The 112,490-nt window shown below is 69.1% G+C and carries 106 protein-coding genes, 1 tRNA gene and 1 riboswitch (1 of these 108 running past the window's edge); of the genes, 77 read left to right on the top strand and 30 right to left on the bottom strand.

The genetic code is table 11. The annotated features are described in order from the left end of the window. The 3 genes from NVS83_RS17715 to NVS83_RS17705 form a co-directional block, all read left to right on the top strand. Positions 1-373, top strand: partial view of a substrate-binding domain-containing protein gene (locus NVS83_RS17715; RefSeq protein WP_258740495.1) — the final stretch only. 485 nt of this gene lie to the left of the window's left edge; 373 of the gene's 858 nt are visible here — the last part of the coding sequence; its start codon lies beyond the left edge, outside the window; the stop codon is at positions 371-373. A 28-nt stretch (positions 374-401) separates the two neighbouring features. Beyond that, positions 402-1,028, top strand: coding sequence for a PQQ-dependent catabolism-associated CXXCW motif protein (locus NVS83_RS17710; protein ID WP_258740494.1), 627 nt, complete (start codon positions 402-404; stop codon positions 1,026-1,028). Positions 1,029-1,093: 65 nt separating this feature from the next. Then, the gene (locus NVS83_RS17705; protein ID WP_258740493.1) at positions 1,094-1,657 is read left to right on the top strand and encodes an HXXEE domain-containing protein; all 564 of its coding nucleotides are present in this window, start codon (positions 1,094-1,096) and stop codon (positions 1,655-1,657) included. A gap of 19 nt (positions 1,658-1,676) precedes the next feature. Here NVS83_RS17705 and NVS83_RS17700 read toward each other — a convergent pair whose 3' ends face one another. The 5 genes from NVS83_RS17700 to NVS83_RS17680 form a co-directional block, all read right to left on the bottom strand. Then, entirely contained in the window at positions 1,677-2,468 is a 792-nt protein-coding gene (locus NVS83_RS17700) for a hypothetical protein (RefSeq protein ID WP_258740492.1), read from the bottom strand. Positions 2,469-2,561: 93 nt separating this feature from the next. Further along, on the bottom strand, positions 2,562-3,377 hold the full coding sequence (locus tag NVS83_RS17695; protein WP_258740655.1) for a lanthanide ABC transporter permease protein PedC: 816 nt from the start codon (positions 3,375-3,377) through the stop codon (positions 2,562-2,564). Between the two features lie 116 nt (positions 3,378-3,493). Next, a complete protein-coding gene (locus NVS83_RS17690; RefSeq protein ID WP_258740491.1) occupies positions 3,494-4,279 on the bottom strand; it encodes a lanthanide ABC transporter ATP-binding protein PedB/LutE in 786 nt (261 codons plus the stop codon). A 146-nt stretch (positions 4,280-4,425) separates the two neighbouring features. Continuing rightward, positions 4,426-5,412: a PQQ-dependent catabolism-associated beta-propeller protein gene (locus tag NVS83_RS17685; protein WP_258740489.1), complete on the bottom strand. Its 987-nt coding sequence runs from the start codon at positions 5,410-5,412 to the stop codon at positions 4,426-4,428. A 27-nt stretch (positions 5,413-5,439) separates the two neighbouring features. After that, positions 5,440-6,771, bottom strand: a complete 1,332-nt coding sequence (locus NVS83_RS17680) for a lanthanide ABC transporter ABC transporter substrate-binding protein PedA1 (RefSeq protein ID WP_258740488.1) — start codon at positions 6,769-6,771, stop codon at positions 5,440-5,442. 262 nt (positions 6,772-7,033) lie between these two features. Between NVS83_RS17680 and NVS83_RS17675 the strand changes: the two genes are divergently transcribed. From NVS83_RS17675 to NVS83_RS17660, 4 genes are read left to right on the top strand one after another with little or no spacing between them, the layout of a single operon-like run. Then, positions 7,034-7,585, top strand: coding sequence for a DUF3280 domain-containing protein (locus tag NVS83_RS17675; RefSeq protein ID WP_258740487.1), 552 nt, complete (start codon positions 7,034-7,036; stop codon positions 7,583-7,585). Between the two features lie 11 nt (positions 7,586-7,596). Further along, on the top strand, positions 7,597-8,598 hold the full coding sequence (locus NVS83_RS17670) for an ABC transporter substrate-binding protein (RefSeq protein WP_258740485.1): 1,002 nt from the start codon (positions 7,597-7,599) through the stop codon (positions 8,596-8,598). Between the two features lie 7 nt (positions 8,599-8,605). Next, positions 8,606-9,355 carry an ABC transporter permease gene (locus tag NVS83_RS17665; RefSeq protein ID WP_258740484.1) on the top strand — a complete coding sequence of 250 codons (750 nt, stop codon included), beginning with the start codon at positions 8,606-8,608 and terminating at the stop codon, positions 9,353-9,355. Then, positions 9,343-10,095: an ABC transporter ATP-binding protein gene (locus tag NVS83_RS17660; protein ID WP_374115087.1), complete on the top strand. Its 753-nt coding sequence runs from the start codon at positions 9,343-9,345 to the stop codon at positions 10,093-10,095. Before NVS83_RS17665 ends, NVS83_RS17660 begins: the two co-directional genes overlap by 13 nt. Positions 10,096-10,294: 199 nt before the next feature. Here the strand turns inward: NVS83_RS17660 and fae are convergent, their stop codons facing one another. Beyond that, positions 10,295-10,801, bottom strand: coding sequence for a formaldehyde-activating enzyme (gene fae / locus NVS83_RS17655; RefSeq protein ID WP_258733399.1), 507 nt, complete (start codon positions 10,799-10,801; stop codon positions 10,295-10,297). Positions 10,802-11,307: 506 nt separating this feature from the next. Here fae and NVS83_RS17650 point away from each other — a divergent pair. From NVS83_RS17650 to NVS83_RS17610, 10 genes are all read left to right on the top strand, one after another. Beyond that, positions 11,308-11,517: a hypothetical protein gene (locus NVS83_RS17650; protein ID WP_258733398.1), complete on the top strand. Its 210-nt coding sequence runs from the start codon at positions 11,308-11,310 to the stop codon at positions 11,515-11,517. 193 nt (positions 11,518-11,710) lie between these two features. Further along, positions 11,711-13,297, top strand: coding sequence for a sensor histidine kinase (locus tag NVS83_RS17645; RefSeq protein WP_258740481.1), 1,587 nt, complete (start codon positions 11,711-11,713; stop codon positions 13,295-13,297). Further along, positions 13,294-13,983 carry a response regulator transcription factor gene (locus NVS83_RS17640; RefSeq protein ID WP_258740480.1) on the top strand — a complete coding sequence of 230 codons (690 nt, stop codon included), beginning with the start codon at positions 13,294-13,296 and terminating at the stop codon, positions 13,981-13,983. The genes NVS83_RS17645 and NVS83_RS17640 overlap by 4 nt, the downstream gene beginning before the upstream one ends. 215 nt (positions 13,984-14,198) lie before the next feature. Further along, positions 14,199-14,276, top strand: a complete 78-nt coding sequence (gene pqqA / locus NVS83_RS23565; protein ID WP_374114579.1) for a pyrroloquinoline quinone precursor peptide PqqA — start codon at positions 14,199-14,201, stop codon at positions 14,274-14,276. A gap of 58 nt (positions 14,277-14,334) precedes the next feature. Then, positions 14,335-15,252: a pyrroloquinoline quinone biosynthesis protein PqqB gene (gene pqqB / locus NVS83_RS17635; protein ID WP_258740654.1), complete on the top strand. Its 918-nt coding sequence runs from the start codon at positions 14,335-14,337 to the stop codon at positions 15,250-15,252. Then, positions 15,249-15,986, top strand: a complete 738-nt coding sequence (gene pqqC / locus NVS83_RS17630; RefSeq protein WP_258740479.1) for a pyrroloquinoline-quinone synthase PqqC — start codon at positions 15,249-15,251, stop codon at positions 15,984-15,986. Before pqqB ends, pqqC begins: the two co-directional genes overlap by 4 nt. Then, entirely contained in the window at positions 15,983-16,291 is a 309-nt protein-coding gene (gene pqqD / locus NVS83_RS17625) for a pyrroloquinoline quinone biosynthesis peptide chaperone PqqD (protein WP_258733394.1), read from the top strand. The genes pqqC and pqqD overlap by 4 nt, the downstream gene beginning before the upstream one ends. A 5-nt stretch (positions 16,292-16,296) precedes the next feature. Beyond that, positions 16,297-17,427, top strand: a complete 1,131-nt coding sequence (gene pqqE / locus NVS83_RS17620; protein ID WP_374115086.1) for a pyrroloquinoline quinone biosynthesis protein PqqE — start codon at positions 16,297-16,299, stop codon at positions 17,425-17,427. Then, on the top strand, positions 17,424-18,182 hold the full coding sequence (locus NVS83_RS17615; protein WP_258740477.1) for a hypothetical protein: 759 nt from the start codon (positions 17,424-17,426) through the stop codon (positions 18,180-18,182). Before pqqE ends, NVS83_RS17615 begins: the two co-directional genes overlap by 4 nt. A gap of 143 nt (positions 18,183-18,325) precedes the next feature. Continuing rightward, positions 18,326-18,655, top strand: a complete 330-nt coding sequence (locus NVS83_RS17610) for a hypothetical protein (protein WP_258740653.1) — start codon at positions 18,326-18,328, stop codon at positions 18,653-18,655. A 96-nt stretch (positions 18,656-18,751) separates the two neighbouring features. On the opposite strand, the gene NVS83_RS17605 is transcribed toward NVS83_RS17610, so the two are convergent. After that, a complete protein-coding gene (locus tag NVS83_RS17605; RefSeq protein WP_258733391.1) occupies positions 18,752-19,615 on the bottom strand; it encodes a quinoprotein dehydrogenase-associated SoxYZ-like carrier in 864 nt (287 codons plus the stop codon). Between the two features lie 282 nt (positions 19,616-19,897). Here NVS83_RS17605 and gltS point away from each other — a divergent pair, with 282 nt between their 5' ends. The 17 genes from gltS to NVS83_RS17520 all read left to right on the top strand — a co-directional run bounded on the left by gltS (position 19,898) and on the right by NVS83_RS17520 (position 36,656). Next, a complete protein-coding gene (gene gltS / locus NVS83_RS17600) occupies positions 19,898-21,103 on the top strand; it encodes a sodium/glutamate symporter (RefSeq protein WP_258740476.1) in 1,206 nt (401 codons plus the stop codon). A 38-nt stretch (positions 21,104-21,141) separates the two neighbouring features. Continuing rightward, positions 21,142-21,456, top strand: coding sequence for a hypothetical protein (locus NVS83_RS17595; RefSeq protein WP_258740475.1), 315 nt, complete (start codon positions 21,142-21,144; stop codon positions 21,454-21,456). Positions 21,457-21,713: 257 nt separating this feature from the next. Beyond that, complete coding sequence (gene fgd / locus NVS83_RS17590) at positions 21,714-22,718, top strand: glucose-6-phosphate dehydrogenase (coenzyme-F420) (RefSeq protein ID WP_258740474.1); 1,005 nt, start codon at positions 21,714-21,716, stop codon at positions 22,716-22,718. A gap of 3 nt (positions 22,719-22,721) precedes the next feature. Next, positions 22,722-23,477, top strand: coding sequence for a coenzyme F420-0:L-glutamate ligase (gene cofE / locus NVS83_RS17585; protein ID WP_258740473.1), 756 nt, complete (start codon positions 22,722-22,724; stop codon positions 23,475-23,477). After that, on the top strand, positions 23,474-24,406 hold the full coding sequence (gene cofD, locus NVS83_RS17580; protein WP_258740472.1) for a 2-phospho-L-lactate transferase: 933 nt from the start codon (positions 23,474-23,476) through the stop codon (positions 24,404-24,406). Before cofE ends, cofD begins: the two co-directional genes overlap by 4 nt. Continuing rightward, complete coding sequence (gene cofC, locus NVS83_RS17575; protein WP_258740471.1) at positions 24,403-25,104, top strand: 2-phospho-L-lactate guanylyltransferase; 702 nt, start codon at positions 24,403-24,405, stop codon at positions 25,102-25,104. Before cofD ends, cofC begins: the two co-directional genes overlap by 4 nt. A 12-nt stretch (positions 25,105-25,116) precedes the next feature. Continuing rightward, positions 25,117-25,857, top strand: a complete 741-nt coding sequence (locus NVS83_RS17570; protein WP_258740470.1) for an alpha/beta fold hydrolase — start codon at positions 25,117-25,119, stop codon at positions 25,855-25,857. 173 nt (positions 25,858-26,030) lie between these two features. After that, positions 26,031-27,137, top strand: coding sequence for an ABC transporter ATP-binding protein (locus NVS83_RS17565; protein ID WP_258740469.1), 1,107 nt, complete (start codon positions 26,031-26,033; stop codon positions 27,135-27,137). Continuing rightward, positions 27,134-28,270 (top strand): ABC transporter ATP-binding protein, encoded by a 1,137-nt coding sequence (locus NVS83_RS17560; RefSeq protein WP_258740468.1) that lies wholly within the window; start codon positions 27,134-27,136, stop codon positions 28,268-28,270. Before NVS83_RS17565 ends, NVS83_RS17560 begins: the two co-directional genes overlap by 4 nt. 41 nt (positions 28,271-28,311) lie before the next feature. Beyond that, a complete protein-coding gene (locus NVS83_RS17555; protein ID WP_258740467.1) occupies positions 28,312-29,727 on the top strand; it encodes an extracellular solute-binding protein in 1,416 nt (471 codons plus the stop codon). Between the two features lie 118 nt (positions 29,728-29,845). Continuing rightward, complete coding sequence (locus NVS83_RS17550) at positions 29,846-30,769, top strand: carbohydrate ABC transporter permease (RefSeq protein ID WP_258733380.1); 924 nt, start codon at positions 29,846-29,848, stop codon at positions 30,767-30,769. A gap of 8 nt (positions 30,770-30,777) precedes the next feature. Further along, on the top strand, positions 30,778-31,614 hold the full coding sequence (locus NVS83_RS17545; protein WP_258740466.1) for a carbohydrate ABC transporter permease: 837 nt from the start codon (positions 30,778-30,780) through the stop codon (positions 31,612-31,614). Positions 31,615-31,624: 10 nt separating this feature from the next. Further along, entirely contained in the window at positions 31,625-32,572 is a 948-nt protein-coding gene (locus NVS83_RS17540; RefSeq protein WP_258740465.1) for an acetamidase/formamidase family protein, read from the top strand. Positions 32,573-32,582: 10 nt separating this feature from the next. Beyond that, positions 32,583-33,752 (top strand): LLM class flavin-dependent oxidoreductase, encoded by a 1,170-nt coding sequence (locus NVS83_RS17535; RefSeq protein ID WP_258740464.1) that lies wholly within the window; start codon positions 32,583-32,585, stop codon positions 33,750-33,752. 14 nt (positions 33,753-33,766) lie between these two features. After that, the gene (locus NVS83_RS17530; protein WP_258740463.1) at positions 33,767-34,264 is read left to right on the top strand and encodes a hypothetical protein; all 498 of its coding nucleotides are present in this window, start codon (positions 33,767-33,769) and stop codon (positions 34,262-34,264) included. 40 nt (positions 34,265-34,304) lie between these two features. Further along, on the top strand, positions 34,305-35,867 hold the full coding sequence (locus tag NVS83_RS17525; RefSeq protein ID WP_258740462.1) for a GMC family oxidoreductase: 1,563 nt from the start codon (positions 34,305-34,307) through the stop codon (positions 35,865-35,867). Positions 35,868-35,936: 69 nt separating this feature from the next. Then, entirely contained in the window at positions 35,937-36,656 is a 720-nt protein-coding gene (locus NVS83_RS17520; RefSeq protein ID WP_258740461.1) for a phosphoribosyltransferase, read from the top strand. Positions 36,657-36,667: 11 nt separating this feature from the next. Here NVS83_RS17520 and NVS83_RS17515 read toward each other — a convergent pair whose 3' ends face one another. Further along, complete coding sequence (locus tag NVS83_RS17515; RefSeq protein ID WP_258740460.1) at positions 36,668-38,959, bottom strand: xanthine dehydrogenase family protein molybdopterin-binding subunit; 2,292 nt, start codon at positions 38,957-38,959, stop codon at positions 36,668-36,670. A gap of 156 nt (positions 38,960-39,115) precedes the next feature. Between NVS83_RS17515 and NVS83_RS17510 the strand changes: the two genes are divergently transcribed. The 3 genes from NVS83_RS17510 to NVS83_RS17500 are packed head-to-tail and all read left to right on the top strand — an operon-like array spanning position 39,116 to position 43,502. Beyond that, positions 39,116-41,512, top strand: a complete 2,397-nt coding sequence (locus tag NVS83_RS17510; RefSeq protein WP_258740459.1) for a xanthine dehydrogenase family protein molybdopterin-binding subunit — start codon at positions 39,116-39,118, stop codon at positions 41,510-41,512. Further along, positions 41,509-42,324 (top strand): FAD binding domain-containing protein, encoded by an 816-nt coding sequence (locus NVS83_RS17505; protein ID WP_258740458.1) that lies wholly within the window; start codon positions 41,509-41,511, stop codon positions 42,322-42,324. The genes NVS83_RS17510 and NVS83_RS17505 overlap by 4 nt, the downstream gene beginning before the upstream one ends. Further along, a complete protein-coding gene (locus tag NVS83_RS17500) occupies positions 42,321-43,502 on the top strand; it encodes a xanthine dehydrogenase family Fe-S subunit (RefSeq protein WP_258740457.1) in 1,182 nt (393 codons plus the stop codon). Before NVS83_RS17505 ends, NVS83_RS17500 begins: the two co-directional genes overlap by 4 nt. Before the next feature lie 317 nt (positions 43,503-43,819). On the opposite strand, the gene NVS83_RS17495 is transcribed toward NVS83_RS17500, so the two are convergent. Next, positions 43,820-44,641 (bottom strand): MBL fold metallo-hydrolase, encoded by an 822-nt coding sequence (locus NVS83_RS17495; RefSeq protein WP_258740456.1) that lies wholly within the window; start codon positions 44,639-44,641, stop codon positions 43,820-43,822. Positions 44,642-44,749: 108 nt separating this feature from the next. Then, on the bottom strand, positions 44,750-45,385 hold the full coding sequence (locus NVS83_RS17490; RefSeq protein ID WP_258733368.1) for an MBL fold metallo-hydrolase: 636 nt from the start codon (positions 45,383-45,385) through the stop codon (positions 44,750-44,752). Positions 45,386-45,487: 102 nt separating this feature from the next. Here NVS83_RS17490 and lepA point away from each other — a divergent pair, with 102 nt between their 5' ends. Together lepA and NVS83_RS17480 are read left to right on the top strand one after the other, a co-directional pair. Beyond that, on the top strand, positions 45,488-47,293 hold the full coding sequence (gene lepA, locus NVS83_RS17485) for a translation elongation factor 4 (RefSeq protein WP_258733367.1): 1,806 nt from the start codon (positions 45,488-45,490) through the stop codon (positions 47,291-47,293). A 70-nt stretch (positions 47,294-47,363) separates the two neighbouring features. Further along, complete coding sequence (locus NVS83_RS17480) at positions 47,364-47,549, top strand: YegP family protein (RefSeq protein WP_258733366.1); 186 nt, start codon at positions 47,364-47,366, stop codon at positions 47,547-47,549. Between the two features lie 71 nt (positions 47,550-47,620). Here NVS83_RS17480 and NVS83_RS17475 read toward each other — a convergent pair whose 3' ends face one another. Next, positions 47,621-48,004: a PRC-barrel domain-containing protein gene (locus NVS83_RS17475; RefSeq protein ID WP_258740455.1), complete on the bottom strand. Its 384-nt coding sequence runs from the start codon at positions 48,002-48,004 to the stop codon at positions 47,621-47,623. 233 nt (positions 48,005-48,237) lie between these two features. Between NVS83_RS17475 and NVS83_RS17470 the strand changes: the two genes are divergently transcribed. Continuing rightward, complete coding sequence (locus NVS83_RS17470; RefSeq protein ID WP_258740454.1) at positions 48,238-49,269, top strand: L,D-transpeptidase; 1,032 nt, start codon at positions 48,238-48,240, stop codon at positions 49,267-49,269. 97 nt (positions 49,270-49,366) lie between these two features. Then, a complete protein-coding gene (gene mepA / locus NVS83_RS17465) occupies positions 49,367-50,200 on the top strand; it encodes a penicillin-insensitive murein endopeptidase (protein WP_258740453.1) in 834 nt (277 codons plus the stop codon). Between the two features lie 21 nt (positions 50,201-50,221). Here the strand turns inward: mepA and NVS83_RS17460 are convergent, their stop codons facing one another. The 3 genes from NVS83_RS17460 to NVS83_RS17450 form a co-directional block, all read right to left on the bottom strand. Beyond that, complete coding sequence (locus NVS83_RS17460) at positions 50,222-51,847, bottom strand: GMC family oxidoreductase (protein WP_258740452.1); 1,626 nt, start codon at positions 51,845-51,847, stop codon at positions 50,222-50,224. A gap of 167 nt (positions 51,848-52,014) precedes the next feature. Beyond that, positions 52,015-52,845 carry a lytic murein transglycosylase gene (locus NVS83_RS17455; protein ID WP_374115085.1) on the bottom strand — a complete coding sequence of 277 codons (831 nt, stop codon included), beginning with the start codon at positions 52,843-52,845 and terminating at the stop codon, positions 52,015-52,017. 123 nt (positions 52,846-52,968) lie between these two features. Then, positions 52,969-53,712, bottom strand: a complete 744-nt coding sequence (locus NVS83_RS17450) for a DUF3750 domain-containing protein (RefSeq protein WP_258740450.1) — start codon at positions 53,710-53,712, stop codon at positions 52,969-52,971. A 156-nt stretch (positions 53,713-53,868) separates the two neighbouring features. Here NVS83_RS17450 and NVS83_RS17445 point away from each other — a divergent pair, with 156 nt between their 5' ends. The 4 genes from NVS83_RS17445 (at position 53,869) to NVS83_RS17430 (ending at position 59,256) form a co-directional block, all read left to right on the top strand. Then, complete coding sequence (locus NVS83_RS17445; protein WP_258733360.1) at positions 53,869-55,215, top strand: Nramp family divalent metal transporter; 1,347 nt, start codon at positions 53,869-53,871, stop codon at positions 55,213-55,215. A 97-nt stretch (positions 55,216-55,312) separates the two neighbouring features. After that, the gene (locus NVS83_RS17440; RefSeq protein WP_258740449.1) at positions 55,313-56,695 is read left to right on the top strand and encodes a malonyl-CoA decarboxylase; all 1,383 of its coding nucleotides are present in this window, start codon (positions 55,313-55,315) and stop codon (positions 56,693-56,695) included. Positions 56,696-56,784: 89 nt separating this feature from the next. Beyond that, positions 56,785-57,879 carry a GGDEF domain-containing protein gene (locus NVS83_RS17435; RefSeq protein WP_258740448.1) on the top strand — a complete coding sequence of 365 codons (1,095 nt, stop codon included), beginning with the start codon at positions 56,785-56,787 and terminating at the stop codon, positions 57,877-57,879. Between the two features lie 114 nt (positions 57,880-57,993). Beyond that, complete coding sequence (locus tag NVS83_RS17430; RefSeq protein WP_258740447.1) at positions 57,994-59,256, top strand: SAM-dependent methyltransferase; 1,263 nt, start codon at positions 57,994-57,996, stop codon at positions 59,254-59,256. Between the two features lie 64 nt (positions 59,257-59,320). Here the strand turns inward: NVS83_RS17430 and NVS83_RS17425 are convergent, their stop codons facing one another. Then, entirely contained in the window at positions 59,321-59,980 is a 660-nt protein-coding gene (locus NVS83_RS17425) for a TetR/AcrR family transcriptional regulator (RefSeq protein WP_258740446.1), read from the bottom strand. A gap of 126 nt (positions 59,981-60,106) precedes the next feature. Between NVS83_RS17425 and NVS83_RS17420 the strand changes: the two genes are divergently transcribed. From NVS83_RS17420 to NVS83_RS17400, 5 genes are all read left to right on the top strand, one after another. Further along, positions 60,107-61,327 carry an HlyD family secretion protein gene (locus tag NVS83_RS17420; RefSeq protein ID WP_258740445.1) on the top strand — a complete coding sequence of 407 codons (1,221 nt, stop codon included), beginning with the start codon at positions 60,107-60,109 and terminating at the stop codon, positions 61,325-61,327. Between the two features lie 16 nt (positions 61,328-61,343). Then, positions 61,344-62,912, top strand: coding sequence for a DHA2 family efflux MFS transporter permease subunit (locus NVS83_RS17415; protein WP_258740444.1), 1,569 nt, complete (start codon positions 61,344-61,346; stop codon positions 62,910-62,912). Positions 62,913-63,121: 209 nt separating this feature from the next. Further along, positions 63,122-65,689 carry an HWE histidine kinase domain-containing protein gene (locus NVS83_RS17410; protein ID WP_258740652.1) on the top strand — a complete coding sequence of 856 codons (2,568 nt, stop codon included), beginning with the start codon at positions 63,122-63,124 and terminating at the stop codon, positions 65,687-65,689. A 331-nt stretch (positions 65,690-66,020) separates the two neighbouring features. Continuing rightward, on the top strand, positions 66,021-67,589 hold the full coding sequence (locus NVS83_RS17405) for a 2-isopropylmalate synthase (protein ID WP_258733353.1): 1,569 nt from the start codon (positions 66,021-66,023) through the stop codon (positions 67,587-67,589). Between the two features lie 191 nt (positions 67,590-67,780). Continuing rightward, positions 67,781-68,509 (top strand): DUF930 domain-containing protein, encoded by a 729-nt coding sequence (locus tag NVS83_RS17400; RefSeq protein ID WP_258740443.1) that lies wholly within the window; start codon positions 67,781-67,783, stop codon positions 68,507-68,509. A 2-nt stretch (positions 68,510-68,511) separates the two neighbouring features. Here NVS83_RS17400 and NVS83_RS17395 read toward each other — a convergent pair whose 3' ends face one another. The 3 genes from NVS83_RS17395 to pabB are packed head-to-tail and all read right to left on the bottom strand — an operon-like array spanning position 68,512 to position 71,328. Beyond that, positions 68,512-69,333: an aminotransferase class IV gene (locus NVS83_RS17395; protein ID WP_258740442.1), complete on the bottom strand. Its 822-nt coding sequence runs from the start codon at positions 69,331-69,333 to the stop codon at positions 68,512-68,514. Continuing rightward, positions 69,330-69,914, bottom strand: a complete 585-nt coding sequence (locus tag NVS83_RS17390; protein ID WP_258740441.1) for an anthranilate synthase component II — start codon at positions 69,912-69,914, stop codon at positions 69,330-69,332. The genes NVS83_RS17395 and NVS83_RS17390 overlap by 4 nt, the downstream gene beginning before the upstream one ends. 13 nt (positions 69,915-69,927) lie before the next feature. Then, entirely contained in the window at positions 69,928-71,328 is a 1,401-nt protein-coding gene (pabB, locus tag NVS83_RS17385; RefSeq protein ID WP_258740440.1) for an aminodeoxychorismate synthase component I, read from the bottom strand. 321 nt (positions 71,329-71,649) lie between these two features. Between pabB and NVS83_RS17380 the strand changes: the two genes are divergently transcribed. Together NVS83_RS17380 and NVS83_RS17375 are read left to right on the top strand one after the other, a co-directional pair. Then, positions 71,650-71,725 (top strand) — tRNA-Lys (locus NVS83_RS17380). A gap of 466 nt (positions 71,726-72,191) precedes the next feature. Beyond that, a complete protein-coding gene (locus tag NVS83_RS17375; protein WP_258740439.1) occupies positions 72,192-73,580 on the top strand; it encodes a TolC family outer membrane protein in 1,389 nt (462 codons plus the stop codon). Positions 73,581-73,667: 87 nt separating this feature from the next. On the opposite strand, the gene NVS83_RS17370 is transcribed toward NVS83_RS17375, so the two are convergent. From NVS83_RS17370 to NVS83_RS17360, 3 genes are all read right to left on the bottom strand, one after another. Beyond that, entirely contained in the window at positions 73,668-74,546 is an 879-nt protein-coding gene (locus tag NVS83_RS17370; RefSeq protein WP_258740438.1) for an NAD(P)-dependent oxidoreductase, read from the bottom strand. 33 nt (positions 74,547-74,579) lie between these two features. Next, positions 74,580-75,608 (bottom strand): L-glyceraldehyde 3-phosphate reductase, encoded by a 1,029-nt coding sequence (mgrA, locus tag NVS83_RS17365; protein WP_258740437.1) that lies wholly within the window; start codon positions 75,606-75,608, stop codon positions 74,580-74,582. A gap of 74 nt (positions 75,609-75,682) precedes the next feature. After that, on the bottom strand, positions 75,683-76,528 hold the full coding sequence (locus NVS83_RS17360; RefSeq protein WP_258740436.1) for an SDR family NAD(P)-dependent oxidoreductase: 846 nt from the start codon (positions 76,526-76,528) through the stop codon (positions 75,683-75,685). A gap of 206 nt (positions 76,529-76,734) precedes the next feature. Between NVS83_RS17360 and NVS83_RS17355 the strand changes: the two genes are divergently transcribed. From NVS83_RS17355 to NVS83_RS17335, 5 genes are all read left to right on the top strand, one after another. Continuing rightward, positions 76,735-77,643, top strand: coding sequence for a LysR substrate-binding domain-containing protein (locus tag NVS83_RS17355; protein ID WP_258740435.1), 909 nt, complete (start codon positions 76,735-76,737; stop codon positions 77,641-77,643). A 121-nt stretch (positions 77,644-77,764) separates the two neighbouring features. Then, positions 77,765-77,953, top strand: a complete 189-nt coding sequence (locus NVS83_RS17350; protein ID WP_258733343.1) for a hypothetical protein — start codon at positions 77,765-77,767, stop codon at positions 77,951-77,953. A gap of 82 nt (positions 77,954-78,035) precedes the next feature. Then, on the top strand, positions 78,036-78,353 hold the full coding sequence (locus NVS83_RS17345; protein ID WP_258740434.1) for a hypothetical protein: 318 nt from the start codon (positions 78,036-78,038) through the stop codon (positions 78,351-78,353). A 58-nt stretch (positions 78,354-78,411) separates the two neighbouring features. Next, complete coding sequence (locus NVS83_RS17340) at positions 78,412-79,302, top strand: transglutaminase family protein (RefSeq protein ID WP_258740433.1); 891 nt, start codon at positions 78,412-78,414, stop codon at positions 79,300-79,302. A 52-nt stretch (positions 79,303-79,354) separates the two neighbouring features. Beyond that, the gene (locus NVS83_RS17335) at positions 79,355-79,876 is read left to right on the top strand and encodes an HXXEE domain-containing protein (protein WP_258733340.1); all 522 of its coding nucleotides are present in this window, start codon (positions 79,355-79,357) and stop codon (positions 79,874-79,876) included. Here NVS83_RS17335 and NVS83_RS17330 read toward each other — a convergent pair. After that, on the bottom strand, positions 79,846-80,943 hold the full coding sequence (locus tag NVS83_RS17330; protein ID WP_258740432.1) for an alkene reductase: 1,098 nt from the start codon (positions 80,941-80,943) through the stop codon (positions 79,846-79,848). The genes NVS83_RS17335 and NVS83_RS17330 overlap by 31 nt on opposite strands. A 169-nt stretch (positions 80,944-81,112) precedes the next feature. Here NVS83_RS17330 and NVS83_RS17325 point away from each other — a divergent pair, with 169 nt between their 5' ends. The 10 genes from NVS83_RS17325 to NVS83_RS17280 all read left to right on the top strand — a co-directional run bounded on the left by NVS83_RS17325 (position 81,113) and on the right by NVS83_RS17280 (position 96,316). Further along, entirely contained in the window at positions 81,113-81,574 is a 462-nt protein-coding gene (locus NVS83_RS17325; RefSeq protein WP_258740431.1) for a MarR family winged helix-turn-helix transcriptional regulator, read from the top strand. Between the two features lie 11 nt (positions 81,575-81,585). After that, the gene (locus NVS83_RS17320; protein ID WP_258740430.1) at positions 81,586-82,803 is read left to right on the top strand and encodes an HlyD family secretion protein; all 1,218 of its coding nucleotides are present in this window, start codon (positions 81,586-81,588) and stop codon (positions 82,801-82,803) included. Positions 82,804-82,988: 185 nt separating this feature from the next. Further along, on the top strand, positions 82,989-84,533 hold the full coding sequence (locus NVS83_RS17315) for a DHA2 family efflux MFS transporter permease subunit (RefSeq protein ID WP_374115084.1): 1,545 nt from the start codon (positions 82,989-82,991) through the stop codon (positions 84,531-84,533). 134 nt (positions 84,534-84,667) lie between these two features. Further along, on the top strand, positions 84,668-85,960 hold the full coding sequence (gene pncB / locus NVS83_RS17310; protein ID WP_258733335.1) for a nicotinate phosphoribosyltransferase: 1,293 nt from the start codon (positions 84,668-84,670) through the stop codon (positions 85,958-85,960). A 390-nt stretch (positions 85,961-86,350) separates the two neighbouring features. Continuing rightward, positions 86,351-87,781, top strand: coding sequence for an SH3 domain-containing protein (locus NVS83_RS17305; protein ID WP_258740428.1), 1,431 nt, complete (start codon positions 86,351-86,353; stop codon positions 87,779-87,781). A 144-nt stretch (positions 87,782-87,925) separates the two neighbouring features. Continuing rightward, positions 87,926-88,912 carry a Gfo/Idh/MocA family protein gene (locus NVS83_RS17300; protein ID WP_258740427.1) on the top strand — a complete coding sequence of 329 codons (987 nt, stop codon included), beginning with the start codon at positions 87,926-87,928 and terminating at the stop codon, positions 88,910-88,912. 14 nt (positions 88,913-88,926) lie between these two features. Continuing rightward, positions 88,927-90,081 (top strand): DegT/DnrJ/EryC1/StrS family aminotransferase, encoded by a 1,155-nt coding sequence (locus tag NVS83_RS17295; protein ID WP_258740426.1) that lies wholly within the window; start codon positions 88,927-88,929, stop codon positions 90,079-90,081. A gap of 120 nt (positions 90,082-90,201) precedes the next feature. Continuing rightward, positions 90,202-91,752, top strand: coding sequence for a murein biosynthesis integral membrane protein MurJ (gene murJ, locus NVS83_RS17290; RefSeq protein WP_258740425.1), 1,551 nt, complete (start codon positions 90,202-90,204; stop codon positions 91,750-91,752). A gap of 140 nt (positions 91,753-91,892) precedes the next feature. Next, positions 91,893-93,119, top strand: a complete 1,227-nt coding sequence (locus NVS83_RS17285) for an efflux RND transporter periplasmic adaptor subunit (RefSeq protein WP_258740424.1) — start codon at positions 91,893-91,895, stop codon at positions 93,117-93,119. 17 nt (positions 93,120-93,136) lie between these two features. After that, positions 93,137-96,316, top strand: a complete 3,180-nt coding sequence (locus NVS83_RS17280; protein WP_258740423.1) for an efflux RND transporter permease subunit — start codon at positions 93,137-93,139, stop codon at positions 96,314-96,316. Between the two features lie 71 nt (positions 96,317-96,387). Here the strand turns inward: NVS83_RS17280 and NVS83_RS17275 are convergent, their stop codons facing one another. Then, complete coding sequence (locus NVS83_RS17275) at positions 96,388-97,008, bottom strand: helix-turn-helix domain-containing protein (RefSeq protein WP_258733328.1); 621 nt, start codon at positions 97,006-97,008, stop codon at positions 96,388-96,390. Positions 97,009-97,157: 149 nt separating this feature from the next. Here NVS83_RS17275 and NVS83_RS17270 point away from each other — a divergent pair, with 149 nt between their 5' ends. Continuing rightward, entirely contained in the window at positions 97,158-98,147 is a 990-nt protein-coding gene (locus tag NVS83_RS17270; RefSeq protein ID WP_258740422.1) for a threonine ammonia-lyase, read from the top strand. Between the two features lie 41 nt (positions 98,148-98,188). On the opposite strand, the gene NVS83_RS17265 is transcribed toward NVS83_RS17270, so the two are convergent. The 4 genes from NVS83_RS17265 to NVS83_RS17250 form a co-directional block, all read right to left on the bottom strand. Next, on the bottom strand, positions 98,189-99,250 hold the full coding sequence (locus tag NVS83_RS17265) for a glycosyltransferase family 4 protein (protein WP_309486216.1): 1,062 nt from the start codon (positions 99,248-99,250) through the stop codon (positions 98,189-98,191). Beyond that, on the bottom strand, positions 99,250-100,077 hold the full coding sequence (locus NVS83_RS17260) for a UDP-2,3-diacylglucosamine diphosphatase (RefSeq protein ID WP_258740421.1): 828 nt from the start codon (positions 100,075-100,077) through the stop codon (positions 99,250-99,252). Before NVS83_RS17260 ends, NVS83_RS17265 begins: the two co-directional genes overlap by 1 nt. 87 nt (positions 100,078-100,164) lie before the next feature. Continuing rightward, positions 100,165-100,821, bottom strand: a complete 657-nt coding sequence (locus NVS83_RS17255; RefSeq protein ID WP_258740420.1) for a LysE family translocator — start codon at positions 100,819-100,821, stop codon at positions 100,165-100,167. 101 nt (positions 100,822-100,922) lie between these two features. After that, positions 100,923-101,738 carry a universal stress protein gene (locus NVS83_RS17250; protein WP_258740419.1) on the bottom strand — a complete coding sequence of 272 codons (816 nt, stop codon included), beginning with the start codon at positions 101,736-101,738 and terminating at the stop codon, positions 100,923-100,925. Positions 101,739-101,999: 261 nt separating this feature from the next. Here NVS83_RS17250 and NVS83_RS17245 point away from each other — a divergent pair, with 261 nt between their 5' ends. Genes NVS83_RS17245 through NVS83_RS17235 form a run of 3 tightly spaced genes read left to right on the top strand, consistent with a single transcriptional unit; the run spans position 102,000 to position 104,133 of the window. Continuing rightward, positions 102,000-102,440, top strand: coding sequence for a c-type cytochrome (locus NVS83_RS17245; RefSeq protein ID WP_258740418.1), 441 nt, complete (start codon positions 102,000-102,002; stop codon positions 102,438-102,440). A gap of 1 nt (position 102,441) precedes the next feature. Then, complete coding sequence (locus tag NVS83_RS17240; RefSeq protein WP_258740417.1) at positions 102,442-103,155, top strand: cytochrome b/b6 domain-containing protein; 714 nt, start codon at positions 102,442-102,444, stop codon at positions 103,153-103,155. Between the two features lie 54 nt (positions 103,156-103,209). Beyond that, positions 103,210-104,133, top strand: a complete 924-nt coding sequence (locus NVS83_RS17235) for a DMT family transporter (protein WP_258733321.1) — start codon at positions 103,210-103,212, stop codon at positions 104,131-104,133. Positions 104,134-104,141: 8 nt separating this feature from the next. Here NVS83_RS17235 and NVS83_RS17230 read toward each other — a convergent pair whose 3' ends face one another. After that, positions 104,142-104,384 (bottom strand): Lrp/AsnC ligand binding domain-containing protein, encoded by a 243-nt coding sequence (locus NVS83_RS17230; protein WP_258733320.1) that lies wholly within the window; start codon positions 104,382-104,384, stop codon positions 104,142-104,144. 258 nt (positions 104,385-104,642) lie between these two features. After that, a riboswitch (TPP riboswitch) is annotated at positions 104,643-104,741 on the top strand. A gap of 58 nt (positions 104,742-104,799) precedes the next feature. Here NVS83_RS17230 and thiD point away from each other — a divergent pair. Together thiD and NVS83_RS17220 are read left to right on the top strand one after the other, a co-directional pair. Beyond that, positions 104,800-105,618 (top strand): bifunctional hydroxymethylpyrimidine kinase/phosphomethylpyrimidine kinase, encoded by an 819-nt coding sequence (thiD, locus tag NVS83_RS17225; protein WP_258740416.1) that lies wholly within the window; start codon positions 104,800-104,802, stop codon positions 105,616-105,618. Between the two features lie 99 nt (positions 105,619-105,717). Continuing rightward, entirely contained in the window at positions 105,718-106,890 is a 1,173-nt protein-coding gene (locus tag NVS83_RS17220; protein ID WP_258740415.1) for an MFS transporter, read from the top strand. Here NVS83_RS17220 and dgcA read toward each other — a convergent pair. After that, the gene (dgcA, locus tag NVS83_RS17215) at positions 106,860-107,837 is read right to left on the bottom strand and encodes an N-acetyl-D-Glu racemase DgcA (RefSeq protein WP_258740413.1); all 978 of its coding nucleotides are present in this window, start codon (positions 107,835-107,837) and stop codon (positions 106,860-106,862) included. The genes NVS83_RS17220 and dgcA overlap by 31 nt on opposite strands. Before the next feature lie 265 nt (positions 107,838-108,102). On the opposite strand from dgcA, the gene NVS83_RS17210 reads away from it, so the two are divergent. The 4 genes from NVS83_RS17210 (at position 108,103) to NVS83_RS17195 (ending at position 111,840) form a co-directional block, all read left to right on the top strand. Further along, on the top strand, positions 108,103-109,251 hold the full coding sequence (locus NVS83_RS17210) for an ABC transporter permease (RefSeq protein ID WP_258740412.1): 1,149 nt from the start codon (positions 108,103-108,105) through the stop codon (positions 109,249-109,251). A 76-nt stretch (positions 109,252-109,327) separates the two neighbouring features. Beyond that, a complete protein-coding gene (locus NVS83_RS17205; RefSeq protein ID WP_258733578.1) occupies positions 109,328-110,122 on the top strand; it encodes an ABC transporter ATP-binding protein in 795 nt (264 codons plus the stop codon). A gap of 9 nt (positions 110,123-110,131) precedes the next feature. Beyond that, positions 110,132-111,178, top strand: a complete 1,047-nt coding sequence (locus NVS83_RS17200) for an MlaD family protein (protein WP_258740411.1) — start codon at positions 110,132-110,134, stop codon at positions 111,176-111,178. 95 nt (positions 111,179-111,273) lie between these two features. Then, a complete protein-coding gene (locus tag NVS83_RS17195; RefSeq protein WP_258740410.1) occupies positions 111,274-111,840 on the top strand; it encodes an ABC-type transport auxiliary lipoprotein family protein in 567 nt (188 codons plus the stop codon). A gap of 136 nt (positions 111,841-111,976) precedes the next feature. Here NVS83_RS17195 and NVS83_RS17190 read toward each other — a convergent pair. After that, positions 111,977-112,490: hypothetical protein (locus NVS83_RS17190; RefSeq protein ID WP_258740409.1), on the bottom strand; the 514-nt coding region annotated here is incomplete at its 5' end.

Genomic DNA, 112,490 nt, shown 5'->3' with positions numbered 1-112,490 from the left:
CCGCAACGGGCTGATGGGAATGGCGCGGCCCTATTCGCTGATGGTCGACCGGCGCTTCGACAGCCCGGCCGAGACGATGATCGCCGACATCGATGACGGCACCATCGACGCCGGCATCCTGTGGGGGCCGATCGGCGGCTATTTCGCCAAGGCCTCGTCCGAGCCGCTCACGGTCACCCCGCTGGTGAAGGAGAAGGGCGATCCCTCGCTCGTCTACCGCATCACCTTCGGCATCCGCCCGGGCGAGCTCAACTGGAAGCATCAGCTCAACGGCTTCATCGCCGAGGAGCAGGGTGCGATCAACCGCATTCTCGCAGAGTACGGCGTGCCGCTGCTCGACGCGCAGAACCGGCCGATCGAGCCGGCGCCCTGAGACCGGGTGGCGGCTACTGGGAGGCATCATGAGCCCGCACCACGAACCGCCACTGACCCGCCTCGCCTGGATCGGCATCGTCGGTCTGGCCCTGGTCCTGTTCGCCCTCTCGCCGGTGGCGGGGCAGACCCCGGCGAACACGCCCGCCACGGCGAGCACGCCCGCCACAGCGGAGGCGCCCGTGCCGGAGCCGGACGGCTACCGCATGGACGCCTATCGCGCGCCGACCCCGGCGACGCTGAAGGGCGCGCGCGTGATCGACACCGCCGAGGCCGAGCGCCTCTGGCGCGACAAGGCCGCGATCTTCGTCGACGTGCTGCCGCGCGACGTGAAGCCGGCAAACCTTCCGCCCGGCACCATCTGGCGCGACAAGAAGCACGACAACGTACCGGGCAGCGTGTGGCTGCCCAATGTCGGCTACGGCGTGCTCAACGCGGAAATGGACGACTATTTCCGCCACGGCCTCGCCGTGCTTGCCGATGGCCGGCAGGACGCGCCGCTGGTCTTCTACTGCAAGACCGATTGCTGGATGAGCTGGAACGCGGCCAAGCGCGCCATGACGTATGGCTATACCAACATCGTCTGGTACCCTGGCGGCAGCGATGGCTGGGCGCAGGCCGGCTTGCCGGTGGAGCAGGCCAAGCCGCAGGAATAAGCCGCAGGAATAAGGCGACAGGCGCCCGCCCGGAGCCCGTTGCGAGAGGCGGGGGCAGGGTGCGCATGCGCGACTGGCTGGTGGGTCACTGGGTCGCCGGCGCCGGCTTCATGGCAGCGGCGCTGCTGGCGGTCGTGCCGGCGCTGACGCTTCCCCCGGTGGTGCTGCTGATCTTCCTGCACAGCCCGGGCTACATGATCCATCAGGTCGAGGAGCATGCCGGCGACCGCTTCCGCCGCTTTGCCAACACGGTGGTGTTTGACGGGCGCGAGGGGCTTACGCGCATGGCGGTGCTGGTGGTCAACCTTCCCATCGTCTGGGGCCTGAACCTCGCCGCCTTCTATGCGGCGCTCGCCTATGGGCCGGGCTACGGGCTGGTGGTACCCTATGCCATGCTGGTCAACGCGCTGACCCACGTGGCGGTGGGTGCGCGCCTGCGCCGCTACAATCCCGGCCTCGCGACCTCGCTGGTGCTGTTCCTGCCGCTGAGTCTGGCGACGCTGTTCGCCGTCGTCGCGACTGGCGCCGCCTCGCTTCCCGCCCATCTGTGGAGCCTTGCCGGCGCGCTCGTGCTGCACCTCGCCATCATCGCGCAGGTGAAGTTCCGGCTCAGGCGGCTCCCCGCCTGAGCGTCGCGGCGCGCGGGCCTCAGTCCATCACGTTCTGGATCGCGCGGGCGAGGGCGAAGACGCGCTGCTCGAGGATCACCGGGCTCTCGCAGACCGCCGAGACTGCCTGGTGGCGGGCGTCGTAGATGCGGGTATCCCAGAGCACTTCTTTTTCCAACTCGGCGGTCGAGCCTGCCTGACCATTGCCGCCCTGGCTGGCGGTGCTGGAGCCTCCCGCGGCCGCGCCGCTCGGCGCTGCGCCGTCCGGCGCGGTGGCGGCCTTGGCGTCCGGGGCGCTGGCGTCGGTCTTTCCGGCCGCCGCCTTCTTCTCGGCCTTCTTGGCCCTGGAGAGCTCCAGGCTCTCCTCCTTGATGCGCTTGGACAGGTCGACCTGGTGCTTCGAGTAGCGCTCGATGCCGGCGAGGATGCGGCTGCGCTGGGTGTTGATCTCGTCGAACACGCCGGCGAACAGCATGGTCAGCCGCTTGTTCTTGTCGGCGCCGCTGCCGGCGTCGGCGGCGAAGGCGTTGATGAGGCTGTCGGCCTCGTCCATCGGCGTGCGGCGCGCGGCGAGGATCGGCACCAGCTCCGCGACCTTCGGATCGTCGTGCCAGTTGATCCCCTCGATCGTGGGGCCGGCCCACATCTGCCCGGCGGCGAGGGTCGGCACCTTGGGCTGGATGCAGGGCCACAGCGGGTCGGCGCCGCCGGCGGCATGCGCGGGCGCGGCGGCGAAGGCGAGGCCCAGCGCGCCGGCGGCGCACAGCGCGGCAGAGAGCGCCGTACGTCGGAGCGGGGCGTCGGGGCGAAGGCGGAAGCGGCGTGCGGGCATCGGGGCGTCCTCGAAAGCGTTTCTGTTCTGGTTTTTATGGTCGTTCACGGCCGGCACTGGCGGCCGGCCGGCGGATCGAATTGGTGGCCGGCCTCATCCGGCGTTGTCGGGCCCGCCGCGGCGGGCCATCACGCCGGCGGAAGGATCGTAGGCGAAAATGGCGGCGCCGAGAAAGACCAGCGCGCAGCCGGCCACCACGGCCGTGGCGAGCGGGTTGAACTGGCCGTAGAGCGCGAAGCGGATCAACTCCACCGCGTAGGAGAACGGGTTCAGCGTGCAGATCCACCACAGCACCAGGCTGCTCTCCTGCACCCGCCACAGCGGGTAGAGCGCGGAGGAGGCGAAGAACATCGGGAAGATGACGAAATTCATCACGCTCGCGAAGTTCTCCATCTGCCGGAACACCGAGGACAGCAGCAGGCCCATCGCCCCCAGCATCAGCCCGGAGAGCATGAGCGCGGGCAGCACGGTGAGGTAGCCGATCGGCGGCAGCTCGACGTCCCAGAACCAGGCGACCAGCAGGAACGCGTAGACCTGCAGCAGCGAGACGCAGATGCCGGCGACGAGCTTGGAGACCAGCAGGAACCAGCGCGGATAGGGGCTGACCAGCAGGATCCGCATCGCCCCGACCTCGCGATCATAGACCATGGAGAGCGAGGACTGCAGGCCGTTGAAGAGCTGGATCATCGCCACCAGCCCGGGCGTGACGTAGACCTCGTAGAGCACGTAGGTCTCGTAGGGCGGGATGATCGACACGCCCAGCACCGAGCGGAAGCCAGCGGCGAAGATGAAAAGCCACACCAGCGGACGCACCAGCGCCGACAGGAACCGGCCGCGCTGGTTGAGGAAGCGCAGCCCCTCGCGCCAGCAGATGCCGGCGAGGCAGATGGCGTAGCCGGAAAGCGGCAGGCGGAAGCTCTCGGTGGGTGCCACATGGCGCTGGTCGGACGGGGGCGGAGCGGGCGCGCGTTCGGGCAAGGGCGCGGCGCCCGCCTCGATGTCGCGCGTGCCGGTGCGGCGCGCGTTCATGCCGGCACCTCCGCGTCTTCGCCGACCAGCGCGAGGAAGGCGGCCGCCAGCGTGCCGGCGCCGGCGGAAATCTCGCCGGCCCGTCCCTCGGCGCGCACGCGGCCGCGATGGAGCACCACCACCCGGTCGTTTGGCAAGATCTCCTCGATGATGTGGGTCGCCCACAGGACGCCGATGCCTTCCTCGGCGACGAGGGCGCGGACCTGCGCCAGCAGCGCGGCGCGCGAGGCGATGTCGAGCCCGACGGTCGGCTCGTCGAGCAGCAGCAGGCGGGGGCGGTGGATCAGCGCGCGGGCGATCTCGACCCGGCGCATCTGGCCGCCGGAGAGGGTGCGCACCTTGTCGCGGGCGCGCTCGCCAAGGCCCGCCTGCTCCAGCACCTCGCCCGCCCGGCGGCGCCCGGCGGCGAAGCCCATGCCGTGCAGGGTGGCGTGGTAGAGCAGGTTCTGCTGCACGGTGAGCTCGAGGTCGAGCGTGCGGGCCTGAAACACCACGCCGAGCCGGCTGAGCGCGGCGGCGGCCTGGCGCCGCACGTCGTAGCCCAGCACCCGGATCGTGCCGCTGCGGTTGTCGTAGAGCCGCGTGACCAGCGAAAACAGCGTGGTCTTACCCGCGCCGTTGGGGCCGAGCAGCGCGGTGAAACTCGCCGCCGGAACGGTGAGGCTCACCCGGTCAAGCGCCTTGCGGCTGCCAAAGCTGTGGGTCACGTCGGTCACGGCGAGCGCCGGCTCGCGGGCGGGGAGCCTAGCGTCGGGGAGGGGAGCGGTCGGCGATTCCGTCATCGGCAGTCCGGTCGGAAGGAAGGCCCCGGCACGCGGCCGGGGCCAGTCGGATCTTCAGGAGAATGAACGCGCGAACGTCGTCATGTGAAACTTCTTTTCATGCCGGCTCCTCTCTTGCTCGTTTGGCGCCCGGCTGCGGCGCCCGGCTAGGGCACGATCACCACGCCCCACGGCGCGCGGCCGACGGTGATGGACTTGGTGACCTTCTCGCTCGCCACATCGATGATCGAGACGTCGTTCGAATTGCCGTTGGTCGAGACGAGTATCTTCTCGTCCGGCGTGAAGCCGAGCTGCCAGACGCGCTGGCCGACGAGCAGATATTTCTCCACCTCGAGCGTCTTGGGGTCGATCACCGCGACGCGGTTGGCCGGGCCGAGCGCGACGAACGCCTTGCTGCCGTCCTTGGTGAGGCGGATGCCGACCGGCTGGATGGCCTCGTCCGCCACGCCGGGGATCTTGAAGGAGATCTTCTTCACGATCTTCCACGTCGCCGGGTCGACCACCGCGACCGTGCCGCCGACCTCCGAGGACACCCAGAGCTGCTTGCCGTCATGGCTGAACTGGGCGAAGCGCGGGCGCGAATCGACGAGGATGTTCTCGATGATCTCGTTGTTGCTGGTGTCGATCACGTGGGCCATGTTGGTGGTCTCGGAGGTGTTGACGAGATATTTCCCGTCCGGGCTCACACCCATGCCCTCCGGCTCCACGCCCACCGGGATCTCGGCCACCAGCTCGTTATTGTTCACATTCACCACCGTGACCATGTTGTCGTCTTCGTTGGCGATGTAGAGCGGGTTGCCCGAGGGGTGCAGCACGAACAGCTCCGGGTCGGGGCCGGAGCGCAGCGTCTTCACCAGCTCCATGGTCTGGGAATCATAGACCTCGATCCGGCTGTCGTCCGAGGCGCACAGATAGATCAGCTTGCCGTCCGGGCTCGCCGTGATGCCGCGCGGCCGGCGGCCGGTCTTGATGGTCTTGATGACCTTGAGGCTGTCCATGTCGAGCACGCTCATGGTGTGGTCGCGCTCGTTGGAGATAAAGGCGCGGGGGCCGGCCTGGGCGGGCAGGGCATCGATCATCAAGAGCCCCGCCAACGCGGCGAGGCCGGCGGCGAGCGTGACCGGGCGTTTCATCGGTTCCTCCTGGCAACTACATGATTTTTAGTTGAATTTGCATTTCGTCTCGGGCTTGTCGAAGCCGAGCGTGTCGAGCGGCGTGACCTGGTGGAGGAAGCCCTCCTGCGGCGAGAGCGAGACCATGTTGGTCGGCTGGGCCAGCACGATCGGCTGGCGCAGCTGATGGTCCCAGCCGCGGAACGTCGCCGCCACGCCCTTGAACACGGGCAGGTCGTAGCCGGGGCCGAGCATGAAGTCGCGCACGGTCTTCACGTCGCTGTTGCGGGTCTTGATGCCGGCGGAGCCGATGGCGACCACGCCCTCCCAGTACTGGTAGTCGAGCGGGCGCATGAGGCGCTTGGTGGTCTTGAAGAACCGGCTCTGGAGCTGGGAGGCGGCCCAGTTCTCCATGGTCTCGTGCCAGGACAGCGGCATCAGGCCCTGCGTGCCGGCCACCGGGCGCGAGAGCCAGGTGTTGTAGGGCAGGATGTCGCCGAACTCGCCGAGCTCGTCGGCCACGATCAGCATGTCGTACTCGCCGACCTGGGTGCCGCGCGGCACTTCCGACTGGGCGGTGGCGCGCGCGTCCGGGCCGTAGTCCCAGACCTTCTCGGCGACGATCTTGCCGCCGAACTTCTTCGCCGAGTGCCGCACCGCATCGGCATAGAGCTTGTCGGCGTCGGTGCGCCCGACCATCAGGAACCAGTTGTTCCAGCGCTTGGTGATGAGGAACTGAGCCAGCGCGTCGGTCAGCATCGACCGGCTGGGGACGATGTGGAACACGTTGGCGCGGCAGTCCTCCTGGCGCAGCCGGTCGTCGGGGGCGCCGACATTGAGGAGGATGACGTCGCTGTCCTTCATCGCGTCGGAGATGCGCAGAAGCTGGTCGGCGGGGACGTCGAGCAGGATGAAGCGGTTGCCGGCGTCGTAGAGCTTTTGCGCCACCGGCAGCGGGTCGCCATCGGTCGGCACGGTCTCGGTGGTGAGCTTGTAGTCGAGCTTGAGGAAGCGCCCGCTGGTGAGGTTGTCGCGTATGCCGAGCTCGGCGCCGGCAATGCCGAGATCGTCCGGCGGCATCTGCAGCGGCGCCACCCAGGGCGGCAGCTCGGGAATCTGGCGCACAACGCCGATGTTGAAGGTCTGCTCGGGCGGGATCGTCGCGGCCGGCTTGGCCGCCAGCGGCGGGCTCGCGGGCTGCTGGGCCAAGGCGGGCGGCGCGGCGAACAGGCCAAGGAGGCAGGACACCGAGAGGCCGGCGGCCAGCAGGCCAGAGGCCAGAAGGCGGGAGGGCGGAAGAGCGGGGGTCCCGTGCCGCGAGCCCGGAAAGCGCGAGCTCAAGAGGCGTGCCGCGGTCGCGGCGCCGGCCATCCAGTTCATCGGCGTTTCGTCCCTTGTGTGTTCTTAATTACATGACGGTGTGATTGACGTTTCGTCACCGCGGGAGAAATTCTATCAAAGGCATCCTAGTATTCAACACAATAGAGAAAATAAGAATTTAATAAGACTGGTCGATATCTCTGTTTATATTATAAATATTCCTGAGATCGTGACGCGAAGTTGATCGCGATCAGTTGCGGGCCCGGTCCCGGACGGTATGATTTCAGGCAACCGACAGAAAACGGGAAGGGAGCCATCCGGGATGAGGAGAGGTGCACGCGCGGCCGGAGGGTTCGCGTTCGGGGGGCTCGCGCTCGGGCTGTGGCTGGTGGCCATGGGCGTCGCCGGGTCCGCGCAGGCGGCGACCCGCGTCGCCGTCTTCCCGTTCGAGCTGTTCGACACCAGCGGCGAGGCGAGCCTGGGCGGTCCGAAGCCGGAGGAGGCGCACCGCCTTGCGCTCATCACCGACGAGCTGCGCCGCCGGATTTCCGCCGCCGGCTATCAGGTGGTCGATCTTTCGCCCGAGGAGGCGAAGATCGCCGACGCCTCACCATTCCGCAACTGCAACAGCTGCGAACTGCCGATCGCGCGCCGGCTCGGGGCCGACATCGAGGTGATCGGGCTGGTGCAGAAGGTGTCGAACCTCATCCTCAACATCAATTTCCAGCTCCGCGACGTGGCGACGGGCAAGGTGCTGCGCGCGGGAAGCGTCGACATCCGCAACAACACCGACGAATCTTGGATGCGCGGCGTGTCCTATCTCGCCCGCAACCGGCTCTTCGATCCGCCGCTGACCGGCAAGGCCGCGCCATGAGGGCGAACTCCATGCTGTCCCGCCGAAGCCTTCTCGCCTCCGCCGGCGCGCTCACCGGCGCGCTCGCGCTCGCGCCCCCGAGCGCCCGCGCGCAACCCGCCAATCCCGTCGGGACGCTGCGCATCGGGGCGCTGAAGTTCGGCACGCTGAACTGGCTGATCGCCACCATCGAGGCCGAGAAGCTGGGCGAGAAGGAGGGGCTCGTCATCGACAATGTCGATTTCGCCAGCGGGCAGGCGACGACGGTCGGGCTGCAGGCGGGCGATATCGACCTCATCGTCTCCGACTGGCTCTGGGCGATGCGCCGGCGCACGGATGGCGACCGGCTGCGCTTCGCTCCGTTCTCGAACGCCCTCGGCGCGCTCATGGTCGCGCCGGACGGGCCGGTGAAGACGCTGGCGGACCTGCGCGGGCGCAAGCTGGGCGTGGCGGGCGGCGCGCTCGACAAGAGCTGGCTGCTGCTGCGCGCCTATGGCCGCACGCAGATCGACGCCGATCTCGCCGAGGTCGCCGAGCCGGTCTACGGCGCGCCGCCGCTGGTCAACAAGCAGCTCGAGCTCGGCCGCATCGACGCCGTGCTGACCTTCTGGCCCTATGCGGCGCGGCTCGACGCCAAGGGCTACAAGCGCCTGTTCGACGTGAAGAACATCATGGCAGGGCTCGGGATCGACCCGGCGCCGCCGCTGGTCGGCTATGTCTGGCGCGAGGCGATCCTGGCGCAGAAGGGCGCGGCGATCGCCGCCTTCCTGCGGGCTGCCGCCGCTGCGAACCGGGTGCTGGCGACGTCCGATGCGGCCTGGGTGCGTATCCGCCCCCTGATGCAGGCGGCGGACGATGCCGAGTTCGCCAAGCTGCGGGACTATTACCGCACCGGCATTCCCGGCAGCTTCGGCGAGGCCGAGCGCGCGTCCTGCGCCAAGCTCTACGACGTGCTGGCCTCAATCGGCGGGCCGGATCTGGTCGGGCCGAATCCGGGCTTCGACCGCGGCCTGTTCGCACCGTCCGGGGAGTGAGCGGGGCGTGTCGACGGCGTTTCGCCTCCTGCTGACGGCGGCCTCGCTGCTGGCGCTGGTCCTGGTCTGGCAGGCGTGTGCCTGGTGGATCGCCTCGCCCCTGCTGCCGGGCCCCGGTGCGGTGCTCGCGGCGATGGAGCGCGAGGCGGCGAGCGGCGCGCTTCAGGACAACATCGCCATCACCCTGGCGCGGGTGGCGGCGAGCTTCATCATCGCCATGGTGGTGGGCTCGGCGGTCGGCATCGTGCTCGGCCAGTCGCGCCAGCTCAACGAGATGTTCGGGCCGTGGCTTATCGTGCTGCTGAACATGCCGGCGCTGGTGATCATCATCCTGTGCTACGTCTGGTTCGGCCTCACCGAGGTGGCCGCCATCACGGCGGTGGCGATCAACAAGATCCCCAATGTGGCCGTGACCATGCGCGAGGGCGCGGCGGCGCTGTCGCGCGACCTCGACGAGATGGCGCGGGTCTACCGCCTGCCGGCGCTGAAGACGCTGCGCGAGGTCACGCTGCCTCAGCTCGTGCCCTTCTTCACGGCGAGCGCCCGTTCCGGGCTCGCGCTGACCTGGAAGATCGTGCTGGTGGTGGAACTGCTCGGGCGCTCCAACGGGGTCGGCTTCGCCCTGCAGACGGCCTTCCAGCTGTTCGACGTCGCCACCGTGCTCGCCTACGCGCTGGCGTTCACCGTCGTGGTCCAGCTTATCGAGATCGCGCTGCTCCAGCCCTGGGAGCGGTGGGCGAACCGGTGGCGGCGATGACCTCGATCACCATAGACATCGCCGAGAAGCGCTTTCCGGCGGTCGGCGCCGCGCCGGCGCGGGAGATCTTCCGCGACTTCCGGCTCGAGGTCGCAGCGCATGAGTTCCTGGTGCTGCTCGGCGCGTCGGGGCTCGGCAAGACGACGCTGCTCAACATCGTGGCCGGCCTCGACACCCGCTTCCGGGGCGCGGTGCGCTTCGGCATGCCGGCGCCGCGCATCGGCTACGCCTTCCAGAGCCCGCGTCTGCTGCCCTGGCGCACCGTGCTGGAGAACGTCGTGCTGCCGCTGCCGTCGGGCCCGGCGAGCCTGGAGGCGGGGCGCGCCATGCTGGAGGAGGTGGGTCTCGCCGATCTCGCCGACGCCTATCCCGAGCGGCTGTCGCTCGGCCAGCAGCGGCGGGTGGCGCTGGCGCGGGCCTTCGTCATCGAGCCGGACGTGCTGCTGATGGACGAGCCGTTCGTCTCGCTCGACGAGGCCAACGCGACGCGGCTGCGCGAACTGTTACGCGCGCTGCTGCACCGCCGCGCGGCGACCGTGCTGTTCGTGACGCATGACGGCAATGAGGCGGTCGCGCTCGCCAGCCGCATCGTCGTGCTCGAGGGCACGCCGGCGCAGGTGGCGCGCGACGTCGAGGTGAGGCTCGGCCTGCTGGAGCGCGCGAGCCCTGCCAAGGTCGAGGCGTTCCGCCACACGGCCGGGCTGGCGCTCGCCGGCCGCGAACGAACTGGGACGGCATGAAAAAGCCCGGAGCGGCGACGCTCCGGGCTTGAAGGGGCCGGCGGATCGGAGAGGGCGGGGTCCGCCTTCTCCATCGCGAAAGCGAGGGCGGGAGCCGCCGTCACTTGTCGAGAAAGATCGCCGCCAACCGCTGGAGCAGGCCCTTCGGATGCTGAGGCGCCGCGGGCGGTGCTGTTGTCTGCCCAGGGTTGCTTCCGATCTAAGCCGCGAAGGGGTGCTTGGCCGAGCCGGCCTGCGCGAGCACGTCCTTGATCTTCGGCTCGCCGTCGACGGCGCGCTTGATCGCCTGCTTGGTGGCTTCGTAGTTGAACTGCTGGATCTTGGCGTCGTCCGCCGCTTCCCAGTGAATGAACACGCCGACCGAAATGAACAGGTCGTCGGCCTCGTCTTCCGGGATCACGCCTTCGGCGACGCTGTCGACGACGGCCTTGGCGACGGCGTACTGGGCCGGCCCAAACATCTGGACCGCCTGGCGGGCGTCCTTGATGGTCACCTTGTTGAACAGGATGGTGTTCGGCTTGGCGAGCAGGTTCGGGGTCACCACCGCGAGCAGCGAGGTGAAGCCGTCCTTGTTGTTGGTGAGCGCGTTGAGGAATGCACTTTCCGCAGCGGAACCGCGCGGGCCAATGATGAGGTCGATATGCGCGACTTCGTTGCCGTCGCCGACCAGCGACTCACCGATGAGTACCTTGTTGATCTTGGCCATCTAAATCCTCCCAGACGGGGTTGCATGATCAAGGGGCGGGGATGCCCCTCTCAAATGTCCCGGCTATCTTTGTTGCAGCGTTTGGAACACCAAACCGGTTGGCCCGATAGCGCGACCGACACGTGACGGGCGAGAGACTAGGCTCGCTTCGCCTTTAACTGCAAGGGATTCTTCGGCCGTTCAGCGCCTTGCGGGTGGTTTCCGGGGGCTCCGGCCACAGGCCCTTCGTCGCAGCCTGCCGCTGCGAAAATTACCGGCATGACCAAAGAATATTCAGCATCGCACGGCGGCGCTCAATCAGAGGGCGATCGAGTGATCCGGTCGCGCCACGTTTGTCGTATACATGTCGACCGACTGCATTGGTCTCATTCTTGCTGATGTGGGGGCGTAGAGGTTTCTGGGGCACGTCCCGAAGGAACCGAAGAAGCCGGAAGGTGCCGCGAGGCGCCCACTTCGGAGGAAAGGGGAACGCAGAGGGTTCTGGCTCACGCCAAAGGAACCGGTTTATGGAACTGATCTTGTCTATCTGCCTTGTTGCCAGCCCGGGCGTCTGCCGTGAGGAGGCTCTGTCCGTCGCGCTGGAGCAGGCGCCGCTGCCGACCCAGTGCGTCATGTCCGCCATGCCGGCGATCGCCGAATGGAGCCAGACGCATCCGAAGTGGAAGGTACTGAGGTGGCGTTGCGGGCGGCCGGGCGCCGGCGGGCAGGATATCTGACCGAGGTCGGTATCCGCGCTTCATTGCCCGAGTCCCGCCTTCCGCCGGGCGCATTGCCGCGGGTGCGGATTTGTGCTGCGCCGCAGCGTGCGCGGGCGTCTTGTCCGTGAAATTATCCTGACGTCACCTCACGCAGGTGGTGTAACGGGACTGCGGCATGAGGCGCCTGTCTTTTTCGTCACTCAGAGCGCGTATGGCGCTGCTGCTCGCCGTTGCGGTACTGGTGACGGCGGCGTCGGCGCTCATGCTGGTGACGACACTCGGCGCGGCCAACCAGCAGGTCGAGCGGCTGGTCACCGCGCAGAGCCGGCTTGAGCTGCTTTCCGGCATTTCCGCCCGCATCGGCGACTACGCGCTGGTGGCGCTGCGCTCGGCGCAGGACCCGAGCCTGCGCGCGCAGGGCGCCATGACCGTGGCGCGCCAGGCGGTGCTGGCCTCCTTCGAGCGCTTCGAGGCCGCGCTGGAGGCCGATGTCGGCCGCCTCGGCGACGAGGAGCAGCGCACGCTGATGGCAGCGCGCAGCCGCACCGTCGCCCGCCTTGGCGCCCAGTTCCAGATCCTCGACCGCCAGATCGAGACCGCGTTCCTGCGGCCCGACCCCGCCGACGGGGTGCGGGTTGCGCTCGATGTGTTCGCCGCCGGCTTCGGGGCCCCGCTCGGCCAGGCGATGGAGGACGAGCGCGCGACCGCGCACGACGCCCAGGCGGCGGTGGCGCAGCTTCGCGCGCGCAGCCTGCGCTGGGGGCTCAGCGGCGTGCTGCTGGCGTTCCTGATCGCGGTGTTCATCTATCACCGGCTCGGCCGCTCGCTGGTGCATCGCGTCGCCGACGTCGCCACCGCCGCCTCGGCGCTGGCCAAGGGACGCTCCGATACCCGCCTCACCGTCACCGGCCATGACGAGCTCAGCCTCGCCATGGCGCGGTTCAACCGCATGGCGGCGCATCTCGCCCGCCGCGAGGGCCGGCTGGTGGCGGCGCGCAAGATGCTGCAGGAGACCGTGGATTCGCGCACCGCGGAGCTGCGGGCCGCCAATGCCCGGCTGGAGAGCGTCGACCTCGCCCGCCGCCGCTTCTTCACCGATGTCAGCCATGAGTTGCGCACCCCGCTGACCGTTATCCTCGGCGAGGCGGAGATCACGCTGCGTGCCGCCCATCCGCCCGAGGCGGAGCTGCGCTCGGCACTGGTCACCATCCAGACCCGGGCCCGCAAGCTGCACCGGCGGGTGGAGGACCTGCTGCGGATCGCCCGCTCGGAAAGCGGGCAGATCGAGCTCGAGCGCTCGCTCTTCCCGGTGCGCGACCTTATGGAGGACGTGCGCGAGAGCATGGGCCCGCTGGCGCGGGCGGCGGGGCTCACCCTTGAACTCGCCGAGGCGGAGGAGGGGCTGCTGCTCAACGCCGACCGCGACTGGCTGCGCCAGACGCTGGACGGCCTGGTGGCGAACGCGATACGCCATTCGTCCTTCGGCGGGAGCATCGGCATCGAGGCCGGCCGCGAGGCCGGCATGGTCGTGCTGACGGTGCGCGACGAGGGCTCGGGCATTCCCGAGGCCGAGCTGCCGCACGTGTTCGAGCGCTTCTGGCGCGGCGTGGCGGGACAGCACGAGGGCACCGGCTTCGGCATCGGGCTCGCCCTCGCCAAATGGATCATCGACCGCCACGGCGGTCGGATCGACATAGAAAGCAAGACCGGCCGGGAGGAGGGGGCGCGAAGCGGCACCCGCGTGACGATCCGCCTTCCTTCGCCTGAGACCGACATCCGCCTGGAGGCCGCCCAATGACCATTCTCATCGTCGAGGACGATCCCGATATCGGGTCGTTGCTGCGCCGGGGCTTCGCCTCGGAGAGCTATCAGGTCGAGCTCGTCGGCGACGGCGAGGAGGCGCTGAAGGCCGCCAACGGCAAGCCGCTGGAGGCGATCATCCTCGACGTGATGCTGCCGGGGCGCTCCGGCATCGAGGTCTGCCGCGCCCTGCGCGCCGGCGGCCAGACCGCACCCATCATCATGCTGTCCGCCCGCTCCAGCGTGAACGAGCGCACCGAGGGCCTGCTGGCCGGCGCGGACGACTACATCGTCAAGCCCTTCGCCTTCGAGGAGCTGCTGGCGCGGGTGCGGGTGCAGGCGCTGCGCCGGACCAATGACGACGCGGAGCCGCGGGTCCTGACCGCCGGATCGCTGACGCTCGACCTCGAGACCCGGCAGGCGCAGGTCGGCGCGACGCGTGTTCGTCTGACCGAACGTGAAGTGGAACTATTGGCGCTGCTGATGCGTCATGCCGGAGAGCCGCTGGCGCGCGCCGACATCTTCACGGCCCTGTGGGCCGGACATGGCGGCGCCTCGCTCAACGTGGTCGACGTCTATGTCGGCTATCTCCGCCACAAGCTGGCGGAAGCACTGCCGGAAGGGGTGCACATGATCGTCACCGTGCGCGGTCGCGGCTTCATGTTCGAGCCGGAGCCGGTCTGAGGCGGGTTCGCGCGGACCGGTCGCGCACGATGAAGGATCTGGCGTGGCATAATGTAGACCTGGAATGACGTTCCAGGTCAATTCCCGAAGCAATACTTGACGTCTTCGGGAATAATCACCACACTCATTCATGCGGTAAAACAACCGCAAGTCCATAGAGCTTCTTATGATTTTCTTAGAAGCAACGTGGAAAGCAACAGACTGAGGAGGATGAAATGGCCTGGAACACTCCGCGTATCGTCGAAGTCTGCGTCGGCATGGAAGTCAACGCCTATATGCCGGCGGACTTCTGAGCCTTGAGGGGCCGGCCGGCGCGGTTCTGACCTGCTGAAGCTCATGACCGCGTCCCGCCTGCGCCTCATCGTGCTCGGCTCGGCAGCCGGCGGGGGATTCCCCCAATGGAACTGCCGATGCCCTGTTTGCACCCTCGCCTGGGATGGTGATCCCCGTGTCCGCCGCCGGACCCAGTCGTCCATAGCGGTCACCGCGGATGGCGAGAGGTGGGCATTGGTGAATTGCGCACCGGAGATCCTTGCGCAAATTCAAGCTGTGCCGGCATTGCATCCGCGAGGAGGCCGCCGGCATACGCCGGTGGCCTCTGTGCTGCTCACCAACGCCGATATCGACCATGTCGCCGGGCTGCTCAGCCTGCGCGAGGGGCAACCCTTTGCGCTGATGGCGACGCCGTCCGTGCATGGCGTGCTCGGCGCCAACAGCGCGTTCGACGTGCTGGTCGAGGGAATTGTGGAGCGCCGCGCCGTGGAGCTCGGAACCTCGTTCGAACTGGTGGCCGGTGTCACCGCGACGATCTTTCCGGTGGCCGGCAAGATCGCGCTCTATCTCGAGGCGCGCGAGGAGGCCGAGAAGGGCCGCCTCGCCACCGATATCGAGGGCGAGCAGACCATCGGCGTCGAGCTGAAGGCCGGCGACCGGCGCGTCCTCTACATTCCCGGCTGCGCCATGGTCACGCCCGCCCTCGCCGCGCGCATGGCGGGCGCCGACGCCGTGCTGTTCGACGGCACTTTGTGGCGCGACGACGAGATGATCCGCGCCGGGCTCAGCGCCAAGACCGGGCACCGCATGGGCCATATGAGCATGTCCGGCCCGGACGGTTCGATGGCGGCTCTGGCGGATATCGGCATCGGCCGGCGCGTCTACCTGCACATCAACAACACGAATCCGGTGCTGATCGACGGCTCGCCCGAGCGCGTCGAAGCCAACCGGGCCGGCTGGGAAATAGCCGAGGACGGGATGGAGATCGCCCTATGACCGCGCTGATGACGCCCGACGAGCTGGAGGCACGCCTGCGCGATGTCGGCCGGCGGCGCTACCACAACCTGCACCCGTTCCACCGCCTGCTGCATGACGGTAAGCTGGATCTCGGGCAGGTCCAGGCCTGGGCGCTGAACCGTTTTTTCTACCAGGCGATGATCCCGGTGAAGGATTCCTCCATCCTCGCCCGCATGGAGGAGCCCGAGCTGCGCCGCGTCTGGCGCCAGCGGATCATCGACCATGACGGCGATCACGAAGGCGAGGGCGGCATCGCCCGCTGGATCAAGCTGACCGACGGGCTCGGTCTCGATCGCGACTATGTCACCTCGCTGCGCGGCCTGCTGCCCGCCACCCGCTTCGCGGTGGAGGCCTATGTCCACTTCGTGCGCGAGAAGAGCCTTCTGGAAGCGATCGCCTCCTCGCTCACCGAAATGTTCTCGCCCGGCATCATCGGCGAGCGTGTCGCCGGCATGCTGAAGAACTATGATTTCGTCTCCAGCGAGACGCTGGCCTATTTCGAGAAGCGCCTGACGCAGGCCCCGCGCGATGCGGATTTCGCACTCGACTACGTGAAGCAGCACGCGCGCACACCCGAGCAGCAGGAAGCCGCGATCCGCGCGCTGGAGTTCAAATGCGACGTGCTGTGGGTGCAGCTCGACGCGCTCTACTTCGCCTATGTCGATCCGAAGATGGCCTATCCGGGCGCCTTCGAGCCGAAGGAAAAGCGATGACCGTCATTCCCGCCACTGCCGTTCCCCGTCTCGTGCGCGGCGTGCGCCTGCGTCACGACGAGGCACGCGGGCAATGGGTGCTGCTGGCGCCCGAGCGCGTGCTCAACCCGGATCCGGTGGCGGTCGAAATCCTGAAGAAGGTCGATGGCACGCGCTCGGTCGAGGTCATCATCGACGAGCTGGTGAGCGCCTTCACCGTGGACCGCGAGCGGGTGGCGAGCGATGTCGACGCCTTCCTCGCCGGGCTGAAGGAGAAGGGGCTGATCGAGACCATGCCTTCGCCGATCGGGGATGCCGCATCATGAACGTGATCGCCGAACCGCGCCCTGCCGTCTCCACCCGCCCCGCGCCGCCCGCGCCCTACGGCATGCTGGCGGAGCTGACCCATCGCTGCCCGCTGCAGTGCCCCTATTGCTCGAACCCGGTCGAGCTCGACCGGCGCAATGTGGAGCTCGACACCGAGACCTGGCTGCGGGTGTTCAGCGAGGCGGCCCGGCTCGGCGTGCTGCAGGTGCACCTGTCCGGCGGCGAGCCGACGGCGCGGCGCGATCTCGAGGCCATGATCCGCCATTGCGTCGAGGTCGGCCTCTACACCAACCTCATCACCGCCGGCGTCGGGCTCACCCCCGAGCGCCTCGCCGCCATTTCGGAAGCGGGCATCGACCATGTCCAGCTCTCATTCCAGGGCGCGGACGCGGCGATGACCGACCATGTGTCGAACTTCAAGGGCGCGCATGAGCGCAAGCTCGCCGTCGCGCGCGAGGTGCGCCGGCTCGGCCTGCCGCTCACCGTCAACTCGGTGGTGCACCGGGCGAACATCGAGCAGATCCCGGCCTTCATCGAGCTGGCGCTGGAGCTCGGCGCCAAGCGCATCGAGATCGCCCACGCGCAGTATTATGGCTGGGCGCTGCGCAACCGGCAGGCGCTGATGCCGACGCGCGATCAGGTGTTCCGCGCGCTCGACGTGGTCGAGGAGGCGCGGGTCCGGCTCAAGGGCCGGCTCACCATCGACGCCGTGGTGCCGGACTATTACGCGCGCTACCCCAAGCCCTGCATGAACGGCTGGGGCCGGCAGTCGCTCAACGTCACGCCGTCGGGCAAGGTGCTGCCCTGCCACGCGGCCGAGACCATTCCCAGCCTCGAATTCTGGAACGTGCGCGAGCATTCGCTGCAGGAGATCTGGGTCGAGTCGCCCGCCTTCAACGCCTTCCGCGGCACCGACTGGATGCCCGAGCTGTGCCGTAGCTGCGAGCGCAAGGAGATCGACTGGGGCGGCTGCCGCTGCCAGGCGATGGCGATCGCGGGCGACGCCGCCGAGACCGATCCCGCCTGCCACAAATCCCCGCTGCACGCGCATCTGCTTGCCCTCGCCGAGGAGGACTCCCACTCGCGCGTGAACGGCTACGACTACCGGCGCTATCTCACGGAGCGCGACCAATGACCGGCGCGCGGCGCGGCGCGACCGGCGGGCACAAGAACATCGGGTGTTTCATGAAGCATGTCGCCGCCGGCCTGGGGGCCGGTCTCCTCGCTCTCTCCCTCACCGCTCTGCCCTCGTTCGCCGCGCCGTCCGCGACCGAGCTGTTCTTCGACACGCCCTATCTGTTGCAGGTCGCGCCGGGCACGACGCTCGACTACCGCTACAAGCACAAATCCACCGAGGAGCGCCTCGGCGAGAGCTTCGACGAGACCATGGCGATGGACGTGACGGCGGACCCGCAGGACGCCTCCGGCCGGGTCGCCGACGTCGAGATCACGCGCGGCACGCGCGAGAGCGAGGCGGGCCCGTTCCCGAGCATGAAGGGCAACCCGATCGCGCTGGTGCTGCTGGAGCGCGAGGTGCGCGAGATGGCACAGCTCACCAAGGGCAGCCCGTTCTATCTGCGCAACCGGCTGCGCGAGCATCTCGCCAGCGCCGCGGTCGAGCCGGCGAGCTTCGAATTCGACGGCAGGAAGGTCGAGGGCTGGCGGATGACCATGGTGCCGTTCGCCGAGGACCCGAACAGGGACAAGCTCGCCGAGCTGGTGGGCCGGCGCTACGAGTTCCTTTTCTCCGACGCCGTGCCGGGCGGGCTCTATTCCATCGACGTCGTCACGCCCAAGGCGGACGGCTCGTCCAACATCATCGAGACAAGCCTCACCCTGACCGGGGCGCGTGCGCCGGCGGCGAAGGAGGCGGGAGGAGGAACCCCATGAGCCACGCCACACGCCGCCAGTCCGGCAGCCGCATCACTCTCGGCCGCGCCGCGCGTTCGATCGCCGGCGCGGTGCTCGCCATGTCGCTGTCGGCGGCGCCGGCCTTCGCGCAGGACGCGATGTCGGGCGCGACGCTGTCGCCGATGCCGGCGGGGCCGAGCAAGCCCGCCCCGCCGGCGCCGAATGCCGGGCTCGTCAACGACTATCCCACCATCGCGCGCGCGGACTACGTGTTCGGCTGCATGGCGGCGAACGGGCAGACCAGGACGGCGCTGGAGAAGTGCTCCTGCTCGATCGACACCATCGCGACCATCCTGCCCTACAAGAAATACGAGGAGGCCGAGACCATCCTCAGCGTCGGGCAGGTATCGGGCCAGCAGGCGGAACTGTTCCGCTCGACGGCGATGTTCCGCGACATCGTCGCCGATCTGCGCCGGGCGCAGGCGGAAGCCGAGATCACCTGCTTCTACTGAGCCGGACGCCTTTGCGGCCCGGCTGAACACGAAGACATCCCGCGCGGTCCTGCCGGATCGCGCGGGATGTTCTTTTGCGGTAGAGGCGCGTGGCCGTCAGCCGGCCGGCTTCAGGTCGCCCTTGAACGTGCGCCCGTCAGTGTCGCCCGCGTCGACATGGATCTCCTTGCCGGAGGGCTCGTAGGAGAAGCGGATCGCCGGGTCCTCGCTCAGCGAGATGCCGCCGACCATGGAGAAGACCAACTCGTCGCCCTGCTTCACCTCGATGCTGTCGACGAACTTCGCGGGGATGTAGAGCCGCGTGACCTGATCCATCTGCAGCCCGGAATAGTTGGGATGGCGGATCATGAGCTGGAGCTGGGAGAAGCGGTTCGCCTTGGTGGCGTCGCCCTCCTTGCCCGGGCCGACGACGCGCAGCTTCATCTGGCCGATGTTCTTGAGCGCGTTCTCCTCGTCCTTCATGGCCGGGGCGGAGCAGCCGCCCGAGGCCTTCACGAAGCGCTCGGTCATGTAGAGCCCGCCGTCGCTGAGCTCGGCGATGGCGCGCACATAGGAATAGGAATTCACCCGCAGCCGCGTGCCGAGCGTCACGTCGTGGCGCGCGCCGCCGAAGGTGAAGGTGGCGGCGACGGGGGCGGGGTTCTCGTCGACGATCAGGGTAAGCTTCTTCACCGTCCGGCTGTCGCCTTCGGGCAGGGCCACCTCGATCGAGATCGGCACCATGGCCGCGTCCTCGGCGCGGGTCGGGGCATCGAGCCGGACCAGCGGGCTCGCGGCCTCGATCGGCCGTTCGCCGAACACGTCCGGCTTGAGGGCGTTCCAGGTCTCCTCGCTTCCCGCCTCCTGCGCCCCGGCGGCGGAGAAGGTGAGCGCGGAGAAGAAGAGGACGGCGAGAACGAGGCGCAGCCGGTGGCGCATCGTGTGACGTGTGCTGCCGGTATGCGCAGTTGTGCGAGACATGGCTTGGCTCCCGGAGTATCGCCGGGTCGTTTTCTGCCCGGCCTTTACGTAAATCATACGCCGAACGGGCGTGAAATGCAGGCACAATGATGCGAGCGTCGGACGGGACGCTCTGACGCAGGGAGCAGCGAAGGGGCGGCGAAGGGGCATCGACGTGCCGGTGCCGGGTGACTTTACGGTCGCTCTGCGGCACAACCGCTTTCCCGAGGTATCGCGATCACGCATCGTCCGTCGGGCGACGGTGCGAAGTGCGCGTGCGAGAGTCATGGCGAGCGAGGCAAGATGACCACCATCCAGACGCCGGCCCTGCTCAGCTTCACCATCGCGATCCTCGTGTTCTTCGCCGGAGCGAGCATCAATCGCGTGGTGCCGGTGCTGCGCGCCTTCAACATTCCCGAGGCGGTGACCGGCGGCCTGCTGGCGGCACTGGCGACGCTCGCCGCCTACCGCTTCTTCGACACCGAGATCGCCTTTGCGCTCGAAGCGCGCGACATGCTGCTGCTCTACTTCTTCACCGGCATCGGTCTCAACGCGAAGCTCGACGACCTGATCTCCGGCGGGCGGCCGCTGATCGTGCTGCTGGGGCTGACGCTGGTCTATCTCGTGATCCAGAACCTGATCGCCGCCGCCAGTGTCTCGGTGCTGGAACTGCCCGAGGGGCTCGCCGTGTTCCTCGGATCGGCTTCGCTCATCGGCGGGCACGGCACCACCATCGCCTGGGCGCCGCTGATCTCGGAGCGCTTCAACCTGTCGAACGCGCTGGAGGTCGGCATCGCCACGGCGACGCTCGGCCTCGTCATGGCGAGCCTCGTCGGCGGGCCCATCGCCCGCTACCTCATCACGCGCTTCGCGCTGAAGGGGCCGCAGGCCGAGGTGGACGTGATCGGCCTGCCGGAGAAGGACGAGGGGACGACGCGCAACGATGTGAGCCATGTGAGCCTGCTGCGCACCGTGCTGGTGCTGAACGTCGCGATCCTGATCGGCTACGCGGTCGACGAGGCGATGGCGGAGGTGGCGCTGAAGCTGCCGCTGTTCGTGGTCTGCCTGCTGGTCGCGATCGTGATGACCAATGTGGTGCCGCGGCTGTTTCCGCGCATGATCTGGCCGACGCGCACCCGCGCGCTGGCGCTGGTCTCCGACCTGTCGCTGAACGTGTTCCTGGCCATGTCGCTGATGAGCATGCAGCTCTGGACGCTGGGCGGGCTCGGCCCGGCGCTGGTGCTGGTGCTGGCGTTGCAGACGCTGGCGGCGGTGGCCTACATCATCTTCGTCGTCTTCCCGGCCATGGGAAAGAACTACGAGGCCGCCGTCATCTCGGCCGGCTTCACCGGCATCAGCCTGGGAGCGACGCCCACCGCGATCGCCAACATGACGGCCGTGACGAAAACGCATGGCGCCGCGCCCCGCGCCTTCATCATTTTGCCGCTGGTTTCGGCGTTCTTCATCGACATCGCCAATGCCGCGGTCATCGGCTATCTCGCCCGCTGACCCCGGTTTCGGCTTCGATTCGATCAAGGGACCCGACCATGCTGACTCGCCGTTCGCTGCTCTCCCTGCTTGCCGCCGCCGCGGCGGCAGTTCCCCTCGGCCTTGCCGGCACGGACGATGCCGAGGCGCAGGTCGTCGTCGTCGCGCCGCCGCGTCCCCGGCGCGAGGTGCGCCCGGCGCCGCGGCGCGGCTGGGTGTGGGTGCCAGGCTACTGGAACTGGCGCGGCGGCCGCTGGGTCTGGGTCTCCGGCCAGTGGATCCGCGCCCGCCCGGGCTTCCGCTATGTCGGCCCGACCTGGGCACGCCGCGGGCGGGGTTGGGTCTACGTGCCCGGCCGCTGGGTGCGCATCTGATCGCGGGCGCGGCACGGGCGGCCTTGAACCGCCCGCCTTGCCACGCGCCGATCGCTGCCGAAATCGCCGACGACAGGCCCGCCGCCCGGCGCCGTTCCGGGCGGCGGGCGCGTCCTTGCCGGCGCGCCTTGGACGGACGGAGCGCGCCGACCATTTCCGTCTCGCGAATTATCGCGTTGGGTTAAAAACATAAATCGGCATATTGTGCTGCACATATATATCACTCTATCATTCCTGCGCAGCGGTGGAGGAATGACGTGCTGAAACTGGGCTACAAGGCATCGGCGGAGCAGTTCGACGCCCGCCAACTGATCGACTTCACGGTCGCGGCGGAGCGCTCCGGCTTCGATTCCGCGTTCATCAGCGACCATTTCCAGCCCTGGCGGCACACGGGCGGCCACGCGCCGGCGGCGATCGCCTGGCTCGGCGCGGCCGGCAGCGCGACCTCGCGCATCGTGCTGGGCACCAGCGTGCTCACCCCGACCTTCCGCCACCACCCCTCCATGGTCGCGCAGGCCTTCGGTACGCTGGGCCAGCTCTTCCCCGGGCGCGTCGTGCTCGGCGTCGGCTCGGGCGAGTCGCTGAACGAGGTGCCCGCGACCGGCGCGCCCTGGCCGGAGATGAAGGAGCGCTTCGCGCGCCTGCGCGAGGCGGTGCGCCTGATCAAGCAGCTCTGGAGCGAGGAGCGGGTGAGCTTCGAGGGCGAGTATTACCGCACCGAGCGCGCCACCATCTACGACCGTCCCGAGCAGCCGGTGCCGATCTATGTCGCCGGCGCCGGCCCGATGGTGGCGAAGTTCGCTGGCCGGGTCGGCGACGGCTTCATCTGTACCAGCGGCAAGCCGATGGAGCTCTACACCGACACGCTGTTGCCGAATGTCGCCGCCGGGCTTGAAGCCTCGGGGCGGGCGTCCGACACTTACGACCGCATGATCGAGATGAAGGTCTCGTTCGATACCGACAAGGCGCGCGCGCTCGCCGATACGCGCCTGTGGGCCGCGCTCGCGCTCTCGCCGGAGGAGAAGATGTCGGTCGAGGACCCGCTGGAGATGGAGAAGCTCGCCGACGCCCTGCCGGTGGAGCGGGCGGCGCGGCGCTGGATCGTGTCCGACGACCCGGAGGAGCATGTCGAGAGGATCCGGCCCTATGTCGAGCTCGGCTTCAACCATCTGGTCTTCCACGCCCCGGGCGAGGACCAGGAGCGTTTCCTCAAGCTCTATTCGGAGCAGGTGATGCCGCGGCTGCGCGCCGCCTTCGCCTGAGCGATGCAGGCACCCGCGCGGCTCGAACTGATCGCCTTGCCCGGCCTGCCCATGGTGCGGCCGGGCGACGATCTCGCAGCGCTGCTGGCGCAGGCGCTCGCCGGTGCGGGGCTGGAGCTGCGCGCGGGCGACGTGCTGGTGCTGGCGCAGAAGATCGTCTCCAAGGCCGAGGGGCGGCTGGTTCGCCTCGCCGAGGTGACGCCCTCGGCCGCCGCGCTGGCGCTCGCGGAGGAGACCGGCAAGGACCCGGCGCTGGTGGAGCTGATCCTCTCCGAAAGCCGGCGCGTGGTGCGACGGCGGCCGGGCGTGCTGATCGTCGAGCATCGGCTGGGCTTCATCATGGCCAATGCGGGCATCGACCAGTCGAATGTCGGGGAGGGGATGGCACTGCTGCTGCCGGCCGATCCCGATGCCAGCGCCGAACGGCTTCGCACCGCTCTCGGCGCCCCGGAGGGCGTAGGCGTGGTGATAAACGACAGCTTCGGGCGGCCGTGGCGGCGCGGCACGGCGGGCGTCGCCATCGGCGCGGCGGGCCTTCCGGCTCTGGTCGACCGGCGCGGCGAGGCCGACCTGTTCGGCCGGCCGCTGCAGGTGACGATGATCGCGCTCGCGGACGAAATCGCCGCCGCCGCCTCGCTGCTGATGGGGCCGGCGGCGGAAGGCCGGCCGGCGGTGCTGGTGCGCGGCCTGTCCTGGTCCGCGCCGGCGAGCCCGGCGGCGACACTGATCCGGCCCGAGGAAGAGGACCTGTTCCGATGAAGGTGGTGGCGATTTCGGGCGGCATCGGCGGGGCCAAGCTGGCGCTGGGGCTCGACCGCGTGCTGCCGCCCGGCGCGCTGACGGTTATCGCCAATACGGGCGACGACTTCCCTCATCTCGGCCTGCACGTCTCGCCGGACATCGACACGCTGCTCTACACGCTCGCCGGCCTCGACGACCCGGTGCGCGGCTGGGGCCGGAAGGACGAGACCTGGACCTTCATGCAGGCGCTGGAGCAACTCGGCGGCGAGACCTGGTTCCGGCTCGGCGACGGCGACCTCGCCACCCATGTCGAGCGCACCCGCCTTCTCGGCGCGGGGGCGAGCCTCAGCGCGGTCACGGCGGAGCTCGCCCGGCGGCTCGGCCTTGCCTCGGCGATCGTGCCGATGAGCGACCAGCCGGTGCGCACGCGGGTGGAAACGGACGAGGGCTGGCTCGACTTCCAGCACTATTTCGTGCGCCGGCAGTGTCAGCCGCGCGTGCTCGGCCTCGCCTTCGAGGGGGCTGCCGCCGCGCATCCGGCGGAGGCGGCGCTGGAGGCGCTGGCCGATCCGGCGCTGGCGGCGGTCGTGATCTGCCCGTCCAACCCCTATCTCAGCGTCGACCCGATCCTCGCCGTGCCGGGCCTGCGCGCAGCGATCGAGGCCAGCCCGGCGCCGGTCATCGCCGTGTCGCCAGTCATCGGCGGGCAGGCGGTGAAGGGGCCGACGGTCAAGATGATGGGCGAACTCGGCCTCGCCCCCTCGGCGGCGACGGTGGCCGCGCATTATCGCGGGCTGGCCGACATCTTCGTGCTCGACGAGACCGATGCCGAGCTCGACATCGGCGCCGGTCTGGAGCGGGTCGTCGCGCCCACGCTGATGCGTACGCTGGAGGACAAGACGCGGCTCGCGCGCTTCGTTCTGGAACGGGCGGGCCGGGCCCCATGAATGCCGGCGCGGCGGGCATCTGGGCGGTGGTGCCGGTGAAGGAGGTTGCCCTCGCCAAGCAGCGCCTCGCGAGCAGCCTGCCGCCCTCCCTGCGGCAGGCGCTGGTGCGGGCGATGATGCGCGACGTGCTGGCGGCGCTGCAGGCGGCGCGCGGGCTCGCCGGGACGGTGGTCGTCACGGCCGACGCGGAGGCTGGCCTGCTGGCACGCGAGCACGGGGCGCGGCTGATCTTCGAGCGGTCGGTGCGCGGGCTCAACCTCGCGGTCGCCGAGGCCGCGGCGCGCCTGCGGGTCGACGGCGCGGCGGGGATGCTGGTGCTTCCCGCCGACATTCCCTCGGTAACGCCGCTCGAGATCTCCGACCTCGTGGCGAGCCACACGCGCACCCCGGGGGTGAGCCTCGTGCCGGCCCATGACGGGCAGGGGACCAATGCGCTCCTCGTCTCGCCGCCGGACCTGATGACCTTCTCCTACGGCCCGATGAGCTGCTCGCTGCACGCGGGGTCGGCGCAGGCGCTCGGGATCGCGCCCGTGGTTCACGATCCCGCCCGCTTCCCCGGCCTCGCCCTCGACGTCGACCTGCCCCGGGACATCGAGCGCCTCGAATGCCTCGCGTCGACCACCCGCACCCGCCGCCTGCTGGAGGCGGAAGGGCTGCTGGGCGCACGGGCCCGCGACCCGGCCATCGGCCACCAATGAGGGAGAAGTCACATGGCGCGTTTCGTTCTGGTCCACGGATCGTTCCACGGCGCCTGGTGCTGGCGCCGCCTCGTGCCGCTGCTGGAGGAGCAGGGCCACGAGGTGATCGCGCCCAATCTTCCCGGCAGCGGCGGCGATACGGCGCCCCTGGAGAATGCCGATCTCGCCAGCTACGCGACCCGCATCGCCAGCGTGATCGACACGCTGCGCGGGCCGCTGATCCTGGTCGGCCACAGCATGGGCGGCATCGTCTCCTCGCAGGTGGCGGAGTGGCGCCCGCACCGGATCGCGGCGACGGTCTATATCAACGGGCTGATGCTGCGCCCGGGCGAGAGCCTCGTCAGCTTCCTCGACGCTCACGCGCATCTCGGCGTCGAGGACCTGGTGCTGAAGAACATGCAGGTGGCGCCGGACGGGGAGACCGCCAGCTTCCCCGCCTCGGCCGCGCCGGAGGTGTTCTACAACAGCTGCACCGACGAGGACGCCGCCTGGGCGACGGGCCAACTCCGCCCGCAGCGGCTGAAGGTCTATTCCGATCCGCTCGCGCTGACGCCCGAGCGCTTCGGCTCGGTGCGCCGCTTCTATGTCGAGGGCCGGCGGGACAACGCCGTCTCCCTTGCCTACCAGCGATCTATGGTTGACTATACAGCCTGCGAGGAAGTGTTCTCGCTGGACGGCGATCATTCGCCCTTCCTCTCGGCGCCGAACGCCCTTGCGGGTATGCTCGAGGACGTCGCGCGGCGCTCGCTTTGAAGGCGTTATCGAGCGTGATCGCAAAGGGAGCAAACAGGTCGAATTTGCCCTATTATTGGGCAGATCGCCGCGCCGGTGTCCTTAAGGGAACCCGGTTATCCTGAGTTTCTATACACCAGCACATTCTGGCACAGAACTTGGATTGATCATTGGCATAGCCTCTGGAGTGCCCAATGTCGTCAATCGCGTTCACATCCGTCTTCAAGCGCTACGGGGAGGTCGAGGCGGTCAAGCAACTCGACCTTGCGTGTGCCGCCGGCGAGATGCTGGCGCTGCTGGGCCCGTCGGGCTGCGGCAAGAGCACCACGCTCAAGATGGCGGCGGGCATCGAGAGCGTCTCCGAGGGCGAGATCTATTTCGGCGAGCGGCCGGTCTCGCGCCTCGCCCCGGGCGAGCGCAACATCGCCATGGTGTTCGAGGACTACGCGCTCTACCCGAACATGACGGTGTGGGAGAACGTCGCCTTTCCGCTCAAGATACGCGGCATCGGCGGGCAGCCGGCTTCCGAGCGCATCGGCGAGGTGCTCCAGCTTCTCGGTCTGCGGCAGATGGCGGACCAGCCGGTGCGCGGCCTTTCCGGCGGCGCGATGCAGCGCGTCTCCATCGGCCGCGCTCTGGTCCGCGATCCGGAAGTCATCCTGTTCGACGAGCCGCTCTCGCATCTCGACGCCGACCAGAAGGTGCAGCTTCGCGCCGAGATCAAGCGGCTGCAGAAGCTGCGGCAGGTAACCTCCATCCTCGTTACCCACGACCAGACCGAGGCCATCGCCATGGCCGACCGGGTCGCGGTGATGAATCACGGCGTGCTCCAGCAGGTGGGTGCGCCGCAGGAGCTCTATGAGCGTCCGGCCAACCTGTTCGTGGCCAACTTCATCGGCGAGCCGCCGATGAACCTGATGGCCGCCGAGTTCGGGGCCGATGGCGCGATCCTCGGCGCCGGCTGGGCGGCGAAGCTCGACGCGGCCCGCCTGCCGGCGGTCGCCGCGAAGGGCGAGGGCGGGGCGATCGTGGCCGGCATCCGGCCGGAAAACATCGCGGTGCGTGCGCCCGACATGGAAGGGCAGGCGCGCGGCACCATCGCTTATCGCGAGCCGCGTGGCGACGCCGACGTGCTCACCGTGGTGCTGGAAGGCCAGAGCGGCGCCGCCGACACGCTGGTCGCCGAGATCGTCGGGCCCTCGCCCTGGCGCGCCGGCGACCGGGTCGCGCTCGGCATCGACGTCGGCAAGCTGCTCGTCTTCGACGCCACAAGCGGGCGCAACCGGGAGGCGCTGCAATGAACGTCGCCGTCCGCACCGGCCTCGTCGCGCGAGGCCTCAGCAAGAGCTTCACCCACAAGGTGCTGCACGATGTCGGCATCGAGGTCGCGCCCGGCGAGCTCCTCGCCGTCACCGGCCCTTCGGGCGCCGGCAAGACCACGCTCGCGCGCATCCTCGCCGGCCTCGAGCGGCCGGAGACCGGCAGTGTTTCGCTCGGCGGGCGCGATCTGGCCGCCATTCCGGCCGGGCAGCGGCGCGTCGCGCTGATGTTCGAATCCTACGCGCTCTATCCACATCTCACCGTGCGCGGCAACGCGCTCTCGCCGCTGCAGGCGCCGGGCGGGCGGCTCGATGCCGCCTCGGCGAACCGGCGCGTCGACGAGGTGCTGGAACTGCTGGAGATCCGCCACCTCGGCGAGCGGCTGCCCGGCGCACTATCGGGCGGGCAGAAGCAGCGCGTCGCGCTCGCGCGGCTGCTGGTGCAGGCGCCCGACCTCTACATGCTCGACGAGCCCATCTCCCATCTCGACGCCAAGCTGCGGCACAAATTGCGCGGCGAGATCCGGCGCCGCCTCTCGGCCCAGAGCGCGCCGAGCATCTGGCTGACGCCGGACGGCATGGAGGCGCTGTCGGTCGGTGACCGGGTGGTGGTGCTCGACCAGGGGCGGGTCGAGCAGGTCGGCACGCCGGAAGAGATCTGGCTGAAGCCCGCCAGCACCCGCGTCGCCCGGCTGCTCGGCGATCCGCCGATGAACCTCGTCGACGGCGCGCTCCAGCGCGAGGGCGACGTGCTGTTCTTCACCCGCCGGGGCATGCGCATCGCCCTGCCGCCGGCGCTGGCCGCCGCGGCCGGGAAGGCGGCCGGCGAGGAGGTGACCCTCGGCGTGCGCCCGGACGGCATCGGCTTCGCCGAGCCCGGCGCGCCGGGCTCGCTGAGCGCGGAAATCTACTCCAACGAGCCCTTCGGCAAGCACGCCATCGTCACGCTCGACCTCGGCACGCTGCTGGCCAAGGCGAAGACGTCCATGGCGACCGCCGCCGCGCTGGGCGAGGGGGAGGGCGAAGGCATCGGCCGAGAGATCGGCCTCACCATTCCGGACGAGGGACTTGTCCTGTTCGACGGATCGACGGGTCGGGCGCTGTCCGGCAATTGACGGGCGCATGCCGCCAACGAGCAACAAGAGGGGAAGAGCGAATGATGCGTAAGACCTGGTGTTTCGCCGCCGCCTTGGCGGCAACGACGGCGCTGGTCGCGCCGTTGACGAGCGCCGCCCGGGCGGATGACAGCTTCTATGCGGAAGCGGGCAAGCCCTATGCGGGCACGACCATCCGCGTGCTGGACGAGATCACGCCGCTGCAGGAGACGCTGTCCAAGATCGTGCCGGATTTCGAGAAGGAAACCGGCATCAAGGTCGAGTGGGAGCTGCTGAACCACTTCGAGGTGATCAACAAGGGCCAGGCGGACATGCTGTCCGGCCGCGGCCACTATGACGCGATCATGCTGCACGGCGCCCAGCTCGGCCCGATGCTTTCGGCCGGCGTCATCATGCCGCTCGACAAGTTCGTCGCCGACCCCAAGCTGTCGGATCCGGGCATGAACGTGGCCGACTTCATCGCCACGCCCTACAAGACCACGGCCTTCTTCGAGGGCAAACAGTACGGCTTCATCAACTGGAACTACAACCACGTCTATTGGGCGCGCGAGGACCTTCTCAGCAATCCCGAGGAGATGGCGGCGTTCAAGGCCAAGTACGGCTATGACCTCGGCCCGGCGAAGACCATCGAGCAGATGCGCGACATCGCCGAGTTCTTCACCCGCAAGAAGGGCGAGAAGCTCGCCGGCAAGCCGCTCGAGAGCGATTTCTATGGAATCGTGCTCGAAGGCATCAAGGGCGGTTCGACCTTCTCGAACCTCTGGGTGAACTTCATCGAGAACTATGGCGGCGACCTGCTCGACGACAAGGGCATGCCGAACTTCGACACCCCCCAGGTCGTGGCCGCGCTGAAGATGTGGCGCGAGCTGTGGACCTTCGCCCCGCCCGGCATCGCCGAATACTCGCTCGTCGACGTGCCCACCGTCATGGGCAACGGCATCGCCGCCCAGTCGCTGGCCTGGTCGGACTTCGTGCTCGGCATCGACAAGCCGGGCGTGTCGCCCTACGCGGGCAAGTTCATCTACGGCCCGATCCCCGCCAAGGCGGGCAACGAGGCCCATCGCCACGCCGACGCCGAGCCGTCGGTGACCGTGATCAACGCGGCCAGCGAGCATCCCGAAGCGACCTTCCTGTTCCTGGAATGGCTCGCCTCGAAGAAGCAGCAGGACAAGCTGATCGAGATGGGAGAGGGCGGCGTGCCGATCCGCGAGAGCTCGTGGGCGCTTCCCGCGATCAAGGATAGCGAGAACCCGACGCTGTTCGCCGCGATGAAGTCTTCGCTCGACGTCGCCAAGGCGCGCCCGAAGATGGAGAAGTACCCGGAGATCATCGACGCCATGAGCGGCATCGCGCAGGAGGTCGGCCTCGGCCAGATGACGCCCGAGCAGGGCGCCAAGGAAGGCCAGGCCATCCTGGTGAAGCTCTGCGGCGGAAAGTCCTGCACGCTTCCCGAATGATCCCCGACCCGGGATGGGGGCGCCTGCGCCCCCGTTCCTCCACCGTCTCCGCCGACCGGCCGGTTACCTGTGACCGCGCCGGTCGGCGATCCTCTCGAACCGTCACGGAGAGACGTTCATGTCGGCGACGACGGAGGCCGCCCCCGCCCATGTGTCCACTCCGCAAGGGCTGCGCGAGCGCGTCTGGTACCCCTATATTCTGATCGCCCCGTCGATGATCATGCTGGTGGTCGTCTCGCTGGTGCCGTTCATCTACGCCATCTATCTGAGCTTCCATCAGGCGAAGTTCGGCCGGGTGCGTGATTTCATCTGGTTCGACAACTACGCCACGCTGCTGTCCGACGAGCGCTTCTGGAACTCGATCGGCGTCGCCGCGACCTTCGTGTTCATCGCCGTGCCGATCGAATTCATGCTCGGCCTGATCGGCGCGCTGGTGCTGAACCAGAACGTGCGCGGGCGCTCGGTGCTGGTGCCGCTGCTGTTCATGCCCACCATGATGGCGCCGATCGTCGTCGGCCTGCTGTGGAAGATCATGCTCGCCGGCTCGTGGGGGTTCTTCTCCTACAACGTGCTGGAGCGCTTCAACATCCTGACCGACACCTCGGTCTTCGCTTCGCCCGATCTGGCGCTCTACGCGCTGATCTTCGTCGACATCTGGCAGTGGACGCCGTTCATGATGCTGGCCTTCTTCGCCGGCTTGCAGGCGCTGCCGCTGGGCCCCTACCGCGCCGCCGCGGTGGACGGGGCGAACCCGGTGCAGATCTTCTTCCACATCACCCTGCCGATGATGACGCCGCTGCTCGCGGTGATCGGGCTGCTGCGCTTCATCGACGCCTTCAAGGTGTTCGACACCATCTACATCCTCACCAATGGCGGTCCCGGCACCTCGACCGAAACGCCCTCGATCCTCGCCAACAAGATGACCTTCGAGTTCTGGAACATCGGCGAGGCGTCGGCTCTGGCGGTGCTGGTGTGGATCGCCTTTTTCGCTTTCTGCACAATCTTCTACCAGGTCGCGAAGAAGCGCCTGAACGCCTTCTGAGGTCCAACATGGCTGAAGCTGTCAATCGCCCCGAGGGCTCGCGCGGTCTGTTCTGGACCACCATCGTGATCGTTTACGCGGCCATCATGCTGTTCCCCATCTTCTGGATGGCGACCATGATGGTGAAGCCGAACGACGCCATGTTCGCGCGCCCGACGCAGTGGCTGTTCCTGCCCACGCTCGACCACTTCACCTATGTGATCGAGCAGGGCTTCCACTGGAGCCTGCTGACCTCCTTCGTGCTGTGCACGGTGTCGACGGCGCTCGTCGTCGTCATCGGCACGCCGGCCGCCTATGCGTTCGCGCGCTTCGAGATGAAGGCCAAGGACGACCTGTTCCTGTTCATCCTCGGCTCGCGCATGGCCCCGCCCGTGTGCCTCGTGATCCCGTTCTACCTGATCTATGCGAAGGTCGGCCTGCTCGACACCTTCCTCGGCCTGACGCTCGCCTACATGACCTTCAACCTGTCCTTCTATGTCTGGGTGCTGCGCTCCTTCTGCCGCGACCTGCCGGTGGAGCTGGAGGAGGCGGCGGCGCTGGAGGGCTGGTCGAAGGTGCAGATCTTCCGCCGCGTGGTGTTCCCGCTGCTGCGCAACGGCATCGTGGCGACCAGCGTGCTGTGCTTCATCTTCGCGTGGAACGAGTTCCTGTTCGCCTTCATGCTGGGTGGCGACAACGTTCATACGCTGCCGGTCTCGATCCCCAAGCTCATCACCTCGCAGGGCGTGCGCTGGGGCGAGATGGCGGTGGTCGGCATGACGGCGCTGGTTCCCGTGCTCATCGTCGTCTTCATCCTGCAGCGCCACATCGTGCGCGGGCTGACGCTCGGCGCGGTCAAGGGCTGAGGAGGACGACATGGCCGAACATTATCTTCCCGCCCGTCCGGGCACGGTGAACTGGGGCCAGTGGGACGCCAGCCTGAAGCCGACCCTCACCATCAAGTCCGGCGACACGGTGGTGATGGACACGCTCTCCGGCGAGCCGGAGGACATGCCCGACCCCGCGCTCGGCTTCACCCCGGTGCCCGGCCAGCGCGAGGTGTTCGAGAACACGTTCCGCGGCCCCGGCCCGCATCTGCTCACCGGCCCGGTGTTCGTCGAGGGCGCCGAGCCGGGCGACGTGCTGGAGGTGCGGCTCAAGGCGATCAGCTTCCGCGCCGACTGGGGCTGGAACATCCAGATGCCGTTTCTCGGCACGCTGCCCGAGGACTTCCCCACGCTCCGGCGCATCCATTTCGGCGTCGACGGCGAACGCGGCGTCGCCACCATGCCCTGGGGCCAGGAGCTGCCGCTGGAGCCGTTCTTCGGCAATTTCGGCGTCGCGCCGGCGCCGGAATGGGGACGGCTCTCCTCCACCGAGCCGCGCGTCTTCGGCGGCAACATGGACAACAAGGAGCTCGGCGTCGGCTCCACCATCTACTTCCCCGTCTTCGCGCCGGGCGCGCTGTTCTCTGCCGGCGACGGGCACGGGCGGCAGGGCGACGGCGAGGTGTGCCTCACCGCCATCGAGACCGCGCTGACCGGCACGTTCGAGTTCCATGTGCGCAAGGACATGACGCTCACCACGCCGCGCGCCGAGAAGGCGGACACGTGGATCACCATGGCCTTCGATCCCGATCTCGACGACGCGGCCAAGATCGCGCTGCGCGACATGATCGCGCTGATCCGCGAGATGACCGATCTGTCGGCGCAGGACGCCTACACGCTGTGCTCGCTGTGCGCGGACCTGCGCGTCACCCAGACGGTCGACGGCAACAAGGGCATTCACTGCGTGCTGCCCAAACGGTTCCTGCCGGTGCGCTGAAGGAGATCTGATGACCAGGACCCGCTTCGGCGTCTTCATGCCGCCGTGGAATTCCCCACCGACGCAGAACATCACCACCTCGCTCCAGCGCAATCTGGAGACGATCAAGTGGATCGACGAGCTGGGCTATGACGAGGCCTGGGTGGGCGAGCACCATTCGGCCGGCAGCGAGATCATCGCCGACCCGATGGTGTTCCTCGCCTATGCCGCGGCGCAGACGCGCAGCATCAAGCTCGGCACCGGCATCGTGCCGCTGCCCTATCACAACCCCTACCATGTCGCCGACCGGATGATCCTGCTGGATCACCTGATGCGCGGGCGCTTCATGGCCGGCTTCGGCCCCGGCGGCCTGCCGAGCGACGCGGCGATGTTCGGGCTGGAGCCTTCAACGCTTCGCCCCGCGCTCGACCATGATCTCGGCGTGCTGATGAAGCTGCTCACCACCACCGAGCCGGTGAGCGTGAAGACCGACCGCTACGAGCTGGTCAACGCCTTCTGCCAGGTGGCGCCCTATACTGACCCGATGTTCGACGTCTGCGTCGCCGCCACGCGCTCGGAGGCGGGCCCGCGCATCGCCGGCAAGCACGGGCTCGGCCTGCTGTCGACCGGCGTGATCTCGCCCAAGCTCGGCGAGCCGGCGCCGCCGCTGCACTGGGACGTCTATGCCGAGGAGGCGATCAAGGCCGGCCACACGCCGGACCCGAGCCGCTGGCGCCTCGTCGTCAACGTCCATGTCGCCGAGACCCGCGAGCAGGCGGTCGAGGACATGCGTCACGGCTTCGACGCCTTCTGCGAATACACCCAGAAGACCATCGCCATGCCCTCCATCACGGCGGTGGGCGATACGTTCGAGGAGCGCATCGCCTGGATGAACGAGACCGGCATCGGCGTCATCGGCACGCCGGACGACGCGGTCGCGTTCCTCCAGCGTCTCGCCGACCGGGCGGGGGATTTCGGCTGCTTCCTGATGCTGGCCCATGACTGGGCGAACCGGGAGGCGACGCTCCGGCACTATGAGCTGTTCGCCCGCCACGTGGTCCCGCATTTCCAGCCGACCCGGGCGCGCCTGCTCGCCGCCGAGAGGCACGCGCGCGAGCGTCATTCCGCCGACCTCGCCAAGCATACCGTGGCGATCAATGCCTGGCTGCCGCCCGAGCAGCAGCTTCCCACGCAGAACTGAGACTGGAGCGACCGATGTCCGCCATCACCGCCCACAAGGATCCCAAGCTTCCTCCCCCCGTCGACTTGCCGGAGGGAGCGGACTGGGTGAAGGCACTCGCGCTGTTCGACCCGCATGTCGCGGAGACGCTGGTGGCGGTGGCGCGCACGCTCTATCCGCATGAGGGGCTGCCCGAGCGGGTCTATCGCCGCACGGTGTTCCATTTCGACGCCATGGCGGCCAAGGCGCCCGGCGCGGCCCAGACCTTCGCCGAATTCGTCGACCTCGTCGATGGCGCGCTGCCGATGCCGTTCCTGGAGCTGACCGAGAGCTACCGCCTGCAGGTGTTGAAGGGGATCGAGGCCACCACGGCGTTCCAGCTCGTGCAGCGCTCGACGGTGCGCTTCCTCTATGACGACCTCGAAGTGTGGCAGGCCTTCGGCTACGAGGGCGCCTCGGTCCATCTCGGCGGCTACGTCAAGCGCGGCTTCAACGACCTCGACTGGCTCCCCGATCCGCCGCCCGGCGTCTGATCACCCGAGCCTGACCTAGCGATTTCGGAGCGAGACTCTCATGACGGCCTACGAACTCGACGACGATGGCGTCGTCGTCATCATCGGTTCCGGCGCGGGCGGCGGCACGCTCGCCAACGAGCTGGCGCAGCGCGGCATCGACGTGGTGCTGCTGGAAGCGGGCAAGCACCTGACCCCGGACGACTTCGTCAACGACGAATGGGGCGGCTACGAGATGCTGTCCTGGCTCGACAAGCGCACCTCCTCGGGCACCTGGCGCGTCGCAAAGGACCATCCCACCGCGCCGAGCTGGAGCTGCCAGGTTGTGGGCGGCACGACCACCCACTGGTCCGCCTGCTGCTACCGCCTGATCGCCGACGAGATGCGGGCGAAGACGGTCTATGGCGACATCCCCGGCACCACGCTGATCGACTGGCCGATCACGCTGGACGAGATCGAGCCCTATTACGACCTCGCCGAGGCGAAGATGGGGGTGACCCGCACCAACGGACTACCCGGCCTGCCGGCGAACAACAATTTCAAGGTCATGTATGCCGGCGCCTCGGCGCTGGGCCTCAACGTCTCGACCGGCCGCCACGCCATCAACCCGGTTCCCTATGACGGCCGGCCGGCGACGACGCAGGACGGCTTCACCATCACCGGCGACAAGGTCGGCTCGCGCTGGTCGACGCTGAATGTCGAGATCCCGCGCGGCCTCGCCACCGGCAAGCTGGAGCTGCGCCCGCAGTCGCGCGCGGTGCAGATCGAGCATGACGAGGCGGGCAAGGCCTCGGCCGTGGTCTATGTCGATGCCGCCGGCGTCACCCATCGCCAGAAGGCGCGCGCCGTGGTGATGGCGGGCAATTGCGTGGAATCCTCGCGCCTGCTGCTGCATTCGAAGAGCGGGCGGTTCCCGGACGGCCTCGCCAACGGCTACGGCCATGTCGGGCGCCACTATCTGCGCCACCTGATCCAGACCGTGTGGTCGGTGTTCGACAAGCCGGTCTACATGCATCGCGGCGAGATCATGGGCGGCATGATCGACGACTTCGTGCGCCACGACCCCGGCCGCGGCTTCGCCGGCGGCTACTATATCGAGATGAACTCGATGGGCCTGCCCACCACCGCGGCCTTCATGTATCCGGGCTGGTGGGGCCGCGACTTCGTCTCGGTGATCGAGCAGTACGCCAACATGGCCGGCATCTTCATGTCCGGCGAGGACATGCCGCAGGCCGACAACAGGGTGACGCTGACCGACGAGGTCGACGCCTATGGCGTGCCGGTCGCCAATATCCATTATGACGACCACCCGAACGACCTGAAGATGCGCGTGCACGGCTACAAGCAGCTCACCGCCATCCACAAGGCGGCAGGGGCGAAGCGCTCCATCGAGGCGCCGGCGTATCCGGCGAGCCACAATCTCGGCTCCAACCGCATGGCGGCGAAGCCCGAGGACGGCGTGCTCGACGGCAATTGCCGCGCCTGGGAGGTGCCGAACCTGTTCATCACCGACGGCTCGAACTTCGCCACCGGCGGCGCCTGCAACCCGACGCTGACCATCGTCGCGCTGGCGATCCGGCAGGCGGACTTCATGGCGAAGCAGATGGCGGCGGGCGAACTCTGAGCGCCCGCCTGTCCGATTGAACGAGGCCGGCTCCGGCACCCGCCGGGGCCGTTTCCATGAGGCGCCGAGGTGGACGACCACTTCACGGAACCGACGCTGGACTACTGGCAGGAGCTGACGGACCGCGTGCCCGCGCGCTTCTCGGCCGGCCCGCCTTTTCGCTTCGGCTATCCGGTCACGCTGCCGGACGGACGCGTGCTGGTGCTGCCGCTGCGGAGGCTGCCGGACGGCGCGCATGCCGTCGCCTCGCTGATCGCCAACCAGGCCTCGCACGCCGTCGTCGCCGCGCTGGCGGACGCCATGGCCGACGAGGCGAGGGGGCTCGGCGGGGAGGTGGTGATCGGCCTGCCGACCCTCGGCCTCTCCTTCGCCGCGCTGGTGGCGGAGCGGCTGGGCCAGCCCCGCTACGTGCCGCTCGGCTATTCAAAGAAGTTCTGGTACGCGGACGAGCTCTCCGAGCCGGTGTCCTCCATCACCTCGCCCGAGGCCGGAAAGCGGCTGCGGCTCGACCCGAACCTGCTTGCGCTGGTGAAGGGGCGCCGCGTGGTGCTGGTGGACGACGCCATCTCCACCGGCGCGACCGCGGTCGCGACCTGCCGGCTGGTGGCGCGGGCGGGCGCCGAGGTGGCGGGGCTGGTGGTGGCGATGAAGCAGACCAATCGCTGGGTCGCCGCCATGGCCGGCGTGCTGGCGCCGGAGCGGGTGCGCGCCGCCTATGGCTGCCCGCGCTTCGACCTCGTCGCCGACGGCTGGTGGCCGGACGCGGCCACCCTGCCGGACGTGCCCTAGCCGTCTTTCCCTCAGCCCGGCTTCGCCGCCTCGATCGCCTCCCACACCCGGGAAGGCGTGAGCGGCATGTCGAGATGGTCGATGCCGAGCGGGGCCAGCGCGTCGATCACCGCGTTGACGAAGGCCGGCGGCGCGCCGATGGCCCCGGCCTCGCCCGCGCCCTTGATGCCGAGCGGATTGGTGGTGCAGGGCGTGTTCCGGGTCGACACGTCGAAGAAGGGCAGGTCCTCGGCGCGCGGCAGGCCGTAATCCATGAACGAGCCGGACAGCATCTGCCCGGTTTCCGGATCGTAGACGGTGCGCTCCATCATCGCCTGGCCGATGCCCTGGGCGATGCCGCCATGGATCTGGCCGCTCAGCACCAGCGGGTTGAGCGTGCGGCCGAAATCGTCGACCACGGTGTAGCGCTCGACCGTGATGACGCCGGTCTCGGGATCGACGGCGACCTCGCACACATGCGCGCCGTTCGGGAAGGTGCCGGCGAGCTGCTCGAAATCGCCGACGCCTTCGATGCCGCCGGCCTTCGCCGCCACGTCGAGGATGCCGACATGGCGGTTGGTACCCGGCACGCGGAAGGCGCCGTCGTCGAATTCGAGCTCGCGCGTGTCGACCTCGAGCATCCGCGCGGCCTCCTCGCTCGCCTTGGCGAGCACGGCGCCGGTGGCGAGACGGATCGCGCCGCCGCCATGCACCATGGAGCGCGAGGCCACCGTGCCGCCGGCCGAGGGGATCGGCTGGTCGGTGTCGCCGGTCTTCACCGTGATGCGCGCGGGATCGATGCCGAGCGTCTCTGCGGTCATCTGCACATAGGTGGTCTCGTGGCCCTGGCCGGTGGACTGGGTGCCGACATGCACCGTCACGTCGCCCGCGGCGCTGATCTCGACCGTCGCGCCCTCCTTGCCCGGTACGCCGGTGCGCTCGATGTAGTAGGCGAGGCCGATGCCGCGCAGCCGGCCGTCGTCCTTGCCGCGGCGGGCCTCGAAGCCGTCCCAGTCGGCGGCCTTCATGCCGGCGTGCATGACGTTGGCGAAGTCGCCGGAATCGTAGCTGACGCCGGTCGCCGTCTTGTGGGGCATCTCCTCGGGCGCGATCATGTTGATCTCGCGCAGCCGCGCCGGACTCAGCCCGAGTTCGCGCGCCGCCTTGTCGACGAGGCGCTCGATCAGATAGGCCGCCTCCGGCCGGCCGGCGCCGCGATAGGCGTCCATGGGCGCGTTGTTGGTGTAGGCGATGCGCACGTCGGTGGCGACCGAGGGGACGCGGTAGACGCCCGGCGCCATGGGCGGGCCGGACAGCGTCGGGCAATAGACGCCGAAGGCCGAGAGCGCACCGCCCGAGCTCGCCAGCGTCTCCACCTTCAGCGCGGTGAAGCGGCCCTCGGCGTCGATGCCGAGCTTCGCGGTCGAGTAGTTGTCGCGGCCCTGCGTGTCGGAGAGGAACGCCTCCGCCCGGCTCGACTGCCAGCGCACCGGGCGCCCGAGCTTGCGGGCGGCGTAGAGCACCAGCGCCTGCTCGGGATAGGGGATCGCCTTCATGCCGAAGCCACCGCCGACATCCGGCGTGATGACGCGCAGCTTCTCGCCCGGCAGGCCGAACACCGCCTCGAACAGCCAGGCGCGGATCATGTGGCTGCCCTGGGTGCCGGATATCAGCGTGAACTGGCCGCTCTCGCCGTCGAACAGGCCGATCGCGTTGCGCGGCTCCATGGAGGAGACGACGATGCGGTTGTTGACGAGCTCGAGCTCGACCACCCGGTCGGAGGCGGCCAGCGCCGCATCGGCCTCGCCGAGGTCGCCGAGCGTCCAGTGCAGCGCGAGATTGCCGGGCGCCTCGTCGAAGAGCTGCGGCGCGTCGTCCGCGAATGCGGCGGCCGGCTCGACCACCGCCGGCAGTTCGTCGATGTCGAGCGCGACCGCCTCGGCCGCCTCGAGCGCGGCCATGGCCGAAGTCGCGACCACGAAGGCGACCGGCTCGCCGAGATAGCGCACCTTGCCCCGGGCGAGCAGCGTATGCGCGGGCACGGGCATGCGCCCGCCTTCGGCATGGTCGAGCACGATGACGACCGGCAGCGAGCCGATCCCGTCGGCCTCGAGCTCGTCGGCGGTGTAGACCGCGAGCACGTCCTCCATGGCGCGCGCCGCCTCGGCGTCGACGCCGTTCAGCACGCCGTGGGCGACGGGCGCGCGCACCACGGCGGCATGGAGCTCGCCCTCATAGCGGTGATCGTCGGTGTAGTGCCCGGTGCCGGTGATGAATCTCAGATCCTCCACGCGGCGGAACGGCTGGCCGAGACCGAACTTCATCGCTTCCACTCCTCGCCCGAAGCCGATCCGCAACCCGCGCGGCGGTCCGTGCCCTTGCGAATGTTTCTATTTGTGCAAAGATCAGCACTTATCCTGTGATAAGCTCGATAATCGAATAAGATAGTGTCTGACACAAGAGGTTCCGTCGGGGGAGTCATGGCCGGCCAGCAGGGGATCAGCGAACGGCGGGAAGGGCGTCGGGGGGTTGGTGCGTCGGTACCCCGCAAGGAGGATGCCCGTCTTCTCCAGGGGCGGGGGCGGTTCATCGGCGACATGCGATTTCCGGGCCAGCTCGAGGCCGCCTTCGTGCGTTCCACCCTGGCCCATGCGCGCATCCGCGCCATCCACATCCCGCCCGAGCTGAAGGGGCGCGCCTTCACCCATGCCGACATGATGGGGGTGAAGGACATCCTCGCCAAGACCGGCCTGCCGGGCTTCCGCGTCTCCGCCCAGCCCTCGCTCGCGAGCGACAAGGTGCGCTTCGTCGGCGAGCCGGTGGTGATGGTGCTGGCCGAAAGCCGCGCCGAGGCGGAGGACCTCGCCGAGCTCGTGAGCGTCGACTACGAGGAACTCGGCGCCAATTTCGACATGCTGCGGGCGGTCGGGCCCGAGGCGGCGCGCATCCATGACGACTGGTCGGACAATGTGTTCCTCACCTCGCAGGCCGAGCGCAATTTCGACGAGGCGCTGGCGCAGGCGCCGATCAAGGTCACGCGCGAGGTGCGCACCAGCCGGCAGTGCATGGCGCCGATGGAAGGCAAGGGCTGCATCGCCGTCTATGAGCGGCATATCGAGCAGCTCAGCCTGTGGACCTCGACCCAGATGCCGCACATCGTGCGCTCGGGGCTCGCCGAATGCCTCGGGCTCGACGAGCGCCGCATCCGCGTGGTGGCGCCCGACGTCGGCGGCGGCTTCGGCTGGAAAGGCCTGCTCCAGCCGGAGGAGGTGTGCTGCTCCTGGGCCTCGCTCATGCTCGACCGGCCGATCAAGTGGCTGGAGGACCGGCGCGAGCACCTGATCGCCGCCGCCAACTGCCGCGAGCACCACTATGTCATGACCGCCTATGCCGACACCGACGGCAGGCTGCTCGGTTTCGAGGCGGTGTCGCATGTCGATGCCGGCGCCTATTCGGTCTATCCGTTCTCGGCCTGCCTCGAAGGGGCGCAGGTGGTCTCGAACCTGCCCGGGCCCTACGACCTGCCGTCCTACAAATGCCGCGCCTATTCGGTGTGCTCGAACAAGCCGCCCATCGTGCCCTATCGCGGCGTCGCCCGCACCGGCGTGTGCACGGCGATGGAGCTGATGATCGACGCGGTGGCCCGCGCGGCCGGGATCGAGCCCTACGAAGTGCGCATGCGCAACCTCGTGCGGCCGGACCAGATGCCCTTCAAGTCCATCACCGGCAAGGACTTCGACATGGGCGACTATCCCGAGAGCCTGCGCCGGGCCCACGAGATGATCGGCCACGCGGCGGTGCGCGAGCGCCAGAAGCGCGGCGAGGCGGACGGGCGGCGCATCGGCATCGGCTACGCCACCTATTGCGAGCAGGGTGCGCACGGCACCTCGGTCTATCACGGCTGGGGTATCCCGATGGTGCCCGGCTTCGAGCAGTGCGGCGCCCGGCTGACGCCGGACGGCACGCTGGAGGTGCGGGTCGGCAACCAGAGCCACGGCCAGTCGATGGAGACCACGCTGGCGCAGATCGCCTGCGAGGTGCTGGGCATCGACCCGGACCTCGTCAACGTGGTGCATGGCGACACGGCGGTGACGCCCTATTCCACCGGCACCTGGGGCTCGCGCTCGGCGGTGATGGCGGGCGGCGCGGTGGCGAGCGCCTGCGAGAAGCTGGCCGAGCGCATCAAGGGCATCGGCGCGCATCTGCTGCAGGCGCCGGTCGACGCGGTGCGGATCGAGGACGCGGCGGTGGTCGGCCCGTCCGGCTCCGTCACCTTCAAGGAAGTCGCCTTCACCTTCTACCGCGCGCCGCAGAACCTGCCGGCGGATGCCAATCCGGACGGGCTCGACCTTGTGGCGGGCTACCGGCCGACCGTGGACACCGGCACCTTCTCCTATGCCAGCCATGCCTGCGTGGTCGCGGTGGAGCCGGAGACCGGCGAAGTCGAGATCCTCGACTACGTCATCGTCGAGGACGGCGGCGTGCTGCTCAACCCGATGGTCGTTGACGGCCAGATCTATGGCGGCACCGCGCAGGGTATCGGCACCGCGCTTTATGAGGAAATGGTCTATGACGAGCACGGCCAGCCGCTCGCCTCGACCTTCGCCGACTACCTGCTGCCGGGCGCAGGCGAGATGCCGGAAGTGCGCATCGCCCACATGGAGACGCCTTCCCCCAACACCCGCTTCGGCCAGAAGGGCATAGGCGAGGGCGGCGCGATCGCGCCGCCGGCGGCGATCGGCAACGCGATCAATGATGCGCTGGCCGATCTCGGCGTCGAGCTCACCATGTCGCCGATGACACCGCGCCGGGTACGCGAGGCGGTGGAGGCGGCGCGCGCCGCACGCGAAGCCGCAGGCGCGGAGGCGGTGTCGTGAAGGCCGCGCGGTTCGACTATGAGCGCCCGGCCGGCCTGGCGGGCGCGCTCGCCGCGCTGGGGCAGGGCGGCGCCAAGCCGCTCTCCGGCGGCCAGAGCCTCGGCCCGATGCTGAATCTGCGCCTCGCCCGGCCGCCGCTGCTGGTCGATGTCGGCCGGCTGGCGCCGCTCCGGCAGGTCGAAGAGCGGTCCGAGGGCATACTGTTCGGCGCCGGCATCACCCACGCCGAGTTCGAGGACGGGGCCGCGCCCGACCCGACGCCGGGCTTCCTCGCCCGCATCGCACGGGGCATCGCCTATCGCGCGGTGCGCAACCGCGGCACGATGGGCGGCAGCCTCGCCCATGCCGACCCGGCGGCGGACTGGCCGACCACGCTCGCCGCGCTCGGCGCGCGCGTCCACCTCGCCGGGCCGTCGGGCGCGCGCGAGCTGGCGGTGGAGGACTTCATCCTCGGCGCCTTCGAGACCGCGCTTCAGGACGGCGAGATCGTCACCGGCATCTTCGTGCCGCGCTGCTCGGCCGGGGCGCGCTTCGGCTACCGCAAGTCCTGCCGCAAGGTGGGCGAGTTCGCCGAGGCGATGTGCGCGGTGCTCGCCGACCCGGCGCGCGGCGTGCACCGCCTCGTCATCGGCGCCACCGAGGCCCGCCAGATCGTCATCGCCGACGCCGCGGCGGCGATAAGCGACCCGGCGACGTTGGACGACGCCCTGCGCGCGGCCGGGCTCGCCGCCGACCCCGCCAGCCTGCGCCTGCGCCAGGCCGTGATCCGCCAGGCGGTCGCGGCGCTGGAAGATGAGAGCCTTTCCGCATGAAGCCCATCCATATCGAGATCAATGGCCGGGCGATTTCCGCCGAGGTCGAGCCGCGCCAGCACCTCGCCGACTTCATGCGCGAGGAGCTGCTGCTCACCGGCACGCATCTGGGCTGCGAGCACGGCGTGTGCGGCGCCTGCACGGTGCTGATCGACGGCGCGCCGGCCCGCTCCTGCATCGCCTATCCGGTGGCGCTGGACGGGGCGAAGATCACGACCATCGAGGGGCTGGCGGACGATCCCGTCGCCGCGCGGCTGCGCGAGGCGTTCACCCGCGAGCACGGGCTGCAATGCGGCTTCTGCACGCCGGGCATGATGATGATGGCGCGCGACATCGTTCTGCGCCGGCCCGGCCTCGACGAGGAGGCGATCCGCCACGAGCTGGCGGGCAATCTGTGCCGCTGCACCGGCTATGTCGGCATCGTGCGCGCGATCAAGTCGGTCGCCGCCGAGCGCATGGGCGAGGCGCCGGTGGTGACGCGCGGCAGCGAGGTGGCGCCGCCGGTCTACGCCTCGCCGCTCGCCTTGCCGGTGGCGCCTTCGCGCGTCGCGGCGGACGCCGCACCCGCCGCGCCCGCCGCCGCTCAGGCCCCGGACGCGGCGCCCTTCGTCGCCGAACCGCTGCGCAACCCGGTGGAGATCGTCGAGGCGTTCGACGTCGCCGCGCCGCGCGCGAGCGTGTGGGCGCTGTTCCAGGACCCGGCGCGGGTGATCGCCTGCCTGCCCGGCGCGCGCCTCACCGAGCCCAGCGACGGGCGCAGCGTGGTCGCCGAGATGACGGTCAAGCTCGGCCCGATCCAGGCGGCCTTCGGCGGCACCGGCGTGATCGCCGCCGATCCGGCGAACTGGTCCGGGACCATTGACGGGCGCGGCGTCGACAGCCGCAGCGCCACCCGGGTGCAGGCACGGCTCAACTACGCGCTCACGGAGACCGAGGCCGGCGCGGCGACGCGGGTGCGGGTCGAGGTCGCCTATGTGCTGCAGGGCCCGCTGGCGCAGATGAGCCGCGGCGCCATCGCGCGCGATCTCGCGGCGCGGATGACGGCCTCTTTCGCCGCCAATCTGAACGCCGCGATCAAGGGCGAGGCGGCGCCCGCCGAGGCCGCCCCGCTCGATGCCGGCTCGCTTTTGCTGGCGATGGTGAAGGGCTGGCTGGCGCGGCTGTTCGGGCGCGGCTGAGACGGCGATTCAGCTTCGGCGTCTTCCGGTCTCCGACGCCGATTCATGTGCGCAGGGCGGGGGTGGGTATCCGCTGTGTTGTTACTTTAACCGCGCGTAAATCGGCGAGTCCGATCAGACTCTTGGGGCGGGTTCCGCACAGATCGATTCATCGACTTGCGCCGTTCGGCGGAGAAAATGAATCCGCGACTTGGCCCGCATTGCTGCCAGATCGATTCAGCGGCTTGCCGGCGGTTCCTCGAACGGCGATTCATCTTGGCCCCGAGCCCGCAGGCAGCGCCCGTCTCCCTTATGGGCCCGTGCCCCTTAAAATGCCGTCAATGGCCCGGCAGCACGATGACGGTCGGCTGGGTCGGCAGGCTCGCCCGCGACAGGACGAGGGTGGACGAGTTCTCGCGCCGGATCGCGTATTTGCTGCTGGCGAAATGCTCGAGGAAGCGCTCCAGCGTCGCCTGGTTGAAATAGTGCATCGGGATCACCACCGGTGATTCCAGCTTCTTGAGCACCTCGACCATGCCGTCGACGTCGAGCGTGTAGCTGCCGTCGACCGGGGCCAGCACCACGTCGATGCGCCCCAGCGCGCCGAGGTCCTGTTCGGTCAGCAGGTGATGCAGGTGTCCGAGATGGGCGATGCACAGATCCGCCGCGCGGAACACGAAGATCGAGTTGCCGTTGCGGATCGTGCCGCCTTCCCAGTCGCGGATGTTGGTCTGCAGGTTGCCGATCCAAAGGTCCCCGACCTCCATGTCGTAATGGACGGGGTCGCGATCCTCGCGCCAGCCCTTCAGCACATATTCGATGCCGGGGTCCGGGTTCAGCGAGTAGTGGGTGAGGTGCGCCCGGTTCATCGTAGCGACGCGCGGCACCACGTCGGGGCGGACATAGTCGTTGTAGTCGGTAGCCACCGTGACGCCGCCGGCGGTCTCGATCAGGAAGGTGGAGTGGCCGATATAGGAGAGGCTCACCTCGCGCGGCTGGAGATAGGCGGCGGGGAGCGCGCGGGGCTCCGGCGGGGCGAGGAAGGGGCTGCCCGCCACCAGCTTGGGGCAGCGCTCCGCCTGCGCCGAGGCGGGCGCGGCCGCGAAGGGGGCCAGGAGGCCGGCAAGGGCTAGCAGGCACGCGGTCACGAAGCGCGTCATGACGGGACTCCGGGGCTGGTGTGGCCTCATCATCCGGTCAGGCGCGCCGGTGGGCGAGTAACTATTTCGTGGCGCTTCCCTTAGGCAATCTGCCGCGCTTTCGTGCCGTCAGCGCAGGAACGGATTGGTGCGCTTCTCCAGCGCGATGTTCGAGGCCGCGCCGTGGCCGGGCAGGATGGTGAAGGCGTCGCCCAGCGGCAGCAGCTTGGACTTGATGCCGGCGATCAGCAGGTCGTGGTCGCCATAGGGAAAGTCGGTGCGGCCGACCGAGCGCTGGAACAGCGTGTCGCCGACGATGGCGATGTTGTTGGCGCGGTTCACCAGCACGATATGGCCCGGCGTGTGGCCAGGCACGTGCAGCACCTCGAACGGCACGCCGCCAATGTCGAGCACGTCGCCCTCGGCGAGCCAGCGGTCGGGCGTGACCGCGCGGCCGGGAATGCCGGTGCGCTCGCCGTCGGCCGGCAGGTTGTCGAGCAGGAACTTGTCGCCTTCATGCGGCCCTTCCACCGGCACCTTCAGCGTCTCGGCGAGTTCGGCGGCGCCGGCGGCGTGGTCGATATGCCCGTGGGTGAGGACGATCTTCTCCGGCGTGACCTCCAGTTCCTCCAGCGCCGCGAGGATGCGCGGCAGGTCTCCGCCCGGGTCGATCACCGCGCCGCGCTTGGTCTTCTCGTCCCAGACGATCGAGCAGTTCTGCTGGAACGGGGTGACGGGCACGACGGCGATCTTCAGCTCGGGCATGGGAACTCCTTGAGGCAGGCGGTGGGAATGTGGTCGATCACATGCCACTGCGCAAGGCAGCCGCCTTGTGGCGCCCCGGCGCCAATGCTATCTCGCCGCGCCATGAGCAGAGCGCCACTCGACAACATCCGCAACTTTTCCATCGTCGCCCACATCGACCATGGGAAGTCGACCCTCGCCGACCGTCTGATCCAGATGACGGGAGGGCTGAGCGCTCGCGAGATGACCGATCAGGTGCTCGACTCGATGGATATCGAGCGCGAGCGCGGCATCACCATCAAGGCGCAGACCGTTCGGTTGTCCTACCACGCCAAGGACGGCCGGGATTACACGCTCAACCTGATCGACACGCCTGGCCATGTCGACTTCGCCTATGAGGTGAACCGCTCGCTCGCTGCGGTCGAGGGCTCGCTGCTGGTGGTCGACGCCTCGCAGGGCGTCGAGGCGCAGACGCTGGCGAACGTCTACCAGGCCATCGACAACAATCACGAGATCGTCCCGGTCCTCAACAAGGTGGACCTGCCCGCCGCCGAGCCGGAGAAGGTGAAGCAGCAGATCGAGGACGTGATCGGCCTCGACGCTTCCGACGCGGTGATGATCTCGGCCAAGACGGGCCTTGGCGTGCCCGACGTGCTGGAAGCCATCGTCACGCGCCTGCCCCCGCCGAACGGCGACCGCGCGGCGCCGCTGAAGGCGCTGCTGGTCGACAGCTGGTACGACGTCTATCTCGGCGTCGTGGTGCTGGTGCGCATCATCGACGGCGTGCTGAAGAAGGGCCAGCGCATCAAGATGATGGGCACCAACGCGGTCTATGACGTCGACCGCGTCGGCGTGTTCACGCCCAAGTTGGTGGCGGTGAGCGAGCTCGGCCCGGGCGAGATCGGCTTCCTCAACGGCTCGATCAAGGAGGTCGCCGACACCCGCGTGGGCGACACCATCACCGAGGAGAAGCGCCCGACCGCCGAGGCGCTGGCCGGCTTCAAGCCCGCCCAGCCGGTGGTGTTCTGCGGCCTGTTCCCGGTCGATGCCGCGGACTTCGAGGATCTGCGCGCCGCCATGGGCAAGCTGCGGCTCAACGACGCCAGCTTCTCGTTCGAGATGGAGACCTCGGCCGCGCTCGGCTTCGGCTTCCGCTGCGGCTTCCTCGGCCTGCTGCACCTCGAGATCATCCAGGAGCGGCTGGAGCGCGAGTTCAACCTCGACCTCATCGCCACCGCGCCGTCGGTCATCTACGAGATCGAGATGAATGACGGCTCGGTGATCGAGATGCACAACCCGGCCGACATGCCGGACGTGGTGAAGATCAAGGAGATCCGCGAGCCCTGGATCCGCGCCACCATCATGACGCCGGACGAGTATCTCGGCGCCGTGCTGAAGCTCTGCCAGGACCGGCGCGGCAACCAGATCGAGCTCACCTATGTCGGCTCGCGCGCCATGGTCACCTACGACCTGCCGCTGAACGAGGTGGTGTTCGACTTCTACGACCGGCTGAAGTCGATCTCGAAGGGCTACGCCTCCTTCGACTACCAGATCACCGAGTACCGCGTCGGCGACCTTGTGAAGATGTCGATCCTGGTCAATGCCGAGCCGGTCGACGCGCTGTCCATGCTGGTGCACCGCAGCCGCGCCGAATATCGCGGCCGGGCCATGTGCGAGAAGCTGAAGGACCTGATCCCGCAGCACCTGTTCCAGATCCCGATCCAGGCCGCGATCGGCGCCAAGATCATCGCCCGCGAGACCATTCGTGCCCTGCGCAAGGACGTGACCGCCAAGTGCTATGGCGGCGACATCACCCGCAAGCGCAAGCTTCTGGAGAAGCAGAAGGAGGGCAAGAAGAAGATGCGCCAGTTCGGCAGGGTGGAAATCCCGCAGGAAGCGTTCATCGCCGCGCTTAAAGTGGACGATTGACGCCACGCTACCCAAACACCGGATTTCGTGCTCACATCTGCCTACCTGATCGAGAAGGGAGACAGGGGGCATGGCTTACAAATTCGAAGTCTACAAGGACAAGGCAGGCGAGTTCCGCTTCCGCTTCAAGGCGTCCAACGGCGAGAGCATGTTCTCCTCGGAGGGCTACAAGGCCAAGGCCTCGGCCATGGGCGCCATCGAGTCGATCAAGAAGAACGCGCCCGGCGCCGATCTCGTCGACACGACAAAGGAATAGCGGCTTCCCCCAGACGCGCGAAAAAAGGCCGGGCTCGCGCCCGGCCTTCTTACCGACAGGTGCGTGCCGCGTCAGATGACGTAGGGCGGCACGTGGTAGTAGTCGTTGACCTTGCGGTCCCAGTCGCGGTCCTCCCAGGCGCCTTCGTCCGCGCTCGAATGGCGCGGGGCGCCGCGAAGCTGCTCCTCGGTGATGTCGACGACGTAGCCGTCCAGGCCCTCGTCATACTTCAGCAGGGACCAGGGCAGGGGATAGTAGTCCTCGCCGAAACCGAGGAAGCCGCCGAAACTCATCACCGCATAGGCGGTCTGGCCGCTCAGCTTGTCGATCATGACACGGGCGATGGAACCGATGCGATCGCCGTTCGGACGGTAGACGGCCGTGCCCTCCACCTTGTCGCTGCCGATCAGCGTCATGGTCTCGCGCGCTTCGAGGTTCTGCTGTGTGCTGTGCATTCTCTGCCTCCCTCGTGGATGAAGCACTGCAATGAGGGCAGAACGTCTTTTTGCGCGGCGGGTTCCGGAAGTTCGTAGATGCCCGTACGAAATATTAGCCGAGCACCACAAACAACTCCCGATACATAAGGTGCTGACGTAGTACCTGTAACGGGGAACTGTAAGACAGGTATAGTGGCGCGGCTGGCGGTGGGAGGATATCTTCACTTCGGCTGAAGTGGAGAATCACGGCAATGGTATCGGAGCGAAACCGGGCGGGCGCGAGCCGGCGCCAGGTCCTTCGTCTGTTCGGCGGCGCGGGGGCGTTCGTCGCCGGCGGGGCGGCGCTGGCGCAGCAGGGCGGGCCGGCGAAGGACGGGGAGGTCGACGTCGACGCGCTCAAGCCGGGCGCCTTCGAGTGGTACCCCGATCGCGCGCCGGAGGGCTTCGTCGCCATCATCGTCTCGCTGCCGGACCAGCGCTGCTACGTCTACCGCAACGGGGTGCGGATCGGCGTGTCGACCTGTTCCACCGGGCGGGCCGGCCACGCGACGCCGGTCGGGGTGTTCACGATCCTGCAGAAGGACGTCGACCACCATTCCTCGATCTATGACGACGCGTCCATGCCCTATACGGAGCGGCTCACCTGGTCGGGCGTGGCGCTGCATGCCGGCGGGCTGCCGGGCTACCCGTCCTCGCATGGCTGCGTGCACCTGCCGCTCGCCTTCGCCAAGCTGGTGTTCTCGGTCACCCATTACGGCACGCCCGTCATCATCGCTGACGCCCATTCCGAGCCGATCGACGTGCTGCATCCCGGCCTCGTCCTGCCGGCGGACGCGACCACGGCGATCATGGACGACGCGCCCAAGAGTCCCGAGGCCAAGGCCGAGACCGACCCGGCCGCCGGGCCGGTGAACGCGGAGGATGCCGTCTCGATGGTCATCAGCGGCGCCGACCGGCAGCTCGTGGTGCTGAAGGACGGCGAGGAGGTGCTGACCGCGCCGGTCACCATCGCCGATCCGCAGACGCCGCTCGGCAACGTGGTCTACGTGCTGAAGAAGGTTGGCGGCGAGGTCTCCTGGACCGCGGTGGCGTTCGAGGGCAACGGCGTGGTGGGCGGCAAGCCGGCGGAGGCGATCGACCGCATCACGGTGGCGCCGGAAGCCAACCAGAAGCTTGCCGGCCTGCTCGTGCCCGGCTCGACCATGTTCATCACCGATCTGCCGGCGACGACCGACACGCGCTCGCCCAAGGATTTCGTCGTCATGACGCAGGCGATGAGCTGAGGCCATTATGGACGCGCGCCGGCCGGGACGGGGTGGGAGCTGGCGCCGGGCGGCCCTCTGCGCGGGGATCCTGATCGGCGGGCTGTCGGCTCCGGCAATGGCTCAACAGGCGGCGGCCTCCAGGCTCGACACGGTGCCGGCCCGCCAGCTCTTCGGCGCGGCGAAGGGGCCGTCGTCGATGCCCGAGCAGTCGATCGGCTTCTATTCGAAGGGCTGCCTCGCCGGGGCCGAGGCGTTGCCGATCACCGGCGCGAGCTGGCAGGTGATGCGGCTCTCGCGCAATCGCAACTGGGGCCATCCCGCGCTCATCGCCTTTCTCGAGCGTTTTTCCGCGAAGGTGCCGCAAGTCTCCGACTGGCCGGGCATACTGGTCGGCGACATGTCGCAGCCGCGCGGCGGGCCGATGTCGAGCGGCCACGCCTCGCATCAGGTGGGCCTCGACGCCGACATCTGGCTGATGCCGATGCCCAAGCGCCCCTTCACCCGCGAGGAGCGCGAGAAGGTGTCGGCGACGATGATCGTGCGGCCGGACCGGCTCGACGTCGATGCCAAGGTGTGGACGCCCTCGCTGCTCGCGGTGATCCGGGCGGCGGCGCAGGACCCCGAGGTCGAGCGCGTGCTGGTCAATGCGGCGATCAAGAAGGCGCTGTGCCGCGACGCCACAGGCGAGCGTGGCTGGCTGCAGAAGGTGCGCCCCTATTGGGGCCACGACTACCACATGCATGTGCGCCTCGCGTGTCCCGCCGGCAGCGCGGACTGCCGGCCTCAGGCGGCGGTGACGCCGGGCGATGGCTGCGGCGAGGCGCTCGACTGGTGGTTCTCCGACGAGAACCTCCACCCGAAGCCGCCCAAGGTGCCGCCGAAGCCGAAGCCGCCCTTGATGCTGAAGGACCTTCCATCCGCCTGCCGCCAGGTGCTGCTGGCGAAGTGAGGGCGCCCCGGGCCTGTGCCGCTAGCGCCCGCGCGCGTCGGCGAGGATCATGGCGGCGGCCTTCTCGGCGATCATGATGGTCGGCGAGTTGGTGTTGCCCGAGGTGATGGTGGGCATGATCGAGGCGTCGGCGACGCGCAGGCCCTCGATGCCGAACACCCGCAGCCGCTCGTCGACCACCGCCATCGGGTCCGAGGCGAGGCCCATCTTCGCCGTGCCCACGGGATGGAAGATCGTGGTTCCGATGTCGCCGGCGGCGCGCGCCAGCGCCTCCTCGCTGTCGTCGATGTCGGGGCCGGGAAGCATCTCGTCCGGCGCATAGGGCGCGAGCGCCGGCTGGGCGACGACGCGCCGGGCGACGCGGATGCTGTCGGCGGCGACGCGCCGGTCCTCTTCGGTGGAGAGGTAGTTCGGCTGGATCAGCGGGGCACTCGCGCCCGCCCCGTCGGCGAGCGTCAGCCGGCCGCGGCTGGTCGGGCGCAGATTGCACACGCTCATGGTGAAGGCGGGGAAGCGGTGCAGCGGCTCGCCGAACTTGCCGAGCGAGAGCGGCTGGACGTGGAATTCGAGGTCGGCGCGCTCCTTGTCGGGGCGCGAGCGGGTGAAGATGCCGAGCTGGGAAGGGGCCATGGTCAGCGGGCCGCGCTGGAACAGCGCATATTCCAGGCCCATCTTCGCGCGGCCGAGCAGCGAGTGGTACTGCTCGTTGAGCGTCGGCACGCCCGACACCCTGTAGATCATCCGCAGTTGCAGATGGTCCTGCAAATTGGCGCCGACGCCCGGCCTGTCGAGCGCCACGCCGATGCCATGCCGGGCGAGCTCCTCGCCGGGCCCGATGCCGGAGAGCTTCATCAGGTGCGGCGAGCCGATGGCCCCGGCGGCGAGGATGACCTCGCCGCGCGCCCGCGCCGTGTGGCTGACGCCGTCGCGGCGATAGACGACGCCTGCCGCGCGGCCATCCTCCACCAGCAGGCGCTCGGTGTGGCAGGAGGTCTCGAGCCGCAGGTTGGGGCGCGAGAGGACGGGTTTCAGGAAGCCGCGCGCCGCGCTCCAGCGGAAGCCGCGCTTCTGGTTCACCTGGAAATAGGACGAGCCCTCATTGTCGCCGGCGTTGAAATCCGGGATCGGGGCGATGCCGGCCTGGCGCGCCGCCTCGCGCACCTCGTCGAGCAGCTTCCAGGTCAGGCGCGGGAACTCGACCCGCCATTCCCCGCCGGCGCCGTGGAACTCGCCGGCGCCGAGATAGTGGTCCTCGTGCGATTTGAAGACCGGTAGCACATCCTCCCAGCCCCAGCCGGAAAGGCCGAGCTGGCGCCAGTGATCGTAGTCGGCCGCCTGGCCGCGCATGTAGATCATGGCGTTGATGGCCGAGGAGCCGCCGATGGTCTTGCCGCGCGGGTAGTTGAGGGCGCGCCCGTTCAGCCCCGCCTCGGCCTCGGTCCTGAAGCACCAGTCGGCCCGCGGATTGCCGATCGCGAACAGGTAGCCGACCGGGATGTGGAACCAGATCCAGTTGTCGCGCCCGCCCGCCTCCAGCACCAGCACGCGGTTCTTCGGGTCGGCGGAGAGGCGGTTGGCGAGCACGCAGCCGGCCGAGCCGGCGCCGACGACGATGTAGTCATAGGTGTCGGCGGCGGTCGTCATCATGAGCACCTGCGGTCGAATCCGGTGCGCGCAAACTGACCGCCGCCGCCCGGCGCGGGCAACAGGAAATTCGGCACAAGGGCTGTTCGCGAACGCCCGCCGGCCGGCTCGACCCGTCGCTGCCGCGCGCCCTTGCCGGGCGGACCGCCGTTTGGTGGGCCCCCGTGCGCCTAGTTGCTCAGCTTGCTGGCGAACAGGGCGATGGTTCGCGCATAGACCTCCGCCTTGTTCCAGCCGAGCAGGGCCTGGTAGTTGGCGCTGCCGGGCTGCCAGCCGCCGCCGGCGCGCCAGCCATAGCCGCGCAGATAGTTGGCGGTGGAGGCGAGCACGTCCGGCGCGCTGTGGATCAGGTCGGCGCGGCCATTGCCGTCAAAGTCGACGGCGAAGCGCACATAGGAGCTGGCGAGGAACTGGGTCTGGCCGAGCTCGCCCGCCCAGGCGCCGCGCATCGCGTCGATCGACAGGTCGCCATGCTGGACGATCTGCAGCGCGTCGAGGAGCTGGGTGGTGAAGAAGTCGGAGCGGCGGCAGTCATAGGCCAGCGTCGCCAGCGAGCGGAACACCGGCATCTTGCCCTGGTTGACGCCGTAATCGGTCTCGAGGCCCCAGATCGCCACCACGACCTCGCCTGGCACGCCGTAGCGCTGCTCGATCCTCGACAGCGTCGAGGCATATTTCTGCATCATCTGCCGGCCCTTGGCGATGCGGCCCTTGCTGATGCGGCTGGAGGAGAACTGCTCGAAGCTCTGCTTGAAGTGCTTCTGGTTGCGGTCGAGCCGGATCACCTGCGTGCTGTAGGTCAGGCCGTCGAGCGCCTGCAGCGTGCGCGGGGAGAACCCCTTGGCGGCGGCCTGCTGGCGGAAGCCGCGCAGCCACGCGTCGAAGCCGGAGGCGTCGTTGCCGCAGCCGGCGGCGGAAGCCGGCCCCGCCGCGAGGGCCGTGGTCACGAGAAGGGCGGCGGCGAGCCCGGCCTGCCGCATTGAGATGAGAAGCTTCGGCATCATGGCTGTGTGTTCCCCGCGTGCGCCGTGACATCCTGCAACCGAGAATGTCGCATGGGAAGTGAACGGAGCGTGTCTTCCCGTTCACCTGCGCCCGCATCGCCGTTATTTGCTGGCGTAGCCTCAGATGCCGATGCGCCCGAAGCCGGGAAGCTTGAGGCCCGGGCGGCGCAGATCGAGCCCGGCGACCGCGCCGAGAACGTTGAGCTCCACCCCTTCGACCCAGGCGAGCGTCAGGCCGCCATAGCCGCCCAGCGTCACCCGAAGGCCGGTGCCGGAGGGGGCGAGGCCGATCCAGCCGCCGTCGACCGGGTAGTCCTTGCCGATCGCGGTCGGGGGCAGGGCGGCGCCGAGCTCGGGCACCCGGCCGAGCACGAAGGCGACGAAGCTGTTGGAGTTCGGCCCCGGCCAGGCCCGGTAGTCGCCGGAATGGTCGTAGGGATAGGCCGCGATCGCCGCGCGCAGCTTCGGGATCAGCCGCGCCGCTTCCTTTCCGGTCGCCTCGGCGACGATGACCGGCTCGTTGCCGTACCAGCGCCCGTCCGGCGGGTAGCCGTTGTGGCGGATCGGCGAGCCCCAGCCGACCTTGTCGAAGCGCTCATAGGCGGACGCGCCGGCCTCCTTGAACACGATCCAGCTATGGACGGCGAAGATGCCGCGCCAGCGGCCGACGCGGGCGGAATAGATCCGCACCATCGCCTCCGGCCGGTCGACGGCGAGGGGCAGGGTGCCGGTGCTGGACCAGTCGGCGCAGCGCCAGGTGCGGGTGAGGTCGACCTCGCGCCACAGCACCAGCGCATGGGCGCCGAGCGGCAGGGCGAAGAGCAGCATGAAGCCGAGAAGCGAGAGACGGGCGGCGCGCAGCATCGGCTCCACTGTGCCGAAGCCCGCGCCCGGCGCCAGCGAATTGGCGGCTGCGCGCGAAAAAGTGTCCTTTTAGTTGCGAATGGTTCGCAGAACCGTTGACAGCGCCGCTGCAGTGCCACATCTTAACTGCAACTCATTTGCAATAGCGTGAAACAGATGCTCGACAGGCCTCAAGGAAGCTCTGCGTCCTTCAACTGGCGACGCGAGCGCGGCGACCCCGCGCTCTCGGAGGTGCATGGCAGCATCGCCGTGCCGAAGAAGTCGACCATCTGGCGTTTCCTCGCCTTCATGGGGCCGGGCTATCTGGTGGCGACCGGCTACATGGACCCAGGCAACTGGGCGACCTCGCTCGCCGGCGGCTCGCGCTTCGGCTACAGCCTGCTCGCCGTCGCCCTGCTCTCGAACATGATCGCGATCCTGCTGCAGGCGCTGTGCTCGCGGCTGGGCGTCGCCTCGGGGCGCGATCTGGCGCAGGCCTGCCGCGACGCCTTCCCGCGCCCGGTCGGCTTCGTGCTGTGGGTGCTCGCCGAGCTGGCGATCTGCGCCACCGACCTCGCCGAGGTCATCGGCACCGCGATCGGCCTCAACCTGCTGTTCGGCATTCCGCTCGAGATCGGCGTGGTGATCACGGCGATGGACGTGTTCCTGATCCTGCTGCTGCAGAATCTTGGCTTCCGCTGGGTGGAGGCGCTGGTGGTGGCGCTGCTCGCCGTAATCGCGGCCTGCTTCGGCATCCAGATCGCGCTCGCCGACCCCAACTGGGGCGAGGTGATCCGCGGCTTCGCGCCGACGACCGAGATCGTGCGCAACCCGGACATGCTCTATCTGGCGCTCGGCATCCTCGGCGCGACGGTGATGCCGCACAATCTCTACCTGCACTCGGCCATCGTGCAGACCCGGCGCCATGACGACACGCTGGAAGGCAAGAAGGACGCGATCCGCCTCGCCACCTGGGATTCGACGCTGGCGCTGATGCTGGCGCTGACGATCAACGCCTCGATCCTCATCCTCGCCGCCTCCACCTTCCATGTCGGCGGCACCGGCGAGGTCGCCGACCTCGGCAAGGCGCACGAACTGCTGAACCCGCTGCTCGGCAGCGCGCTGGCGCCGACCCTGTTCGCGGTCGCGCTTCTGTGCTGCGGCCTCAATTCCACCGTCACCGCCACCATCGCCGGTCAGGCGGTGATGGAAGGCTTCCTGAACATCAGGCTGGCGCCGTGGCTGCGGCGGCTCATCACGCGCGTCATCGCCATCGTGCCGGCGGCGGTGGTCACCATCGCCTATGGCGAGAAGGGGGCGGGGGCGCTGCTGATCCTCAGCCAGGTGGTGCTCAGCCTGCAGCTTCCCTTCGCGGTGGTGCCGCTCATCATGTTCACCGCCGACCGGCGCAAGCTCGGCTCGCTGGTCGCCCCGCGCTGGCAGATCGTGCTCGCCTCGCTGGCGGCGGCGCTGATCATCGTGCTGAACTTCAAGCTGATCGTCGACGCCATCACCGGGGCGTGACCGCGCCGGTGGCCGCTCGACCAACGACCGGCTTGCGCCGCTCTCCGACGCGGTCTCTCATTCCCCCTCGACCGCATGTCGGCCGTGGGGAGAGACGATGACGGACAGTTCGAGCTTCTTCGGTGATCTTCTGGGCACCATTGCCGAGCGCGGGCGCTCGCTGCTCGATCTGGGGCGCGAGCGCCGCCCGGCCGGCGCCATCCGCGCGGCGAGCATCGCGGCGCTGTGCGAGCGCCTGCTGTCCGGCCGCGGCGAGGCGTCGGGCGTGGCGCTGGCGCAGGAGATCCTCATCGCCTATCGCGGCCTGAAGACCGGCGAGCGCATCGCCTTCTTCGAGGCGCTGGCAAACGAGTTCGGCCCGGACAGGGCCCGGCTCGCTGCGGCGGTCGCGGCGTTCGGCGCCGAATCGGGCGGGCGCGACATCGCGGAAATTCATGCGGCGAGCGAGCCGCGCCGGCAGGAACTGGTCCGCCGGCTCAATCTCGCGCCCGGCGCCACCGCTGCGCTGGTGGCCATGCGCGCGGATCTGCTCGACATTCTCTCTCGCCGCGGCGAACTTGCCGAGGTAGACCGCGACTTCACGCATCTGTTCGCCTCCTGGTTCAATCGAGGGTTCCTGGTATTGCGCAGGATCGACTGGTCAACGCCCGCCAACGTTCTGGAGAAGATCATCCGGTACGAGGCGGTGCATGAAATCCGGGACTGGAACGACCTGCGTGCGCGCGTCGACAGCCCGGACCGGCGCTGCTACGCCTTCTTCCATCCTGCCATGGTCGACGAGCCACTGATCTTCGTCGAGGTGGCGCTGACCCGCGACCCGCCGGAAGCCATCGCCCCGATCCTGAGCAACGACCGGGTCCCGCTCGATCCCACCAAGGCGAAGACGGCGGCGTTCTACTCCATCTCGAACTGCCAGCGCGGCCTCGGCGGGGTGAGCTTCGGCAACTTCCTGATCAAGCAGGTGGTCGAGGAAATCTCCCGCGAATTCCCGAACCTCACCCATTTCGTCACGCTCTCGCCGGTGCCGACCTTCCGCGACTGGCTGGAGGCGGAGCGGGCCAATCCCGAATCGGAGGTGCTGACCGCCGACGACCGGGCCGCGCTCGCCGCGCTCGACGAACCGGGCGCGCCGAATGCGGCCGAGCAGGCGGCGCTACGGCCGGTGATCGGCGCGCTGGCGGCGCGCTTCCTGCTGGCGGCGCGCACGCCGCGGGGCCGTCCGGTGGATCCGGTGGCGCGCTTCCATCTCGGCAACGGGGCGCGGCTCGAGCGCATCAACCCGTTCGGCGACGTCTCCGTGCGCGGCATGAAGCAGGCGGCCGGGCTGATGGTGAATTACCGCTATGTGCTCGAGGATATCGAGCGCAACCATGAGGCGTTCTTCGACAAGGGCGAGATCGTCGCCAGCGCGCAGGTGCGCAAGCTGCTGCGGCCCGAGCCGCTGAGCCGCGCCGCCACTGCCAGAGAGGTAGTTCAGTAGCATCGGCGAAGGCCCGCTTCCGGTCTATGTTGCTTCGCCCGCCGCGCCGGGAATGGCCGCACGATCAGTCGTTGCGCCGGAATTACGCCATGCACAAGGATCACACGTTCTCGACGATGGAAGAGGATGCCGCCCTGCTCGCGGAACTGCGCGGGTACATCGAGTCATCGGCCGACGGTGAACTGCAGCAGCTCGTGGGGCGGCTCGAGCGGAGCCTTGCCGGGCGCAGCCAGGCGTTGCGCGAGCGCGAGAGCGAGCTTGCGCGCTACAAGAAGATGTATGAGCGCTCCTCCTCGCTGGCGAAGATCGGCGTGTGGGAATGCGACCTCGCCACCGAGGAGCTGACCTGGACCGACGGCGTCTACGACATCTTCGAGCTGCCGCGGCGGATGCGCGTCACGCGCGACCTGATCCTCGCCCTCTACACCGAGACCTCGCGGCTGGAGATGGAGGCGCTGCGCGCGAAGGCGATCCGCGAATGCGGCTCCTTCACGCTCGACATCGAGGTGCGCACGGCGAGGGGGACGTCGCGCTGGGTGCGCCTGTCGGCCGACGTGGAATGCGAGGGCGATCGCCCGGTGCGCATCTTCGGCACCAAGCAGGACATCACCTACGAGAAGCATCTGTGGGACCAGATGCGGGTGCTGGCGGAGTGCGACGCGCTGACCGGCTTCGCCAATCGCGGGGTATTCGAGACCCGGCTCGGCCAGGCGCTCGCCCCCGCCGCGCAGAAGCGGCTCGCCGCTCTGGTGCTGCTCGACGTCGACGGCTTCAAGCAGATCAACGACACGCTCGGCCATGCCGCCGGCGACGAGTGCCTGCGCCGGACCGCGCAGCGGCTCAGCGAGGTGTTCGGCCCGGACAGCCTGGTCGCGCGCATCGGCGGCGACGAGTTCGGCGTGCTGGTGTTCGGTCCTCGCGCCGCGTCCTGGGTCGAGGAGCGGGTGGCGGCGGCGGTGACGGCGATCCGCTTGCCGGTTGTCTGGCAGGGCAAATCGGTCGCCATGAGCGCCTCGATCGGCTTCGCCCTCACCGGGATGCCGGATGTCGGCGCGGCCCGGCTGTTCGTCGATGCCGACCTCGCGCTCTACGAGGCCAAGAAGGCCGGCCGCGACACCTATCGCCGCTCGGCGCCGCGCACCTCGCCGCGCAGGCCGCACCGGACGGCGCCGCTCACGGACTGAAATCCGCCCCTTGGGAAGGGCGCCCCGGTCCGCCTGCCGGCGGCGGCCTTGACAGCGCGGGCGCGCTTATGCCCGATGCCGGCGAGTTTCCGGCACCTGAAGGCGGCTTTTCCGATGCGTTTTCTCCCCCATCTCCTGAAGCGCTTCGTCCGCAAGGGCAGCCTGACCGTGCTCGAGCCGAATGGGCAGCGCACCGTATTCGGCAGCGGCTCGGACGGGCCGGCCGTGGTGATGCGGCTCCACGACGACAAGCTCGACCGCGAGCTGTTCTTCAACCCGGAGCTGGTCGCCGCCGAAGCCTATATGGACGGGCGGCTGAGCTTCGAGGACGGGTCGAGCGTCTACGACTTCCTCTACCTGTTCTCGATCAACCGCACCGGCCTCGCTTCGCATCCGGTGCAGCAGGCGTTGCGCAAGGGCTGGCGTTCGCTGAAGCGCTGGCACCAGTCCAACCCGCTGGGGCGGGCGGCGTCGAACGCGCAGAGCCATTACGACCACCCGCCGGAGTTCTACCGGCTGTGGCTCGATTCGCAGATGATCTATTCCTGCGCCTATTTCCCGACGCCGGACGCCTCGCTGGAGGAGGCGCAGCAGGCCAAGCTGCGGCACATCGCGGCCAAGCTGAAGCTGGAGCCGGGCATGCGGGTGGCGGAGATCGGCTCGGGCTGGGGGGCGCTGGCGATCTATCTCGCCGGGCTCGGCGTCCATGTGACGGCGATCAACGTCGCCACCGAGCAGCTCGCCGAATCGAAGAAGCGCGCCGAGGCGGCCGGCGTCGCCGACCGCATCACCTTCTTCGAGCGCGACTATCGCGAGCTGACCGGCACCTATGACCGCATCGTCTCGGTCGGCATGATGGAGCATGTCGGCGTCAATCATTTCGACGAGTATTTCACCACCATCAAGCGGCTGCTCGCGCCGGGCGGCTTCGCCATGATCCACGCCATCGGGCGCATGTCCCCGCCCGGCACCACCGCGCCCTTCATCCGCAAGTACATCTTCCCCGGCGGCTACGTGCCGGCGATGTCGGAGGTGTTCACCTCGCTGGAGCGCACCGGGCTGTGGGTCGGCGACTGCGAGATGCTGCGGCTGCACTACTACTGGACCATCCGCCACTGGCGCCTGAACTTCGAGGCGAAGCGGGCGGAGGTGGTCGAGATGATGGGCGATCGCTTCGCGCGGATGTGGGAATTCTACCTGGTCGCGGTCGAGCTCGGTTTCCTGCACGGCTCGAACATGGTGTTCCAGCTCCTGCTGGCCAACGAGCGCGACGACGTTCCGGTGATCCGCGACTACATCGTCGACGAGGAGCGCGCGCTGGCCGCCCGGCCGGAGCAGAAGGGCGACGGCGAGGGCAGGGCGGTCCCGGCGTTCTGAGGTCGATGCCTGCCGGGAGGGCGGCTTCCGGGGGCGGCTCGCGGGAGCTCTGCTCCCCGAGGTCTCAGCTCCCGGACGTCTCGGTGCCGTAGGCGGCGAGGAACACCTTCACCGCGCCGTCGACCGTCTTCTCGATCATCTCGGGCACCGGCGTCGGGTCGCTGCCGAACATCAGCCCCTTGACGATGTTGCCCTGGCACAGATTGAGGAACTGGAAGGCGGCCGCCTCGTAGTCGCTGATCGCCAGCGCGCCGGCCAGGGTCTGCCGCTCGAGCAACTCGGCCATCCGGCGCCCGCCGAGGCAGGGACCGTCATTGAAGAAGGTCTGGCCGATGCGGGGGAATTTCTCGGCGACGCCGATCACCATGCGCACCAGCCGGATATGGTCCGGCCGCACCATCATCGTCATGAACGACACGCCGATGCGCCGCAGCACGGTGGCCGCGTCCGCATCGCCTTCGCCGACCTCGAACAGGTGCTCGGCCGAGCGGGCGCGATCGACCTGGACCAGAGCCTCGAACAGGTCTTCCTTGCTGCCGAAATAAACGTAGATCGTCGCCTTGGAGACGCCCGCGACGCGCGCTACCTCATCCATGCTGGCGCCGTCGAACCCCTTCTCGAAGAAGACGTGGCGAGCGCCGTCGAGGATCTCGCGGCGCTTGGCAGGTTCGGCGTCGGAACGGCCCGGCGCAGTGACGGGCATGGTGCGCGCGGTGCTTGTCATGTTGTCCTCGTTTCATACTCCATAGGTCGCATGCGACCCGCTTGTCAAAGGATTTGACTGAACGGTTTAGTTTGCTATATAGACAACTGAACGGTTCAGTCAATGTTTATGCGAAAGGGGCGGCGCATGGCAGAAGCCAGCAAGGCGGCAGAGGCCGCCGGTCGCACGCAGGAGGCGCCCACCGGGCCGGTGGCGCTCACTCTACTCAAGAAGCCGGAACAGCAGCCGGCGGAAGCGGTTGCCGCGTCCACGCCGGCGCCGCGCCGGCGGCGCTCGCGCCGGCCGCTGGTGTTCGGCGCGCTGCTGCTCGCCGCGCTCGCGGGCGGGGGCTATTACGGCCTTCACTGGTGGCAGGTGGGCCGCTTCGAGGTCTCCACCGACGACGCCTATGTCGGCGCCGACACGACCGTCCTCGCGGCGAAGATCTCCGGCTATGTGGTGAGCGTCGACGTCGACACGAATCAGCCGGTCAAGGCCGGCGACGTCATCGCCCGCATCGACGACGGCGACTACACGCTCGCCCTGCGCGCGGCCGAGGACAAGATCGCCACCCAGCAGGCCGTGCTCGGCAGCTATGACGAGCAGATCCGCGCCGCCGAGCGGGCGGTCGACCAGGCCAAGGCGCAGCTCACCGCCAGCGAGGCCGAGCTCGCCCGCACCAAGCTCGAGTTCGACCGGCAGGACAAGCTCGCCCAGCAGAATTTCGCCAGCCGTTCCGCGCTCGACAATGCGCGGGCCGACCGCGACAAGGCGCAGGCCAATGTCGAGGCCGGACGGGCCGCGGTGGCGTCGGCGCAGGCGAACGTTGCCGTGCTGCAGGCCCAGCGCACCGAGGCCGGCCGCGTGCTGGACGAGAACCGCACCGCCCGCGACCAGGCTCAGCGCAATCTCGACTTCACCGTGGTCCACGCCCCGGTCGACGGCGTGGTCGGCAACCGCGCCGTACAGGTCGGCCAGCTCGTGCAGGCCGGCACCCGGCTGGCGGCGATCGTGCCGCTCGATGCGGTCTATGTCGACGCGAACTTCAAGGAGACGCAGCTCGGCCGGCTGAAGCCGGGTCAGAAGGTGCGTGTCGAGGTCGACGCCTACCCGGACGAGGACTTCCAGGGCACCGTCACCAGCGTCTCGCCGGCCTCGGGTTCGGTGTTCAGCCTGCTGCCGCCGGAGAACGCGACCGGCAACTTCACCAAGATCGTGCAGCGGGTGCCGGTGCGCATCGCCCTCGACGCCTCTGCGCTCGCCAAGTCCGAGCTGCGCCCGGGCATGTCCGTCACCGCCGTCGTCGACACGCGCACGGGCGACGCCCGTACGGGTGGAGCGCACGCCGGCGAGGGCACGGGCAACTGAGCGGGAGGGCGCGGCCATGGCCGAGGCAGTGACGGCCGGCGGCGCCGGCCACTCCGTGGAGACGAGGCGCATGATCGCCTTTCTCTGCATGGTGTTCGGCATGTTCATGGCGATCCTGGACATCCAGATCGTCTCGGCCTCGCTCTCGGAGATCCAGGCGGGGCTCGCCGCCTCGTCGGACGAGATCTCCTGGGTGCAGACCAGCTACCTCATCGCCGAGGTGGTGATGATCCCGCTGTCGGGCTTCCTGTCGCGCGCGCTCTCGACGCGCTGGCTGTTCGTCGCCTCGGCGACCGGCTTCACCGTCATGAGCTTCATGTGCGCGACGGCGAACTCGATCGACCAGATGATCGTCTACCGCGCGCTGCAGGGCTTCCTCGGCGGCGGCATGATCCCGACCGTCTTCGCCTCCGCCTATGCCGTGTTCCCGCGCGAGAAGCAGCCCATCGTCACGCCGATGATCGGCCTGGTGGCGACGCTGGCGCCGACGATCGGCCCGACCATCGGCGGCTATCTCACCGACCTGTTCTCCTGGCACTGGCTGTTCCTGGTGAACATCGTCCCGGGCATCTTCGTCATCATCACCTCGGTGACGCTGATCGACTTCGACGAGCCCGACCTCGCCTTGCTCGACCGCTTCGACTGGTGGGGCCTGCTGTTCATGGCCGGCTTCCTCGGCAGCATGGAGTTCGTGCTTGAGGAGGGGCCGACCAATGACTGGTTCGACGACGAGACCATCTTCTACTTCGCCATCGTCGGCGTGGTCTCCGGCATCGCCTTCTTCCTGCGGGTGCTGACCGCGCGCGAGCCGGTGGTCGACATACGCGCGTTCCAGAACCGCAACTTCGCGACCGGCTCGGCCTTCAGCTTCGTACTCGGCATCGGGCTCTACGGGCTGACCTATCTCTACCCAATCTATCTGAGCTGGGTGCGCGGCTACTCGGCGCTGATGATCGGCGAGACCATGTTCGTCACCGGCATCGCCATGTTCGTCACCGCGCCGCTCGCCGGCCGGCTGATGACCCGCGTCGACCCGCGGCTGATGATCGGCATCGCCTTCGCCGGCTTCGCGCTCGGCACCTGGCGGGTGACGGGGCTGACTAAGGATTGGGACTTCTGGGAGCTTCTGGTGCCGCAGATCCTGCGCGGCGTCTCGCTGATGATGGCGATGATCCCGATCACGAACCTGTCGCTCGGCACGCTCCACCCCTCGCAGATCAAGAACGCCTCGGGCCTGTTCAACCTGATGCGCAATCTCGGCGGCGCGGTGGGGCTGGCCCTCATCAACACCGTGCTCAACGACCGCTGGGACCTGCATCTGGCGCGCCTGCACGAACAGGTGCAGTGGGCGAGCAGCGCGGCGATGGAGCGGCTCGACTCGATGACGAACGCCTTCGCCAGCTTCGGCTCGGACGCGGACAGCGCCGCGCTCAGGCAGATGGCGGCGATGGTGCGGCGCGAGGCGCTGGTGATGTCCTTCGCCGACGTGTTCTACCTGCTCACCTTCCTGTTCCTGGCGCTGGTCGTCTTCGCGCCGCTGATGCGCCGGCCTTCCCATGTCGGCGGCGGTGGGGGCGGGCACTGAATTCCGGGGGAAAGCGGTAGGGGGAAACGGAACTTTCCGGCATCCAGGCGTGTTCTTGGCTAAACGTTTCACGTCGCGTCTGGATAGCGGGATCATTTCCGAATGCCGAACTGCCACTTTGATCGGCGCCGTCCAGACTTCTGTCTCAGCCTCCATGTTCTTGCCGGTGCACCAGCAGTCGCGAAGGGGCGAGTCTGGAGGTGCCCGAAGTGCTGAGCCCCGAGAGCGTCAATCTTTCGAACTGCGATCGCGAGCCGATCCACGTTCCCGGTAGCATCCAGTGCCACGGCTGCCTGCTCGCCTGCGACGAGACAGGCGAGAGCGTCGAGCGCTGCTCGGAAAATGCCGCCGGCATGCTGCGCGCTCAGGACGGGCCGGTGCTCGGCCAGCGGCTCAAGGCGCTGCTCGGAGCCGAGGCGGCCGGGCAACTGCGCGAGGCGCTCCGCCGCGCGGACGAGCCGACCGCGCCGGTGCTGCTGTTCGGCGTGACGGTCGCCGGCGGGCGGCGCTTCGACGTCGCCGTCCACCGCTATGACGGCGCCGCGATCTTCGAGTTCGAGCCGGCCGCCGGCGACGACGGGCTGGCGCTCGATCATGCGCGCGGCATGCTGGCGCGGGTGCGCGGCCTCACCGACATCGACGAGCTGGTGGAGGTCGCCGCAAGGCTCGTGCGCGACATGCTCGGCTATGACCGGGTGATGGTCTACCGCTTCGCCCATGACGGCGCGGGGCAGGTGGTGAGCGAGGCGCGCCGGGAGGACCTCGAGAGCTTCCTCGGCCAGTGGTTTCCCGAGAGCGACATCCCGCAGCAGGCGCGCCGGCTCTATCTGCGCAACATCGTCCGCGTCATCGGCGACGTGCACGCGACGCGCTGCACCATCGAGCCGGAGCTGGACCCGGCCGGCCGGCAGCTGGACCTGTCCTTTGCGCATCTGCGCTCGGTCTCGCCGATCCATCTCGAATATCTGCGCAACATGGGCGTCGCGGCGTCGATGTCGATCTCGGTGGTGGTCGACGGCGAGCTCTGGGGCATGATCGCGTGCCACCACTACGCCCCGCGCGTGCTGCCGATGACCGAGCGCGTCGCGGCGGAGATGTTCGGCTCCTTCTTCTCGCTGCACCTGCAGGCGCTGAAGCAGAAGCGCTCGCTCCAGGTCGCGACCGAGGCCCGGCGGGCGCTGGACCGTTTCCTGCAGCGCGCCTCGCGCACCGAGGACGTGCTCGATCTGCTGCGCAGCAACCTGTCCGAGTTTGCCGCGCTCATGCCGTGCGACGGCATCGGGCTGTGGCTGGGCGGCGTGTGGACCGCGCAGGGCTGCGTACCGCCGGCCGACGCCATTCCCGGCCTTCTCGGCGCCATGGTGACGCGCCCCGCGCGCATGATCGACGGGCCGGCCGAGGGCAAGATCTGGACGACGGACTCGCTCGCGCGGGCCTGGGAACCGGCGGCCGCCTTCAGCGAGGAGGCGTCGGGCATGCTCGCCCTGCCGCTGTCCCAGCTTCCGCGCGACTACCTGCTGTTCTTCCGCCGCGAGGTGGCGCAGACGCTGGACTGGGCCGGCCGGCCGGAGAAGGTCTACGAGACCGGCCCCTTCGGCGACCGGCTGACGCCGCGCAAGAGCTTCGCGATCTGGAAGGAAACGGTGCGCCAGCACGCCAGCCCGTGGACCGACGCCGACCGCGAGATCGCCGAGGCGACCCGCTCGGCGCTGGTCGAGACCGTGCTGCGCCACAACGAGATGATGGCCGAGGAGCGCGAGAAGGCCGACATCCGCCAGCGCATGCTCAACGAGGAGCTCAACCACCGGGTCAAGAACATCCTCGCCGTCATCAAGTCGCTGGTCGAGCACTCGATGCAGGACGGGCGCGACATCACCGACTATGTCGATTCGCTGCGCGGGCGGATCCAGGCGCTCGCCGTCGCCCACGACCAGGTCGTGCGCGGTGCCGGCGGCGGGGCGCTCGCCGAGCTGCTCGGCGCCGAGCTGTCGCCCTATGGCGGCGGCGCGCGCACGCGGCTGGACGGTCCCGGCGTGCGGCTCGACGCGCGGGCCTTCTCGGTCATGGCGCTGGTGCTGCACGAACTGGCCACCAACGCCGCCAAATACGGCGCGCTCTCACGTTCGGAAGGCCGGGTCGAGGTTAGCTGGAAGATCGAGCCGAATGGCGACTGCACGGTGGACTGGCGCGAGCATGGCGGGCCGACGGTCGTCGACACCGGCCGGCGTGGCTTCGGCTCGGCGCTGATCGAGCGCAGCGTGCCGCACGACCTCGACGGCGATGCGACGATCGATCTCGTGCCGAGTGGGCTGGTCGCCCGCTTCCGCCTGCCGGCCCAGCACATCGTCGCGGTCGCGCCGGTGGAGGAGGCCGGCACGGCGGCCGGCACCGAGGCCGCGGCGGGGGAGAGCGACGTGCTGTCCGACTGCGCGGTGCTGCTGGTGGAGGACCAGATGATCATCGCGCTCGATGTCGAGGCGATGATGCTGGAGGGCGGCGTCGGCTCGGTGGTCACCGCCGCCTCGGTGAACGAGGCGCTGCGCAAGCTCGAGGGGCTGACGCCCGACGTCGCCGTGCTCGACGTCAATCTGGGCACGCGCAACTCGGCGCCGGTGGCCGAGGAACTGCGCCGGCGCGGCGTTCCCTACCTCTTCGCCACCGGCTATGGCGACCAGTCGATGATCCCGGACGGGCACCAGGACGCGATGGTGCTGCCCAAGCCCTATGAGAGCGGAACGCTGCTCACCGCGCTGCGGGCGCTGCTCGAAGCGTCCTGAGCGGGCAGGGCTGGTACGGACCTGCCGGCGGTTTTGCCGACAGGCTTGCCAGTACCGCCCCGCATCCGGTATGAGAGCGGTCCGAGCAACCTCGCGAGAGCCGAGCCGTGACGCCTTCGTCCGCCCGCTGCTGTTCCGCGACCCCGGCCGCCAAGCGGCTTGCGGGGAACGCTCTCCTTCTGTCCGGACTGCTTCTTAGCCGCCCCTGAGGGCCGGCCGGGCTTCGTGCCTGGGCGCTCAGGGGATGACGCCCGAACGAACTCGCAGACGACATTCCGAGCCGATGAGAGCCGCCCTGCGGCGCCGGCCGACGCGACAGAAGGAAAAGCCGATGTCCACCTCCGCCCATGATCGCATCGTGATCTTCGACACCACGCTGCGCGACGGTGAGCAGTGCCCCGGTGCCTCGATGACCTTCGAGGAGAAGCTCGAGGTTGCCGAACTCCTCGACGCGATGGGTGTAGACGTCATCGAGGCCGGCTTCCCGATCGCCTCCGTCGGCGACTTCGAATCGGTGGCCGAGATCGCGCGCCGCGCCGACCGCTCGGTGATCGCCGGCCTCAGCCGCGCCATCCCGGCCGACATCGCCCGCGCCGGCGAGGCGGTGAAGCATGCGCGCCGCCCGCGCATCCACACCTTCGTCTCGACCTCGCCGATCCATCTCGAGCACCAGATGCGCAAGACGCAGGACCAGGTGATCGACATCATCACCGCCACGGTGGCGCAGGCGCGCAACCTGGTCGAGGACGTCGAGTGGTCGGCGATGGACGCCACCCGCACCCCGATCGACTATCTGGCGCGCTGCGTGGAGACCGCCATCAAGGCCGGCGCCACGACGATCAACCTGCCCGATACGGTCGGCTATGCGACGCCGTCCGAATACGAGGCGATGTTCCGCCAGGTGCGCGAGCGCGTCCTCGACCGCGTCTCCAACCCTGAGGCGATCGTCTTCTCGACCCACTGCCACAACGATCTCGGCCTTGCGGTGGCGAACTCGCTGGCCGGCGTCGCCGGCGGCGCGCGGCAGATCGAGTGCACCATCAACGGCCTCGGCGAGCGCGCGGGCAATGCGGCGCTGGAGGAGATCGTCATGGCGATCAACACCCGCCGCGACGTGCTGCCCTACGAGACCGGCATCGACACCACCATGCTCACCCGCGCCTCGAAGATGGTGTCGGCGGTGACCTCGTTCCCGGTGCAGTACAACAAGGCGATCGTCGGCCGTAACGCCTTCGCCCATGAGAGCGGCATCCACCAGGACGGCATGCTCAAGAACAACACCACCTACGAGATCATGACGCCGGAAAGCGTCGGCGTGACCAAGACCTCGCTGGTGATGGGCAAGCATTCCGGCCGCGCCGCCTTCCGCGACAAGCTCAAGGCGCTCGGCTACTCGCTGGGCGAGAACGCGCTGAACGACGCCTTCACCCGCTTCAAGGACCTCGCCGACCGCAAGAAGGTCGTCTACGACGAGGACATCGAGGCGCTGGTCGATCACGAGATCGCCGTCGCCCATGACCGCATGAAGCTGGTCTCGCTCTCGGTCATCGCTGGCAGCCACGGCCCGCAGCGCGCCACCATGAAGATGGAGGTCGACGGCCACGTCATCACCGAGGAATCGGCGGGCAACGGGCCGGTGGACGCCACCTTCAACTGCATTCAGGCGATCGTGCCGCACAGCGCCAAGCTCGCGCTCTATCAGGTCCATGCCGTGACCGAGGGCACGGACGCGCAGGCCGAGGTGTCGGTACGGCTCGAGGACGGCGACAAGGCGGTGACGGGGCGCGGCTCCGATCCGGACACGCTGGTCGCCTCGGCGCAGGCCTACATCATCGCGCTGAACAAGCTGCAGGCGAAGCGCAACAGCCTCAACGCCCAGGCGCAGTCCGCCGCCGGCTGAGCCGCGCCTCCGGCCGAACCATCGTCGAAGTGGCGCCGTCCCGCGTTTGCGCGGGGCGGCGCTTTCGCAAGGGGCGCGCCGTGCCATATTGATGCCGGAACGATGGGTGATGTCCGCACCCATACATCCGCCCGAGACTCCCGCAGCCCGCGTTTCAGGCCGTTGCGCCCTATGACATCCCGTTTCGCACGATGAACGTCGCGAGCGTGCCATTCCCGGGCCTCACCGGCGAGGACCTCTCGGGTCGGGTGGCCGCCCCGCCGCGCCCAAGCAGCGGCGGCGCGGACCTGCTCGCCTCGCTCGCCCTCCATGGCGGGCTGCTCGCGCTGATGCTGCTGGTAGCGATCGCGCCACCGCTGCCGGTGCCCGAGCCGCCGGCGATCCAGACCGAGGTCATCAGCCAGCGCGATTTCGATCTCCTGCGCGGCGTCACGGCGGCGCCCGCGCCGGCTCCTGCGGCTGAGCCCGAACTGCCGCCGCCGGCGGCGCCCTCCGCTCCGCTTCCGCGATCGGGCGGGGCAAGGGCGCAGCCCGACATGGTGCGCCCCTCGCGCATGCTGTCCGAGCAGGCGCTGGCCAATCCGCGCAGCCGTGGCCTGCGCCGTGCCCTTGCCGGCCTCGCCGAGGAGGAGCGCATCGCCCAGCTCTGCGACCTCGAGGCGATGGAACAGATCCATGCCTGGCGCGACGAGTTCCAGCCCGACCGGCTGGTCGACTACGCGCTGTCCGACACGCGCATGGAAGGGCAGACGCTGGTCGCCCCGCGCGGCGCCTTCCGCAGCCGGCATCAGTGGTACGAGGTGTCGTTCCAGTGCGAGCTCGACGCCGGCTGGCGCAAGGTCGCCGGCTTCGCCTTCCATGTCGGCGAGCCGATCCCGCGCGAGGAATGGGCGGCGGACAATCTCGCCGCCGTGCACTGAGCTCAGGGCGCGGGCAGCACCACGCCGCATTCGGCGAGCACATGGGCGCCGAGGGCGGCAACGAGCGCGTCGGTCACCTCGGGCTCCCAGGCCAGCATCTCCCCGTCCAGTGCCGTCACCGGCCGGATGAAGCGCACGCTGTTGGTCAGGAACACCGCGTCGGCGCCATGCAGCGCCTCCGGCGCCAGCGGGCGTTCCTCGACGGCGAGGCCGAGCTTCGGCGCGGCCTCGATCACTAGCGCGCGCAGGATCCCTGGCAGGCAGCCCTCGCCGAGCGAGGGGGTGATGAGCCGCCCGGCGATCAGCACGAAGACGTTGGCGATGGTCGAGCAGCACACGCGCCCGCGCGTGTTGAGGATCAGCGCGTCGTCCACCCCGGCCGCCGCCGCCTCGCGCGCGGCGAGGATGTGGTCGAGATAGCCGAGGGTTTTCAGGTTCGCGGTCGGGGAGAACTCGTTGCGCCGGCCGGTCGCGGTGACGAGCCGGGCGGGCTTGCCGAGCAGCGCCGCGCTCCACGCCGCGCGCGTCGTCACCAGTGTCGGCTCGCCCGTGCTCGCCGGCCACAGGCCGCGCGCGGCGGTGCCCCGCGTCAGCGTGGTGCGCAGGATGGCGGGCTCTGCGCCGGGAGCGGCCTCGATCGCCGCATCAAGGGTGGCCTCGATCCGCGCGCGCTCGACGCCGATGCCGAGCAGGCGCGCGGCCTCGAGAAGGCGCGCCACATGGCGCTCGCGGGCGAAGACGCGCCCGCCGAGAGCAAGCGCGGTGTCGAACACGCCGTCGCCCAGCGTGAAGCCGCGATCCTCGACGTCGATGGTCGTGCTCACGCGGCGGTTTCCCTGGTCCGTGCCAGCTTCAGGAAGTTCGCGAGCAATTCGTAGCCGGGTCCCGTGAGGACTGATTCGGGGTGAAACTGCACGCCGTAGGTCGGGTGCTCGCGATGGGCGAGGCCCATGATCTCCCCGTCCTCGCTCCAGGCGGTGGGCATCAGCGCGGACCCCTCGTCCAGCTCCACGGCCAGCGAATGATAGCGCGCGGCCGGGAACGGGGAGGGCAGGCCGGCGAACACGTCGCTGCCCCGATGGCGGATCTGCGAGGCGCGCCCGTGCATCGGCTCCTTCGCGCGCACCACGCGCCCGCCGAAGGCCTGTCCGATGCACTGGTGCCCGAGGCAGATGCCGAGGATCGGCAGGCGCCCGGAAAGGGTGCGCACCGCCTCCAGCGAGATGCCCGCTTCGTTGGGCGAGCAGGGGCCCGGCGAGACGACCAGCGCGTCCGGCCGCCGCGCCTCGATGGCCGCGAGGTCGAGCGCGTCGTTGCGCGCCACCTCGACCTCGGCGCCGAGCTCGACGAGGTAGCGTGCGACGTTGAAGACGAAGCTGTCGTAATTGTCGATCAGCAGGATCACGGCGCCGCCTCCCTCACCGTACAGGCCGGAAGGCGCGGAACAGGCGCTCGGCCTTGGTCAGGCTTTCCTCGTGCTCCGCGCCCGGGTCGGAGAGCGTGGTGATGCCCCCGCCCACGCCGAAGCTCGCCTCGCCCTTCTCGACCGTTACGGTGCGGATGGCGATGTTGAAATCCATCGCGCCGTCGAAGCCGACATAGCCGATGGAGCCGCAATAGACCCCGCGCGGCCGGCCCTCCAGCTCGTGGATGATCTCCATGGCGTGGATCTTCGGCGCGCCGGTGATCGAGCCGCCGGGGAACGAAGCCTTCAGCAGGTCGAGCCCGTCATGCTTGTCCGCCAGCTCGCCGGTGACCACGGAGACGAGGTGGTGGACGTTGGCATAGGTCTCGAGCCCGCACAGGCGCGGCACCTTCACCGTGCCGGGCCGGCACACGCGCGAGAGATCGTTGCGCAGCAGGTCGACGATCATCACGTTCTCGGCCCGATCCTTCTCGCTGGCGGTGAGCTCGCGCCCGCGATGGGCGTCGAGCGTCGGCTCGACCGAGCGCGGCACCGTGCCCTTGATCGGGCGCGTCTCCACCTGTTCGCCGACGAGGCGCACGAAGCGCTCGGGCGAGGAGGAGGCGATGGTGCGCTCGTCATTGACGATCAGCGCTGCGAAGGTCGCCGGGTTGGCGCGGCGGAGCTGGTCGTAGAGCGCGAGCGGATCGGCCTCGCCGATCGCGGCGGCGAAGCGCTGAGTGAAGTTGGCCTGGAAGATGTCGCCGGCGCGGATGTAGTCGATCACCCGCGCGACCGCGGCGCGGTAGCCGGCGGCGTCGAAATTCGAGCGCCACTTCCCGGCGACCACCGCCGGGCCGAGCGCGGGCAGCGGGCCGGCGAGACGCGCGGAGGCTTCCTCGAGGCGTTCGCGGGCGCGTCGGGCGCGGCGGCCGGCGTCCTCCTCCGGCCAGCCGGTCGAGACGATGAAGGCGCGCTTGCCCATCGTGTCGAAGGCGACGACGAGGTCGTAGAAGCCGAGGTCGATCTGCGCGCCTTCGCCCGACTCTGGCGCGGAGGTCGGGAAACGGTCGAACAGCCGGCCGGCCTCATAGGCGATGTAGCCCGCCGCGCCGGCCTGGAAAGTCATCTCGCCCGGCAGGCGGGGCTGGGCGAAGGCGTGGAGCCGCGCGCGCAGCGCCTCGAGCGGGGCGGAGGCCTCGCGCTCGCCGTTCCAGCGCGCCTTCCCGTCCTCGACGCGGAAGCGGCCGAATGGCTGCGCCATCACATAGGACCAGCGCCCCAGCACGGGGTGGGTCATGGCGCTATCGAGGAAGGTCAGCCCTTCCGGATCGCCGCCCGCCAAGCGCCGCGCGGCCTGCCAGGGGTCCTGGAAGGCGATCTCGACGACGAGAGGCGGCGGCTCGTGAATCATCGCCGGAATATGGAGTGTCCGGCGGCATCTTCCTAGATCGCCCGACAGTCAAACCGGCAGTACCCAAGCGCAAAGCCGTCGCATCTACCTCGGAGCGGCGCCGCAACGCTGGGGCGCGGCGGCGCGGGCAGGGCAAACGACATGGAGGCGGCCGCGCCGCGCCGCCGCGCGGGCGTGTTTTCCGCAGCGGCAGACGCCGCCGCGCGGGCGGCTCGCGTCATCCACAGGGTGAATTAGGCGGGCTAGGGGGTATGGACACGCCCCGGCAGCTTTGCTAAACGACCGCGGCTCGCGGGGCTCAACCCCGCGACATTCGGTTCCGGGCGCATAGCTCAGTTGGTAGAGCAGCTGACTCTTAATCAGCGGGTCCTAGGTTCGAGCCCTAGTGCGCCCACCACCGGAACTCTCCGAGATCGATGAATCCGAGAGCGGGCACCGCCTTCACCATGGCGGGTGATCCCGCGGCCGCGCGGGTGCCCTCAACTCCGCGCCCCCTCGCAGGCCCGTCTGCGCCAGCCCCCTCCGGTAACGTATCGGCACCCCGCCGGTCGACATCCGGGCGGTGGCATCGGCCTCCTTTTACATCTTCGGAAACACCGCGGACATACCCGGGAAATCGATCCTTGGGATAGTTCGCCTCGTCCGGTCGCGCTTCCCAGACGTCATGCCGTCTCGGCGTGCCGGTACAGCAACGAGGTGGCCCGTTCGCCGTTGGCGCAGTCCGCCCCGTAAGTAAGCGGGGCGGGATTGACGCTCCGTCTCTGCCTGGAGCCAGACGCGTTGCCTGCCCCCTGTCAGGCGATGCGTTTGGCTCCTCATTTCTTCATGGATCGGCGACGGCTGTGTACGGTTCGACTGCCTTCTTGCGGACTTTTCGACTTGCCCTCCTCATCGGCGGCCTCGCCAGCGGCTCAGCCTCGGGTGCTTGGGCGCAGACCCTCGATCAGGCGCTCGCCTCCGCCTATGACGCCAATCCCAGCCTCAATTCGCAGCGCGCGGCGACCCGGGCGGTGGACGAATACGTGCCGATCGCGCTGTCGGGCTACCGCCCGCAGATCTTCGGCAGCGCCTCGATCGGCTCGCAATGGGTTGAAGGGCGCTACGATGCCGGTGTCGGCTCCGTGACCAGCCATTACAAGACCGACCCGTCGAGCTTCGGCATCACCATCAGCCAGACCATCTATGACGGACTGAAGACCGCCAATTCGGTCCGCGGCGCCGAGGCGCAGGTGAAGGGCCAGCGCGAATTGCTGCGCAACACCGAGCAGACCGTCCTGCTCGACGCCGCCACCGCCTACATGAACGTGCTGGAGGACGGCGCGCTGCTGGAATTGCGCCGGCAGAACCTCACCGCGTTCGAGGAGGAGCTGAAGTCGGCCCGCCAGCGCTTCGCCGTCGGCGAGATCACCCGCACCGATGTCGCCCAGGCGGAGGCAAGCGTCGCCGACGCCAAGAGCACGCTGGCCGAGGCGACCGCCAACCTCAAGACAGCCAATGCGGTGTTCGTCCGGGTGACGCAGTTGCAACCGCAGAAGCTCTCGCCCGCGCGGCCGGTCGACGGCCTGCTGCCCGCCTCGCTCGACGCCGCCCTGGCCTCGGGCCTCACCCGGCATCCGGCCATACGCGCCGCGCAATACGCGATGGACCAGAGCGCGACCGAGGTGAAGGTGGCGGAGGCGGCGCTCTCGCCGACGCTGTCGCTCAACGGCTCGGCCACCAACCAGTACAACTACTATTCCGACGGCGACCGCATCGAGCGCGGGACCGACGTCGCGGCCACGCTCAACCTGTCCGTGCCGATCTATCAGGGCGGCGCCGAGTATTCCTCGATCCGCCAGAGCAAGGAGAAGCTGACGCAGGCCCGCATCGACATCGATACCGAGCGCGACCAGGTGCGGGCGAGCGTCCAGCAGTACTGGAGCGGCCTGCAGGCGGCCAAGGCCGCGATCGAATCGGCGCAGGCCTCGGTCGCTGCCAACGAGATCGCGCTCAAGGGCGTGCGGGAGGAGTGGCGGGTCGGCCAGCGCACCACGCTCGACGTGCTGAACGCCCAGACCTCGCTGTTCGAGGCGCGGGCGAGCCTCGTCACGGCCCAGCGCGACCGGGTCGTGGCCTCGTTCTCGCTGCTCTCGTCCGTGGGCGAGCTCAGCGCGGGCACGCTCAAGCTGAAGGTACGGGCCTACAACCCGAAGGTCCATTACGACCAGGTTCGCGATGCCTGGATCGGCGTGCGCACCCCGGGCGGTCAATGAGCGATGCCGGCCGCAAGCCCGCCCGCCTCCGCACGGGCCGGCGGCCGGGCCGGCGCGAAGACGGACGTGCAGGCCGGCGGCGGCTCCCTACTGGCCGGACTGGATCTTGGCGAGTTCGCCGAGCGAGGACCAGTCCTTCGCTTCGCCCTCGGTGGCGATCATCGTCATCAGCCGGTCGCGCAGCAGGCTGCCGATGGGCAGGGGCACCTTCAGCTCCTCCCCGGCGGCGAGGGCGAGGCGCACGTCCTTGGCTCCCAGAGGCAGTGCGAAGCCCGCCGGCTCATAGGCGCGGTCGACGATGAGCTGGCCGTAGGTCCGGTAGACCGGGGCGGAGAACAGCGTCGAGGTGAGCAGGTCGAGATAGGCCTGCTGGTCCACCCCGCCCTTGGCGACCAGCGCCAGCGCCTCGCCGAGGCTCTCGATCACCGAGGCGATGAGGAAATTGCCGGCGAGCTTGGCGAGGTTGGCCTGCTGCGGGTCTTCGCCCATCACCTGCGTCATGCGGCCGATGGCGGTGAAGGCGGGCGCGAGCCGCTCCAGCGCCGCGCCCGGGCCGGCGGCGACCACCGCCAGCTCGCCCTTGGCCGCGACGTCCGGCCGGCCGAACACGGGGGCGGAGACGTAGACCTGCCCCGCCTGCGCATGCGCCTTTTCGAGGCGCCGGGCCATCGCGGTGCCGATGGTGCTGGTGCCGACATGGATGGCGCCGCGGGTGAGGTTCGCCACCAGCCCGTGCGGGCCGAGCACCACCTCCTCCAGCGCCGCGTCGTCCGGCAGGCTGGTGAAGACGATCTCCTCGCCCGCCGCGAGGGCGGCGAGGTCGGGGGCGACGGCGGCGCCCTGCGCGGCCAGCGGCTCCGCCCTCGCGGGGCTGCGGTTCCACACCGTCACCTCGTGCCCGGCCCGCAGCAGCGCGCCGGCCATTCCCGATCCCATCAGTCCCAGCCCGACGAAGCCGACCTTCATGACGTTTTCCTCCCACTCGGGCCGGCTCGCGGTTCACACCGCCGAGGAGCGGGCCCACAGATTGATGTCCTCCTCGGTCGCCCAGCGGTCGATCTCGCCGAGCTCCTCGGGGGTGAAGTCGAGATTACGGATTGCGCCGACGCAGTCGACCACCTGCTGCGGACGCGAGGCGCCGATCAGCGCCGAGGTGATGCCGCCTTCGCGCAGCACCCAGGCGAGGGCCATCTGCGCCAGCGTCTGGTCGCGGCGGGCGGCGATCGCGTTCAGCTTAGTGAGGTGCTCGAGCGCGCGCGCCGACAGCGCCTCGGGCTTCAGCGTCTTGCCCTGTGTGGCGCGCGAGCCTTCGGGAATGCCGCCGAGATACTTGTCGGTGAGCATGCCCTGCGCCAGCGGGGTGAAGGCGATGGAGCCGATGCCGAGCTCGGCGAGCGTCTCCTTCAGCCCGTCGCGCTCGACCCAGCGGTTGAGCATGTTGTAGCTGGGCTGGTGGATCAGGCAGGGCGTGCCGAGCTCCTTCAGGATCGCCGCCGCCTCGCGGGTGCGCTGGGCACTGTAGGAGGAGATGCCGACATAGAGCGCCTTGCCCTGGCGCACCAGCGTGTCGAGCGCGCCCATGGTCTCTTCCAGCGGCGTGTCGGGATCGGCCCGGTGCGAATAGAAGATGTCGACATAGTCGAGCCCCAGGCGCTTCAGCGACTGCTCGCAGGAGGCGAACAGGTATTTGCGGCTGCCCCAGCTTCCGTAGGGGCCGGGCCACATGTCGTAGCCGGCCTTGGTGGAGACGATGAGCTCGTCGCGATAGCCGGCGAAGTCGGTGCGCAGGATCTCGCCGAACGCCTCCTCAGCCGAGCCGGAGGGCGGGCCGTAATTGTTGGCGAGGTCGAAATGGGTGATGCCGTGGTCGAAGGCGGTGCGGCAGAGCTCGCTCTTCAGCGCATGCGGCCGGTCATGGCCGAAATTGTGCCACAGGCCGAGCGAGATCGCCGGCAGCTTCAGCCCCGAGCGGCCGCAGCGGCGATAGACCATGGTCTCGTAGCGGTTCTCGGCGGGGACGTAGGGCATGGGGAAGGGTCTCCAGAGGCAATGAAAGGGCGGCGTGCCGCCTTGCGGCGGCGGGCAGGGGGTGCGCGGCGCGGTCAGCCGTCGCCCTCCATCCAGCGCCGGAAGGCGTCGGCATGGTCGGGATGCCAGCGCGACAGGGCGGGGCGGTTCTCCAGAATGTCGCCGAAGCTCCAGCCCATGCGCCGGATGTCGGTGGCGCGGTCGACCTCGTTGTCGGGGCACAGGATGTAGAAATCGCCCGCCGCCATGCCCGCGAGCATGAAGTCCGCCACCTGTTCCGGCGTCCAGGCGCCAGGCGGCTTCTGCTCGACGCCGCGCCGGCGGGTGAAGCCGGTATAGGTGAAGCCGGGAATGAGCAGATGCGCGGAGACGCGCCCGGAGGTCGCCCCGACCAGCTCGTGCGAGAGCGATTCCGTCAGCGCCTTCAGCGCCGCCTTGCTGACATTGTAGGCGGTGTCGCCCGGCGGAAGGGTGATGCCCTGCTTGGAGCCGGTGCAGATCACGGCGCCGGGGAGGTCGGCGGAGATCATGTCCGGCACGAAGAGCTGGAGGCAGTGGATCGCGCCCCACAGATTGGTGTCGAGCGTGCGCCGCCAGATCTCCTCGCCGGCGAACAGCCCGCCGCCGCCCTCGCGCCCGGCATTGCTGAGCAGCACGCCGACAGGGCCCAGCGCGTCGGCCCGCGCCTTCAGCGCCGCCATCTCGTCGCGGACGCGCACGTCGGTCGGCTGGGCCACGGCGGCGATGCCCTCGGCCGCGAGCGACGAGCGGGCATCGTCGAGCGCCTCGCCCGGCAGGTCGGCGAGCAGCACTTTCATGCCGGCCGCGCCGAGCCGCTGCGCCGCCGCCAGGCCGATGCCGCTGGCGCCGCCGGTGATGACGGCGACATGGCCGGGTCGGATAGCCGGATGGAAGGTCATGCGTTTGTCTCCTGCTTCGGGCGGCCTAGCCTGGGGCCGGTCATCAGGGCGAATGCCGGCGGGGCGGCAACGGCGATGCCCGCGGGCCCGCCCTTGGCCGAACCCGCGCCTCGATCTGTTCGGCCTTGAGAGTAATCGGTTTGAGCTGGCGGAGAACGGCTTAATTGTTTAGCCAGGCTCAATGATGCGGTGAGGAGACGGCAAGGATGGCCTATCGTGGCGGCCCCGATCTGAGCGATCTGCAAGCCTTCGCGGCGATCGTGCGCCATCTCAGCTTCACTCGCGCGGCGATCGAGCTCGGCGTGTCGACCTCCGCCCTCAGCCATCGCATTCGCCGGCTGGAGGCGGGGCTGGAGGTGCGCCTGCTCAACCGCACCAGCCGCTCGGTCGTGCCGACCCAGGCCGGGGCGGCGCTGGCGGAGCGGCTGGCGCGCGGCTTCGAGGCGATCGGCGATGCGCTCGGCGCGCTCGACCTCCACCGCCGTTACCCGGTCGGCCGCCTGCGGCTCAACGTGCCGCACGACGCGGCGCGGCTGCTGCTGGCGCCGGTGATCGGCGAGTTCGTCGAGCGCTACCCGCAGATCCATCTCGACGTGATCGCCGACGACCGCCCGGTCGACATCGTCGCCGCCGGCTTCGACGCCGGCATACGCTATGCCGACCACGTGCCCGGCGACATGATCGCGATGCAGGTGACGCCGCCGCTGGATTGGGTGGTGGTCGGCGCGCCGGCGCTGCTCGACCGGCTCGGCCGGCCGCGCACGCCCGACGACCTCGCCGACTATCCCTGCATCCAGATGCGGATTGGCGACAGCACCTCCTTCCCGTGGGAGCTGGGGGAAGGCGAGCGCCTGCGCCGGCTGGACGTCTCCGGCCCGCTCAGCTCCAACGACACGGACTATTCCATCGCTGCCGCGATCGAGGGGGCCGGGCTCGCCTATTGCCTCGCCTGGCGGGTGGCGGCCGAGCTGGCGGAGGGGACGCTGGAGGTCGTGCTGCCGGACTGGGCCTCGCCCGGCGCGCCGTTCGCGGTCTATTATCCGAGCCGCCGGCAGCCGCCGCCGGGCCTGCGCCAGCTCGTCGAGCTGCTGAAGCGGCGCTCGCGGCTCGGCTGAGCCTGCGCCGATGCCCGCATCCGGCGCCTCGGCCCGCACGGCGGGATGTTGCGGGCGGGCGGTGGGATACCCATCTGTCGGGCCCTGCGCGGAAGGAGCCACCACCATCGACGCGACATCCATGATCTGTGCGCATTGCCAGCGCTGCGGCCGGCGTTCGGCGCTGGGGAGGGGGGATTCGACGCTCCTCACCGTGCTCGAGGAGGACGCGCCGCGGCTGCGCTGCGACATGTGCGGCTGCCGGCGGGTCCGGCTGTTCCGGGCGCGCGGGCCGGCCGAGATGCTGGCTTTCCTGACCGGGCGCATCTGACGGGTAGCCCTGAACCAATCGCGCGCTGGAACGTTGATCCGCGCGAGTTCAGTGACCGAGGAAGCGACAAGGAGGGTGCATCATGGCCGAGGGTGACAAAGTGCCGAATGGCGTTGCACGGGAAGCGGTGGACCAGGAGGCGGCGGCCGGCGCCGGGCGCGCAAGCGCCGCGCGGGCCAAGGCAGCGGCCGGAACCCGTTCGACGCGCTCGTCTTCCGAATCCGGCTCGCGCGCAGAGGCGGACGACGCGTCCGCCGCACGCGGGGCCCGCGAGAGCGCCCGTGCGACCCGCGAAGCGGTGGCGCACCTGCCCGGGCTCCCGGCCCGCCATTATTCGTTCAACGCCCTCGTCGCGGCCGGCGTGCTGGGCTTCGTCATCGGGCGCATCTGCGCGCGCTGACCGCGAGAGAACCGGGGCCGGGGCGGCCGATGGTCCCGCCCCAGATGGAAAGACATAGATGCAGACCCTAACCGTCCGCCACGTGACCCATTACAGCTATGCCAATCCGGTGGATTTCCAGCCCCACCGGCTGATGCTGCGCCCGCGCGACAGCCACGATTTGCGCCTCGTCAACGCCGAGCTGTCGATCTGGCCGCACGGCAATGTGCGCTGGCTGCACGACGTGTTTGGCAATTCGGTCGCGGTGGTCGACTTCATCGAGCCGTCGAACGAATTGAAGATCGAGAGCGTGCTGACGCTGGAGCGCTATGGGGCCGGCGGCCTGCCGTTCGAGCTGGAGGAGAGCGCGAGGGACTATCCCTTCGTCTATTCCTCTGACGACCGGACCGACCTCGGCCGCATGCTCGACTGCCACTATCCCGACCCCACCGGCGAGCTCGAGGCATGGGCCAAGGGCTTCGTCGCCGCGCGGCCGACCGACACGATGGCGCTGCTGACCGACATCAACAACGGCATCCATCAGGGCTTCACCTACCAGATGAGGCACGAGGAGGGCACGCAGGCCCCGCTCGAGACGCTGCGGCTCGGCACCGGCTCCTGCCGGGACTTCGCGCTGCTGCTGATCGAGGCGGTGCGCGCGCTCGGCTTCGGCGCCCGCTTCGTCACCGGCTATCTCTACGATCCGGCGCTGGATGGCGACGATTCGGCGGTGGTCGGCGCCGGGGCGACCCATGCCTGGGCGGACATCTACCTGCCGGGCGCGGGCTGGGTCGAGTTCGACCCGACCAATGGCAGCATCGCCGCCGACAACCTGATCCGTGTCGCCGTCACGCGCGACCCGAGCCAGGCGGTGCCGGTGGCAGGCGGCTTCACCGGCCTGCTGGGCGACTATCTCGGCATGACGGTGGACGTCTCGGTGCGCTCCCATGCGGAGCCGCTGGCGGCCTGAGGCGCTAGCCGGTAACATTTCCCCGCCGGGCATTTCATGGCGGGAGAGGGCAATGAGCTTTCAGGTCTGGGCCTGGCTGGGACTGCTGGCCTACACGTTGCACATCATGGAGGAGTTCGCCTTCGACTGGCGGAACTGGGCGCGCGACGTCATCAGGCTGCCGGTCGAATGGAGCGATTTCTACGTCACCAACGCGGCGGTGGTGATCCTCGGCTTCGCGCAGGCCCAGATCTCCTATGCGCTGCCGGTGGCGGCGCTGACCTTCGCGGCGCTGATGCTGATCAACGCGACCTTCTTCCACGTGGTGCCGATGATGGCGACGCGCGGGCGCTTCTCGCCGGGCACCTTCACCGCGGTGCTGCTGTTCTATCCGGTGGCGCTCGGCATCTACCGCAGCGCGGCGGCGGAAGGGCAGGTCTCGACCGTGACGGTGATCGGCTCCGTGGTCGGCGGGGCGCTGCTGATGGCCTATCCGGTGGCGATGATGCGGCTCAGGGGCCTGCCCTATTTCAGGCAGACCCCCGAGGGGAGCGTCGGCGTGGATCAGGCGTCCACGTCCTCCAGCGTCGGGTAGTCGGTGTAGCCGGTGGCGCCACCGCCATAGAGGTGGTCCTTGTCGACCTCGTTGAAGGCGACGCCCCGCCGCAGCCGCTCGACCGCGTCGGGGCTGGAGATGAACGCCTTGCCGAAGGCGACGAGATCGGCCCGGCCGGAGGCGACCGCCTCTTCCGCCATCGTCTTGTCGTAGCCGTTGTTGACCATCCACGTCCCGCTGTAGCGCTTGTGCAGGGCCTCGAAGTCGAAGCCAGGCACGATGTCGCGCGGCCCGCCGGTGGCGCCCTCGATCATGTGGACATAGACCGGGCCAAGCTTCTCCAGCACGTCCACCACATGGGCGAACAGGGCGGCCGGGTCGCTGTCGGAAATCCCATTGGCGGGCGTGACGGGCGAGATGCGGATGCCGGTACGCTTGGCGCCGATCTCGGCGATCACAGCCTCGACCACCTCCTTCATGAAGCGCACGCGGTTCTCGATCGAGCCGCCATAGGCATCCGTGCGCTTGTTGGCGCCGTCGCGCAGGAACTGGTCGATGAGGTAGCCGTTGGCGCCGTGGATCTCGACCCCGTCGAAGCCGGCGCGGATGGCGTTCGCCGCCGCCTTGCGGAAGTCGTCGACGATGCCGGGGATCTCCTCCAGCGTGAGCGCGCGCGGCTCGTCGGTCGGCTGGAAGCTGTTGTTCACATAGGTCTTGGTGTCGGCACGCACGGCCGAGGGCGCCAGCGGCGCGGCGCCGCCGGGCTGGAGCGAGCGGTGCGAGACCCGGCCCACATGCCAGAGCTGCACGAACATGCGCCCGCCCTTGGCGCGGACCGCGTCGGTGACGGCCTTCCAGCCCTCGACCTGGGCGTCGGTGAAGATGCCGGGCGTGTCCTGGTAGCCCTGGGCGGTGGCGGAGACCTGCGTCGCCTCGGTGACGATGAGGCCGGCAGTGGCGCGCTGGCCGTAATATTCGACGGCGAGCGGAGAGGGGACCAGCCCGGCGGCGGCGCGGTTGCGCGTCAGCGGGGCCATGACGATGCGGTTCGACAGCGTGATGTCGCCGAGGCGATAGCTGTCGAACAGGGACGGCGTGGAGGTCATGCTCACGTCCTTCGATCTCAGTGAGGAGTCTATCAGGTCGGACATAAGCATTGCGGTGCAGCATGCCAGAGCCCCGGCGGGTGAGGAGCTGGCATGCAGATACTGCATGACGTGTGGTATGGCGCGATATAATAACGTAGCTTATATTATCTCCCGTAAGGAGCTTGCCATGCCCACAATGCCCCAGGACGACGTGCTCACGGTGATCCACGAGGTCGCGCATCTCATGCGCATCCGCTTCGACCAGCGTGCGCGCGCCTACGGCATGACCCGGGCGCAGTGGGTCATCCTGCTCAAGCTGCGCCGCGGGCCCGCGCCGACACAGAACGAGCTGGCCTCGATGATCGAGGTGGAACCGATAACGGTGGCGCGTCTTGTCGACAGGCTGGAGGCAAGGGGCTTCGTCGAACGCCGGCACGACCCGAACGACCGGCGCGCCTGGCGCCTGCATCTGCTGCCGGCGGCCGGGCCGATCATCGACGACATCGCCGTCGTGCGGGCCGAAGTACTGGCCCAGCTCCTCGGCGACACCGTGGACGAGAAGGAAGTCGCGGCCGTCGATGCGACGCTGCGCAAGATGAAATCGAACCTGCAATCGGCAGACGGGCGCACCAGCGCCTCTGCTTCGTAAAGAGAACCGCCATGCTCGATCGTACCCGCGCCCCCGGCGACACCGATCCGGCCGAGGTGACCAGCGAACGTCCCGCGACCCCCATCGAAACCCCGCGGCCCCTCCCGGCAGCGGCGCCCGCGCTCGCGCCTTCTCCGGCGCCTGCCCCTGCTGCCGCTCCCGCCCCCAGGCGCAAGCGGCGGCTGCGTTCGGTGCTGATGCTCGGCGGCATCGCCGTGGTCGCGATCGGCGCCGGCTATTTCTGGCTCACCGGCGGGCGCTACGTCTCGACCGACGACGCCTATGTGCGTGCCGCCAAGCTCATGGTCTCGACCGACGTCTCCGGCATCGTGTCCGATGTCGACGTGAAGGAAGGCCAGAAGGTCAAGGCGGGCGACGTGCTGTTCCGCATCGATCCGTGCCAGTACGAGATCGCGCTCGCCAACGCCAAGGCGAACCTCTCCGAGACCGCGCTGGATCTCAAGGCGCAGAAGGTCGACTACCAGCGCATGCTCAGCGACATCGCCGCGCAGCAGGCCGTGGTCGAGAACGACCAGGCGACCTTCGACCGCTACGCCAAGCTGGTGAAGGATTCCGCCGCCCTGTCGAAGGCGCAGTATGACGACGCGCGCTTCGCGCTCGACGGCGAGCAGCGCAAGCTCGACTCGCTGCGCAAGCAGGCCGAGGTCGCGCTGGCCAAGCTCGGCGGCAACCCCGATTTCGACGTCGAGCAGCACCCGCAATATCTGCAGGCCAAGGCGGCGGTCGACGAGGCCCAGCGCCAGTACGACCACGCCACGGTGCGCGCGCCCTTCGCCGGCACGGTGACCGGGGTGGATTCGCTGCAGCCCGGCCTCTACCTCGTCGCCGCCACCGCGGCGCTGACCAACCAGGGCGCGGTGGGCCTCGTCTCCGCCGACAAGGTGTGGATCGATGCCAACATCAAGGAGACCGACCTCACCCATGTGAAGGCCGGCGACAAGGTCGATGTGACGATCGACGCCTATCCCGACCGCACCTGGCAGGGCACGGTGCAAAGCATCGCGCCGGCGAGCGGTTCGGAATTCTCCGTCCTCCCCGCCGAGAATGCGAGCGGCAACTGGGTCAAGGTGGTCCAGCGCGTGCCCGTGCGCGTCACGGTCGAGAGCGCGAAGGACGATCCCCCGCTGCGCGCCGGCATGAGCGCGGTGGTGTCGATCGACACCGGCCAGAAGCGGTCGATCGGAAGCCTGATCTCCGACGTGATCTGATCGCCCGCGCGACCCGACCCGCCGAACAACCGGATCGCCCGCCGCCAATACGCCCCCCTTGGCGGCCGGGCGGGCGGGCAGGGACGGACCGAAAGGCCCCCGTTCCTGCCCGCAGATACCCACGCGACGAACGCCGGAAGCGGGTGCTCCCGCCCGGAGGTGATGCGATGTCCAGCACAGCAACGATGAACACGGACGCTCCCTCGGAGCATGTCGGGATGGCCCGCATCCTGGTGACCGTCTGCGCCATGATGGCGACGCTGATGCAGGCGCTGGATTCCACCATCGCCAATGTCGCGCTGCCCTACATGCAGGGCTCGCTCTCGGCGACGGCGGACCAGATCACCTGGGTGCTGACCTCCTACATCGTCGCCGCCGCGATCATGACCGCGCCGGTCGGCTGGCTCTCGGCCCGCTTCGGGCGCAAGAGGATCTTCATCATCAGCCTGGTCGGCTTCACGCTCGCCTCGATGCTGTGCGGCGTCGCCCAGTCGCTGACCGAGATCGTCGTCTTCCGCCTCGCCCAGGGCGTGTTCGGCGCGGCGCTGGTGCCGCTGTCGCAGGCGACCATGCTCGACCTCTACCCGGTCGAGCAGCGCGGCCAGGCGATGGCGGTGTGGGGCATGGGCGTGATGCTCGGCCCCATCCTCGGGCCGACGCTCGGCGGCTGGCTGACCGACGCCTACGACTGGCGCTGGGTGTTCTACGTGAACCTGCCCTTCGGCGTGCTGGCGACCGCCGGGCTGGCGCTGTTCCTCAACGACAGCAAGCGCGACGAGGGGCTGCGCTTCGACTGGATCGGTTTCGCCGTTCTCGCGCTCGGCATCGGCGCGCTGCAGATGATGCTCGACCGCGGCGAGCAGAAGGACTGGTTCGGCTCGACCGAGATCGTGATCGAGACGGTGCTGGCCGGGCTCGGCCTCTATCTCTTCACCGTCCACATGATCACGGCCGAGAAGCCGTTCATCAGCCCGCGCCTGTTCAAGGACCGCAACTTCGTGGTCGGCCTCGTCATCATGTTCGCCATCGGCATGGTGCTGCTGTCGACCTCGGCGCTGCTCGCGCCCTATCTCCAGCGGCTCAGCGGCTACCCGGTGCAGACCGCGGGCCTGCTGATGGCGCCGCGCGGCTTCGGGACCATGATGGCGATGATGGTCGCGGGGCGGCTGGTGTCGAGGGTCGACCCGCGCCTGCCCATGGTGGCCGGCCTCGGGCTGATCGCCTGGAGCCTGTGGGACATGACGGGGTGGACCCCGAACGTCGGCACCGAGGAGATGATCGTCAACAGCGTGCTGCAAGGCGCGGGGCTCGGCTTCGTGTTCACGCCGCTCACCGTCGTCGCCTTTGCGACGCTGGCGCCGGAACTGCGCACCGACGGCACCGCGCTGTTCAGCCTGGTGCGCAATGTCGGCAGCGCGATCGGCATCTCGGTGACCTCGTTCCTGCTCTCGCAGAACACCCAGATCATGCACGCCTCGCTCGCCGCGCATGTGACCCCGTTCAACCGGATGATCCAGTCGGGCGGCGCCTATGAGTTCTGGAACATCGCCAACCCGTCGACGCTCGCCGCGCTCAACGCCGAGATCACCCGGCAGGCGACCGCGATCGCCTATGTGGACGACTTCAAGTTCATGATGCTGGTCACGCTGCCGACCGCGCTGCTGCTGTTCCTGATGAGCGCGCCCGAGAAGAAGAAGGGCGACGACATGGTCGCCGAGATCCTGGACTGACGGGTCGGGCGCCGGGCGGCTCCGCCTGCCCCGGGGCCCGGCCGCGCGGCGCCGTGACGAAGCGGCACGCTGCGCCCTAGGAAGGAGGTGCCCGCGTCGGGTAGAAGGGGGAATCCGCATCGGCAGGCCCCGCCATGATCGACATCGCTTCCCGCGTCTACGCCCACACCTGGAAGATCGACCCGATCGTGCGTTCGGTGCTCGACACCGACTTCTACAAGCTGCTCATGGCGCAGACGATCTACCGGCGCCATTTCCACACCCGCGTCACCTTCGGCATCATCAACCGCACCGCGCGGGTGCGGATCGCCGATTTCGTCGACGAGGGCGAACTGCGCGAGCAGCTCGACCATGTGCGCACACTCTCGCTCACCCGCGGCGAATCGACCTGGCTGCGCGGCAACACCTTCTATGGCCGCCGGCAGATGTTCTCGCCCGACTTCATGGCCTGGTTCGAGAGCTTCCGCTTTCCCGCCTACCACCTCGAGAAGCGCGACGGCCAGTACGAGCTGACCTTCGAGGGGCCGTGGATCGAGACCACCATGTGGGAGATCCCGGCGCTCGCCATCATCAACGAGCTGCGCTCGCGCGCGGTGCTGCGCTCCATGGGGCGGTTCGAGCTCCAGGTGCTCTATGCGCGCGCCATGACCCGGGTGTGGGAGAAGGTGGAGCGGCTGAAGAAGCTGGGGGGCGTCAACGTCGCCGATTTCGGCACCCGCCGCCGCCACGGCTTCCTGTGGCAGGACTGGTGCGTGCAGGCGATGATGGAGGGGCTGGGCGAGCGCTTCCTCGGCACCTCGAACTGCCTCATCGCGCTGCGCCGCGAGGTCGAGGCGACCGGCACCAACGCCCATGAGCTGCCCATGGTCTATGCCGCGCTCGCCGACAGCGACGAGGCGCTGGCCGAGGCGCCCTACAAGGTGCTCGCCGACTGGCAGAAGGACTATGAGGGCAATCTGCGCGTCATCCTGCCGGACACCTTCGGCACAGCGCATTTCCTCGCCGAGGCCCCCGACTGGGTGGCGCAGTGGACCGGCATCCGCATCGACAGCAAGGACCCGATCGAAGGCGGGGAGGAGGCCATCGCCTGGTGGCAGTCGCGCGGGCAGGACCCGCGCGAGAAGCTGGCGATCTTCTCCGACGCCCTCGACATCGACGACATCGAGCGCATCTACCGCCATTTCGACGGGCGGATGCGGATGGGCTTCGGCTGGGGCACGCTGCTGACCAACGATTTCCGCGGATTCGCGCCGGACGGGGCGCTCGACCCGATTTCCATCGTGTGCAAGGTCATCTCGGCCAATGGCCGGCCGACGGTGAAACTCTCGGACAATCCCACCAAGGCGATGGGCCCGCCCGAGGAGGTCGCGCGCTACCGGCGGGTGTTCGAGGCCCGGCCGGAACACGCCCGCGAGGTGCTCGTGTGACGCGGTATTATAGCGCTGTCACAGGGGGGTATTAAAATAGGGTAAGGGATTTGGGGCCATTCCCGACCAAGAGTTGCCGCAATCGGTCATCAAGGTGATATTTTAAAAGCTGTGGTTTTCTTGCATCAAACCCTGCGATGCCGTTAGTTAGGCGCCGAACGCAGGATGGGGTGCGGAACTGGCGCGGTGATTCCCGGATCATCGCCCTCAAACGAACTGGACGTAAGGCATGCGAAGTGGTCAGCACCGTGCAACCGAACATGAGGCCGCAGGTGAGACCCGATCCTGTGGCGCAGCCGGATCCGATGCCGACAATTCCGCGCTCCACCGCCTCCGCCGCTTTCCGGCCGCCCCGTGGGCGCCCAAAGCTCTCGTAGGGTGAGCCGCGTCATGACCGTTTCCTCCCAGGAGCCGCGCGGAACCGGGCTCTCCACGTCGCTCGTCAGTGATTTCCGCGCCATTCTCAATGCGCTTGAAAAGGAAAAGGGCGGGCGCCCCGCCGACGATGCGGGCGAATCGCACACCGGCACCGACGCCCCTTCGACCGTTTCCGGCTCGGTACTCGCGGTGGCGAAGATCGACGCCGTGCCGGTTGCGCCCGCGTCGGACGGCGAGAATGAGGACGAGCGCCCGTCCGAGCCGACCGGCCCCATGGTGCGCGAGCGGGTGAGGGTTCCCCGCGGCGAGACGCCGGCGCGGCCCGAGCCGATGGCGCTTTCCGAAGTGCGCAGCCGGATTTCCGCGCTGGGCGACGTGCGCGACATGTTCCCGCATCGCGCCGGCCGCCCCGCCGCCGAGGGCGAACAGCCGGGCGAGGCCGCCGATGCGCGCCCGGCCGCGGGCCAGCCTCTTCCGCAGCCGGCTCCCCCGGCGCGCAATGCCATCGGGCGCAAGCGCGCCGCCGCCGTGCCGGCCGTCGCCGAGGCGCCCGGGCCGCGCCGTCGGGCCTTCGGGGCCTCCGGCCGGGCCGGGGAGGCGGAGACGCCGGTGCGCCGGCGCAAATCCACCTCGAGCGACGTCATCACCTGGCAGAGGCTCGGCATTCTCGCCATCTGCGCCGTCGTGTTCGGCGGCGGGCTGGTCGCGCTCCAGCGCGTCGTCGGCCGCGAGGAGGCGGTGGTGGCGCCGGACGAGATCGGCAATGCCGCGATCGCCAGCGTCGCCCCCTCGACCTCGTACGACGTGCCCGCGCCGACCACGGTCGCCGTGGCGCCGCCCGTGGCCGCGCCGGCGACGCTGGAGGCCAGCACGCCGGCCGCGCCCGCCAGCGTCGCCGACGTCGTGGCCGAGATCCCCAAGCTCAATCTGCGTGACGCCGAGCCCGTGTTCGACACGCCCACCCCGCCGGCGGCCCCGGCCGGTGTGACGGCGTTCGCGCCGCCCGAGCCGCCGGCCTCGCCGCGTCTCGACGACACCGCCGTGCCGGCGGACGCCGCGACCGATGCGGCGAGCGCCCATGTGACGCTGCCCAAGCAGCCGCCGCTGCCGCCGGTCCGGCAGGCGGCGCTCGACACCGGCGCCGCGCCGGCCGCCGATACCGCCGCCGCCGAGCCGGCAACGGACGAGGTCGCGGACGATACGGAGACGGCCGGTGGCGGCGATCCGGTCGGCACGGTCCTCGTGCGCAGCTCGGTGACCATGCGTTCGGCCCCCCGCAAGGGCGCCTCGGCGCTGGCGAACCTGCAGGGCGGCGAGAAGGTCGACCTCGTGGCCTGCCACGGCTGGTGCGAGGTCATCGCCGACGGCAAGCGTGGCTTCGTCTACAAGAGCTTCCTCAACACCCAGTCCGTGCAGCAGCAGGCCGACGCTGCCGCCGAGTGAGCCCGGCGGCCTGTGCAGGCGCGGTAACATCCTGAATCAATGATTGAACCGCGCGGGCGGCGAATCGCGCCGCTCCGCCTCGTCTTGCCCCGAGGCGCGTGTTAGACCCCGGGCATCTTCACGAGCCGACATTAGGAATCGATCATGCCGAACAGTCCGACCGAGGCGCCCCATCCGATCCGCGTCGGCGTCGTCGGCGTCGGCGTCATGGGCTACAACCACGCCCGCGTGCTGTCGGACCTGCCGGGCGCGACGCTGGTCGGCATCGCCGATCCCGATGACGGCCAGCGCGGCAAGGTTGCGGCCCTGCTCGGATGCGAGGCGGTGCCGGGCATCGCCGACCTGATCGAGCGCGGCGTCGACGCGCTGGTGGTGGCCGCGCCCACGCACCTTCACCACGACATCGCGCTCACCGCCATCGAGGCCGGCAAGCACGTTCTTGTGGAAAAGCCGATCGCCCCCGTGGTGGCCGAGGCCGAGGCCATCGTCGCCGCCGCCCGCGCCAAGGGCGTGGCGCTGATGGTCGGCCATGTCGAGCGGTTCAACCCGGCGGTCGAGGCGATCAAGAACGCCATTCGCGGCGAGGAGATCCTCTCCATCGGCATCACCCGCGTCGGCCCGTTCCCCCCGCGCATGTCCAATGTCGGCGTGGTGATCGACCTCGCCGTGCACGACATCGACCTCATCTGCCACTTCACCGGCTCGCAGATCGCCGAGATCCAGCCGCAGGTGAAGGCGGCGGTGGCGGACCGCGAGGACATCGCGCTGCTGCAGTTCCGCACCGCCAACGGCGTGCTCGCCCACATCAACACCAACTGGCTGACGCCCTTCAAGGCGCGCACGGTGCATGTGGCGACCCGCAAGAAATACGTCATCGGCGACCTGCTGACCCGGCAGGTGACCGAGTGCTTCGACTACAAGCCGGACGGCAGCTACTCGATGCGCCACCTGCCGGTGGCCTATGCCGAGCCGCTGCGCGTCGAGTTGAACCGCTTCCTCGAAGCGGTGCGCGGCGACAAGGATTCGGCGGTGACCGGCGAGGACGGGGTCGCGGCCATCGCCACCGCCATCCGCTGCCTCGGGGAGCCCACGCCGGCCGAGGCGCCGCGCCGCCTCAAGGTCGCCGGCTGAGCCAGGACAAGATGATGAACACCCATGTGAAGACCGAACTGGCGCCGATCCCCTTCATCGACGTCGCCGCCCAGCGCGCCCGGCTGGGCACGCGCATCGACGATGCGGTGACCCGCGTGCTGAACCACTGCCGGTTCGTGAACGGGCCGGAAGTGACGGAGCTTGAGGGCCGGCTCGCGGCCTTCGCCGGTGCCCGCCACGCCATCGCCTGCTCCAGCGGCACCGATGCGCTGGCCATGATCCTGATGGCCTGGGGCGTGAAGCCGGGCGACGCGGTGTTCTGCCCCTCCTTCACCTTCTGCGCCACCGCCGAGGTGGTGCCGTGGGTCGGGGCGACGCCGGTGTTCGTCGACGTGCTGGCGGACACCTTCAACATGGACCCGGCGAGCCTCGAGGCCGCCATCGAGGTCGCGAAGCGCAAGGGGCTGACGCCGAAGGTGGTCATTCCGGTCGACCTGTTCGGCCAGCCGGCCGACCTCGACGCCATCGAGGCCATCGCCAAGGCGAACGGGCTGAAGGTGCTGTGCGACACCGCGCAGGGCTTCGGCGCGACCTGGAACGGCAGGCGCACCGGCTCGTTCGGCGACGCCACCGCGACCAGCTTCTTCCCGGCCAAGCCGCTCGGCTGCTTCGGCGACGGCGGCGCGGTGCTCACCGATGACGACGAGCTGGTTCCGGTGCTCAAGAGCGTGCGCGAGCACGGGCAGGGCGTCGACAAGTATCAGAACGTGCGCATCGGCATGACCGGCCGGCTCGACACGATCCAGGCCGCTATCCTCCTGGAAAAGCTGGCGATCTTCGAGGACGAGGTCGCGGCCCGGCAGAAGGTCGCCGAGCGCTACAACGCCGCGCTCGCCGATGTGTGCATCGTCCCGGCGGTCGACCCGCGCGCGACCTCGGTCTGGGCGCAGTACACCATCCGGCTGCCGCAGGGCGGGCGCGACGCGCTCGGCCCGGCGCTGCAGAAGGAGGGCGTGCCGACGGCGGTCTATTATCGCCTGCCGATGCACATGCAGCCCGCCTATGAGCAGTATCCGTCCGCGGGCAATGGCCTGCCGGTCTGCGAGAAGCTCGCCGGCGAGGTGATCAGCCTGCCGATGCACGCCTATCTCGACGAGGCGACGCAGGACCGCGTCATCGCGGCGGTGCGCCGGGCGCTGGGAAGCTGACGCCGCGCTGAAGGGGAGCCCCGCCTGGCGCGGCCGCGCTCGCCTCGGGCGGCCGACCGGCTGGCGGGAGAGGCGGGGCTCGGCTAGGTTCCGGCCCCGCTCAACGCGGCCGGGTTTCGCATGATTCGCTCCATCTTCTCCGTCGGCGGCTGGACGCTGCTTTCGCGGCTGACCGGCTTCATCCGCGACATCGTGATGGCGGCCGTGCTCGGCGCCGGGCCGGTGGCGGACGCGTTCTACATCGCCTTCCGGCTGCCGAACCATTTCCGCTCCATCTTCGCCGAGGGCGCCTTCAACACCGCCTTCATCCCCGCCTATGCGCGGGTGAAGACGACCGAGGGCGACGCCAAGGCGAATCGCTTCGCCGACGGCATCCTGACCGCCGTGGTGCTGGTGCAACTTGCCATCCTCGCCTTCGCGCTGGTGGCGACGGACTGGGTGGTGGCGACGCTGGCGCCGGGCCTCTCCAGCGATCCCGAGCGCTTCGCGCTGACGGTCGACTTCACCCGCATCACCTTTCCCTATCTCGGCCTGATCGCGGTGGTGACGCTGGTCGGCGGGGTGCTGAACGCCAATGAGCGGTTCTGGGCCGCGGCGGCGGCGTCGATCCTGCTCAACGTCTCGATGGTGGGGACACTCAGTGTCGTCGGGCTGTTTCCCAATGCCGGCGCGGCGGCGGCGTGGGGCGTGCTGATCTCGGGCTTCCTGCAGGTCGCGCTGCTCGTCTACGATTCCGAATCGCACGGTCTCGGCCTGCGCTTCGGCCGGCCGCGGCTCGATCCCGAGATGCGGCGCTTCCTGATCGCGCTGGGGCCGGCGATCATCGGCTCGGCGGGCGTGCAGCTCGCCATCTTCGCCGACACCATCATTGCTTCCTTCCTGCCGCAGGGCGCGGTGGCGGCGCTGTTCTACGCCGACCGCATCAACCAGCTTCCGATCGGCGTGGTGGGCATCGCCGCCGGCGTGGTGCTGCTGCCGGAGATGTCGCGGCGCATCGCGGCCGAGGATTTCGAGGGCGCCCGCCACGCGCAGGCGCGGGCGATCGAGCTGACCGTGCTACTGGTCCTGCCCTTCCTCGCCGCCTCGCTGGTGATCCCTGAGCTGCTGATGCGCGGCCTGTTCATGCGCGGCGCCTTCACGCCGGAGGCGGCGGCGGCGGCGGGGCAGACGCTGGCGGCCTATGGGCTTGGCCTGGTGCCGTTCGTGGTGATGCGGGCCTTCATGTCGCCCTTCTATGCGCGCGGCGACACCCGCACGCCGGTGATGGCGACGCTCGGCGCGGCCTGCATCAACATCCTCATCAAGATCTGGCTGATGGACAGTCTCGCCCAGGTGGGCCTGGCCTTCGCCACCTCGGTGGGCGGCTGGATTTGCGTGCTGCTGCTCGCCTTCCTGGCGCGCCGGCGCGGCTATGAGTGCGGCGACACCCAGCTCCTGCGCATCCTCCCGCGCCTCGTCCTGATCGGCCTCGGGGTCGCGGCGACGCTGTATATTGTCGAAAAGCACTCGCGCCAGCTCGTCGCAAGTCTCGCTGCATTGCAAAACGAGACCCAGCTGCTTATGTGCGTTGCAGCAGGCGGTGCGGTCTATGCCGCACTGGTCATCACCCTGATTGGACCGCGTTATTTGCGTGCCCTGCTTCGTGGGCAACCCCAGCCGAAGTTACGTTGACACTTTTATTGCTTACGCGGTGCAGCAAAGTTGTGCTAGTGGCGTGTCGCGTTGAGCGTTCCCGGGAGCGGGCCGGGTCGCGTCGCGTTGCTTCGAGTGGGGGCCGGAGCGCTTTTTTTGCCTTTCTCGGAGACGGTTGCATGAACACCGCCTTGTCGCGCCTTCCCGCTCTTGTCGTTGTCGCCGCCGCTCTCGCGCTGGCGGCCTGCTCAGAACAGCAGGCCCAGCAGCAGGCGCCGCAGGCGCCGCCCGTGACCGTCGCCAAGCCGGCAACGCGCACCATTACCGACTATGACGAGTATGTCGGCCGCTTCGCCGCGGTCGACCTCATCAACGTCTATGCCCGCGTCTCCGGCTATCTGGAGACCATCAACTTCACCGATGGTCAGATCGTGAAGAAGGGCGACCTGCTGTTCTCGATCGACAAGCGTCCGTTCCAGGTTGCGCTCGATCAGGCCAAGGCCAACCTGGACAAGGCACAGGCCGATCTCGACTTCGCCAATTCCGACCTGCAGCGCGCGAAGACCCTGATCGAGGACAAGACCTCGACCGCGATCTCGAAGCAGACCTACGACCAGCGCCTGCAGACCGAGCGCTCCGCCCGTGCCGCCGCGGCGGCGGCCGAGGCGGCCGTGCACGCGGCCGAGCTCGATCTCGAATTCACCGAGCTGCACGCCCCGGTCACCGGCCGCATCGGCGACCGCAAGGTCTCGGTCGGCAACCTTGTGACCGGCGGCTCGGGCGGCACCAACACCAACACGCTGCTCGCCACCATCGTCTCGATCGACCCGATCTATTTCGAGTTCACCTATGACGAGGCCTCCTACCTGCGCTACCAGCGCATGGCCAAGCAGATGGGCGACAAGGCCGATGCGATCCCGGTCAAGCTTGAGCTGATCGACGAGAAGGGTTTCCCGCATGAGGGCACGCTCGACTTCGTCGACAACCGCATCAGCGAGACCACCGGCACCATCCGCGGCCGCGCCGTGTTCAAGAACCCGGAAGGGACCTTCACCCCCGGCATGTTTGGCCGCGTCGAGGTGCCGTCCTCGGCGCCGCACGAGGTGCTGACGGTGCCGGACGTCGCCATCGGCACGGAGCAGACGCGCAAGTTCGTCTATGTGATGCAGCCGGGCGACGAGCCGCAGGCCCCGCAGATGAAGTACGTCACGCTCGGCCGGGTCTATGACGGCCAGCGCGTGGTCACGAGCGGCATCGAGAAGGATGACCTCGTGGTGGTGAACGGCCTCATGCGGATCCGGCCCGGCGCCAAGGTGGTCGGCAAGCCGGAGGAGCCGAAGGCCCCCGCCGAGGCGTCGGCTGCCGGCGAAGGCACCGGCTCGGCTGCCGCCAAGCCCGCCAACTGAGCGCGGGAGCTGGCTCCATGCGATTTTCACATTTCTTCATCGACCGGCCCATCTTTGCTTCGGTGGTATCGGTCATCGTCATGATCCTCGGCGGCGTCGCGTTCTTCGCGCTGCCCGTTGCCCAGTATCCCGACATCGCTCCGCCGGTGGTGAACGTCACCGGCCAGTACCCGGGCGCGAGCGCGGAAACCGTTGCCGACACGGTGGTCTCGCCGATCGAACAACAGATCAACGGCGTGGAGGGGATGCTCTACATCTCCTCCAACTCGACCGCCGACGGCCGGTTCTCGATCGCCGTGACCTTCGACATCGGCACCGATCTCGACATCGCGCAGGTGCAGGTGCAGAACCGCGTGGCCACGGCCACGCCACGCCTGCCGCAGGAAGTGCAGCAGATCGGCGTCACCGTCGCGAAGTCCTCGCCGGACATCCTGATGGTGGTCAGCCTGTTCTCGCCCGACAATTCGCGCGACTCGCTGTTCATCTCGAACTACGCAAACCTGCAGATCAAGGACCAGCTCCAGCGCGTGCCGGGCGTGGGCTCGATCACCGTGTTCGGCTCGCGCGACTATGCGATGCAGGTCTGGCTCGACCCGGAGAAGCTGCAGGCGCTGAACCTCACCGCGACGGACGTGACCGCCGCGCTCCAGGCGCAGAACCTGCAGGTGGCCTCGGGCGTGCTGAACGCGCCGCCGGTGGCCAAGCAGAACGCCTTCCAGGTGGCGGTGCGCACGCTCGGCCGCCTGTCGACGCCGGAGGAATTCGGCAACATCGTCGTGCGCCAGACCGGCGATGCGGTGGTGCGCCTGCGTGACGTGGCGCGGATCGACATCGAGGGTCAGGACAACTCCTCGATCTCCTACTACGACTCCAAGCCCTCGGTCGCGCTCGGCATCTTCCAGCTCCCGGGATCGAACGCGCTGGCCACCGGCCAGGCGATCTCGAAGGAGATCGAGGAGATTTCCAAGAGCTTCCCGCAGGGTCTCGCCTACTCGACCGCGTACAATCCGACCCAGTTCATCGCCGAATCGGTGCGCGCGGTGGAGGACACGATCATCGAGGCGATCGTGCTGGTGGTGATCGTGGTGATCCTGTTCCTGCAGACCTGGCGGGCGGCGATCATCCCGATCCTCGCCATCCCGGTCTCGCTGATCGGCACCTTCTTCATCATGAGCCTGTTCGGCTTCTCGCTGAACAATCTGTCGCTGTTCGGCCTCGTGCTGGCCATCGGCATCGTGGTGGACGACGCGATCGTCGTGGTGGAAAGCGTGGAGCACAACATCTCCACCGGCCTCAGTCCACGCGACGCGGCCTACAAGACCATGGACGAGGTCGGCGGGGCGCTGATCGCTATCTCGCTGGTGCTGGCTTCGGTGTTCGTGCCGTCGGCCTTCATCACCGGCATCTCGGGCGAGTTCTACCGCCAGTTCGCGCTGACCATCGCGGGCTCGACGCTGATCTCGCTGCTGGTGTCGCTGACGCTGTCGCCGGCCATGTGCGCGCTGCTGCTGCGCCCGCACCGGGGACCGGACCACAAGCCGGCCTGGTATGCGCGCCCGTTCACCGGCTTCTTCTACTACTTCAACAAGGGCTTCAACGGTCTCTCGCGCGGCTATGGCTGGTTCACCGGGCGCGTCGTGCGCTTCGCGGTGATCGTGCTCATCGTCTATGCGGGCATCCTCGCCGGCGGCTTCCAGCTGTTCCGGATGACGCCGCAGGGCTTTATCCCGGCACAGGACCGCGGCTACCTGATCGTCGCCGCGCAGCTTCCCGGCGGCGCGGCGCTCGAGCGCACCAACGAGGTGATGACGCGGGCGGCGAAGATCGCCCTCGGCACGCCCGGCGTCTCCCATGTGGTGAACATCGTCGGCTTCTCCGGCGCGACCTTCACCAACGCGCCGAACGCCGGCGCCATGTTCCTCATCCTCGGCCCGGCCGAAGAGCGTGCCAAGAATCCGGGTGAATCCGCCGCGGCGATCCAGGGCAAGCTGTTCGGCGAGCTCGGGGCCATCGAGGAAGCGCAGATGATCGTGGTGATGCCGCCGCCCGTGCAGGGCATCGGCAATGCCGGCGGCTATCGCATGATGATCGAGGATCGCGGCGGACGCGGTTATGGCGCGCTGCAGAACGCCGTCTATGCGATGATGGGCAAGGCGAACCAAACGCCGGGTCTCAAGCAGGTCTATTCGCTGTTCGAGACCTCGACGCCGCAGCTCTTCCTCGACATCGACCGCACCAAGGCGCAGCTCCTCGGCGTCAACATGGCGGACGTGTTCGCGACGCTGCAGACCTATATCGGCTCGTCCTACGTCAACGACTTCAACCTGTTCGGCCGTACCTACCGCGTGCAGGCGCAGGCCGATGCGCCCTATCGCCTGACGCAGGAGGACCTGCTGCGGCTGAGGGTGAAGAACGCGGACGGCGAGACGGTGCCGATCGGCTCCTTCGCCACGGTGCGCGATATTGCGGGCCCCTACCGCGTGCCGCGCTACAACCTCTACCCGGCGGCGGAGCTCGACGGCGACACCCAGCCCGGCACCTCGCAGGGGCAGGCGATCCAGACCATGGAGAAGCTGGCGGCGGAGACGCTGCCGGACGGCTTCGCCTTTGAGTGGACGACGCTCGCCTACCAGCAGGTGAGGGCGGGCAACACCGCGATCTTCGCCTTCGCGCTCGGCGTGGTGTTCGTCTTCCTGGTGCTGGCGGCGCAATATGAGAGCCTGACGCTGCCGCTCGCGGTGGTGCTCATCGTGCCGATGTGCCTGATCGCGGCAGTGGCGGGCATATTGATACGCGGGCAGGACAACAACATCCTGTCCCAGGTGGGCTTCATCGTGCTCATCGGTCTGGCGGCGAAGAACGCGATCCTGATCGTGGAATTCGCCAAGCAGCTCGAGGACCGCGGCGAGAACCGCTTCGCCGCCGCCCAGCATGCGGCCCAGCTCCGCTTGCGGCCGATCATCATGACCTCGCTGGCCTTCATCCTCGGCGTGGTGCCGCTGGTGCGGGCGACCGGCGCCGGTTCCGAGCTGCGCCAGGCGCTCGGCACGGCGGTGTTCTCCGGCATGATCGGCGTGACTTTCTTCGGCCTGCTGTTCACGCCGACCTTCTACGTGGTCTGCCGCTGGCTCGCCGGCTTCGGCGAACGCCGGCGGATGCGAAAGCAGGAACAGGCGGAAGCGGCCGGCTCACACTGACGAAAAGGAAAAGGCGCCCCGCGGGGCGCCTTTTTCATTTGGGGGCAGGGCTGCGCTTGCGGCGGCCGCCCTCAGTCGAGGACGGCGGCCTTGAGCAGGCAGACCATGGTGGCGTGGGCCGGCTCGGTGCCCATGTTGCGGATGACGTGGCGGCGATCGCAGCGATAGCGCAGCGTCTCGCCCGCCCGCGCGGTCTCCACCACGTCGGCGCATTCGACCTGCAGCTCGCCGGCGAGGACCGAGAGACACTCGATCGAGCCGCGCTGGTGGCCGTCCGAGATCAGTTCGCCGCCCGGCTCGGCGACGAAGTCGAACCATTGCAGCCATTCCACCGTCTTGATCCATCCGGTGATGGTCAGCCGGCACCGGCCGTCCTCGGAGACGAGAATGGGCGTGTCGGCGCGGGTGAGGTGCTCGACGAAGGGCTCGTCGTCGGTCGCCGCCATGAAGCGGTCGATCGACACGTCGAGCGCCTGCGACAGGCGCCACACCGTGGCGAGCGTGGGATTGGTCTCGTTGCGCTCGATCTGGCTGATGATCGACTTGGCGACGCCCGACTGTTCGGACAGCTCCGAGAGCGAAAGGTTGTAGGCCTTGCGCAGGCGCTGGATGGTGCGTCCGAGCTGGCCTGTGATGGCCTGGGCTCCCGCTTCCATGCCGCCCCGATCGATACTCCGCGTGCGGCCCGACATGCCTGCTCCCGTTTGCGCCTGGCTGGACATTAGGTTGGGGCGAGGGAGCCGCGCAAGTCGCCGGAGCGTGCCTCGATCCGCCGTCAACATAGTGGTGAAAGCCGCGAATTGCAGATGCGCGGCGCCCCGCGCGGGGCTAAGCTCCACGCATGATGCAGACCAATGCCCTGCCGACCATCGATGACGTCGCATCGGCCGCCGAGCGGCTGGCCGGTGTCGCGGTGCGCACCCCGCTGATCGCCTCGCCCCGGCTCGACGAGCTGACGGGCGGGCGCGTCTTCCTCAAGCCCGAGCCGCTGCAGCGCACCGGATCGTTCAAGTTCCGCGGCGCCTACAACCGGATCTCGCGCATTCCGGAAGACCAGAGGGCCGGCGGCGTGGTCGCCTGCTCCTCGGGCAACCATGCGCAAGGCGTCGCCGCCGCCGCGACGCTGATGGGCATGCGCTCGGTCATCGTCATGCCGAAGGACGCGCCGGCGATGAAGCGCGCGCGCACCATCGCCTTCGGCGCCGAGGTGGTCGACTACGACCGCGGGGTGGACGACCGCGACGCCATCGCCGATGCGATCGCCCGCGAGCGGGGCGCGGTGTTCGTGCCGCCCTATGACGATTTCCACATCATCGCCGGGCAGGGCACGGTGGGGCTGGAGATCGCCGAGGACCTCGCCGCCCACGATCTCGTTCCCGACGTGGTGATCGCCAATGCCTCGGGCGGCGGGCTCATCTCGGGCATCGCGCTGGCGGTGAAGGACCGCTTTCCCGATACCCGCGTCATGACCGCCGAGCCGGCCGGTTTCGACGATCATGCCCGCTCCTTCCTCTCCGGCGGGCGCGAGCGCAACGAGCGCGCCACCGGCTCGATCTGCGACGCGCTGCTGGCGGCGACGCCGGGCCGGCTGACCTTCGAGATCACCTCCCGCATCGTCGGCGAGGGCGTGTCGGCGAGCGACGAGGAGGTGGCGCGCGCCGTCGCCTTCGCCTTCGAGGAGCTCAAGATCGTGGTCGAGCCGGGCGGGGCCGTGGCGCTCGCGGCGGTGCTCGCCGGCAAGGTGGACCTCAAGGGCCGGGTGGCCGCCATCGTGCTGTCCGGCGGCAATGTCGACGGCGACATGTTCGCCCGCTGCCTCGCCGCCGCCTGAACGCGTCCGCCAGCCCCGCATCGACCCGAACGTCGCCGCCGTCAGCCGACCGCCGCCGCGCCGAACTGCAGCACGCGCGACTGGGCGGTCGCGATGTTGCCGAGGAACTGCTCCGTGCAGGCGCGCCAGGAATAGCCGAGCGCATAGGCGCGGGCATCGGCGCGGTCGATGTCGAGCGCGGCGAGCGCGGCCCGGCGCAGATCCGCATCCAGCACACCCACCGGCGCGCTCTGCGGCGCAGTCGCGATCACGTCGTTCGGGCCGGTGACGGGGAAGGCGGCGACGGGCAGGCCGCTCGCCAGCGCCTCCAGCAGCACGATGCCGAACGTGTCGGTGAGGCTGGGGAAGACGAAGACGTCGGCGGCGGCATAGATGCGCGCCAGCGCCTCGCCTTCCTTCATGCCGAGGAAATGTGCGTCGGGAAACTGCGCCCTGAGCGAGCCGAGGGCCGGGCCGTCGCCGACCACCACCTTGCTGCCCGGCAGGTCGAGGCCGAGGAAGGCGCCGAGATTCTTCTCCACCGCCACCCGGCCGACCGAGACGAAGATGGGGCGGGGCAGGTCGCGCACGATCGGGTCGAGCTCGTCCTCGCCGCGCGGGCGGAAGAGCTGCGCATCGACGCCGCGCGACCAGCGCATGATGTTGTGGAAGCCGCGCCCGCGCAGCTCGGTCTCGAGCGTGGGCGTCGAGACCATGATGCCGGCCCCGGCATTGTGGAAGCGCCGCAGCCAGGCATAGGAGAGCTTCTGCGGCACCGGCGCGCGCGCGGCGAGGTACTCGGGAAAGCGCGTGTGATAGCTGGTGGTGAAGATCTGCCCGCGCCCGGTGCACCAGCGCCGGGCCATGATGCCGACCGGCCCCTCGGTCGCGATATGCACGAAGTCGGCGCCGATCTCGTCGATGCGGCGCGCCACCTTCGAGGGCGTAGCAACCGCGAGCCGGATCTCGGGATAGGTGGGCATCGGCACGGTGCGGAAATCGCCGGGCGTCAGGAAGGTGATCTCGGCGCCGAGCGTGGCCGCCTCGCGGGCGGTGTTCTGCAGCGAGCGGACCACGCCGTTGACCTGCGGCGTCCAGGCATCCGTCGCGATGAGAATGCGCATCAGGCGGCGACCTTCGGCCGTTCCAGCATCAGCGGCGTGCTCAGCCGTGCCCGGGTCTGGCGCGCCCAGTCGATCAATTCGAAGCGGCCGTCTTCGTGCTCGACGATGGCGGTGCAGCTTTCGACCCAGTCGCCGCAGTTTACATATTCCACGCCGAAGTTGTCATGCATCGTGGCGTGGTGGATATGGCCGCAGATCACGCCGTCCACCTTGTGGCGGCGCGCCTCGTTGGCCACCGCCTCTTCGAAGCGGCCGATGAAGTTGACCGCGTTCTTCACCTTCAGCTTGGCCCACTGGCTCAGCGACCAGTAGGGGAAGCCGAGCTTGCGGCGCACCCAGTTGAGGTAGGTGTTGACGCCGAGAGCGAAGGTGTAGGCGCCATCGCCCAGGAAGGCGAGCCACTTGGCGTGGCGCACCACGACGTCGAACACGTCGCCATGGATGACGAGGTAGCGCCGGCCGTCGGCTGCGTCGTGGATGGCCGTCTCGACCACCTCGATGCCGCCGAAATGGCTGCCGTAATAGTCGCGCAGGAACTCGTCGTGATTGCCGGGCAGGTAGACGATGCGCGCGCCCTTGCGGCCCTTGCGCAGCAGCTTCTGCACCACGTCGTTGTGGGACTGCGGCCAGTACCAGCCGGCGCGCAGGCGCCAGCCGTCGACGATGTCGCCGACGAGGTAGATCGTGTCCGCGTCGTGGAACTTCAGGAAGTCGAGCAGCAGGTCCGCTTGGCAACCCTTGGTTCCAAGATGGACGTCGGACAGGAACAGGCTGCGAAACCGGCGGGCGTCTGGCGCGTCGCTCAATTCGGGGGCCGTGTCCGTCATGCCTTCCCCTAAGAGGTGCGAAGGTTTCATGCGGCCCATAAGCCCGACTCGCATCACGTTTTTATGACGGATGCTGCGCTGCAGCGTTCACAGGAACAGCATCACCACGCTCGCCGCCACCAGCGCGGCCATCAGATAGTTGACGATGCGGCGCTGGCGCGGGTCGGTGAGCAGGTGCGCGAGCAGCGAGCCGAAGCCGGCCCACACGCAAAGACAGGGGAAGGTCACGATCCCCGAGACCACGGCGATGACCAGCACCTGGACGAAGATGCTCTCGGCGCCGATGGTGGTGAAGGCGGGGATGATGCTGAGCGCGATGGTCCAGGCCTTGGGGTTAACCCACTGGAACAGTGCCGACTGCAGCATGGTCATCGGCTTCTCGATCGCCGTTCCGCCCGCCGGGCCGGCGGCGTTGGCGATCTTCCAGGCGAGGAAGAGCAGGTAGAGCGAGCCGGCGATCTTCAGGATCTCGTGGAGGTACGGCACCGCCGTGAAGAGCGAGCCGAGCCCCATGCCGACGGCGATCACCATGATGGTGAAGCCGATGCTGACGCCCCAGATCTGCGGCAGGGTCCGCCGGAAGCCGAAGGCGGCGCCGGAGCCGGCGGAAATCATGTTATTCGGGCCGGGCGTCAGGGCGCCCGCGAGCGCGAACAGGAACAGCGAGACGATCTGCACCGACACCGACGCAACTCCCAGGTCGGCCTCGCCGACGTTGCTGGCGCCGTTGCTAGCGATGCGCACCGCCGCGGGCAACCCGAATCCGTCGCGGAAGGTGTCGGTCCGGCAGGGAGAACGGCGGGGAGGGGCGTCCGGCTGGCGGACGCCCCCGTCGGGAGCCGGGCTCAGTGCGCGAAGAACAGCGCGGCCGGCGGCTTGGCGAGCATGGAGGCGGTGACGCCGCCGAGCACCATCTCGGCGATGCGCGAGCGGCTATAGGCGCCGAGCACTATCAGGTCGGCCCGGAACGCCGCCGCTTCCTCGGTGATGGTGCGGCTGGCCGAACCCGCGTCGATATGAATGTGCTTGGCCTTCACGCCGTGGGTGGCGAGGAAGGCGGCCAGCTTGTCGCCGGATTCGGACGCCTTGGGCATGTCCTCGGCGACGGTGAGCACCTCCACCTCGTCGGCCAGCGCCAGCAGCGGAATGGAGAAGCGCACCGCGTGGCCCGCCTCGCGCGAGGGCTTCCAGGCGATCAGCACGCGGCTGATGCGGTCCGGCACCTTCTTGCCGGTCGGCACCACCACGACCGGGCCGTTGCAGGCCAGCGCCAGATGCTCGGGCAGCGTGGCGGCGAGCTGGTCGTCCACCGTGCCGTCGGTGGTCTCGCTGACGATCGTAAGGTCGACGAAGCTGACGAGATTGCGCAGCTCCTTGGTGACGTCTCCCGGCGCCGTCTCCCAGCTCGCGGTGATTCCCGCCGCCGCGGTCGCGCTCTCGAACGTGGCGCGGATGCCCGCCTCCTTCTCCCGCGCCTCGTGCATCAGCTCGTTGATGTAGATGGACAGGGCGCGGCCGACCTGCGGCACGCCGGCGGGATGAAGCGTATAGACGGCCTTGAGCGCGGCGCCGGACTGGCGGGCGAGGGTGATGGCAAAGGCGAGCCGGTCGGCGAAGCCGCTATCGGGAGCGGCGTGAAGGAGGATGCTGCGCAGGGACATGATGTGCTTGCTTCCTTGAGTGGCGTTTCTGGTTGGCGATTGCGCTTCTCAATCTTTGTGACCTTAGGTCATAGGCTGGCGATCAAAATCAGGAAAAGCACCATACGCAACCGCTAAATATGGTGCGGACATTACTCTGCGTAATGCATACCCATCACGAGCGCGCGAGTGACCAGACGGCCGATTGTCATCGTTTGGAGCCTTACTAAGGTGGAGCCTCTGTGGTTTGCAGTGCAGCAAACCCGAACCCGGGAGCAGCCTATGAGTCGTCGTCTCGCATTCGTCGTCGCCACCCTGTCCTTTGCCGCCTTCGCGACGACCGCGGTCGTGGCACAGTCCGACGTCGCCAAGCAGCGCGAGGCGCTTATGAAGGAGTACGGCAAGGCGACCAAGGCCGTCGGCGGCATGCTGCGCGGTGCCACCCCGTTCGACCTCGCCACCGTCCAGAGCACTCTCGATCTTTATGCCAAGAATGCCAAGACGCTTCCGACCCTGTTCCCGGAAGGGTCGGGCGAGGGCACGGACGCTCTGCCGGCGATCTGGGAGAAGAAGGACGAGTTCGAAGCGCTGTTTACCAAGCTCGCGGCCGATTCGGTCGCCGCGCGGGCGGCCATCACCGACGAGGCGAGCTTCAAGGCGAACTTTCCCGGAGTGATCCGCACCTGCGGCACGTGCCATGATTCCTTCCGCAAGAAGAGCTGACGTGTCCGCGGTGACCGAGGAAGCGGCTTCCGCGCCAGCCACTGTGCTGGCGTGGGACCTGCCGACGCGGCTGGCGAAATGGCTGCTTGCCGCGCTGGTGGGGCTTGCCTTTGCCAGCAAATATTATGGCGATGTCGGGCTGGTCTGGCACCAGTGGAACGGGCTGGCGATCCTCGTGGTGCTGGTGTTCCGGCTGCTGTGGGGCCTCGTCGGCGGCAGCACGGCGCGCTTCTCGGCCTTCCTGCGCGGGCCGGGCGCCGCGCTCGGCTACGGCCTCGGCCTGCTGCGCGGGCGGCCGGCGCATTATCTCGGCCACAACCCGCTCGGCGGGTGGATGGTGATCGCGCTGCTGCTCGTGGCGGCGGCGCAGGCGCTGACCGGGCTGTTCACCACCGACGACATCATCGTCTACGCGCCGATGACGGCCGTGGCGAGCGACGAGACCATCGCCCGCGCCTCCGCCCTCCACCAGCAGATCTACCCGATCCTGCTGGGGCTGATCGCGCTGCACGTCGTCGCCAACATCGCCTATTCGGCGCTGGGCAGCGACAACCTGATCGCGGCCATGATCCTCGGCCGCAAGCCGGCGGGGCGCTATGTCGATCCCGCGCCGGCGACGCCGGGCTCGGTCGCGCTCGCCATCGCCTGCCTCGCCGTGGCGGTGCTGGTCGTCTTCGGTGGCATCGCGCTGGCCGGGGGCAATCCTTTTCCGTGATTCTCTTCCCGACCCGCTTGCGGGCCGGGAGGACTCGTGCTCCTTGGCGCCATCATGAACGCCCTCAGGGGGATCGCGCTGCAAGTCGGCGCGACCTTCGTCTTCACCGTAATGTCGGCCCTCGTCCGCATCGTCTCGGATCGCATTCCGACCGGCGAAGTGGTGTTCGCGCGTTCCTTCTTCGCCCTGTTCCCGCTGCTCGCGCTGCTGGCCTTCCGGGGCGAGATCAGCGCGGCGGTGCGCACCGCGCATCCGGTCGGGCACATCATGCGCGGCACCATCGGCGTGTTCGCCATGGCCTCGTCCTTCTCCGCGCTGGCCCTCATCCCGCTCGCCGACGTGACCGCGATCAGCTTCACCGCGCCGCTGCTGACGGTCGCGCTGGCGGCGCTGATGCTGGGCGAGAAGGTCCATGTCTACCGCTGGAGCGCGGTGTTCGTCGGCCTGATCGGCGTCGTCATCATGCTGTGGCCTCATCTCGGGGGCGGCTTCGCCAGCGGCCATGGAAGCCTCGGCGCGCTGATCGCCCTGTTCAGCGCCGCCTGCACCGCGGGGGCGATGATCCAGGTGCGGCGCCTGACCTCCAGCGAGACCACGGCGGCGATCGTGTTCTATTTCCAGGCGCTGGCCGCCGTCGCGGGCCTTGCCACCGCCGCCTGGGGCTGGGTGCTGCCGAGCGCGGGGGACGCCGTGATGCTGGTGTCGATCGGCTTCCTCGGCGGGGTCGGGCAGATATTGCTCACCGAGAGCTATCGCTCCGCACCGGCCTCGGTGGTGGCGCCCTTCACCTATTCGGCGATGATCTGGTCGCTGCTGCTCGGCTTCGTGCTGTTCCGCGAGGTGCCGCCGCTGCTGGTGCTGGTCGGCGCCTCGGTGGTCATCGCGGCCGGGCTGTTCGTGATCTGGCGCGAGCAGCGGCTCGGCATCGAGCGGGCCGCCGCGGTCGAGGCGACGCCGCCCACGGGCCCGGCCGCCTGACGGCGCCGCTAGCTGGCGAAGGCCTTGAAGGTGATGATGGTGCGCGTGTCCTGAATGCCAGGAATGCGCTGGACCTTCTCGTTCACGAAATGGCCGATATCCGTGCCCTCGGCGACGTAGAACTTCACCAGGAGATCGAATTCGCCGGCGGTCGAATAGACCTCGGAGGCGATCTCGGCATCGGCGATGGCGTTGGCCACCTCATAGGAGCGGCCGAGCTGGCATTTGATCTGGACGAAGAAGGGGACCATCGCGGCTTCCAGGCACGGTTCAGGGTGCGCAACAGGAACAGAACGGCGACCCGCGCGCAACCCCCCGGCGCCCGCGCTGCGGATCGCACGCGGGGACACCGCGCGACCCTCGCCCCCGCCCGAGGCATCGGCCGGTCCGCGCGAGGATGCGGGCCCGGAGCCGCCGCCTGGTCGGCCCTTTCAGGCTCTGAAATGACCTTGGGGCAGGCTCCCCGGCACGTCTTGCCAGCCGCCCATGCTTCGCCTATGCCTCGCAGGATGATCGCGTTGGGGTGCCGTCGAGGCTGAGAGGCAATCCTGCCAACCCACGAACCTGATCCGGGTCATGCCGGCGGAGGAAACGGGTCGCGCTCACCGGGCGGGAGACCGCGCCGGCGGGCCGCTTCTCTTCCTTGCCACGACGGGAGGCGTGCCGATGACTGATGCAGCGGCGCAGAGCGCGATTGCGGTGACCATAGCCGGCTCGGATTCGGGCGGTGGCGCCGGAATCCAGGCGGACATCAAGACCTTCTCGGCGCTCGGCGTCTATGGCGCGAGCGTCATCACCGCGCTCACCGCGCAGAACACGCTGGGCGTGACCGGCATCCATGACGTGCCGCCGGCCTTCATCACCCAGCAGATCGAGGCGGTCTATTCCGACCTCGACGTCGCGGCGACCAAGATCGGCATGCTGTCGCGGCCGGAGGCGATCCTCGCGGTGGCCTCGGGGCTCGACCGCCACCAGGTGGCGAATGTGGTGCTGGATCCGGTGATGGTCGCCGCCTCCGGCGACCGGCTGCTGGTGCCCGAAGCGATCGCGACGCTGCGGGCCGAGCTGCTGCCGCGCGCGCGCCTCATCACCCCCAACCTGCCCGAGGCGGCGGCGCTGCTCGACGAGCCGCAGGCGACCAGTCTCGATGAGGTTCGCGCCCAGGCCGAGCGGCTGCTGGCGCTGGGGCCGAAGGCGGTGCTGGTCAAGGGCGGGCACAGCGAGGGGCCGGAGAGCGTCGACGTGCTGGTGGACGCGGACGGGGTGCATGAATTTCGCGGCCCGCGCATCAACACGCAGAACACGCACGGCACCGGCTGCACGCTGTCCTCCGCCATCGCCGCCGGCCTCGCCAAGGGCGAGGATCTGCGCACCTCGGTGCAGGCGGCCAAGCATTATCTCTCGCGCGCGCTGGCGCGCTCGGACGAGCTCCATATCGGCCACGGCCACGGCCCGGTGCACCACTTCCACGCCTTTTGGAGCTAGGCTGCCGGCCGGAGCGGAAGGCGCGCCCTGACGCTACGGCTCGCCAGCCGCCAACGCGCCTGCTAACGAGAGGCGCCGTTCCCCCGTGAGTGCCCGATCGTGCCCGCCGTCGCGCCGCGCCATTCGATCGCCGTCGTCTATGCCGGGCTGTTCTTCGGCATAGGCGTCTATCTGCCGTTTTTCCCGGTCTGGCTGGCGGGGCGCGACTTCAGCGCCTCGATGATCGGCTTCGCGCTGGCCGTGCCGATGGCGGTGCGGCTGGCGACGATGCCGCTCGGCGGCCTGCTCGCCGACCGGACGGGACGCCCGCGCGCAACCCTGATCGGCTACGCCCTCGCGACGGCCTGCTGCTTCGTCGGCGTGGTGCTGGCGCCGGATGCGGCGCTGATGCTGGTCGCGCTCGGTCTCGCCGCGAGCTTCTGGCAGCCCAGCCTGCCGGTTCTCGACGCCTATACCGTGGCCCGGCGGGCCGAGGGGCTCGTCGATTACGGGCGGGTGAGGCTCTGGGGCTCGCTCTCCTTCATCGCCGGCAATCTGGCCTCCGGCCTCGTCCTGCGCGTCTTTCCGGCCGACGCGCTGATCTGGATGATCGTCGCCGGCAGCCTGGTGGCGGCGTTCGCCGCCTATGCCCTTCAGCCCGATGCCCGACCGCTGCCGGAGCCGGCGCGGCCGCGGGGCGAGGCCTCGACGCGGGCGCGGCTGCCGCGCGCGCTGCGGATCGGCATCGCCGCCGCCGCCCTCGTGCAGGGTTCGCACGCTCTGCTCTATGCCTTCGGCTCCATCCAGTGGCGCGAGGCCGGCCTCTCGGACACCGCGATCGGCGGCCTTTGGGCGGTGGGCGTGCTGGCGGAGGTGGTGCTGTTCCGCTCCGGTACGCGGATCACGGCGCTGATCGGGGCGGAGCGGCTTCTGCTCGCCGGCGGCCTGGCGGGGCTTGCGCGGTTCGGCGCCATGGCGCTGGACCCGCCGGTCGTGCTGCTGCCGATCCTGCAGGTGCTGCATGCCGGCACGTTCGGCTGCACCTATCTCGGCACGGTCGAACTCGTCGCGCGCCTAGCCCCGGCGGGGCGCGGGGCGGCGACGCAGGCCATGGCGGCCTGGGCGGTGGCCATCGTCATGACCGGCGCGACGCTGGCTTCCGGCCCATTATGGCAGGCGCTCGGCCCGCTCGCCTTTGCCGCTTCGGCGCTGATGGCGGGCGGCGGGGCGGTGCTGGCGCTCCTCGCCTACGCCGATCGTCCTCAGCCCCAGAGCGCGGGCTCGGGCGGATAGACGAGGCTGCCCTCGTAGCGCAGGCCCGGCTCGCGGTCGCGCGCGAGCAGCAACGGCCCGTCGAGATCGACGAAACGGGCGAGCGGGGACAGCAGCAGCGCCGGCGCCATGGCGAGCGAGGTCGCCACCATGCAGCCGATCATGAGGTCGAGCCCCGCCGCCTGCGCCTCCCGCGCCAGCGCCAGCGCCTCGGTGAGGCCGCCGGTCTTGTCCAGCTTGACGTTGATGGCGTCATAGCGGCCGATCAGGCGGCCGAGCGTGTCGCGCCCATGCACGCTCTCGTCGGCGCAGACGGCGACCGGACGCGCGATCTCGGCGAGCAGCGCGTCGGCGCCGGCCGGCAGCGGCTGTTCCACCAGTTCGACGCCCGCTTCCGCGCAGGCGGCGAGGTTTTCCGCGATATCGCCGGGCGTCCAGCCTTCATTGGCGTCGACGACGAGCCGCGCTCCGGGCGCCGCCGCGCGCACGGCGGCGAGCCGCCCGGCGTCGCCCGGCATGCCGAGCTTGAGCTTCAGGAGCGGGCGCCCGCAGGCCGCGGCGGCCTGCGCCATCGTTTCGGGCGTATCGAGGCTGATGGTGAAGGCGGTGACGACCGGCTCCGGCGCGGGAAGGCCCGCCAGTTCATGGACGGGAACGCCCGCGCGCTTGGCCTCGAGGTCCCATAGCGCGCAGTCGAGCGCGTTGCGTGCCGCACCGGGGGGCATGCGCTCCTGTAACGCGCGCCGGTCGAGCCCGGCGGCGAGCGGAGCGGCCATCGCCGCGACGGCCGCCAGCACACCTTCCACGCTCTCGCCATAGCGCGCATAGGGCACGCATTCGCCGCGCCCGACCACGTCGCCCTCACGCAGCTCGGCCAGAATCACCACCGCCTCGGTCTTCGAGCCGCGCGCGATGGTGAAGCGGCCGCGGATCGGAAAACGCTCGACGAAGGCATCTAGGGCGGGCATGGCGGTTCCCGGTCGTGGCGGCGGGCGAATCACCCCTGCGCGAGAATGCCAGCATAGGGCGCCGGCAACGCCCGCGCGCGTCACAGGGAAAGCACAGTTCCCCAGCGGACAACGCATTTTCTGTAATATGGCACCTGTAAAGCCGGCTATCGCCTCGACAGGGCGGAAGCCCTGCGGCTAAGAATCGGGCACTGAATCTTGCAGATGGCGAACGGGCTTAAGGGGCGGGGCCGGCGCCGGGATCGGACGAGAGAAGGGGGCCGACTTGGGAGCTGCGCAAGCGCCGCTTCTCGCTGCCGCCCGCAACGGGCGCGAACTGGTATTCGTCGGCAATGGCCGATGGATCGCCACGCAGAGTCGCGCCCTTGAGGGTGCCGTCGATGCGGGCCTCGCCGAGCTGCAGGCCGGCGAGGTGGAGACGGCGCGCATCGACCTGTCCGGCGTGCGCAGCCTCGACACGGTCGGTGCGGTGATGGCCGACCGGCTGATCCGCGGCCTCGAGGAGGCCGGCGTCCAGTTTCACGTCGTCGGGCTGGAACAGCGCTTCCGGCCGCTGCTCGATGAGATCGCCCGCGGCTGCCACCAGATTCCGCCGCGCAAGCCGCGTGGCAGCGTGTTCGGCGACGGGCTCGAGGTGATCGGCGAGACGGTCGCGCTGATGGGGCAGGACGCGCTGCGCTTCCTGTCCTTCGTCGGGGCGGTGGTGGAGGCGATGCTGCGCGTGGTCGCGCGCCCGCTGACCTTCCGCTGGACCTCGATGGTCTATCATCTGGAGCGGACCGGGCTGCGCGCAGTGCCGATCATCGCGCTGATCACCTTCCTGATCGGCTGCATCATTGCCCAGCAGGGCATCTTCCATTTCCGCAAGTTCGGCGCGACCACCTATGTCGTCGACATGGTGGGCATCCTCACCCTGCGCGAGCTCGGCGTGCTGATCGTCTCGATCATGGTGGCGGGCCGCTCGGGCAGCGCCTTCACCGCCGAGCTCGGCTCGATGAAGATGCGCGAGGAAGTCGACGCGCTGCGGGTCATGGGCTTCGACCCGAACGAGGTGCTGGTTCTGCCGCGTCTCGTCTCGCTCATCATCGCGGTGCCGCTGCTCACCTTCATCGGCAACATGTGCGCGCTGTTCGGCGGCGGGCTGGTGGCCTGGCTCTATGGCGGCATCTCGCCGGAGATCTTCCTCAACCGCCTGCGGGAGGCGATCGCGCTCAACACCTTCGAGGTCGGCATGATCAAGGCGCCGTTCATGGCGGCGATCATCGGCCTGATCGCGTGCATGGAGGGCATGCGGGTCGGCGGCAGCGCCGAATCGCTCGGCGCGCACACCACCTCCTCGGTGGTGAAGGCGATCTTCCTCGTGATCGTGGCGGACGGCCTGTTCGCCATGTTCTTCGCCGCGATCGACATGTGAGGCGCCGGTGCAGCCGATCGCGAACCCACACGACGCACCCGCTCCCCGGCATGGCCAGCCCGGCGACACCGCCGGCGTGCGCGCCGGCGCCGAGCCGGGCGACGCGATCATCCGCGTGCGCGACCTCGTGGTCGGCTTCGGCGACCGGGTCATCCTCAACGGGCTCTCGCTCGACGTGATGCAGGGCGAGATCCTCGGCTTCGTCGGCGCCTCGGGCGGCGGCAAGTCGGTGCTCACCCGCACCATCCTCGGGCTGGTGCCCAAGCGCGCCGGCACGGTCGAGGTGTTCGGCCAGAACCTCGACACGCTCTCCTATGTGCAGCGCCGGCAGCTCGAGCAGCGCTGGGGCGTGCTGTTCCAGCAGGGCGCGCTGTTCTCCTCGCTCACCGTGCGGCAGAACATCCAGTTCCCGATGCGCGAATATCTCGACCTCTCGCCGCGGCTGATGGACGAATTGACCATCGCCAAGATCGAGATGGTCGGCCTGTCGCCGGACGTGGCGGAGAAGGCGCCGTCCGAGCTTTCCGGCGGCATGATCAAGCGCGCGGCGCTGGCGCGCTCGCTGGCGCTGGACCCCGAGATCCTTTTTCTCGACGAGCCGACCTCGGGCCTCGACCCGATCGGCGCGGGCGAATTCGACGAATTGATTGCGACATTGCAGCAGACTTTGGGGCTGACCGTATTCATGGTAACGCACGATCTCGACAGCCTTCACACCGTGTGCGACCGCATCGCGGCTCTCGCCGAAGGGAAGGTCATCGCCGTCGGACCGATCGAAACCATGCTCGCCTCCGATCATCCCTGGGTTTCCGCCTATTTCCACGGGAAGCGGGCGCGCGCCGCCGGCTTCGGTACGAACGGAGCGCGGTGAGGTCGGAAGATGGAAACACGCGCCCACTACATCGTCATCGGCCTGTTCACCCTGGCGGTCATCGCCGGCGGCTTCGGCTTCGTCTGGTGGTTCTCAAATGCCTCCAGCCGCGGGCCGCGCGCGGCCTATGACGTCGTCTTCAACGGCGCGGTGAGCGGCCTCCAGACCGGCTCGCAGGTGACCTTCAACGGCATTCCCGTCGGCGAGGTGACCGGGCTGCGCCTCGACGCGCAGGATCCGCGCAAGGTGGTGGCGACCATCGCCGTGCAGCCGGGCACCCCGATCCGCGACGACACCCGCGCCAATCTCGACGCCCAGATCCTCACCGGGCTCGCCTCGGTGGGGCTGGTGGGCGGGTCCAGGGACGCGCACCCGCTGCCGGAGCCGCCCGATGGCGGGCTGCCGCGCATCGATGCCAACACCTCCGCGGTGCAGGACCTGGTGAAGAGCGCGCGCGAGGTGATGGGCCGTGTCGACGATATCGCCACGCGGGTGGACGACCTGCTGCGCGGCAATGAGGGCAAGATCAACTCGGTCATCGCCAATGTCGACAAGTTCAGCCAGGCGCTCGGCAACAATGCCGACAACATCGATTCCTTCGTGAAGGATGTCAGCGGGGCCGCCGGCCAGGTGAAGCAGCTCGCGGCCGACGCCGACAAGATCATCGTCTCCTTCGACCCGGAGAAGGTCGGCCGAACGGTCGACGACATCAACAAGTTCACGGCCAAGCTGGACGGCATGTCGACGAAGTTCGACCAGATCCTCGACAACGTGCAGGCGCTCACGACGAGCGAGGAGGGCAAGGGGATGTTCAACGAGGTCTCCGCCGCCGCCGCCGAGGTGCGCAAGCTCGCGGCCAATCTCGACGTGCGTACGGCGCAGCTCTCCGACAACCTGAACAAGTTCACGGGGCCGGGACTTAGGCAGTACGAGGCGCTGGCGGCGGACGGCCGGCGCACGCTGGCGGAAATCGAGCGCGTCTTCCGGCAGCTCGAGCGCAATCCGCGCCAGTTCATCTTTGGGGGCTCGTCCGTCCCTGGCTACACTGGACGGTAGGCATGGGAAGGCTGGGCGCATTCGGGGGCAGGGGACGACGCGTGACGTTGAGACGTAGACAGGCGTGTCGCAGGCTGATGGGCGCTGCGGCGACCATGGTTCTTGCCCTGACGCTGGGAGGCTGCGCGTCGCTGCTGTCGGGCGGCGACAAGTCGGTGCCGACCTTCGACCTCACGGCACCGACCAATTTCCCAGTGGCGCGGGCGGGGCGCGGACAGCTCGTGGTCAACGGGCCGACGGCGCTGCAGGTGCTCGACACCGAGCGGATCGTGGTCGAGCCGGCCCCGGGCCAGATCGCCTATCTCGACAAGGCGCAATGGGCCGACCGCCTGCCGCCGCTGTTCCAGGCGCGGCTGATCGAGGCGTTCGAGAACGGCAGCCGGGTTCGCGTGGCCCGCTCCGACAGCGCGGTCACCGCGGACTATGTGCTGCTGACCAACATCCGCACCTTCGGCATCCAGACCTTCGGCAGCGGGCCGGAGGCGGTGGTCGAGGTCTCGGCGCAGATCGTCGCCAACGGCTCCGGGCGGATCGTGGCGGCGCAGGTGTTCACCTCGCGCGTCCCGGCCATCGGCACCAGCGGCGCGGAGGCCACGCAGGCGCTCGACCAGGCGTCCGACCAGGTGCTGGTCGACATCGTGCACTGGGCCTCGCGGCGCTGAGACCGGAGACGGGGGCGGCGTCCGCCGAGGGGCGGCGCCGTTTCGTGCCGAGCTTCAGCGGCTGTCGGACAAAGAAAAAGGGCCCCTTGCGGGGCCCTTCGTTTTTCTGCGGGCTCGTCCCGAGCCTGCGGGCCGGTCAGTCGAACCGGCCGGCCGCGTGCGCCAGCAGGGTGTAGACCTTGCCGGTGTCCGAGGTGAGGTAGGTGTTGGTGAGCTGCTGGCCGCGCTCGTCGCGCGAGACTTGCTCCAGGAGCCGCTCGAACTCGCTGATGTAGCGGTCCACCGTGTCGCGGAACTCGAGGTCGCGCCGGTACTTGCGGCGGATCTCCTCGAAGGTCTGCTGGCCCTGCATGGTGTAGAGCCGGCGCGTGAACACGTTGCGCTCGCCGCGGGTGTAGCGCTCCCACAGGTCGACCGCGGTCTCGTGGTCGATCATGCGAGCGATGTCGACCGACAGCGAGTCGAGTGATTCGATGGTGTGGTGCACCGGCCGCTCGGGCTGCTGCGCCGGCCGCACATCCCGTCCGCGGGCCCCGCGCGGCACGCCGGGCGCCATCGGGGTCTCGTTGTCGGAGGCGCGGGCCAGCAGGTCGGAGAGCCAGCCGCTCTGTCCCTCATTGCCGGCGGACGCCGGGCGGGTCGGGGCGGGA

Origin of the sequence: Ancylobacter mangrovi (assembly GCF_024752335.1) — a bacterium.
GTDB classification, from domain to species: Bacteria; Pseudomonadota; Alphaproteobacteria; order Rhizobiales; family Xanthobacteraceae; genus Ancylobacter; species Ancylobacter mangrovi.
Note: the sequence above shows the minus strand (reverse complement) of the source record. Positions and strands in the feature narration are given on the sequence as shown.

Excerpts from the sequence above, each read along its gene's own strand:
- NVS83_RS17555 (WP_258740467.1), top strand. The coding sequence starts at position 28,312 with ATGATGCGTAAGACCTGGTGTTTCGCCGCCGCCTTGGCGGCAACGACG.
- NVS83_RS17650 (WP_258733398.1), top strand. The coding sequence starts at position 11,308 with ATGGAACTGATCTTGTCTATCTGCCTTGTTGCCAGCCCGGGCGTCTGC.
- NVS83_RS17435 (WP_258740448.1), top strand. The coding sequence starts at position 56,785 with ATGCACAAGGATCACACGTTCTCGACGATGGAAGAGGATGCCGCCCTG.
- NVS83_RS17285 (WP_258740424.1), top strand. The coding sequence starts at position 91,893 with ATGAACACCGCCTTGTCGCGCCTTCCCGCTCTTGTCGTTGTCGCCGCC.
- pabB (WP_258740440.1), bottom strand. The coding sequence starts at position 71,328 with ATGATTCACGAGCCGCCGCCTCTCGTCGTCGAGATCGCCTTCCAGGAC.
- NVS83_RS17490 (WP_258733368.1), bottom strand. The coding sequence starts at position 45,385 with ATGCCCGAGCTGAAGATCGCCGTCGTGCCCGTCACCCCGTTCCAGCAG.
- NVS83_RS17470 (WP_258740454.1), top strand. The coding sequence starts at position 48,238 with ATGGTATCGGAGCGAAACCGGGCGGGCGCGAGCCGGCGCCAGGTCCTT.
- NVS83_RS17420 (WP_258740445.1), top strand. The coding sequence starts at position 60,107 with ATGGCAGAAGCCAGCAAGGCGGCAGAGGCCGCCGGTCGCACGCAGGAG.
- cofD (WP_258740472.1), top strand. The coding sequence starts at position 23,474 with ATGAAGGTGGTGGCGATTTCGGGCGGCATCGGCGGGGCCAAGCTGGCG.
- NVS83_RS17425 (WP_258740446.1), bottom strand. The coding sequence starts at position 59,980 with ATGACAAGCACCGCGCGCACCATGCCCGTCACTGCGCCGGGCCGTTCC.
- pqqD (WP_258733394.1), top strand. The coding sequence starts at position 15,983 with ATGACCGTCATTCCCGCCACTGCCGTTCCCCGTCTCGTGCGCGGCGTG.
- NVS83_RS17370 (WP_258740438.1), bottom strand. The coding sequence starts at position 74,546 with ATGAAGGTCGGCTTCGTCGGGCTGGGACTGATGGGATCGGGAATGGCC.
- NVS83_RS17545 (WP_258740466.1), top strand. The coding sequence starts at position 30,778 with ATGGCTGAAGCTGTCAATCGCCCCGAGGGCTCGCGCGGTCTGTTCTGG.
- mepA (WP_258740453.1), top strand. The coding sequence starts at position 49,367 with ATGGCTCAACAGGCGGCGGCCTCCAGGCTCGACACGGTGCCGGCCCGC.
- NVS83_RS17535 (WP_258740464.1), top strand. The coding sequence starts at position 32,583 with ATGACCAGGACCCGCTTCGGCGTCTTCATGCCGCCGTGGAATTCCCCA.
- NVS83_RS17315 (WP_374115084.1), top strand. The coding sequence starts at position 82,989 with ATGAACACGGACGCTCCCTCGGAGCATGTCGGGATGGCCCGCATCCTG.
- NVS83_RS17260 (WP_258740421.1), bottom strand. The coding sequence starts at position 100,077 with ATGACGGACACGGCCCCCGAATTGAGCGACGCGCCAGACGCCCGCCGG.
- NVS83_RS17550 (WP_258733380.1), top strand. The coding sequence starts at position 29,846 with ATGTCGGCGACGACGGAGGCCGCCCCCGCCCATGTGTCCACTCCGCAA.
- NVS83_RS17270 (WP_258740422.1), top strand. The coding sequence starts at position 97,158 with ATGATGCAGACCAATGCCCTGCCGACCATCGATGACGTCGCATCGGCC.
- NVS83_RS17195 (WP_258740410.1), top strand. The coding sequence starts at position 111,274 with ATGGTTCTTGCCCTGACGCTGGGAGGCTGCGCGTCGCTGCTGTCGGGC.
- NVS83_RS17340 (WP_258740433.1), top strand. The coding sequence starts at position 78,412 with ATGCAGACCCTAACCGTCCGCCACGTGACCCATTACAGCTATGCCAAT.
- NVS83_RS17560 (WP_258740468.1), top strand. The coding sequence starts at position 27,134 with ATGAACGTCGCCGTCCGCACCGGCCTCGTCGCGCGAGGCCTCAGCAAG.
- NVS83_RS17610 (WP_258740653.1), top strand. The coding sequence starts at position 18,326 with ATGCCGGCGGGGCCGAGCAAGCCCGCCCCGCCGGCGCCGAATGCCGGG.
- pqqC (WP_258740479.1), top strand. The coding sequence starts at position 15,249 with ATGACCGCGCTGATGACGCCCGACGAGCTGGAGGCACGCCTGCGCGAT.
- NVS83_RS17295 (WP_258740426.1), top strand. The coding sequence starts at position 88,927 with ATGAACACCCATGTGAAGACCGAACTGGCGCCGATCCCCTTCATCGAC.
- pqqA (WP_374114579.1), top strand. The coding sequence starts at position 14,199 with ATGGCCTGGAACACTCCGCGTATCGTCGAAGTCTGCGTCGGCATGGAA.
- pncB (WP_258733335.1), top strand. The coding sequence starts at position 84,668 with ATGATCGACATCGCTTCCCGCGTCTACGCCCACACCTGGAAGATCGAC.
- dgcA (WP_258740413.1), bottom strand. The coding sequence starts at position 107,837 with ATGCCCGCCCTAGATGCCTTCGTCGAGCGTTTTCCGATCCGCGGCCGC.
- NVS83_RS17360 (WP_258740436.1), bottom strand. The coding sequence starts at position 76,528 with ATGACCTTCCATCCGGCTATCCGACCCGGCCATGTCGCCGTCATCACC.
- NVS83_RS17200 (WP_258740411.1), top strand. The coding sequence starts at position 110,132 with ATGGAAACACGCGCCCACTACATCGTCATCGGCCTGTTCACCCTGGCG.
- NVS83_RS17645 (WP_258740481.1), top strand. The coding sequence starts at position 11,711 with ATGGCGCTGCTGCTCGCCGTTGCGGTACTGGTGACGGCGGCGTCGGCG.
- NVS83_RS17480 (WP_258733366.1), top strand. The coding sequence starts at position 47,364 with ATGGCTTACAAATTCGAAGTCTACAAGGACAAGGCAGGCGAGTTCCGC.
- NVS83_RS17595 (WP_258740475.1), top strand. The coding sequence starts at position 21,142 with ATGCTGACTCGCCGTTCGCTGCTCTCCCTGCTTGCCGCCGCCGCGGCG.
- NVS83_RS17265 (WP_309486216.1), bottom strand. The coding sequence starts at position 99,250 with ATGCGCATTCTCATCGCGACGGATGCCTGGACGCCGCAGGTCAACGGC.
- NVS83_RS17345 (WP_258740434.1), top strand. The coding sequence starts at position 78,036 with ATGGCCGAGGGTGACAAAGTGCCGAATGGCGTTGCACGGGAAGCGGTG.
- NVS83_RS17325 (WP_258740431.1), top strand. The coding sequence starts at position 81,113 with ATGCCCACAATGCCCCAGGACGACGTGCTCACGGTGATCCACGAGGTC.
- NVS83_RS17640 (WP_258740480.1), top strand. The coding sequence starts at position 13,294 with ATGACCATTCTCATCGTCGAGGACGATCCCGATATCGGGTCGTTGCTG.
- NVS83_RS17445 (WP_258733360.1), top strand. The coding sequence starts at position 53,869 with ATGCTCGACAGGCCTCAAGGAAGCTCTGCGTCCTTCAACTGGCGACGC.
- NVS83_RS17670 (WP_258740485.1), top strand. The coding sequence starts at position 7,597 with ATGCTGTCCCGCCGAAGCCTTCTCGCCTCCGCCGGCGCGCTCACCGGC.
- NVS83_RS17510 (WP_258740459.1), top strand. The coding sequence starts at position 39,116 with ATGGCCGGCCAGCAGGGGATCAGCGAACGGCGGGAAGGGCGTCGGGGG.
- NVS83_RS17400 (WP_258740443.1), top strand. The coding sequence starts at position 67,781 with ATGAACGTCGCGAGCGTGCCATTCCCGGGCCTCACCGGCGAGGACCTC.
- NVS83_RS17495 (WP_258740456.1), bottom strand. The coding sequence starts at position 44,641 with ATGACGCGCTTCGTGACCGCGTGCCTGCTAGCCCTTGCCGGCCTCCTG.
- NVS83_RS17710 (WP_258740494.1), top strand. The coding sequence starts at position 402 with ATGAGCCCGCACCACGAACCGCCACTGACCCGCCTCGCCTGGATCGGC.
- NVS83_RS17570 (WP_258740470.1), top strand. The coding sequence starts at position 25,117 with ATGGCGCGTTTCGTTCTGGTCCACGGATCGTTCCACGGCGCCTGGTGC.
- NVS83_RS17700 (WP_258740492.1), bottom strand. The coding sequence starts at position 2,468 with ATGCCCGCACGCCGCTTCCGCCTTCGCCCCGACGCCCCGCTCCGACGT.
- NVS83_RS17275 (WP_258733328.1), bottom strand. The coding sequence starts at position 97,008 with ATGTCGGGCCGCACGCGGAGTATCGATCGGGGCGGCATGGAAGCGGGA.
- NVS83_RS17430 (WP_258740447.1), top strand. The coding sequence starts at position 57,994 with ATGCGTTTTCTCCCCCATCTCCTGAAGCGCTTCGTCCGCAAGGGCAGC.
- mgrA (WP_258740437.1), bottom strand. The coding sequence starts at position 75,608 with ATGCCCTACGTCCCCGCCGAGAACCGCTACGAGACCATGGTCTATCGC.
- NVS83_RS17525 (WP_258740462.1), top strand. The coding sequence starts at position 34,305 with ATGACGGCCTACGAACTCGACGACGATGGCGTCGTCGTCATCATCGGT.
- NVS83_RS17605 (WP_258733391.1), bottom strand. The coding sequence starts at position 19,615 with ATGTCTCGCACAACTGCGCATACCGGCAGCACACGTCACACGATGCGC.
- NVS83_RS17680 (WP_258740488.1), bottom strand. The coding sequence starts at position 6,771 with ATGAACTGGATGGCCGGCGCCGCGACCGCGGCACGCCTCTTGAGCTCG.
- NVS83_RS17235 (WP_258733321.1), top strand. The coding sequence starts at position 103,210 with ATGAACGCCCTCAGGGGGATCGCGCTGCAAGTCGGCGCGACCTTCGTC.
- NVS83_RS17280 (WP_258740423.1), top strand. The coding sequence starts at position 93,137 with ATGCGATTTTCACATTTCTTCATCGACCGGCCCATCTTTGCTTCGGTG.
- NVS83_RS17350 (WP_258733343.1), top strand. The coding sequence starts at position 77,765 with ATGATCTGTGCGCATTGCCAGCGCTGCGGCCGGCGTTCGGCGCTGGGG.
- thiD (WP_258740416.1), top strand. The coding sequence starts at position 104,800 with ATGACTGATGCAGCGGCGCAGAGCGCGATTGCGGTGACCATAGCCGGC.
- NVS83_RS17320 (WP_258740430.1), top strand. The coding sequence starts at position 81,586 with ATGCTCGATCGTACCCGCGCCCCCGGCGACACCGATCCGGCCGAGGTG.
- NVS83_RS17440 (WP_258740449.1), top strand. The coding sequence starts at position 55,313 with ATGACGGACAGTTCGAGCTTCTTCGGTGATCTTCTGGGCACCATTGCC.
- NVS83_RS17460 (WP_258740452.1), bottom strand. The coding sequence starts at position 51,847 with ATGATGACGACCGCCGCCGACACCTATGACTACATCGTCGTCGGCGCC.
- NVS83_RS17300 (WP_258740427.1), top strand. The coding sequence starts at position 87,926 with ATGCCGAACAGTCCGACCGAGGCGCCCCATCCGATCCGCGTCGGCGTC.
- lepA (WP_258733367.1), top strand. The coding sequence starts at position 45,488 with ATGAGCAGAGCGCCACTCGACAACATCCGCAACTTTTCCATCGTCGCC.
- NVS83_RS17515 (WP_258740460.1), bottom strand. The coding sequence starts at position 38,959 with ATGAAGTTCGGTCTCGGCCAGCCGTTCCGCCGCGTGGAGGATCTGAGA.
- NVS83_RS17530 (WP_258740463.1), top strand. The coding sequence starts at position 33,767 with ATGTCCGCCATCACCGCCCACAAGGATCCCAAGCTTCCTCCCCCCGTC.
- NVS83_RS17500 (WP_258740457.1), top strand. The coding sequence starts at position 42,321 with ATGAAGCCCATCCATATCGAGATCAATGGCCGGGCGATTTCCGCCGAG.
- NVS83_RS17690 (WP_258740491.1), bottom strand. The coding sequence starts at position 4,279 with ATGACGGAATCGCCGACCGCTCCCCTCCCCGACGCTAGGCTCCCCGCC.
- cofE (WP_258740473.1), top strand. The coding sequence starts at position 22,722 with ATGCAGGCACCCGCGCGGCTCGAACTGATCGCCTTGCCCGGCCTGCCC.
- NVS83_RS17455 (WP_374115085.1), bottom strand. The coding sequence starts at position 52,845 with ATGCCGAAGCTTCTCATCTCAATGCGGCAGGCCGGGCTCGCCGCCGCC.
- NVS83_RS17540 (WP_258740465.1), top strand. The coding sequence starts at position 31,625 with ATGGCCGAACATTATCTTCCCGCCCGTCCGGGCACGGTGAACTGGGGC.
- NVS83_RS17330 (WP_258740432.1), bottom strand. The coding sequence starts at position 80,943 with ATGACCTCCACGCCGTCCCTGTTCGACAGCTATCGCCTCGGCGACATC.
- NVS83_RS17230 (WP_258733320.1), bottom strand. The coding sequence starts at position 104,384 with ATGGTCCCCTTCTTCGTCCAGATCAAATGCCAGCTCGGCCGCTCCTAT.
- NVS83_RS17705 (WP_258740493.1), top strand. The coding sequence starts at position 1,094 with ATGCGCGACTGGCTGGTGGGTCACTGGGTCGCCGGCGCCGGCTTCATG.
- NVS83_RS17615 (WP_258740477.1), top strand. The coding sequence starts at position 17,424 with ATGACCGGCGCGCGGCGCGGCGCGACCGGCGGGCACAAGAACATCGGG.
- NVS83_RS17355 (WP_258740435.1), top strand. The coding sequence starts at position 76,735 with ATGGCCTATCGTGGCGGCCCCGATCTGAGCGATCTGCAAGCCTTCGCG.
- NVS83_RS17450 (WP_258740450.1), bottom strand. The coding sequence starts at position 53,712 with ATGCTGCGCGCCGCCCGTCTCTCGCTTCTCGGCTTCATGCTGCTCTTC.
- NVS83_RS17335 (WP_258733340.1), top strand. The coding sequence starts at position 79,355 with ATGAGCTTTCAGGTCTGGGCCTGGCTGGGACTGCTGGCCTACACGTTG.
- NVS83_RS17565 (WP_258740469.1), top strand. The coding sequence starts at position 26,031 with ATGTCGTCAATCGCGTTCACATCCGTCTTCAAGCGCTACGGGGAGGTC.
- fae (WP_258733399.1), bottom strand. The coding sequence starts at position 10,801 with ATGGCCAAGATCAACAAGGTACTCATCGGTGAGTCGCTGGTCGGCGAC.
- NVS83_RS17405 (WP_258733353.1), top strand. The coding sequence starts at position 66,021 with ATGTCCACCTCCGCCCATGATCGCATCGTGATCTTCGACACCACGCTG.
- NVS83_RS17415 (WP_258740444.1), top strand. The coding sequence starts at position 61,344 with ATGGCCGAGGCAGTGACGGCCGGCGGCGCCGGCCACTCCGTGGAGACG.
- NVS83_RS17250 (WP_258740419.1), bottom strand. The coding sequence starts at position 101,738 with ATGTCCCTGCGCAGCATCCTCCTTCACGCCGCTCCCGATAGCGGCTTC.
- murJ (WP_258740425.1), top strand. The coding sequence starts at position 90,202 with ATGATTCGCTCCATCTTCTCCGTCGGCGGCTGGACGCTGCTTTCGCGG.
- NVS83_RS17475 (WP_258740455.1), bottom strand. The coding sequence starts at position 48,004 with ATGCACAGCACACAGCAGAACCTCGAAGCGCGCGAGACCATGACGCTG.
- gltS (WP_258740476.1), top strand. The coding sequence starts at position 19,898 with ATGACCACCATCCAGACGCCGGCCCTGCTCAGCTTCACCATCGCGATC.
- NVS83_RS17685 (WP_258740489.1), bottom strand. The coding sequence starts at position 5,412 with ATGAAACGCCCGGTCACGCTCGCCGCCGGCCTCGCCGCGTTGGCGGGG.
- NVS83_RS17245 (WP_258740418.1), top strand. The coding sequence starts at position 102,000 with ATGAGTCGTCGTCTCGCATTCGTCGTCGCCACCCTGTCCTTTGCCGCC.
- NVS83_RS17305 (WP_258740428.1), top strand. The coding sequence starts at position 86,351 with ATGACCGTTTCCTCCCAGGAGCCGCGCGGAACCGGGCTCTCCACGTCG.
- NVS83_RS17675 (WP_258740487.1), top strand. The coding sequence starts at position 7,034 with ATGAGGAGAGGTGCACGCGCGGCCGGAGGGTTCGCGTTCGGGGGGCTC.
- cofC (WP_258740471.1), top strand. The coding sequence starts at position 24,403 with ATGAATGCCGGCGCGGCGGGCATCTGGGCGGTGGTGCCGGTGAAGGAG.